We start from the raw sequence: 104,640 nt of genomic DNA, 5'->3' as shown, positions 1-104,640 counted from the left end.
TACCAGCTCGAAGCCAGGGTGGACGAGCAGAACGCGGTCCCCGAGCAGAACGAGGCCAACAACGGCCACACCGCGCCATCACCCCTGGTCGTCGCCGACGCGCCAGGCCCGGACCTGCAGATCCTCGGCCTGACCGCCACGCCGCCGAACCCCGCCGCCGGCACCCGCGTCACCTTCACGGTGGCCGTCAGGAACCGCGGCACCACCACGACCGGCGCCACCACGGTCACCCGGGTCGCGATCGGCGGCACCACGCTCGACACCCCGACCTCGCCCATCGCCGCGGGCGCGACGGAGAACGTGGCCGTGAGCGGCGGCTGGACCGCCACGAGCGGTGGCGCCACCGCCGTCGCCACCGCGGACGCGACCGGAGCCGTGGCCGAGACCGACGAGGGCAACAACACGTTCTCGCAGCCGATCACCGTCGGCCGCGGCGCCTCGCTGCCGTACGTCGAGTACGAGGCGGAAGCGGCCTCCTACCAGGGCACCCTGCTGCAGACGGACCCGCTGCGCACGTTCGGGCACACCAACTTCGCCACCGAGTCCTCCGGCCGCAAGTCGGTCCGGCTGAACTCGACCGGCCAGTACGTCGAGTTCACCTCCGTGAACCAGGCCAACTCGATCGTGGTGCGCAACTCCATCCCGGACGCACCGGGCGGCGGCGGCATCGAGGCCACGATCAGCCTGTACGCCGACGGCGCCTTCGTACGGAAACTCACCCTCTCCTCCAAGCACAGCTGGCTGTACGGCACCAGCGACGACCCGGAGGCGCTGACCAACACCCCGCAGGCCGACGCGCGCAGGCTGTTCGACGAGTCGCACGCGCTGCTGTCGCGCTCGTACCCGGCCGGCACCAAGTTCCGGCTGCAGCGCGACGCCGGCGACGACGCCGCGTTCTACATCATCGACCTGATCGACCTGGAGCAGGTCGCGCCCGCGGCGGGCAAGCCGGCCGAGTGCACGTCCATCACCGACTACGGCGCCGTCCCCGACGACGGCGTGGACGACACGAACGCGATCCAGCGGGCCGTCACCGACGACCAGAACGGCGTCATCGCCTGCGTGTGGATCCCGCCGGGGCAGTGGCGGCAGGAGAAGAAGATCCTCACCGACGACCCGCTGAACCGCGGCCAGTACAACCAGGTCGGCATCAGGGACGTGACGATCCGCGGCGCGGGCATGTGGCACTCGCAGTTCCACACCCTGACCGAGCCGCACCTGGCCACGGGCGGGATCAACCATCCGCACGAGGGCAACTTCGGCTTCGACATCGACGACAACGTGCAGATCTCCGACGTGGCCATCTTCGGCTCCGGCCGGATCCGCGGCGGCCCAGGCGGCGCCGAGGGCGGGGTCGGGCTGAACGGCCGCTTCGGCCGGAACACGAAGATCAGCAACGTCTGGATCGAGCACGCCAACGTAGGCGTCTGGGTCGGCCGCGACTACGACAACATCCCCGAACTGTGGGGGCCGGCCGACGGGCTGCAGTTCAGCGGCATGCGCATCCGCGACACCTACGCCGACGGCATCAACTTCAGCAACGGGACGCGGAACTCGCGCGTGTTCAACTCCAGCTTCCGCACCACCGGGGACGACTCGCTGGCCGTCTGGGCCAACCCGTTCGTCAAGGACCCGTCGGTGGACATCGCCCACGACAACACGTTCGTCAACAACACCATCCAGCTCCCGTGGCGGGCCAACGGCATCGCGATCTACGGCGGCTACGGCAACAAGATCGAGAACAATCTGGTGTACGACACCATGAACTACCCCGGCATCATGCTGGCCACCGACCACAACCCGCTGCCCTTCTCCGGTCAGACGCTGATCGCCGGCAACGCGTTGTACCGCTGCGGCGGCGTCTTCTGGGGCGAGGCGCAGAAGTTCGGCGCCATCACCTTGTTCGCCCAGAACCGCGACATCACCGGCGTGACCATCCGCGACACCGAGATATCCGACTCGACCTATGACGGCATCCAGTTCAAGGCGGGCGGCGGCAACATGCCCGGCGTCGCCATCGCGAACGTCCGCATCGACAAGTCCAACAACGGCGCGGGCATCCTGGCCCACGGCGGCGCCCGGGGCAGCGCGACCCTGAGCGGCGTCACCATCACGAACTCGGCGACCGGCGACATCGTCAGGGAACCGGGCACCGGCTTCGTGATCACGGGCGGATAGCGCACCCCAGGGCCGGGGCGGGCGGTCACCGCCCCGGCCAGTGCGGGTCGAACAGGTCGAACCTGTTCGGCAGGCCCAGCAGGTAGCGCGCGTCGTCGGTGTCGTGCAGCAGCCTGAACTCGCGCGGCACGTACAGGCTGAACAGCCGGGCCCGGGCTGCGGAGGAGCCGGAGGCGTCCAGAACGGCGTTGGCCGTCATGCGCCCGGCCTCGTTCGCGCCCTCCATCGTGGCCAGGTTGATGCTGTTGCGGACGTGGTCGGCGGCCAGGAAGAGGTTGGGGATGGCGGTGCTGGCGCCCGGCCGGTCCGCCCAGGAGGAGGGCGTGTTGATGAGCAGCGGCTCGTCGTTGGCCACCGCCGGCGTGGCCTCGCCGGTGATCGCCGGGTCGACGTACCAGAACCGTACGATCGAGTCGGGCAGCAGCGCCGCGCCGCCGGGCAGCGCCGAACGCACCTGGGCGAGCACCTCTTGGACGATCTGCGGCCGGGTGCACTGCTTGGCCGTCTTGCCGAACAGGATGCCCGGCGTGTTCCAGTCCGACAGGTCGAGCGACAGGCAGTCGGTGACGGTGCCGTCGCCGTAGCGCGCCGCGAAGTCCCCGGACCAGAACTGGGCCTGGCTGATCGAGGTGAGCGCCCACGGGGTGGCCGCGTAGATGAGGTGGCCGTTCGCGATCGGGCGGGGCTCCTTCAGGTAGATCATGACCCCGTTCATCCAGTCCCGTCTCCAGCCGGTCCAGCCGGGCCAGCGCGGGGTCGGCGGTCTTCATCGCGGGCGTCAGCAGCGGCCGCAGCCGCTCGCCCGTCGCCCGCCTGGCCGGCGCCGGAAGCCCGCGCGTGTCCCACGCCAACGGGCGGGCCTGTTACTACGCCTACTACGAGGACCCGCGCGCGGAGTGGCGCGACACCGCCGCGATGTGGCTGACCGGTCGCGAGCTGGGCAACGCCTTCCCCTGCGATGCGGGGCTGACGCTGGTCCTGCTGATGCCGCCGGCCGAGCACCCGTCGTACTTCCGCCGCTCGTCGGGCCCCGGCTGGGCGCTGGCCGGGGACGCAGGGCATTTCAAGGACCCGGTCACCGCGCAGGGCATCCGCGACGCCGTACGGTTCGGGCGGCTGCTCGGGGAGGCCGTCGCCGGCGTCCTGGACGAGCCCGCCGCGCTCGACCGGGCCACCCGAGCGTGGGAGCGCACCCGCGACGCGCCGTGCGTGCGCACCTACCACTGGACGAACTGCTCAGGCGCGGCGACGGCCTGGCCCACGTGCGGTTCGAGCTGCTCAGGGCGCTCACCGCGGACGAGGACGGCGTGCGCCGCGTCCTTGACACCTACTCCCGCCTGCGCGACCCGCGCGCGACCCTCGCTTTGCCCGTCCTGCTCGGTGCCACCGCCCGCGCGCTGCGGCACGGGGCCGGGCAGCGCGCGGCCATCGTGCGCGCGGCGGGGGAGGCCCTGGCCGAACTCGCCGGCCATCGACGCGAGGCCCGACGTCTCCTGTCGAAGCCATGACCGCCGGTCGCCTCGCGGGCGTCCGAGGTCACTTCGCGGGGCGGATGCGGATGACGGCGGTCTTGCCGACCGCGCCGAGCACCTCCAGGCGCATCTTGTTGATGACCGTCTTCATCCCGACGGAGCAGTCCAGGATCACGTAACCGGGCGCGCCTTGCGACGGTCCCGTGATGGAGGCGCTGCAGCCGGCGCCCTTGGAGAAATTCGAGCCGGTCAGCGGCGCGAACATCGTCACCGTGCGGGAGTTGACGCCGGTCACCTGGATCGGGCCGATGCCGTAGCGCACCGGCAGCGGGATCTGGGCCTTGCGTTTCACCCGGATCTCGCACCTGCCGTCCGCGCACGAACGTCGATTGCCGCCGTCGGCCGCATCGGGCAGCTTCGGGCGGGGCGACGGGCTCGCGGACGCGGTGGCGGATTCGGTGGCGGACGCGGTGGCGGACGCGGTGGTGGAGGGCGTGCTGGACGCGGCGGGTGAGGTGGCGGGTGCTGTGGCGGGGGAACCGCCGGAGGACGTGGGGGATGCGGTGGCGGGCGCACCGGACGCGGCGGCGTCGCCGGGTGCCGGCTCCTGCGCGGAGCACGACACGAGCGCGACGGCGGCAGCCGTACCGAGCAGAACGCGGGCCAGCGGGCGCGAGCAGTCCATACGGGCACTCAACCGCATCCGCACGGGGACCGGTCCGGATCGCGCGCCCCTTTCCTGGGCCGTCAGTCGCCCCCGCCGCCACCCCCGCCACCCCCGTCGCCGCCCCAGCCACCACCCCCGTCGCCGCTGTCACTGCTGTGACTGTGGTAGGAGCCGGGCATCCCTGATCCGTAGCGTGGAATGCCGGGGTTGCCGGAGCCTCTGCGCAGGGCCGGCGAGCCGCTGAGCAGCGACCACACCGACCGTACGATGATGAGCGCGATCGCGATCATGAATACGGCTGCCACGATGGTCGAGAACGTCACAAGACTTCACCCCCGTGAGTCTGGAAATCTCCCGTTCCGCCCACGGTAGACAGGGCGCCCGCGCCCCCGGGGCTTCTGAACCTTCTGCTCGCCGCCGGAAGCGGGTCTCTCAGCCCGGCCGGCCGGCGGGGCGGCAGGCGTCGAGGAGGAACACGCACTCCATCGCGACCTGCGCGGCGAGAGCGCCGGTCAGGCCCGCGTGGTCGTGCGGCGGGCTCACGGTGTTGACGTCGAAGGCGGCGAAGCCGAGCCCACGCAGCCCGCGCAGGATGCTCAGCCCCTCCCGCACCGTGATCCCGCCCCAGGAGGGGGTGACCACGCCGGGCGCCGCGGACGGGTCGAAGACGTCCATGTCCCAGCAGAGGTAGACGGGAGCGCCGGCGAACCGGGCCCCGGATCCGCTCGACCGGCGCGGGCACGCCCATGGCGGTGAACTCGTCCAGGGCGACGACCTCGTAGCCGAGGTCCCTGGCCACGCCCACGATCCCGGGGCTGCCCCGGTGCTCGGTGTCGCGCATGCCCACGTGCAGCGAGGCCGCCGGGTCGATCAGCCCCTCGGTCACGGCGTGCACGAACGTGTTGGCGTTGTTGTACTCGTGGGGGTAGACGCCGTCGTACGCGTCGGTGTGGGCGTCGAAGTGGAGCATCGCGAAGCCGTCCCGATGCCGTCCCGATGCCGTTTCAGCGCCCGGAGCTGGGGCAACGTGACCGCCCCGTCGCCGCCCAGGGTCAGCGGCACGGCGCCCGCCGCGAGGATCCGTGACACCCCGGCCTCGATGGCGGGAAAGCTCTGGCCGACGCCGCCCGGCCGGACGTCCACGTCGCCCGCGTCGATCACGCCGAGCTCGCGCGGCAGGTTCGTGCCTGCTCGCGGACAGGTCCTGACCGGCGGGAACCCCGAACAGCGTGCCCACCGGCGAGACCGGCATGGCCGCTGTACGCGTCATTCCCGCATATCAACGATCATTTGCCCGGTTTTCGAGGCGACCGCCACCGGTCCGGGATTGTGTCTCGACGCTCCAGGGGCGTCCACCTACAGTTCGGGCATGCGGGTGTGCGCGCACTGGCTCGGCGAGGGCTTGCGGTGCCGGATTCCGTTGCGGTGGATCAGACGCGGCGGGCTGGGGGCCGCGGATCACGCAGCCGCGGATCGCGGGGGCCGGCGATCACGACGCTCCGTTCGCCCGCGACGGCGAACGGGCCGGATCGCCGGACGCACCTGGCGGCTCTCAACGCGAGGAGTGTCCTGTCCTACGAGAACCGGTTCCCAGAGGGGCACGATCATGGAGACCCTTCCCCTGCTCAGCATGGGGTTCGACGGAGCTCGCTTGCAGGCCACGCGGCATGCCGTCTCCGGCCGGGCCCGGGGGCAGGGGCTGGCGGGCGAGCGGCTGGAGGACTTTCTCGCGGCGGTCAACGAGGGCGTGGTCAACGCCGTCCAGCACGGCGGCGGGCAGGGCAGGCTGCGCATGTGGCGGGTGGACGGCGCGCTGCTGTGCGAGGTCCGCGACACGGGGCCGGGCATCCCCGATCCCGTGCTCGACGCGGAGGGCCTGCCGCCGTGCGCGGCTCCCGGCGGCCGGGGGATCTGGCTGATGCGCCGTCTGAGCGACGAGGTGCGCTTCACCACCGGCCCCGGCGGGACGGTCGTCCGGCTGAGCATGCGGCTGCCGGCCGGCGCGGACATGACTGAAGCCGTGGGGCGGGTCACAGGGAGCTGATCGCGCGGTCCCCGGTGGTCGTGACGATGCTCCACGGTGAGCCGGCCAGCGGGAAACGGTGCGGGGCCGGCTGCGGGAGCAGGGAGCCGGCGGGCAGGCGGGCAGGCGGGGCGAGTCGGTCGCCACCACCCGGTCCTCGCCGTTCACCAGCGTGATCGTGGTCGGGCCGGCGGCCAGCACGCCGGGCGCGACGATGACGCCGGCCCCCGCGACCACGTCGTGCGCCCGGCTCAGGCAGGCGAAGATCTCGGGCCGGACCCCGGCCGGGTCGGCGCAGGCGAAGGAGCCGGAGGCGCGGTAGCAGGCCACGACGCTGTCGAGGACGCGATCCAGCGAGTCGAGGATGTCCGCGACGATCGTGCGAACCCGGCCGGGCCGGCCTACCTGCCGGCCGCCCGGCCGTACGACAAGGGCGGAGCTCCTTCGGGCGACGCCATCCCACAGGAGGTCCCCCGATGACGTTCAGCTACGTGATGCTCCCCGACTACCCGCTGCGCGAGTCGCCGGCCTCCATCCGCCTGGCCGACGAACTCGGCTTCCACGCCTGCTACGCCGCCGACGAGACCTGACACAAGGACCTGTGGCTGCTGTTCGCCGCCGCCGCGCAGCAGACGTCGCGCATCAGGTTCGGGCCCAGAGTCTCCTCGGTGGTGCTGCGCGAGCCGACGCTGATCGCCCAGGCGGCGGCCACGCTCGACGAGCTCGGCGACGGCCGCGCCGAGGTGGTGCTGTCCAGCGGCAACTTCGGGCTGCTCGCCCAGTACGGCATCGACTGGGCGGTCACCAAGCCGCTGTCGCGCGTCAAGGAGGCGGCCCACGTGGTCCGCACCCTGCTGGACGACGGCGCGATCACCTTCGACGGCGAGTTCTTCAGGTACAGCGGCCCGTTCACCTTCGCCCGCCCGGTCCAGGAACGCGTACCGGTCAAGCTCGGCGCGATGCGCGGGCCGCGTTCGTTCCGGGCGGCCGGCGAGCTCTCCGACGGCGTGCACCGCGCGCTCAGCTACACCCGCGAAGCCTACGACTACCTGGTCGAGAGCTTCCGGGCCGGCGCGGAGAAGGCGGGCAAGGACCCCTCGTCGATGGACATCGGCGCCTGGGTCGTCTTCGCCACCGGCCCCGACCCGGCCGTGGCCAAGGAGGTCGCCCGCGGCATGGTCGGCCTGTACGCCTCGTCCATGCCCGCCGAGCAGCTCGAACGCAACGGCGTCGGCCCGCGCGCGATGAAGCCATCGTGGACGCCCTCGGCGCCGGCGCCCTGGCCAGGGCGGTCGAGCTGACCACCCCCGAGCTGGGGGAGCGGCTGCCCGTCTCGGGCATGCCGGAGGAGTGCGTGGCCAAGATCAAGCGCGAGATCGAGCCGGCCGGCGTCAACGACATGATCCTCGCGGTCACGGACGCGACGCTGGTCAAGCAGTTCATGGGACGGGAGCTGCCCGAGGTGGCCGACGTGGACACCCAGCTCAGGCTGATCCACGACCGGATCATGCCCGCCTTCACCTGACCGGCGGCGAGCCCCCGCACCGGTGGTGGGGGGCGGGGGCTCGGTCGTCAGGAGCCGCAGTGCTCGAACGGGCTGGTGTAGGAGTCGCTTCCGATGGAGCCGCCCCACTTGACGCACGTCCCGGGCGCGGACCGCGTCACCGGCCCGGCGTAGTAGCCGAAGCTGCCCGAGTTCGTCGTCCTGCTGGAACCCTCCGGCTCCAGGAAGGCCGACATCGACGACGGCGTCCCGACGTTCGTCGTCTTCAGCGTGGTGACGCAGTTGTTGCCGTTGCCGGAGTTGTAGAGCAGGTACACCCGCCCGCCGGTGAGGGCGGCCGAGTCGATGGTCGCGTAGCCGCTGCCGCAGACCTCTTCCGGCGTGTACGGGTTGCCGCCGCAGGCGTTGGTGCTGGTCACGGCCTTCTTCTGGCCCAGGGACACGGTCACGCCCTCGACCGTGGGGCTGGTGTCGACGGCTCCGCCGGAGGTGCGCTGCTCGTAGTGCAGGTGGGGCGCGTTGGAGCCGCCCGTGGAGCCGACCGTGCCGATCTGGGTGCCCTGGCCGACGCTCATCGAGCCGCCGGCCGCCCGCACCATGGTGGCGAGGTGGGCGTACCGGGTCCTGGTGCCGTCACTGTGACGGACCTCGACCCACTTGCCGTAGCTCGTGCTGCCCGCGTCGTTGAAGTACGCGGTGCCCGCGGCGGTGGCGCGCACGGGCTCGCCGTTGATGGCGTCGCTCCCGTACGTCTGCCAGTCGATGGAGCCCTCAGGATTGTGCGGCGGGGTGTCGATCCAGTTGTTGGCGTAGAACGTCTTGCCGCAGTTGAACGGGCTCTTGTGCGAGGCCATCACCCGCACGGAGGCGGCGGAGGCGGCGGAGGCGGCGGATGACGAGGCGGCCGGGGCGGCGGAGGCGGCCTGCGGGGACAGCGCCGCCGCCAAGGCGATCGAGAGGGCGAGGATCGTGGGCTTCATGGCCGTCATTCGTGCCGGCCGTGCGGGCATAGGCATGCTCACCTCTGGAGGGGGGTGGAGGTCGGGCGCCCGGGCGGATGATCGTGAAGATATCTCCGAAACTTCTTTTCATCAATGCCTGTCGCTTGAAAGTTTCCGGCTCCTTGCCGGGTGGCAGTGAATCGTTCATCGGGAAGGCCGTTCCCCGGCGCGCCGGTGAGCGCCGCTCAGGCCGGGATGAAGCGGACGAAGGGGATGCGCCGCCCCACTTCGCGATAGTCGGCCTCGCCGCCGTCCACGGCGAATCCCATGATCCGGCAGAGCCGCAGGGCGGCGACCGGATGGCGGGGCGCGTACCGGGCCATGAGCTCCGCGCCCTCGTCGGCGGAGAGCGGCGCCGCGGTGGCCTTGAGCGTCCTGCCGCCCACCTGGAGGACGACCTCGGGGATGGTCATGACGTTGCGGTACCAGTCCGCCCGCTCTCCGAAGCCGGAGGCGGCGACGTAGCCGAGCTCGTCGTGCTGGACGACCTCGATGACGGCCCGGCGGGGCAGCCCCGAGACGCGGCCGGTGTGGGTGAGCAGCATGACGCGGCCGCCCAGCAGCCGCCCCAGGCCCAGGCGGTAGAGCAGGATGGGCAGGCGCCAGAGCCTGCGGCGCAGCCCGGTCGGCGGTGCGGGCCGGTTGACGATCTCCATGGTGGTCGGCCTTTCTCGTGAGGGGTGTCGCCGTGGGCGAGGGGTCTCAGGGGCCGTCGTCCCCCAGCAGGTCTTCGGCCGCGGACAGCGCCTGGTCCATGGGCAGGTCCGCGTCGACCATGTGGTGCAGCATCAGCCCGTCGATCGCGGCGACGATCAGGGTGGCGGCGCCCTCGCGCCGGGTGGCCGGCCAGCCGGGATGCAGCAGGCCGAGCCGCTCGGCCACCTGGGCGCGCACCCGGCGCAGCTCGTCGCGCAGCACCGCCCCGAGCGCGGGGTCGCGGGTGGCCCCCACGATCAGCTCCGCGGCCAGGCGGGTCGTCCGCTCGTCGCCGCTCGCGTGGGGCAGCGTGCCGCGCATCATGCGCAGCGCCGCCCGTTCGTCCGTGACGCCGAGCAGCTCGGTGAGCAGCGGGCCGATGACCAGGTCGGTGGCCCGGCGGAAGATCGCGGCGTGCAGCCCGGCCAGCCCGCCGAAGTGGTAGTGGATCAGGCCCGGGTTGGTGCCGGCCCGCTCGGCCACGGCGCGCGTGGTGACTCCCGGCCATCCTTCCTGACCCAGCAGCGCGACGCCGGTCTCCACCAGTTGCTCGCGACGGCGGTCGCCCCGCGACGAAGTTGGTCGATCGGCCAAGTTGGTCATACGACCAAGTTATCGCGGAGCGCCCTATCGCTCCAGCCCGAACGTCACGGCGATCCGCCGGACGAGGTCGTCCTCGGCGTCGCCGGCCGTGACCTCGATCCCGTGCAGTCCCAGGCGCCGGACCTGCCCGGCGAGCCGGTCGGTGAACAGCGCGTCGCGTTCGAGCACGTTCCGCAGCGCCCGCCGCGGATCGCCGGTCCTGGCCAGGAAGGCCCAGTCCGGTCCGCCGCGGCCGTCGAACACCGCCCGGCGGAAGGAAGGCGTCGGCAGCAGCCACACCGCCTGGTCCACGTCGGCGAGCAGCGGCCGGACCAGGTCCGGGAGCAGCCGGAACCCCTCAGCGAGCACCGGGCGATCGGCGGGCAGGACGAGCAGGTCCTCGACGATCAGCTCGAAGCCTTCGCCGCGATACCAGTGGAAGGTGTCCAGCATCTCGCGCGGGCTCCTGCTCACCCAGCGCTCGTCCATGTCCATGGCGGCGAACCGGCCCAGGTAGGGAGCCCGGTCCGCGGGCAGGCGGCGGGCATGATCGGGCATGACCGCGTCGGTGTCGTACAGACGCATGCCATGGCGGTCGGCGAGGCGACGGGCGACGGTGGACTTGCCGGCCCCGCTGCCGCCGCCGATCCAGTGGACGTGGCGCAGCCGTCGCCTCAGGCCATCAGCCGGTTCGTCGTACATGCTCAGAGCTGGTTCCTGATCGGCCCGGGAGTGTCCGGGAACGGCTGGGCGAGGTAGCCCGCCACCTCGGCCGGAGTGAGCAGCCGCGCCTCGCGCAGGATCTCCAGCGACTCCTGCCAGGATCGCCTGGCCTCGTCGTGCCGCCCGAGGTCGTAGAGCGTGTGGCCGAGCCACCAGCAGGACACCGCGGCGCCCATCAGGTGTCCGGCCGTGCGCTGGAGCTCGATCGCCTGCCGGTACCTCTCGACGGCGACGGACAGCATCCCGCAGGCCCGGTAGGCGTCGGCCAGGGAGTCGTTGGCGATGCCGAGGTCGCCGGTGTCGCCCGACTCCTCCGTGAGCGCCAGGGCGTGCCGCGCCTCGCTCACGGCTTCCTCATGTCTCCCCTGACGGTAGAAGACGTGCACCCGGTTGTTGCGCACGTAGGACTCGTGGGCCCTGCGCTTCGTCCGTTCGGTGATGGCGAGGGCCTCGTCCAGCGCGGCGTGCGCGCCGTCGTAGCGGCCCAGCAAGGTGTAGGTGACGCCGAGGTCGTTGAGGATCCCCGCCTTCTTGTCCGGCAGCCCCGCCCGGTCCCAGCAGGCCAGGCCCTCCTTGAGGTGGGTCGCGCCCGTCAGGAAGCGCCCGAGCTGCTGGTGGACGCCGCCGAGCCCCTGCAACAGGTATGCGCGGGCGGTCCAGTCCTGCTGTTTCCCGGCCAGTCGCAGCGCCTCCTCGGTCACCTCGATGAGCTCGGGGAACCAGCCCCGGCGCTCGAACAGCCACGTGATGGCGTTCGCCAGGCCCGCCGTCGAGGGGTCGGCGTCGCGCGCCGCCTGCCGGGCCGCCGCGAGGAGGTTGTCCCGCTCGCGCCGCACCCAGTCGTTGGCGTCCGCCAGGGAGGTGAGCTCTTGCCCTGGCCGCTCGGTGGGGAACAGGTCACCGGCCACGCCGTCACCGAAGAGGAGCCCGCACGCCCGCTGCGCCGTGGCCAGGTAGTGGTCCAGCACGCGCCCGGCCGCGCCGGCCCGGTCCTCGCCGGGGACCTTCTGCTCGCGGGCGTACAGCCGGACGAGGTCGTGGATGCGGTAACGGCCGGAGTCGGCGGGTTCGAGCAGGCGGGCGTCCGTCAGGTGCTCCAGTGCGGTCTCGGCGCGGTGCTCGGTCCAGTCCGTCAGCGCGGCGGTGGTGGCCAGGGTGTGCGTGGGCAGGTCCACCAGCCCCAGCAGGGCCAGCAGCCGCGCCGCGTCCTGCCTTCCCGGCTCCTCGCGCAGGTGCTCGTGGCTGACCGCGAGACTGGCGCGCACGGCCAGGTCGGCGTACTCCAGCAGGTCGAGCCGCCGGGTGGCGTCGGCCAGCCGGACCGCGAGATCGGCCGGCGACCAGTCGGGACGGGCCGCCAGGCGGGCTCCCATGATGCGCAGCGCGAGCGGGAAACCGCCGCAGAGCCGGGCGATCTCCAGCGCCGCCTCCGGCTCGCCCTCCACCCGGCCGGCTCCGGCGACCCGGGCGAGCAGCGCGACGGCTTCGGCGTCGTCGAGCCGGTCGAGCCGCAGGTGCCGGGCGTTGTCCAGGGTGGCCAGCGGATCGCGGCTGGTGACCAGGACCCGGCAGCCCGGCCCCGCGGGCAGCAGCGAGCGGACCTGGCGGGCGTCGCGGGCGTTGTCGAGGATCACCAGCAGGTGGCCCGCCGCGGTGAGCGAGCGGTAGCGGGCGGCGGCCTCCTCGGCGTCCACGGGGACGGCGGTGCCGTCCAGGCCCAAGGAGCGCAGCAGGTGGCGGAGGGCTTCGACGGGCGTCAAGGGGGTGAGCCCGGCGGTGGATCCGTGCAGGTCGACGTAGATGACGCCGTCGGTGAAACGTCCGGCGACGGAGTGGGCGACGTGGACGGCGAGCGCGGACTTGCCGATGCCACCCGGCCCGCTGATCACGCTGACCGCGGCCCCGCTCGCCGAGCCGGTCTCGGGGGCGCCGGTCAGGTCGGTTTTGAGTTGTTCGATCTCGGCCGTCCGCGCCGTGAACGCCTGGGTGTCGGCGGGCAGTTCGGCGGGGGTGGTGGGCCCCCCGGGCGCGTTCCGCCGTTCCGGTGGCAGGTCGAGCTCGGGATCCTTGACGAGTACGGCCTGCTGGAGCCGCCGAAGCTCCGCGCCGGGTTCGATGCCCAGCTCCTCGACCATGGTCCGGCGCAGGCGCTGGTAGACCTCAAGGGCCTCGGGCGCACGGCCGTCGCGGTACAGGGCGAGCATGAGCTGGGCGGCCGGTCGTTCCCGCAGCGGATGCGTGCTGACGTACGCGGCGAGCTCACCGGTCAGGGCGCGGTGGTCGCCGGCGGACAGACGCAGCTCGGCGTGGTCCTCCAGGACGGACAGCCGCTCCGCCTCCAGCCGGTCGGCCTCGATCCGCGCCCAGGTCGCGTCCACCTCGCCCAGCGCCGGGCCCCGCCACAGCCCGAGCGCCCCGCGGAACAGCCCGTCCGCGCTCGCGAAGGAGCCCTCGGCGCAGGCCGCCCTGGCCCGCCCGGCCAGGCCGGTGAAGGCGTGCGCGTCCACGTGTTCCGGTTCGAGCGCGAGCCGGTAGCCGCCGAGCACGGTCTCGATGAGCTCAGCGCCGCCGTGGGCGGCGAACGCCTCGCGGAGCTTCGAGATCACGATCTGCACCTGCTTGCCCGCGGTCGCTGCCGAGCTGCTCTCCCACACGTCGGACAGCAGCCGCTCGGCCGGCACGGACTGCCCCGCGGCCAGCGCGAGCCGGGCCAGCACCCCCACCCGTCGCGCCCCGGCGATGTGCACCGGTTCGCCGTCCGCCTCGACCTCCCAAGGCCCGAGGCACCTGATCTCCAGTCTCAAGGGAGCGCTCCCGTCGTCAAGGAAGATCGCCAAGTCTAGCGATCCGCCCTCCGCCCGGTGCTCGGTCTCACGGATCCCCGGCGCGGCTCCGGTGCGAGCGGGCCGCCGTTCAGGAGAACGCGGCGGGGGGCTCGCACGACGGGACGCCGGCCGTCGGGGGCCGCGCGGCTCAGGCGGGCGACTCGGACGGATGGTCCGGGCGGGCGGCTCAGGCGGAGTCGCGGACGACGAGGACGGGGTCGAAGATCTTCGAGATGGCCGGCCGTCCCGGCTGCTCGATGTGGGCCAGCAACATCCGGGCCATCTCCCCGGCCATGTCCTCCACCGGATGGCGGACGGTGGTGAGCGGTGGCCGGCACGCGGTCGCCGCGCTGCTGTCGTCGAAGCCGACCACGGCGACGTCCTCCGGCACCCGCCGGCCGTGGTGGCGCAGCGCGACCAGCGCCCCCTGGGCCATCAGGTCGTTGGCCACGAACACGCCGTCGAGGCCGGGATGCTCCTCCAGCAGGCGCTCCATCGCCGCCTCGCCGCTGTGGTGGGTGAAGCCGCCCTCGGCGTGGGGCACGTAGGCGTGGCCGTGGGCGGCCATCGCGTCCAGGAAGCCGGTCAGCCGGGACTGCCCGGCCGGCACGTCGAGCGGGCCGGAGATCGTCGCGACGCGGTGGCGGCCACGCGAGACGAGGTGGTCGGCGGCGAGCTTGGCCCCGGCGCGATGGTCGACGTCGACGTAGCTGATCGGGATCGGCTCGGCCGGCCTGGCGAACAGCACGGCCGGCACCCGCGCCTCGACGAGCAGCCGGGGGAGCGGGTCGGCCGCGTGGGTGGAGACCAGCAGCGCCCCGTCGGCGTTGCCGTGGCGCAGATGGGTGAGGACCTGGGCGTGGATCTCGGCGCTCTCGGCGAACATCAGGATCGGATGGATGCCCCGGGGCCGCAGGAAGCCGACGATGCCGCCGACGACGCGGCCGAAGAACGGGTCGGCGAAGACCTGGCCGGGAAAGGGGGCGTCGGCGCCCTCGCCGCCCGCCCCCGAGACGACGAGCGCGATGGCGCCCGTGCGGCGGGTGACGAGGGAACGGGCGGCGTGGTTGGGCACGTAGCCGGTGGTGGCGATGGCCCGCCTGACGGTCTCCTGGATCGCCGGATCGACGTTGCGGATGCCGTTGATCACCCGGGAGACCGTGGACCGCGAGACTCCCGCCGCGCGGGCCACGTCTTCCAGAGTGATGGACGAGCCTGATGACGGCGAGGGATCTTGCCTCATCAGCCCTTTATAGCACAGCGCTCGGAGAGCGCTCTCCGACACCTCCTCTCATGGCCGGGGGAGCTGGAAGTCCTCGGTGAGCGCGGCGCCGCGATGCGGTTTGTACAGGTCGTAGCCGCGCGGGTTGCACTGGAGGCCGCCGTTGATGCAGTGGGTCACCAGCGCGTCGAGGATCGCCGGATCGTCCCAGGCGTTGAAGAAGTCGTAGTGCCAGGTGTAGCCGCGCCCGCTGGACAGGCGGGCCTGGGACAGGTCGCCGTCCGCCGGGAAGGCGATCTTGAACTCCAGCATCGGCACCGCCACCGGATGCCCGGCCGGGCAGTAGCCGCCGACCGGGTAGGCCATGTGGCTCTTGTGGTCGGCGCTGTCCAGGTTGACCCCGTCCCAGCAGCTCGGCGCCTGGTAGCGGACGTTGACCTGGGTGCCGGGCGCGCAGGAGCGGGGGATGTCCCAGCTGCGCGACAGGTCGCCGCACTCGAAGCCCTCCACGGCGCCGGGCGCGTCGCGGAACTCCTCCAGGCTCGCGTACGGGCTGCCGACGACGAAGCGCAGACCCTGCGGGAACGGCTGCACCCGCCAGTACTCCAGGATGCCCGACTTGTAGTAGATGACCTGGTCGCCGGTCGGCTGGATCAGCTGGTCGCCCTTGTAGAAGCTGGGGAACCAGTACGCCGACCGGTCGTGCGGGTTGGTGCACGAGGTGCCGCCGCCGAGCAGCGACGCGGCCGTGCTGCCCGCGTGGGTCGTCCGGTTGCCGACGAACGTGTGCATGTGCGAGGCGCCGGGCAGGCCGGGGTAGACGATGGGGTCGTCGGGCCGGTTCGCCGTCCACGAGCAGTTGGCCTGGAACTCGTGGTGGGTGACCTCGTCGGTGTAGGTCGGGCTGGGCCTCGGCGTGGTGGGCGAGCCGCCGCTGCCGTAGACCTGCATCTCCCAGAGGGAGTAGCCGTAGCCGGTGGCTCGGGCGGTGCCGTAGAGGCGGATGTGGCGGCCGGTGGCGGTGAGGTCGATGGTCTGGGTGCCGCCGGTGCCGTTGGTGGTGGTGTGGGCGTCGGTCCAGGTGTCGCCGTCGTTCGAGGTCTGGATCCTGAACGCGGTGGCGTACGCGCTCTCCCAGGTCAGCACCACGCGGCTGATGGTGGCGGGCCCGCCGAGATCGACCCGCAGCCACTGCGGATCGGCGGCGGTGCTCGACCAGCGCGTGGTGGTGTTGCCGTCGAAGGCGGCGCCGGCGCTGTAACCCGTGCCCTCGACGGAGGAGGCGGTCGCCGGCCGCCCCTGCGAGAGCAGGCCGTCGGCGGCGACGGCGGGCGCCATCGTGGTCAGGCCGGCCGCGACCAGCGCGATGGCCGCGGCGAGTGCGACGCACATCGCTCTCAGGGGAAGCTTGGCGGGGCTGCGGGAAGGGGGCATGGTCTCTCCTCCAACGGGTCGGAACGACACACGTAGGAGAGCGCTCTCCAAAAGAGTGACCGCTGCGGTGACCGGTTGTCAAGCGGGGGAGGAACGACAAGCGCCGCGACCTGCCGCGTTTCCAGTGGATGAGCAGGGCGTTTCGTCCCGGTGAAGAAATGGGTCTTGACTCGGCGGCCGGGCGGGAGGACTCTCCGTTACGGAGAGCGCTCTCCCACCTGAGCCGTGCCCGCGGCCCGGCACCCCCCGTCGGTAGGAGAGGTCGTGCATCCAACTCTAAGTCCGGGCCCGCGCCGGTTGACGGCGGTCGCCGTCGCGCTGGCGGGCCTGATCGTGTCCCTGCTGGGCTTCCCCGTTCCCGCGGCGGCCGACAGCCTGCTGTCCCAGGGCCGTCCGGCGACCGCCTCCTCGGAGGAGGGGGCCGCCTACAGCGCGGCGGCCGCCTTCGACGGGGACCTGACCGGTACCCGGTGGTCCAGCTCGTTCAGCGATCCGCAGTGGCTGCGGGTCGATCTCGGCACCTCCGCGAGCATCAGCCGCGTCGTCCTCACCTGGGAAGCCGCGTACGCCACCGCGTTCAGGATCCAGACCTCGAACGACGGCGACACCTGGACCGACGCCCACACCACCACCAACGGCACCGGCGGCACCCAGACCATCGACCTCACCGCCACCGGCCGCCACATCCGCCTCTACGGCACCGCCCGAGCCACCGGCTACGGCTACTCCCTCTGGGAGATGCGGGTCTACGGCAGCACGGGAACGGACCCGGGCCCGGATCCGGGCACGTGGAGTGAGGTGTGGCGGGACGACTTCACCGGCCCGGCGGGCGGCTCGCCGTCGGCCGCGAACTGGATCCCGCGCACCGGCACCTCCTACCCCGGCGGCCCGGCCAACTGGGGCACCGGCGAGGTCGAGACCATGACCGACTCGACGGCCAACGTGCACCTCGGCGACGGCCGGCTGACCATCAAGGCGATCAGGGACGGCGCGGGCCGCTGGACCTCCGGCCGGATCGAGACCCGGCGGGCCGACTTCGAGCCGCGGCCGGGCGAGCTGCTGAGGTTCAGCGCCATGATCAAACAGCCGGACGTCGCGAACGGGCTCGGCTACTGGCCCGGTTTCCGTGCCACCGGCGCCGCCTTCCGCGGCGATCACACGAACTGGCCGGGCATCGGCGAGACCGACATCATGACCGCGGTCAACGGCCGCGACCAGCTCGCCAACACCCTGCACTGCGGCACCGCCCCGGAGGGGGTGTGCAACGAGTACAACGGCCGCACCAGCGGCTTCGCGAGCTGCGCGGGCTGCCGGACCGGCTACCACGAGTACACGCAGATCATCGACAGGACGAAGACCGACGAGGAGATCCGCTTCCACCTCGACGGCCGGCAGACCTGGGTCGTACGCGAGAGCCAGGTCGGCGTGGCCGCCTGGAAGGCCGCCGTGCACCACGGCTTCTACCTCCGCCTCGACCTGGCCATCGGCGGCTCGCTGCCGGACGCCCTGGCCGGCCTCACCACGCCCACCGCCGCCACCACCTCCGGCGGCGAGCTCAGTGTGGACTGGATCGCGGTCTCCCGGCAGGCCGGCTCCGTCCCCGCCGAACTGACCGACCCGCCCGTCCCCGCCGGGCCGAGCGTCGTGCGGGTGACCGGCTCCCAGGGTGACTGGCGGCTGACCGTGAACGGCTCGCCGTACCTGATCAAGGGGGTGACCTACGGCCCGCCGCAGGCCGCCGCCGACGGCTACATGCGCGACCTGAAGGCCATGGGGGTCAACACGATCCGCACCTGGGGCGTCGACGACGCGCACACCCCGGCGCTGCTGGACACCGCGGCCCGGCACGGCATCAAGGTCATCGTCGGGCACTGGCTGAACCAGGGCGCCGACTACGTCAACGACACCGCGTACAAGACGAGCGTGAAGAACGAGATCGTGGCCCGCGTGAACGCGCTGAAGAACCGCCAGGGCGTGCTGATGTGGGACGTCGGCAACGAGGTGATCCTCACCATGCAGGACCACGGCCTGCCCGCCGACGTGGTCGAGCAGCGGCGGGCCGCGTACGCGAGGTTCGTGAACGAGGTGGCAGAGGCGATCCACGCCGCCGACCCCAACCACCCGGTCACCTCGACCGACGCCTACACCCACGCCTGGACCTACTACAAGGCACACGCCCCGGCGCTCGACCTGCTGGCGGTCAACTCCTACGGCGCCATCGGCACCGTCAGGCAGGACTGGATCGCCGGCGGGCACACCCGGCCGTACATCGTCACCGAGGCCGGACCTGACGGCGAGTGGGAGGTCCCGAACGACGTCAACGGCGTCCCCGACGAGCCGGGCGATCTGGAGAAACGGGACATGTACCTGGCGAGCTGGAACGCCGTCACCGGCCACGCCGGCGTCGCGCTCGGCGCCACCGAGTTCCACTACGGCCTGGAGAACGACTTCGGCGGCGTCTGGCTCAACACCACCACCGGCGGCTGGCGCCGTCACGGCTACCACGCGCTCAAGCGCGCCTACACCGGCCAGGCCACCGGCAACACCCCGCCCGCGATCACCTCGATGACGGTCGGCTCGCAGACCGCCGTGCAGGCGGGCAAGGAGTTCACCGTCGAGGTCGCCGCGTCCGACCCGGACGGCGACCTGATCCGCTACAACGTCATGGTCGGCGACAAGCACATCACCGGCAACCGCGGCCTGACCCAGGCGCGCTTCACCGAGACAGGCCCCGGTCGGTTCGCGGTGACGGCGCCGGAGCGGATGGGCGTGTGGAAGGTGTACGTCTACGCCTACGACGGCCACGGCAACGCCGGCATCGAGCAGCGCTCGTTCCGCGTGGTGCCGCCGGTCGTCGCGGGCACCGACCTGGCCAGGGGCAGGCCGACCACCGCCTCGACCTATCAGGCGAACGGCGACGGCGGCCCGTTCACCCCCGACCGGGCCACCGACGGCAGCTTCACCACCCGCTGGGCCAGCGAGTGGGCCGATCCGCAGTGGATCCAGGTCGACCTGGGGCGGGCGGCCGCGATCAGGCACGTCCAGCTCGGCTGGGAGGACGCCTACGGCGCGGCGTACGAGGTGCGGACGTCGGCCGACGGGGCCGGCTGGACGACCGTGCACAGCACGGCGAGCGGGGACGGCGGGTTCGACGAGATCGCGCTGAACGCCTCCGCCCGCTACGTCCGGCTGAACCTCACCCGGCGCGGCACCGCGTACGGCTACTCGCTGTGGCACTTCGGCGTCTACGGCTGACACGCCCGGTGCGGTGTCCCGGACGCAGCCCGGGACGCCGCACCGGCACGTTCATCCGGCGGCCGCGATCGGTGGCGCGCCGCTGCCCTCCAGCCGGGTGGTGATCGCGATCCGGTTGTGCGTGTTGATCACCGTCGCGGCCCAGATCAGCGCCGCCAGCTGGGTCTCGTCGAAGAGGCCGGCCGCCTCGGCGTACACCGCGTTCGGCACCTGACCGGCGAAGACCAGCGTGATCGCCTCCGTCAGCGACAACGCGGCCCGCTCCCTGGGACTGAGCACCTTGCTGTTGCGCCAGGCCCGCACGTCGCTGATGCGCTGCTCACTCTGACCCATCGCCCGCGCGTCCCGCAGATGCCGGGCCAGCGAGAGGGAGCAACCGTTGATCTGCGACGCGCGGATCCTGACGAGCTGCAGCAACTCCGGCTCGATGCCGGCGGCCCGCGCCGCGGCCATGGCGGCCTCGTGCAGGGCGCTCATCGCACTGGAGACGTCCGGGGTCACGTCCTTGATCGCGATCCGGGTGACAGTGGCATCAGACGTGGCGGCATCGGACAGGGAGGCATCAGACATGGCGGGGCTCTCTTCTCGCTCGTTGAAAGGCGCCTGCGTTACGGCTGGGGATACGCGGCGCCCACCTCCGAGGTTCGATCGCCGAGGGCCGCCGGAGCTCACGGGAGCGGCTGGGGGTGCACCGTCCAGCTGCGCCGGGCGTTGAGCGTGGCGGGCTCGAATCCGGCCAGCCGCTTGTAGCGCAGGGCGATCTCCTCGCGCTCGGCCAGCGGCAGCACATCCTCCACGTCGGTGAAGCCGCCGGGGGCGCGTTCGTGGGCCAGCCGCAGGATGACCTCGGGCCCGTCCTGGCGGTTGGCCAGCACGACGCCGCCGGTGACCGGCCGCCGCTGCTCCTCGTAGAACTCCAGGCCCAGGCCGTGGGCCAGCGCGTACGCCAGGACGCGGGCGTCGATGACGGCCTGGGTGCCGCCGTTGGAGCCGGTCGGGTCCATCGGGTGCGCCGCGTCGCCCATCAGCGTCACCCGCTCCGCCGACCAGCGGGGTAACGGGTCATGGTCGACGAGCGGGTACTGGAACACCTGCTCCCCGCCCTCGATGAGCGCGTGGATGTCCAGCTCGTCGCAGTGCCGGCCGCGCACGTGGGGCAGGACGTGCTCCACCGCGACGGGCCGGTTCCAGTCGCCCGTGGGCACGCCCTCGACGCGCGCCCGGTGCTGGATGGCCCGGTTGATCAGCCGGGCGCACGCCTCGCCGGGCGGCGAGGACGGGGTAGATGACCAGCTTCTGCGTGCTGTCGCCGATCATCAGCATGGAGCCGCCGGTCAGGAACGGCTTGGCGTACGTGGTGCCGCGCCACAGCACGTCGCCGCCCGGCAGCGGCTCGCCATCGGCGGGGAACAGGGCCCGCCTGACGCTGGAACGGATGCCGTCGGCGCCGACGAGCAGGTCGGCCTCGTGGCCGGGGCCGGTGACGGGGGAGCCGAGGACGACCGACTCAGGCCCCAGGCGCTCGCGTACGGCCTCCAGCAGCATCAGCTGCAGCCGGCCGCGGTGGATCGAGTATTGAGGCCACCGGTAGCCCGCGTGCAGCCCGCGCGGCTCGGACCAGATCCGATGCCCGCGATGGGTGAGGAACGTCGGGTCGGCGGTCGCCACGCCGATCGCGGCCAGGCGCTCGCCCAGGCCGAGCTCGATGAGCTCGCGCACGGCGTGGGGGAGCTGGTTGATGCCGACCCCGAGCGGGTGCAGCTCCGCCACCGCCTCGCGCACGGTCACGTCCGTGATGCCGGCCGCGTGCAGGATCAGGGCCGCCGTCAGCCCGGCGATGCCGGCTCCTGTGATGATCACGCGCGGGGGTCGCGTCGTCATGGGAGTCCTCCGGTGGCGCTCCCCTGCTCCGGGTCGTCGCACTCGGCGGTTCGCGGATCATCCGCCATATTCACATGGTCGTCTCTTCCGCCCGGTGTTTCTACGAGGCGGAGAGCCGGTCCCAGATGCGCCCGGTGTCCCAGGCGTACTCCCAGGCCTGGATGTCGGGCGGCTGGACGCCGAGGCCGGTCAGGATGGCGCAGACCTGCTCGCGGTGGTGGTTGGCGTGGTTGACGGCCTGGGCCAGGAAGATGCCGGTGCGGGTCTCGCGGGTGCCCTCGTCGATGACGAGGACGGCCTCGACGTCGATCGGCCGGGCCAGCACCTCTTCCCACAGCCGCGCGGCCTCCGACGCCCGTTTCAGCAGCTCGTCCAGGCCGGCCTCGGTCTCGTCGTCCACCCAGGAGATCTCGGTCCCGGCCAGGCGCCGCACGTAGCTCCCGTCGCACTCGACGATGTGCTGCAGGGTCGAGCGGATGCCGCCGAACGTGCCGACCCCGCGCACCTCCTGCTGCTCCGCCGAGAGCCGCTGATCCCGGCAGAACTCGATGAGCCGTCCGGTGGCCCAGGTGTTGTGGCGGATCGTGTCGAGCAGGATCGCGTTCATGGGTTCCCCTTCCGCAGCGTCCGATCTTGATGCTGTGCGGACCACCCGTGCGGGCGCAACGTATTTAACGCCCGGGGGGCGGCCTCCGACCCGATGGCCCTCCCAGTACGCCGACGTGAGGGGGAGCGATGGCCAAGCGTGACAGGAAGACGAGCCCGACCAGGAAGCCACCCAGCCGGAGCGGCAAGAAGTCGGAGCTCCCGCCGTCAGGACCGGGATCCGACGTCTCCTCAGGGCCCGGATCCGGCGTCGGGGTGATGCCGCCGCCCCCGATCCGCGTGTCACGGCCGAGAGCGGCCAGACCGGCGAACCTGAGCGAGAAGCAGCACACCGCCGACTTCACGCTGACGAAGCGCGAGGCGCTGGAGAAGAAGGCCGAGGCGGAGCGGGTCAAGGCCGCGCAGAAGGAGGCGGCCGCCGAGGTCTCACGCAAGCGCACCCTGATCGAGACGCTTCCGTTCCGGGAAGAACTCGTCAACGCGCCCAAGCGGAACAGAACACTGTCCGTGACCGAGCACAAGGACCTGCCTCGCGGCACGGTCGTGAAGCTGTACCCGGTGCCCCGCACCGAGGACGACCTGCTCAAGACGATCGGGTTCAGCTCGCTGCAGCGCACCCCCTCGCCCTACGGCAACCGCATGGGCGACCATCTCACCTTCTGGCAGGGCGAGCTCGACAACCTGCGCTTCCGCCTGTACGACAAGACGATCGACGAGGCCGCGGAACAGCTCCTGGAGATGCAGCAGGAGGCCCAGGAGTGGATGTCGGCCCCGGACTCCTTCGGCATGACCCAGTTCGACCGGCTCCCCGACGCCGACAGCCGCGTCAAACCCCTGGAGAACTACGCCTACCACGTGGCCGAGCTCTGCGACGTCGCCATGGACGACGGGAGCACCGACAAGGAGGCCAAGGACGCCTTCTCCGGCGCGGTCGGCCAGTTCCTGGCCTACCAGAACTTCCTGCCGTACACCACGGTGCGCGCCGCCACCGAGCGCGGCTCGACGGGCTCGGGCGAGGGCGCGTCCCGCAAGGTCCTGATCGCCTTCGAGAAGGAGGGCATAGCCGCCGCGGAAGAGCGCAGAAGGCTCCTGGCCGAGCAGGCGGATTCGGACGAGAGCCGCGACGACACCGAGGAGGACGAGCCGAGAGAGGCTCTCGACGAGGACGATCCGATGCGTCAGCCGCTCGACGACGCGCTGTGGAACGGGTTCGCGTTCGACGCCGCCATCCGCGAGTCCGACATCTGGTACGTCCTCGACCCGAGCATCGTCGAGTCCATCAGCGGCAGCCACCAGCAGCTGAAGGACATCGCCGACGGCCTGAGGAACCTGACGCGCGACCTGAAGAAGGTGGACACGGAGGCGATCGCCACCCTCCGCGACCAGGCCGAGAGCGTCATGAAGCAGCCGGGAGCCGTCAGGGACGTCCACCTGGCCGCCGGACGGATCAAGGACGCCGCCGACCGCCTGCTCGGCCTCTGGGGCACGGGGGAGGACAAGCCCCCCACCCGCAGGCAGGTCCGCGAGCAGCTCGGCAAGATCGACGAGGCGGTCCTGCTCGCCGCCGGTGCCGTCGCCGTGTACCAGAGCACCGCCGATCAGGCTCTGGAGCGCTGCGCCGACGTGCTGGGCAGCAAGCTGCACCAGCATCAGGAGACGATGGTCGCCTACACCAGGGCCGTGGTGGCCTCCGACTTCCTGACCATCGCCGACCCTGCGACCAACGAGGCCAACGCCGCCGACGCCGCCCACGCCGCCACCCGGCGGCTGGAGCAGGCCCTGCGTACGCTGCGACCCGCCCTGTTCGCGAAGGGCGACCCGGCACGGCTCACCGAGGTGCTGGACGCGGTCGCGGCCCGGCACCGGGAGCAGGAACCGATCGTGGTCCCGCCGCCCAACGACTGGGCCGCCCACGCCGCCCGTACGGAGCTCACCGTCGAGTTCAAGCCGCTGGCCAAGCCGAAGGTGAAGACCGACGGCCGGCCGGCCACCCCGGCGGGCATCGCGGGGATGGGCTCCCACACGACCGCGTGGGCGATCGAGAAGCAGCATCCCGACGCCGTGATGATGAAGGCGAAGAACGAGAAGGCGTGTGTCACGGCGCTGGGCGCCGCGGTCCGCAGTGACCTCAGCTCCACGGTCATGCAGCTGGACGCCCTGCTGCCCTACGACCAGCTGGAGGCCGGCCAGATCGGCAACATCCTGGCCGCCGCGTACGAGGTGCTCACCGCCGGGAACGGCGAGCAGGCGACCACGGCCTACCTCACCTTCCGCAACGCCCTGCCGTACGCGACCGTCGACGCCGGCGACCGTACGTTCCACGGGGAGGACGAGAACGGCAAGGAGGGCGACACCTTCGACACCGGATCGCTGCGGCACGCGATCACCCTCAAGAGCGGCGAGCTGGCCAACCCGAAGCACTACGGCGCGGAGACGAAGCTGGCGGTGGCCATCGAGGACCTGAAGGCGGCGCTCGCCGAGAAACCGCCGACCGGATGGGCGTCGAACCCCGCCCTGGCCGCCGCCGCGCGCGCCTCGATCAACCGGCTCACGATCACGCAGACCAAACTGCGCACCCCCGCGGCGACCCCGGTCGACGCGGAGGAGATCATGACCGTGCGCAGGGCGGAGCACAAGAAGGTCTGGAACGAGGTGCAGAGGTTCCGCAAGACCCTCTCCCTCCCGTCCTGATCTCCGGCGAAGTACGCTGTTGCCGGTTTCGTCCCACGCGGAACCGCTCCAGCGTCTCCGGGGAGGTCCGGCTTCGATGACCACGACGTTCGGTGTGATCGGCAGCGGGCGGCGAACCCGGTTCTTCCTGCGGCTGGCGAAGGCGATGCCGGACCGGCTGCGGGTCGCCGGCGTCGTCACCCGCAGCACCGACCGGGGCGCCGCGATCACCGCGGAGTGGGGCGTGCCGGCCTTCGGCTCGATCGACGAGCTGCTCGGCCACGAGCGGCCCGGCTACCTCGCCGCCGCGGTGACCTGGGACGCGATGCCGGGCGCCGGGTTCGAGGTGGCCGCGCGCCGGCTGGCCCTGCTCGCCGAGACGCCGCCCGCGCCCGACCTGGCCGGGCTGCGCTCGCTCTGGGCCGACGTCGGCGGCTCCGGGCTGGTGCAGGTGGCCGAGCAGTACCTGCTGATGCCCGGGCACGCGGCCCGGCTGGGGATCGTGCGCGACGGCGTGATCGGCGAGCCGACCTCGGTCCACGTCTCCTCGACGCACCTCTACCACGCGGTGTCGATGATCCGCGGCCTGCTCGGCGTCGCGGTCGAGCCCGCCGAGGTCCGCGCGGGCGCCTTCGAGGCGCCGCTCGCCGACCCGCTCGGCCCCGGCGGCTGGCGCGGCGGCGCCACGCCCCGCCCGGCGACCACCACCATCGCCACGATCGGCTTCGGCGGCCGGATGGGCCTGTACGACTTCACCGACAACCAGTGGTGGAACCCGCTGCTGTCGCGGCGCATCGTCGTGCGCGGCTCGACCGGCGAACTGGCCGACGACCGGGTGATCCGGCTGGCCGACCCGCTCACGCCGGTGGAGTCACGGCTGCTGCGCCGCGACACCGGCGTGGACCTCGACCTGGAGGCGCGCGACCTGCGGCACATCAGCTTCGACGGGCGGGTGGTCTATCGCAACCCGTTCGCCGGTGCGGGCCTGTCGGACGACGACATCGCGGTCGCGGACCTGCTCGAACGCACGGGCGCCTGGGCGCGGCAGGAGGGGCCGGCGCCGTACCCGCTGGCCGAGGCCTGCCAGGACCACCTCATCGGGCTCGCCATCGGGGAGTCGGCCAAGAGCGGCGGCCCGGTCACCACGGGCACGGAGCCCTGGGCGAGCTGACGCCCCCGCCGGCCGGCCCAGGGAGAAGGAAGTGATCGCGTGTCCGAACCCCGTACCACCCCCGCCTGGCGCTACGCCATCGGGATGCTGGGCACCTCCATCCCGATCAACCTGATCAAGGGATCGATGATCCTTTACTACGTCGACATCCTCGGGCTCGACGTGCGCGCCTACGGCGTGGTCATGGTGATCTACGCGGTCATCGACGCGGTCGACAACCCCCTGCTCGGCCACCTGTCCGACCGCACCCGCAGCCGCTTCGGCCGGCGCCGCCCGTGGTTGCTCGTCGGCGCGCCGATGCTGGTGGCCTGCATGATCGCGTTCTTCTCCGCGCCGTCCTCGCTGCGGGGCATGGGGCTCGTGCTGTGGTTCGCGGTGTTCGCGATCCTGTGCGAGGCTTTCGACTCGATGATCAACGCCAACTACGGCGCGCTGCTGCCCGAGCTCTACCCGCGCGAGCGCGACCGCGCGGTCGCCAACGGCCTGCGCCAGGGCTTCCAGCTGGTGGCGCTCGTGCTGTCGCTGGCGGTCACCCCGCTGCTCACGACGAGCGTGTTCGGCACCGAGGAGTCCACCGAGGGCTTCCGCACCACGGCGATCATCTACGGCGCGGTCGCGCTCGTCGTGATCGCGTTCATGGCGCTCAGCGCGCGCGAGCGGCCCCGCTACTCCACGCGCGAGCGGCCGCGGCTGCTGCCGAGCCTGTGGTCGATCGTGCGCAACCCGATGTTCTGGTCGGTCGGGCTCATCGGCGCCTGCTACGGCATCGCCATGGCGCTGGTGCTGTCGGGCATCCAGCTGTACGTCCGCTACTCGCTCGGGCTCCCGGTCGTGAACGCCCTCTATCTCCAGGGCATCGTCATCCTGGTCACCGCGGGCGGCCTCATCCTGTGGACCCGCCTGGTGGCCCGCCGTGGCGCGCTGTGGGCCTGGCGGATCGCCTTCGCGGTCCTCGCGGCCGGCTTCGCCGCCCTGTTCTTCGCCACCGGCCTGGTCACCGCGATCGCCGCGGGGGTGCTCGTCGGCGCAGGCTGGTCGGGCATGCTGGCGACGAACGACCTGATCGTGGCCCGGGTCCTGGACGCGGACGCGGCCCGCAACGGGGAGCACCGCGAAGGGCTCTTCCTGTCGGCGTTCGGCTTCTTCGGGCGGCTCAACGGGATCGTGACCGGGCTCGCGCTCACCTCGCTGGGCGTGTTCCTCGGCTACAACTCGGGCGACGATCCCGGCGCCGATCCCGGGCTCGCGTTCCGGGTGTACCTGTGCGTGTATCCGCTCGTGCTGACGACGATCGGCGCGGTCGCGGCGCGGCTGGTCTCGGTCCCGATCGAGACACCGCCCGAGGCGACCGACCCGGTCCCGCCGCCGGGACCGGGTCCTGAGGACGACTCGGGCGCTGCGGACGACCCGGGCCCCGCGAACGGCCCGGTTACGAGCTCGGTGGAGGAATCCGTGGACGGACCGGCCGTGGAGCGTCCCCGATGAGCCGCCGCGTCGTGATCACCGCCGACGACCTCGGCCGCGAGCAGGGGACGACCGAGGTCATCGCCGCGCTGCTGGCCGAGGGACACGTCTCCGCGACGACGCTCATCTGCGTCTCACCGGTCGCGGAGGCGGCCGCGAAGCAGGTCAGGGAGCTCGGCGTGCTGCCCAGGCTGCACGTGACGCTCACCAGCGAGCGTGGCGTCCCGCGCTGGCAGCCGCTGGCCGGCCCGGCCAGCCTCGCCGATGGGGACGGAACGCTCAGCGCCGACCCCATGGTCCTCGGCGCCCGCCGCGAGGCTCGCGACGTCATCGGGGAGGCGCAGGCGCAGCTGCGCTGGATGCGCGAGCGCGACCTCGCGCCCGTGGCGGCCGACTCCCACGCCGGCACCCTCTACGGCCTGCACGGCAGGTCGTGGCTGGCCGAGACGCTCGACTGGTGCGCGGCCCACGGCCTGGCCTTCCGGCTGCCCCGCGACCCGGAGCCGTACTTCGGCGGGCCGCTCCCGCCGCCGCTCGCGGCGGCCCACCGGCGCGCCGTGGCCCACGCCGACGCGCTGGGCGTGGCCATCCCCCAGACGATCGCCACCAACCGCCGCACGGCCGCCGAACTGGGCACGTACGAGACACTCAGGGACGACTACCTGCGCCGGCTCGCGGCCCTGCCCGAGGGCACCAGCGAGCTGTTCCTGCACCCGTCCCGCGAGGACGCGGTCGAGGGGACGGACGGCGTCGTACGCTCATGGGAGGCGCGGCTGCTGCGTGATCCGGTGTGGCACGCCGCCATCGAGAGCGAGGGCGTCGAGGTGGTCGAGGGCTGGTGGGACTGACGGTCCGCGCCCGGCCGGGCAGGCGGCTGCTCGCCCGGGTCTGGCTCCGGCTCGGCGCACGGGTGCGGTGGCGGCTGCTCTACCTGTCCCAGGCCACGTTCATGGTCGGGGTGACGGGCGTCGTACGCGACCGCGACGGCAACGTCCTGCTGCTGCGCCACCGCTTCTGGAACGAGCGGCGGCCCTGGGGGCTGCCGACGGGCGGGGCGAAGCGCGGGGAGACGTTCGAGCAGACGGTCGCCCGCGAGGTGCGCGAGGAGACCGGGCTTGAGGTGACCGTGGGCGAGCTTTTGCAGCTCAGGAGCGGGTTCCAGCTGCGGGTGGACGTGGCGTACGAGGCCCGCTACGCCGGCGGCGGGACCCTGCGGCTCAATCCGACGGAGATCCTGGAGGCCCGCTGGTGCGCCCCCGGCGACCTGCCCGAGGGGCTGCTGGAGTCGCACCGCCTCCTCATCGAGGCGTCAGGTGGGCGGCGCGGCCGTGGTGGAGAAGGCGGGGTCGAGGTGCGCGGTGTCGTTGAAGCGGCGCAGGATCCACCGGGCCTCGGTCAGCACCAGATGTGACACCGAGCCGTTGTCCGCGCCCAGGAACGCGAACGGCCGCGACCCCGTGGCCGCCGCCAGCGCCTCGGCGATCACGCCACCGTGGGTGACGACCACGATCCGCTGGTCGGGGTGGGCGGCGGCGAGCCTGCCGAGCGCCACGCGCACGCGATCGGAGAAGTCCGCGGCGGGCTCGGCGCCCGGGATCACGTCCCAGCGCTCCTCGGCCGCCATGCGTTCCGCGATCGGATGCCCCTCCGCGACCATGCGCCGGAACAGGCCGCCCTCCCACTCGCCGAGGTACACCTCGCGCAGTTCGGGCTCCACCACCGGTGTCAGGCCGAGCCGGGCGGCCAGCGGCGCGGCCGTCTGGGACGTGCGCCGCAGTGAGCTCACGTAGATCGCGTCGACGCGTTCGGCGGCCAGCCGCTCGGCCACCCGCCGCGCGTGATCGTGACCCTCGGGCGCGAGCTCCGGGTCGTCCTGGCCGTCCACCAGGGCGAACGGCCGGCCGGGGCGGGCGGGCTCGGACTCGCCGTGCCGGACGAGGAGGACCTCGGTCGCTCCTGGCGGGGTGAGGAACCGGCCCTGCCGGTATTCGACCGGCTTCGTGCTCTCAGCTGTCACAGTCACCGGACGATACTCGATCACCACTCGGTCACCCCCGTGGCGGATCAAGGCCGGGCCCGGGGGCGAGCCAGGCCAGTGCCGCCGTGACCAGGGCCTCCGTGCCCATGCGCAGCGTCGGCGAGAGCACCGGCGCGAAGGCGGGGGAGTGGTTGCCCGGCACGTCCTCGGCCAGCCGGTCCTCCCGCACCGCCCGCTCGTACGTCTCCGGGTCGGCGCAGCCCAGCCCCCAGAAGACCGACGGCGCCCCGGCCTCGGCGCCGAAGACACCGAAGTCCTCGCTGCCCATCAGCGGCGCCAGATCCGTCACCCGCTCCGCCCCGAACCGGGCGCTGAACGCCTCCCGGACGACCGCGGTGGCGCCGGGGTCGTTCACCGTCAGCGGGAAGGAGTTCAGCGTGCGCAGCTCGGGCGGTCGGGGCGCGCCCGACGCCGCGGCCTCGGCGCGCACCACCCGCTCGACCCCGTCCAGCAGCCGGCGCCGTACCTCGGGCGAGAACGAGCGGAGGTTGACGGTGATGCTCGCCTCGTCGGCGATGACGTTCTCCTTGTGACCCGCGTGGATCTGGGCCACGGTCAGCACGGCCCGGTCGAACGGCGACACCTCGCGCGAGACGACCGTCTGCAGCCGCATGACGGTGGCCGCGGCCAGCACCACCGGGTCCACGGTGTGCTCGGGCTGCGAGCCGTGCCCGCCCCGGCCGTACAGGCGGATCTCCAGGCTGTCGGCGGCGGCCATGACCTCGCCAGGGCTGACCAGCACCGTGCCCGCAGGCCGCGGGAAGACGTGCTGGCCGAGCACGACGTCGGGGCGGCCGACCAGGTCGAGCAGCCCGTCGTCCACCATCGCCCGCGCCCCGCCCGCCACCTCCTCCGCCGGCTGGAACACCGCCACCAGCGTGCCCCGCCAGCGCTCCCTCCCGGCGGCCAGCGCGGCGGCCGCGCCGGCCAGGCACGTCACGTGCATGTCGTGGCCGCAGGCGTGCATCAGCGGCACCCGCCGGCCCTCGGCGTCCTGGGTGGTCGCGGTGCTCGCGTACGGCAGGCCGGTCGCCTCGGCCACCGGCAGCCCGTCCATGTCGGCGCGCAGCACCACCGCAGGCCCGTCGCCGTTGCGCAGCACGCCCACGACACCCGTGCCCCCGACCCCGGTGCGCACCTCGAACCCGGCCGCGCGCAGCCGCTCGGCGGCGACGCCCGCCGTGCGCTCCTCCTGGAAGGACAGCTCGGGGTGGCGGTGCAGGTCACGGTAGAGGGCCGTGAGCTCGTCGCACGTGGCGTCGTCGAGCCCGGCCAGGACGGCGTCGGTGGCAGCGGTCATGCGAGTGCCCGTTCCAGTCGGTGATCTCTCCGGCGAGTGTACGCCGGGCGCTTCCGACCTGTTCGGAGGCACCTGCCTGCTCTCCTCGCTCGCTCGCCTGACGCTTGAGCTCGTCGCCGCTCTTAGTACGAGCATTCTTGAAACATCCGTCTTCGCCGGGAAAGTCTGTCTACGGTCGGCTGTTCGGGGCTATCGTCGCCTCTGGTTCTCCGTGAGAAAGGCGCTTCCGTGACGCAGCTTGTCGTCGAAGGCCATGGCGTGTCCGTGACCCTCGATCCCGGACGTGCGTACCGGCTGGGTCGTGACCCGAGGTCGGACGTCGTCATCAGCGACGAGCGGGTCTCGCGGACGCATGCCGAGCTGCGGTTCGAGGGCGGCCAGTGGATCCTGGAGGACGTGGGCAGCCGCGGCGGCACGTACCTGGGCGGCCGGCGGGTGCAGCGGGTCGCCGTCGGCCCTGGCAGCAGGATCGACCTCGGCCACCCGACGGACGGCGGCGCCATCACCTTCCGCACCCCCACCCTGCCCCCACCGCAGGCGACCCCGTGGCGACCGGGCGCCTGGACCCCGCCTCCGCCCGGACCCGCTGCCGTCCCTCCGCCTTCGCCCGCACCCGGGCCTGTTCCCCCGCCCCGGCCCGCACCTCCGGCGCCCGCCTGGCAGCCCGCGCAGCCGGGAGGTGCCATGCCCTCGCCCACGCCCACGCTCCGGCTGACAGCACCCACCTCGGGGCCTGGGCAGCCGGGTGGTGCCGGGCCGACGCCCACGCTCCGCCTCCCCCGTACCGGGCAGTGGCGGGAGCCGGCCACGGTCAGGGACCTCGGCGGGGCGCAGATCGTACGCATCGGCCGGGCGCCCGAGAACGACATCGTCGTCACCGACCTGAGGGTGTCGCGGCGGCACGCCGAGCTGCGCATCGACGCCGGCGGCCACGAGATCGTCGACGTGGGCAGCAGGATGGGCACCTACGTCAACGGACAGCGCGTGCAGCGCGCCCGCGTCACGCCCGACGACCTCATCGGCATCGGCCCCTCGTCGTTCCAGCTCGTGGGCGACACGCTCATGGAGTACGCCGACACGGGCGAGGTCTGCCTCCAGGCCCACGACCTCACCGTCACCGTGGGGGACGGCAAGGTGCTCCTCGACCACGTGTCGTTCCCGGTGGGCGAGAAGTGCCTGCTGGCCGTGGTCGGGCCCAGCGGCTCGGGCAAGTCCACCCTGCTGCGCGCCCTCACCGGCCTGCGCCCCGCCGACCAGGGCGTCGTCACGTACGACGGGCGCGACCTCTACCGCGACTACGCCGAGCTGCGCTCCCGCATCGGCCTCGTGCCGCAGGACGACATCCTGCACCAGCAGCTCACCGTCCGCCGCGCCCTCATCTACGCCGCCGAGCTGCGCTTCCCCGACGACACCCGGCAGCACGAGCGCAAGGCCCGCGTCGACGAGGTGCTGCAGCAGCTCGGGCTGGCCAACCGCAAGGACAACCGCATCTCGTCGCTCTCCGGCGGCCAGCGCAAGCGCGTCAGCGTCGCGCTCGAACTGCTGACCAAGCCGTCGCTGCTCTTCCTCGACGAGCCGACCTCCGGCCTGGACCCGGGCCTGGACAAATCGGTCATGCAGATGCTGCGCGGCCTGGCCGACGAGGGCCGTACCGTCGCCGTCGTCACCCACAGCGTCGCCAACCTGGACATCTGCGACCGGCTCCTCGTGATGGCGCCGGGCGGCAAGATCGCCTACTTCGGCCCGCCGGAGGAGGCGCTGCCGTTCCTCGGCTTCACCGACTGGGCGGATGTGTTCATCGCCTTCGACGACCCCTCCAGGGACTGGGCCGGCGAGTTCGCGCGATCCGAGCCGTACCAGAAGTACATCGCGGCCGACCTGATCCAGCCCGTCGCGACGCGCCACCCCGTCCAGCGGGAGCTGCCGCCGAAGCAGCAGAGCTGGCCGGAGCAGCTCAGCACGCTGGTGCGCCGCTACTGCCGCGGCATCGTGGCCGACCGGCTCTTCCTCGGCATCACCATCGCGCTGCCCATCGTGATGGGCCTGATGGCCCGCGTCGTCCCGACCGGCAACCTGATGGGCCCGCCGAACAGCAACGGCAACTCGGCGAACCTGCTGCTGATCCTGTGCATCGGCGGCTGCCTGACCGGCTCGGCGAACGCCGTACGGGAACTGGTCAAAGAACGCGCCATCTACCAGCGAGAACGGGCGGTCGGGCTGTCCCGCTCGGCCTATCTGTGCTCCAAACTGCTCGTCCTCGGCGTGATCACCGTGGCGCAGGGCGTGGTGCTGACGTACGTGGCGATGCTGAACGTCAAGACGTACGACACGGGCGTGTTCACGGCGCCGATGATCGAACTCTCGCTCGCCGTCGCACTGCTGTCGTTCACCGCGATGACCGTGGGCCTGCTCATCTCCGCGCTGGCCAAGACCAGCGAGACCACGATGCCGCTGCTCGTCCTCGTCACCCTGGTCCAGCTCGTCTTCTGCGGGGCGCTGGTGCACCTGGACGACAAGCCGGTGATGGAGCAGCTCTCGTGGCTCGTTCCGGCCCGCTGGGCCCTGGCCGCGCTGGCGGCCACGCTCGACGTGGGCCAGCTCATCCCGCACATCCAGGACCCGCCGGACCCCTTGTGGAGCCAGGACCTCGGCACGTGGCTCCTGGACATGAGCGTCCTGGCGCTCCTCGCCGTCGTCTGCGCCTTCCTGGTGGCCCGCATGCTGCGCCGCCACGAGCCGGCGGTGATGCGCGGCAGGTGAGACCGTGGCCCTGGTTACGGCGAGTGGGGTGCGACCGCGCACAGGTAGGCCGACTGTTCCAGTAACTCCGGCGTCACCTTGACGCCGGTCAGGTATTCGGCCATCGCGAAGTACGACTCGCTGCTGTGCGCGATGTCGAAACCGACCCGCCGCGCGATCTCGTCGAATTCCTCGGCTGATCGGATGACGGTGTCGATGTCAGGAGAGCTCGACTCCAAGGCCAGGCGCTCCTCGCCGTCCTCCACACAGAGGAAGTCCTCCATTCCGTTGACATTGAGGAAATGGGAGACCAGCCGGGTGCCCGCCGACAGCCGCTCGGCGAGGTCCGGCTGCACGCCCATGAACCCGTTGGGCTCGACGATGAGCGCCCAGCCGTCGACGGCGACGACCCCGAAGAAATGGCCGTACCCGGATTCGCGTCTCCCGAGGTCGGAGAACGCCATCCTGATCAGCTCCTTGAATCCCGTCGGCGGGAAATCTCCGGCTTGGGCCCCGGTCCGGGTGATGACCTGCTCCGGTGTCAGGCCGTGCACGAGGGTGAAACAGTACGCCTCGCGCAGATCGGTGTAGGCGTCGCAGGCGAACCGGCCGTAGGTGAACCAGGCGTAGTCGGCGGGAGTCGCGATCATGCCGACATGTTGCCAGCCGGGAGCGACAGAAACGGCCACGTGGCGTGCCGGTACGGGGAGAGCGGTGGGATGCTCTGCCCCGCGCCGGCACGCACAGCGACGTGTCCTAGCGTGGTGCGGGTTCGGGGGCGAGGGGCGGGCCGTCGGGGAGGCCGTCGGGGGCGCGCCAGGTGGACAGGAAGCCCTCGGCCACGGCGCACGAGCCCGCGAACGGCCCGTCGGGATGCTCGAGCGCCGTGCCGGTGAGCTCGGCGACCCGCTGCTCCACCAGGGTCCGGGCGGTGGCGGCGTCGGTGACCTGGCGGTTGCGCTCGGAGATGTAGCCGATCGTGGCGCCGGCCCCGCAGACGAAGTCCGCCAGCGTCAGCACGCCGCGCTCGCGCAGCGCGCGCAGGCCGGCGTCGGTGTAGGGGACGTTCGCCGCAGGGGCGACGACGCGGGCGCGGACCTTGGCGGCTCGACTGGCACTCAGGGTGCCGGTGCGCGCGCCGGGCACGAGCACGTCCGCCGCCACCTCGTACAGCGACTCGGCCGGATGCACGGGCAGCCCGAGCCGTTCCACGCAGGCGTCGCCGTGCTCGGCACGCAGCTCTTCCAGGGCGGTGACGTCCAGCCCCGCCTGGTCGGCCAGCCACCCACGCAGCGTCGACAGCGCCACGATCCGCGCGCCCCGCCGCGCGGCCTCCCGTACGACGGCGCCGCCCACCTTGCCGAACCCTTCGACCGCGAGCGTCCGCCCGTCCAGGCCGCCGAGCGCCGTCTCCGCCGCCACGACCACCCCCAGCCCGGTCACCATCGTGTCCACCAGCTCGCCACCGACCTCCTGGTGCATCACCGCGTCGGTACGGTAGCCGGGCAGCGGTGCGAAGTCCTGCGTACGCGTGCCCAGGTCGGAGGCCGTGAGGAACTCCTCCTTCTCGACCAGCGGAGTGATCTCCCGGCAGTAGCGGGCCACCGTGACCTCCCGGTCCGCGGCCTCGGCCCGCAGCACCGCCTTGGCGCCGCCGATCCGCTCACCGAGCACGGCCAGCTTGTACGTCATCGCCCGCGCCAGCAGCCCCGCCTCGCCGGGGGTCACGTCCGGGGCCAGCCGCGTCCCGCCCGCGCTGGTCGGGCAGTCCAGGTCGAAGGCGATGTACCCGTCCACCGAGGCGAGCTCCACGATCCTCATGCGCGCTCCTCACGTCATGCGATACGTCATTCGATCGGCGCCGCCGGGAAGATGACGACACCTGCCGACCAATCTCGACGCCAACCCGCGCTCTGTCCATGGCAGCCCAGGGAAAATCGCCTGCCCCCGGCGGCCAGGAGGCTACTGCGTCACCTCCTTCAGCAGGTCGCGCAGCCGTTCGACCAGCTCGGGATCGCCGTCGAAGGTCAGCGCCGAGCCGTCCGCCCGCCGCCACAACCACAGCAGCACGTCCTGGGGCGCACCCGAGATCGACGCCTCCCCGGGCGCATCGTCCCTGGTGACCTCGACGCCCGAGGCGGCCAGGCGGACCAGCAGGCGATCCGCTCCCGCCGTGATCGACACCGCGCGCCCGTCCGCGCCGGACAGGGCCTGCCCGAAGTCCTCCGGCCACTGGAGGGAGGCGAAGGCGAGGAAGGTCACGAGGATCTCGTCGATGCCGTCCACCGCCAGGTCGGCCGGGATCGGCACGATGGACTCACCGGCCGCCAGCTCGGCGTCCACCCGGTGCACCACCGTCTCCAGCGCCATTCTGCGCGCCCAGAACCCGACGGTCTGGTCGGGGTCGTACCACGTCAGCGCCTGCTCCTCCGGCTTGCGGGAGGTGAGCTCGCCGCGCAGCCCGGCCATGGCGCGATCAAGGTACGCCGCGGGGCCGTCCGGGTCCGGCTCGGGCGGCCAGGGCCTCGGCCAGGCGCCGCGGCACATCGTCTCGACCTTGTGCAGGAACGTGTCGCCGACGTGCTTGAGCAGGTCGGCGGTGGTCCACCCTGGGCAGTGGGGCACCGGGGCGGCGAGGTCACGGATGGCGGTCTCGCGCATCCGCGCGTAGTCCAGTTCGATCAGGTGTACGTATCGGCGCTGATCCATCCGCCAAGTCAAACACGGGCGCGGCACCGCTGTCGGCTGCTCTGGCGTACCGATCGTCAAGAGGCCGCGGCGCCCGGCGACCGTCCGTACGACGACGGCCGTCACCGCCATGACGTGGCGGTGACGGCCGGTCGGAAGAGCATCAGGTCAGTGGGCGGGCCAGGCGGGGCCATCGCCCTCGCCGGTGTCGGGCGCCCGGGCCGGGAGGAGCAGGGCGGCGACGACCACGGCCACGGACAGGGCCGCGCCGATGATGAACGCCAGCCGCATCCCGCCCAGATCGGCGAGCCCCTCGCTGACCCCGGCCGCGGACAGGGCCTCGGCCCTGGCGCTCATCACGGTGATCACGAGCGCGGTGCCGAAGGCCGCGGCCACCTGCTGCAGCGTGCTCAGGATGGAGCTGCCGTGGGAGTAGAGCCGCGGCGGGACCGCGCCGAGCCCGAGGGTGAAGACGGGAGTGAAGGTCGCGGCCAGGCTCACCATGAGCAGCGCGTGCAGGCCGAGGATCTGCCAGAACGGCATCGTCATCGAGACCTGGGTGAACCCGGTGAGCGCGAGCGTGATCCCGATCGCGCCGGGCACCACCAGCACCCGGCCGCCGAACCGGTCGAACAGGCGGCCGACGGTCGGGCCGAGCAGCCCCATCGCCAGGCCGCCCGGCATCACCAGGAGCCCGGTCTCCAAGGCGGTGAGCCCGCGCAGGCTCTGCAGGTAGAGCGGCAGCAGGATCATCGAGCCGAGCATCGCCATGAACGCCACCGACATGAGGATCAGCGCGACGGTGTAGGTGCGCTGGCGCAGGGTGCGCAGGTCGAGCAGCGGCACGCCGTGCTTCTGCAACCACAGCTGGCGCAGCACGAAGCCGAGGATGGTGACCAGCCCGGCCACCACGATCGCGGCGGCCACGCGGGCGTCGCCGCCCTCGAACCGGCTGAGCCCGTAGACCAGGCCGCCGAAACCGGCCGCGGCGGTCACCACGCTGAACCAGTCGATGCTGCCGCGCTCGGTCTCGCCGACATTCTGCAGCCGCTTCAGGCCGCCCCACGCGATCAGGGCGGCGATGGGCAGCACCACGGCGAACAGCAGGCGCCAGGACCCGAACTGCAGGATCACGCCGGAGACCGTCGGGCCCATCGCGGGCGCGACCGACATGGCCAGGGTGACGTTGCCCATGACCTTGCCGCGGTCCTCCTCGGGCACCACCCGCATCAGGGTGGTCATCAGCAGCGGCATCATCACGGCCGTCCCGGACGCCTGGACGATGCGGGCGACCAGCAGCACGGCGAACGACGGCGCCGCCATCGCCAGCGCGGTGCCGAGCAGGAACAGCCCCATCGCGGTGGCGTAGGCGGCCCGGGTGGACACACGCTGGAGGAACCACCCGGTGATCGGGATGACCGCGGCCATGGTCAGCATGAAGGCGGTCGAAAGCCACTGCGCGGTCTGCTCGGTGATGTGCAACGCCGCCATCAACCCCGGAATGGCGTTGATCATGATCGTCTCGTTGAGGATGACCACGAACGTGGCCAGCACCAGCAGCCGGATCACGGGCGGCGTGCGGCCGGACCCGGCGGCTGCGGGCTTGGCGGGTGAGTCGAGCTCGGAGATGGTCACGGAACCTCGTTCGGGGTCGTCGGGGGAGAACCGGTCGTCGCCGGGGATCCGGGCTTCGGTTTCACAGGATGTGGTCGTCATGTACAGACTGACCGGTGCCACCGACAAAACTCATCGGCCGCGCCCAACGATGCGCCATGAAGTGGGATATGTCACCCGAATTATCGCCGCTACTCGCAGTTCAGGGGCTGCGATTCCCCTCGTGCGAAGGCCCCGCCGTGCCGGACGGGTGGTGCGGACGCCGGCCGGTGCCCATCGCGTCGCGCGGAACCGGCGCCGCACCCCGGCCCCTCGGGTCAGAGGCCGGCCGACTTCACCAGCCGGCAGCTGTCGACGAGCTCGCCCACCGCCAGGGACGTGACGGAGCAGAGGGCGGGCCGCTTGAGTGAGCGCGCGTCGACCGGAGCCGCGGACAGGAGCAGGCCGGCGAGAGCGCCGGCGGCGATTACTGTGAGTATCTTCATGGCAACAGTATGCAGCCGCCCGTGAGAGTCTCGCTCCCCTCAGGTGAGGGCGGCGAGTGCGGCGTCGAGGTCGTCGTAGAGGGGCAGGACCTTGGCCAGGCCGGTGATCCACATGATTTTGGCGCTGCGGTAGTCGACGCCGATGAGGGCGAACTTCCCGCCGGCGGCCTGGCTGGCCTGCCACTGGTGGATGATCAGGCCGAGGGCGCGGCTGTCCATGAAGGTGGCGCCGGCGAGGTCGAGGATGATGGAGGTGCCGGCCTGGGCGAGGTGGTCGGCGAACTGCTGGCGGGTGGTGGCGTCCAGCACTCCGTCCACGGTGATCACGACGATGTCGCCGGCCGTGGACGACGTCAGGCGCACGGACGCGGGGGCGGGGGTCTCGCCGGCGGGCATCATCACCCTGCCATCGTATAGATGCCACCGCAGGCCGGGCCCGTCAGCGCGGGCCTGGTCGCGTCGTGGGCGCTGAAACCCGAGCTCACGGCCCGCTACCGGTGCTGAGCGCGCGGGACCTCCACGCCGGCCGCGCGCAGGTGCGCCTCGATCAGGGCGTTCAGCCGGGCGAGAGCCGGCTCGTGGTCCTCGCCGTGGTGGTCGATCAGCCCGTACCTGGCGTCCGCGTCGGGCCGCCGCCGCAGCTCGGCCGGCATCTCCAGCCGTTCGAGGTCGGCCAGCAGCCGGCCGGCCACCGCGGCCGCCAGCTCCTCGATCCGCGGGTCGCCGGGATCCCAGGACCGCGCGTCCCAGCCCTGCTTGGTCAGCTCCACGAACTCGGGATCGTCGAGCCACCCTTCGAGCCGGGACAGGAAGCCGTCGAAGATCTCCGGGATCAGCGCCCGGGTCAGCACCATGGCCTCGCGCTGCGTGTCCACGTAGTCGGCGCCGAAGCCGAGGCCGGTCAAGCGGTCGAGGAGCGCGCAGGCCCGGTCGGGCAGCAGGGCCCGGTCGCCCTGGTCGAGCCGGCGCAGCGTGTCGCGGCGCGCGATCAGGTCCTCGATCCGTTCGGTGAGCTGCCGGTCCACGTCGTCCAGGGCGGCGCTGAACCGTACGGGATCGGCGTCGAGCAGGTCGCCGACCTCGGCCAGCGGCACCCCGGCCCCGGCCAGGGTGCGGGCCTGCACCAGCCGGAGCAGGTCGACCGACCGGTAGCGCCGGTAGCCGGAGCCGTCACGTTCGGGCTCGGCGACCAGGCCGAGCCGGTGATAGTGCCGCACCGTCTTGATCGTGACGCCGGCGAACGCGGCCGCCTGGCCGATGGTGAGCCCGCCGGCCATCAGCGGGCCGTCGGGTACGGGTAGCGGGTGATCACAGGGTCGAGGATAGCCCGCGAACGTCCCGGTCCATCACGTCGCCGCCGAAGGGCCGGCTCGCGCGGCGGTTGACCTTGACCTTAGGTCAGGCCCCACGCTGATCGCAGCGCAGCCTTCACGGCGCCGGGGCGCCACCGCCCTGCCCGCCTGCGCAGGACACCACTTCCACCAGCCAAGGATCGAACATGAACGAGTCCCTCCGTACCGTCGAGAACCCCGCCACCGCCCCCGACCGCCCGGAGCTGCGGGAGGCGATCGAGTCGTTCGTCGAGTACGGCTTCGCCGGCGTGCAGCTGCGCGTGCACGACGAACGCGGCCACTGGACCGGCAGCGCCGGGGTGAGCGAGCTGGGCGGGAGCGCCGCGCCGCCGATCGACGGTCACTTCAGGATCGGCAGCGTCACCAAGACCTTCACCGCGGCCCTGATGCTGCTGCTCGTGGCCGAGGAGCGGATCGGGCTGGACACCCCGGTGGCCGGCCACCTGCCCGAGTTCGGGCTGGACCCGCGGATCACGGTGCGGATGCTGCTCCAGCACACCAGCGGCCTGTTCAGCTTCACCGGCGAGATCTACCCGGACGGGAGAGCCGTGGCCGGCGGCGTTCCCGGCGTGGGCAAGGAGTGGGTGGACAACCGGGACAGGACCTACCGGCCGGAAGAGCTGGTGCGGATGGCGCTGTCCCAGCCGGCCAGGTTCGAGCCGGGAACGGACTGGAGCTACTCCAACACCAACTACGTGCTGGCCAGGCTCTTGATCGAGCAGGTCACCGGCCGCCCCTACCCGGAGGAGATGCGGCGGCGCGTCCTTTCCCCGCTCGGGCTGACCGGCACCGTGGTGCCCGAGGCCGCGCCGGACCTCCCCGAGCCGCACGCGCACGGCTACTACCCGTACGAGGACGGCGACCGCTGGCAGGTGGCCGACACCACCCGCTTCAACCCCTCGTGGATTTCCGCCGCCGGCGACATGATCTCGACCACCCAGGACCTGCACACGTTCATCTCGGCCCTGATGGGCGGCCGGCTCCTGCCGGCGCCGCTGCTTGCCGAGATGTGCGCGCCGGACCCCGTCATGGGCTACGGCCTCGGGGTGTTCGTGGAACGGACGGACGGCGGCGGCACGATCGTCCAGCACAACGGCGGCTTCTGGGGCTGGGCGACGCTGATGTACGCCACACCCGACGGCGGCAGGACCATGACCGGCTCGCTGACCTTCGGGGACTCCAAGGTGGACTGGGTCGCCATGGCCGAGGCGATGGAGAACGTCAAGCGGCGGCTCGTCACGGCGGTCTTCGACGCACCGGCGGCCTGAGCACGGCGCCGGGTCATCGCCCGCGTGCCCGCTCGCCGTCCGGGTGGGCGAGGAGGGCGGAGGCGAGCATCGAGGCGAGCCACTCCTCGTACTCGGCCTCGCTCCAGCCGCACACCTCGGTCAGCTTCTCGAAGTTCTCCGTCGCGGTGAGCACGTAGATCTGCTCGGCCGCCCTGGCGGGGGAGAGGCCGGGGCGCAGGGCTCCGAGCTCGTGGAGGTGGGCGGCGGGTCCGTGGCTGCCCGTCAGCCGCTCGCGTTCGATGCCGTCCACAACGTCCCGCAGTCCGTGGTCGGCAGGGGACGCGGCCGCGGCGTCGCGCAGGACACGGTGCACGGACGTGATGCGCCGCAGGATCCCGGTGGCCATGGCGGCGTAGAGGGCCAGCTTGCGTACGGGGTCCGGCTCGTCGATGATCGCCCGCACCTCGGGACGGTCGCTCTGCGGCACGGGCCGGGCGTCCCCGGCGAGCGTGACGTCGTAGACGAGCTTGGCCAGGGCGGGTTTGCCGCCCGCGACCGGCTCAGGACGGCTACCCGCTCACCACCCGGCACTGACCGGACGGGCGGGCCGGGCGGGTCACTGACCGGGCGGGCGGGCCGGGCCGGTCACTGGCACTGGCCCGTGAGCCACGTGCGGAGCTGGGCCGGGTAGTCGGTGGCGATCCGCTTGGCGCCGCTCTTGAGCGCCTGGTCCCAGGCGCTCTCGTTCAGCCGCCACGGCGGCGGCGGCTCCTCCCACTTGGTGACGTCGGGCCAGACGGGGCCGCCGCTCAGCACCTGGGCCAGGCCCGCGGCGGTCACCCGCTTCTTCAGCTCGGCGGAGACGCCGCTGTCGTGCGAGTACAGGATGATCTCCTGCGAACGGTGACTCTCCTTGACGGGGTCGAGGATCTCCGCCCAGGCCCGCGCCTTGATCGCGGCGTCCGTGTGGAACAGCGACTGCCGGCCCTCCGGCTTGACCTCCACCATCCCGATCATGCCCGCCGACTTCATCGCGGCCAGCCACTGGCGGAACGTGTGCACCCTTTCACCCTTGAACGGGCCGCGCGTGATGGTGCGCCCGTCCAGCTTCGTGGCGCCGCTGGCCCACCAGATCTCGGTGATGTTCTTCTTCGTGCCGGTCAGCCCCCAGGTGGACGTGTTGTGCCACATGACGGCCTTGGTGCCGTCCTTGGTGAGCTGCAGGTCGGCCTCGACGCCTGCCGCGCCCCACGCCTCGTGCTGGCGGATGGCCGCCGGGTTGTTGGGCTGGCGGATCTGGTCCCGTTCCCACGCGTCGGCGCCGGTGGGGTAGCCGCCGTGCCCGAAGATCTGCGGGCACGCGGGCAGCGCGGCCGACGGGGAGGTGAGTAACGACGCCAGCAGGAACGCGGCGAGGGGGACTGCCACAACATGCACCTTTCGATCTTGAAGTCGGTGCACCACACTGTCCCACAGCCACGCTCGCGCCGAGCACACGGTGACGGTCGCGGTCTCGGCCGCCCGTGACTACGACCGCAGCCGCCCGGAGCCGGCTTCGAGGTCGCGTACGGCCGCGGCGGCCTCCGTCACGTCGGCGTGGATGTTGAGGGCGTCCCACACGCCGGTGAGCTGCAGGATCCGCGCGGGAAGATCCTGGACGGCGGCCAGGTGCAGCGTGCCGCCCTCCCTGCGGATGTCGGCGTGCACCAGCAGCAGCACCTGCAGTCCCATGCTGTCCATGAAGGTCAGCTCGGCCAGATCGAGGATCAGCGGACGGCCGCGCCGTCGCTCCCGGCTGATGAAGGATTCGAGCTGGCCGACGTTGGTGGCGTCGAGCTCGCCCGACACGACGATCAGCGCGCCTGCGGCCAGCGAGCGGCAGCGTACACCGAAGGGAGACATGGAGGTCTCGTCGCGGGCGTTCAGCGGATGGACGAGTGCGCGAGAGTGATGAACACGAGCGATCTCCACGGTAGGCCGGCCTCACGGTGACGGCGCCGTCGCCGTCACCGCTGACGCTACGGCCGAAGCGGGTCGCGGGAAAGGGCTTTGGGCATAGGATCTTCAGCCGGTCCGGCCGTCTATCCGCCTTTAGCCATAAAGGCCACCATTTCCGGTGGCTCGGTCGACCAGCGGTGCATTCCTCCGTGCTTTTCCGACCCTGACCAGGGACGGATGCGGCACTCGTCACGCGGTAACGGGTTCGGGGTCGATCGATCAAAGTTTCTTGATTGTTCCCGCCGGGGTGGCGCGCGGCGTGATATCGAATGCGGGCTTACTTTCAATCTTGCTCTCTGTAAGGGCGCGATCGAAAGGAATTATCATGCTTCGTCGTACTGTGTCAGGCGTCTTCGCCCTGACGGTCGCCGGTCTCATCGCGGCAGCGGTTTCGCCCGCGCACGCCGAGCAGAGTGGCGCGCACGCGCGCCCGGCGTCGTTCTATGACAGCGCCGCCGCCATCGTCAACGCCGACGGCACCCTGAACAGGGGCACCAACGTCGTCAGGTCGTGGCTGGCGGACACCGGCAGGTACTGCGTCCAACTCGCCCACCCGGTGTCGGCGCCTGACGCGCTCATCCAGCTCACGCCCCGTGACCCGCGGCGGCTGCCGCACATCGCGTACCGCAACCCGTCCGCGACCTGCGACCACGAGAACACCATCACGGTCAACGTGTACGACACCAACACGGGCCGCCTGGCCGACGGCGGATTCGACCTGCTGGCGATCTGAGCGGTGACCCGGACGTCCGGAGGTCCGATCACCCCTGGCCTCCGGACGGGCCACCCGCGACCTGGGCCACCCGCGACCTGGGCCACCCGCGACCTGGGCCACCTGCGACCTGGGCCACCTGCGACCTGAGCCACCTGCTACCTGAGCCATCCGTGACCTGAGCCATCCGTGACCTGGGCCGCCCGTGATCTGGGCCACCCGTGATCTGGGCCGGTGGAAACCGCGGCCCGGGTCCTACTTGCCCTGAGGAGCGCCCGCGCCGGCGGGGTCGCGCAGGAGCCCTTCGACTCCGTGCAGGAAGGTCTCGCCGATCAGGTCCGGGTCGAACAGGCAGCCGGCCGCCATGGCGCCGTCGCGCAGCATGACGAAATGCCGCCCGGCGCGCTCGGGCCGCGTGTGGCCGGCCCGCTCCAGCAGCCCGGTGACGGTTTCGAGGAACCACTGACGGTGCGCGAGCACCGCCTGGTGGGCGGGGTGCGTGGGATCGGGGTATTCGGCCGCGGCGTTGAGGAAGGCGCAGCCGCGGAACCCGGGTGACCCGATGTCGCCGGCGATGGACCGGCTGATGGCCAGGAGGCTCTCACGGGCGGGTCGCCCGTCGGCCTGAGCCTTGTTCACCTGGTCGCGGGCGGCCTGGTCGATGCCGTCGAGGTAGGACAGGACGAGCTCTTCCTTGCCGGGAAAATGCCGGTAGAGGGTCGCCCTGGTCACTTGCGCTTCCGTGACGATCCGGTCGATGCCCACCGAGTGGATGCCCTCGGTGTAGAAAATCCTGGTCGCCGTCGCGAGCAGCCGTGACCGCGCTTCGGAGGTCCGGCTCAGCGGTTCACTTCTCCCCATGCGGCCACTATAGCAGATAGAACGTTCGGTCTCCATCGCTGCCGTCGGACCCTACCGAGATGGCCCGCGCACGGAATGCCGCCTGCTCGCCACCCACCCGCCCACCAGTCCGATGGCCGGCGCCGGCGGCCACCCCCGCGACCAGACGAGGTTTCTCCTTGGGCGCTTCGGGCGGTGCCGGTGCCGGGGGAATTTCCGGCGTGGCCTGATACGCCGACTCCATGATTTCGTTGAACCGGCGCATCTTCCGATTTTTCGCGGCGCGGAGACGATGGATCCTGGCCTCGGCCCAGAATCTCCGTCCGGGAGTGGTGGTGAACAACTCCGCGGTGGCCAGTGAACGCGACACTCGATCCGGCATGTCGCCGACCTGGTAGCGCATCTCCCAATAGGAGACGATGAGGTTGAGATAGAGGTGCTGGCGCAGCTCGTCCGGCGAACGGTGACGATCCGGCGACCCCCAGCAGTCGAGGTAGACGGGATCCCGCATCGCCATTTCCATCAGCTGCACGTGGTGACCGCGAGCGGATTCCTTACGGGTGGCACGCGTCTCCTTCCCCTGGAGGACGAGTGAGCTGACGACCCCGATCAGCGCGAATCCCGACACAATTGCCGATGCCGCCCCATCCCATCACACGGCGAGCCGGTGATTTCATGAGGCGATTCCGGTTGACCCCTCGGTGCGGTTCGTTCTGGCTTTCACGGATCCGGTCCTGTGTTTTTCCAGACCCATCGGGAGGCTGATTCCCGCCATGAACGTCAGGCCGGGGCGGACCGGGAGAACTCGTCCACTCGCGTGCGCGGCCACCAGGGCGTGCACGATTTCCTTACCTGTTCACTGAACGTCGACACGAGACGACGGGAGACAATGGTGTCATCAAGTGAATCGTCATGGTCTCGCAGCGATAGATGCACTGAAGATTCGACATGTGTCGAGGTTGCGCTGCATCGAGGACGCGTGCGGATACGTGGGAGTCTCATGCCCGGCCTTGTGCTGAGCTTCTCGCCGCACACCTGGGCGGAGTTCATCGGCAGGATCAAGCGACATGAGCTAGACCTGGCGTCCGCCTGAAGGTAGATCGGCAGGGCGTCCAACCCGAGGCGGGACGCCCTGCCGCCTGTTGGCCCCTGCGGCCGGCCGAGGGGGATATCCAGTTGCCGGGCCGGTGGAAGATCTCGGAGAATCCCCTGTCGTGCGCACGGTGCGTACGCGAGAGGGGACAGGTGGCGATGCGGGCAGCGGAGCTCGAACGGGCGATGATCGCGGCCAGGTCCACCGCATCGTCACTCGGCTTGGCGGCGGACGACGCGATCGTCCTGAACGACTCCAACAAGGTCACCCTGCGCCTGCTGCCCTGTGACGTCCTGGCCAGGGTGGCGCCCGGGCCGGACGATCAGATGGCCCGGTTCGAGATCGAGGTCGCGCGACGGCTCGCCGCGTCCGGGAGCCCCGTGGCCGCGCTGGCGCCGCGGGTCGAGCCGCGCGCCTACGAGCGCGACGGCTTCGTGATCACGCTGTGGACCTACTACGAGCCCCTGGGGTCAGGAGACGTCTCACCGGCCGACGTCGCCGCCGCGCTCGGGCGGCTGCACGCCGGCATGCGTGCGACGGAGATCCCCGCGCAGCACTTCACCGATCGGGCCGAGCAGGCCCGGCGCCTCGTGGCGGACCGCGACCGCTCGCCGGCGCTCGCCGACGACGACCGCGAACTCCTCGCCGGCACGTTGCGCGACCTGAGGCGGTCGATCACCGAGCGCGGCGCCCCCGAGCAGTTCCTGCACGGCGAGCCGCACCCCGGCAACGTGCTCAGCACGAAGGACGGGCTGCTGTTCATCGACTTCGAGACGTGCTGCCGCGGGCCGGTGGAGTTCGACCTCGCCCATCAGCCCGAGGAGATCGCCGAGCACTATCCGGACGTCGATCACGAGCTGCTGCGCCAGTGCCGGATCCTCGTCCTGGCGATGATCACGGCGTGGCGCTGGGACCGCGACGACCAGCTTCCTGACGGGCGGCGGCTGGGCGAGGAGTGGATCGCGCAGCTGCGGGCGGCGCTCGATCACACCGGTCCTGCCGCCGGCTGATCCCGGGCCTTCGAGGCCGTACGCCGTGAGAGGACGGAGCTGTTCAGGCGGCGGGGCGGTGTACGTCAGTCACCGGGGCGATGGACGATCGCCTTCCTCGACCGTCCGGGATGGACCACGACCAGGTGCCGCTCGGTGGGCAGGATGGTGGGGGAGTCGTCGCCGGCCCGCGCGTAGACCCGCACCCGGTAACGCCCCGGCCCCTCGATCGCCAGGTTCGGGAGGGGCCGCGCGGCTCCGTCCATGCCGCCCGGCTGCGCGGAGGGTACGACCAGGCGGCCGCTGCGGCTGGTGACCCCCACTTCGGCCACCTCCGTCCACCCCTTGAGCCGCAGCGGCGGGGCATGCAGGAACGCCTTGACGGTCACGCAGACGTTCCCCTGCCGGATCGTGCCGACGCTCACCCCGGAGCCCTCGACGGTGAGCAGCCCGTGGGTCGGTCCGGATCCGGTGTACGGATCCTCGCCGTCGCCGATGCGATAGCCGTCGCTCTCGGACGTGAGAACGGCGGCCGTTCCCTGCCTGCGGGCCCGCGTCCTGGGCCAGGGGTCACGGCAGGTGGCGTTGCTCGCGGCGAGGTACTCGGCCTCCGCCTTCATCTCCTGCTCGCCGGAAAGCTCATGGCCCCCGATGACGCCGGGGCACAGGAAGACGAGCGCGCTCTCCAGCCCGCGCAGGTTGATCGCCCGGTCCTCGCCGCGCAGCCAGTCGTCGATGAGCCGCCAGCGCGGCAGGGCGCACAGTCTCCTGCCGTGCGCGAGCAGTTCCGCGTCGGACCTGGCGGCGGGGAACATGGGGCCGCTCGCTTTCGGCCGGCTCAGTCGTCGTGGGCGATGAGCATGAGCTGCCGCCACAACAGCACCACGAACACCGCGGACCCGGCGAAGGCGAACCAGAACGGCGCCGCGACCCCGAAAGCGGTGGCCAGGGTGCCGCCGATCAGCGAGCCGACCACCAGACCGGCGAAGACGCAGACCGTGTTGACGCTGCCCACCCGTCCCTGCAGTTCATGGGGGACCGCACGCTGGCGGACGGTGACCGAGGTCGTGCCCCAGATGAACGCGTGCGCGCCGAAGACCAGGAAGATGCCCCCGGCCACCCACGGCGAATGCGTCAGGGCCAGTCCGAGGTGGGTGAGCGTCTCGATGACGAGTCCGATCCGCATGAGCGCGCCGAGGCTCACCTTGCGGGTGATGAACCCGTACAGACCGGTGCCGATCAGCCCGCCGATCCCGCCGAGGGTGGTCATCAGGCCGAAACCCACGGCGCCGAGGCCGAGCTGCTCCTGGGTGTAGAGGACGAGCACCGACCAGGCCGCGCCGAACGTGAAGTTGAAGATCAGGATGGTGAGCGCCAGCGTGCGGATCGCCGCGTGCCGGATCGTCCACCTGAACCCGGCGATCAGCTCCCGTACGGCGTTGGGCGCCTGCTCGTCCGCCGGCCGAGTTCGCGGCGGCAGGGTGATCCGCGAGACCAGGACGATCCCCGCCACCACGAGCAGCAGCTGTCCGGCGAACGGCCAGATCACGCCCACCCCGAACAGCGCCGCGCCGATCGGCGGACCGGCCAGCTGGTTGAGCGTGATGAACCCGGTGCCCAGGCGGGCGTTGGCGATGACGAGATCGTCTCTCTTGACCAGTGTGGGCGTCAGCGTGGCCGTCGTGTTGTCGGCGAACACCTCGGCGATGGACCGCAGCGTCAGCGCCACCAGCGCCGTCACCACCGTCACGATGCCGGTCACCATGAGGACGACGAGGGCCGCCAGCACCAGGGCCCGTGCGGCGTTCGCGACGAGCACGATCCTGCGCCGGTCGTACCGGTCGGACAGGACGCCCGCGTACAGGCCGAACAGCAGCGGCGGCCCCCAGCTCACCAGCGCCGACATCGAGATCAGCAGCGGGTCGCGCGTCAGCGACGCGATCAGCAGCGGCCCGGCCGCGGCCGCGGCCCCGTCACCGAGATTCGTCAGCCAGCTCGACGCCAGCAACCATCGGAATCCCGTCCCCAATCGAGCCGGCAGGACTCGTTCCACCACTGAGGTCACGAGCGCAGGACTCTACGTTTCGCGACCTATCGGGGGCAACGCGTTTTTCGCCCTGGTGTGGGGAGCAGGGCCGGCGAGCCACCGATCGAACCGGGCGCGGGTGCGTTCCAGCATGTCGATCTGGTGTCGGCGCTAGATCGTGCGGCCGGTGAGGGCTGCGATGGGGGAGACGAAAAATCTGTGTTCGCCGTGATAGACATTCGCATGCTCGGGTGCTAATGTTTCTGACATCGCAAGGAACGGATCCACCGGGCAGCGGAAGTACCGGCAACACGACGAACTGCCCGGACCGAGGATGAAGTCAGTTGGGTCAGGCAGAAGGTCGGACGTGAAGGGCCAGCGCGGTTGGTAAGGGCCCAGATCGTGGACGCGCTGCCGTTGTTGTAAGTGGACGTCACGTCCAGAGGAATAGGGAAGGGAGTGTTGAACGCCATCGAAGGATCGCCCGTCGCCGGCTGACGTTCGCCGCTCGGGTACCGCAGTTCCACAGGATTGGAAGGTGGTCTACGGTCACGCATCCGCGATCCCCGCATCGCCGCCGAACAGGGCGGCGGATGCGGATGACAACAAGCCGGCCCCAGGCCGGTAGATGGTGTTGAACCTCTTCGGGGCCCCGGCGCACATGGCGCCGGGGCCCCCTGTCGGCGTGAAGAAAGGTATCTATGGGTCAAGGGCACACACCCGGCGCCATGCAGGCTTCGCCGACCGGCGCCGACGATGACGGTCACAGCGGTGCGCCCAGCGCCGAAGACCGGTTCGACGATGACGACTATCCCGCTTACAGCATGGGCGCGGCGGCGGAGATGCTCGGCGTCACCCCGACGTTCCTGCGGGCCCTGGGCGCCGCCAGACTGATCGAGCCGAGACGCTCAAGCGGCGGCCACCGCCGCTACTCCCGCTACCAGCTGCGCCTGGCGTCCCGGGCCAGGGAACTCGTCGACCAGGGCACTCCCGTCGAGGCCGCCTGCCGGATCATCATCCTGGAAGACCAGCTCGCCGAAGCACTGCGCATCAACGCCGCGTACGAACGCGAGCGCGCGACCGGCGACTGACCCACGACCTCCCCGCGCGGCGGCTCCGCCGCTGCGCTGCGTCGCGGGCGTCGTGAAGCGGCTCCTGGCATGTCGGCGTGCTATCAACCGGGCCGGTTCGTGCCGAGTCCAGGAGCGGGCGGCGCCGTTTCTGGCGCTCGACGGGGTCGCGTGGCCTTCCGGGCGCGCGGCCGCCGGGCACCTCGAGGAGGCACAGGGGCGGGAACGGGGCGGTGCGGTGCGGTGGCCTGCCTAGACTCGGGGCGGGAGGTCATGGGTGGAAGCGAGCGGGGCGCCGGGGGAGGCCGACTGGCGGGCACATCGCTCCGCCGTCTTCGGGGCGGCGTACCGGATCCTGGGCAGCGTCGCCGAGGCCGAGGACGTGACGCAGGAGGTCTGGCTGCGCGCCGCCGGCGCCGATCTGTCCGGGGTGCGTGATCTGCGGGCCTGGCTGGTGACCGTGGCGGCCCGGACGGCGTACGACGTGCTGCGTTCGGCGCGCGTCCGGCGCGAGGCATATGTCGGCCCCTGGCTGCCCGAACCGCTGCTGACCGGCCCCGACGTCGCCACCCGGGTGCTCATGGACGAGTCCGTGAGCACCGCGATGCTGATCGTCATGGAGACCCTCGCCCCGGGTGAACGCGTCGCGCTGGTGCTGCACGACGTCTTCGGCTTCCCGTTCGACCGGATCGCCGAGGTGCTCGGCTGCACGCCCGCCGCGGGACGCAAGCTCGCCTCCCGCGCGAGAGCCCGGGTCGCGACGGTTCGGGAGCGGCCTCAGGCGTCGAGGGCCGAGACCGAACGTGTGCTCAGGGCGTTCAGAGCGGCCGCCGACGCGGGCGACCTGGCCGGGCTGGTCAGCCTGCTGCACCCCGAGGCCGTCTACGTCGCCGACGGCGGAGGCCGGGCCACCGCCGCGCGCAGGCCGATCCAGGGTGCTGAGCGGATCGCACGCCTGGCGGTCGGGCAGGCCGAGCTGAGGCGGCCCGGCTCGTACCGGATCATCGAGGTGAACGGACAGCCGGCCCTGGCGACGTACGACGGCGACCGGCTCGTCTGGCTCGACACGGTGGAGATCGCCGGCGGGCGGATCACGACCTTCAGAAGACTGGTCAATCCCGACAAGCTCGCTCTCCTCGGTCACATCTGAGGACGCTGTCTCGTCTCCCTGCCGACCCGCACCCCGACCTCCGGGGGGCGTCGTAGAGAGGACGAGACAGTGGCACATGTAGTGATCATCGGTGGCGGCTTCGCGGGCGTGTGGAGCGCGGCGGGAGCGGCGCTGGCCCGCGGGGACGCTGATCTGCGCATCACGCTCATCGCGCCGAACGACCACCTGGTGCTGCGGCCCAGGCTGTACGAGCCGGATCCGGATTCGGCCAAGGTCGAGCTCCGCCGGATCCTCGGCCCGATCGGCGTCGAGCATGTGCGCGCCTCGGTACGCACGATCGACACCGGCCGCCGCGTGGTCGTGGCGGATGGCAGGGAGCTCGGCTACGACCGCCTGGTGCTGGCGGCGGGCAGCGAGCTGGTCCGGCCCGAGGGGCTGCCCGGCGCCGAACGGCTCTTCGACATCGACACCCTGGAAGGCGCCCGGCGGCTCGAACGTCGTCTGCGCGGCAGCGACGGCTACTCCGCCGTGGTCGTCGGCGCCGGGTTCGTCGGGCTGGAGGCCGCCACCGCACTGGCCGCCCGTGGCCGGGTGCTGCTCGTGGACCGGTCCGACGTGGTCGGACACGAGCTCGGCCCCGGCCCGCGCGCGGAGATCGAGGCCGCGCTGGACGAACTGGGCATCGAACGCCGGCTCGGCAGCACGGTGACGGAGGTCGGCGACGGGTACGCCGTGCTGTCCGGCGGCGCCAAGGTGGCGGCGGACGTGGTGGTCTGGGCCGGGGGCCTCAGGGCCGGTGGGCTCACCCGGCAGATCTCGGACGACCTCGACCATCTCGGCCGGGTGCCGGTGGACCGGTGGCTGCGGGCCCTTCCCGAGGTGTTCGCCGCCGGGGACGTGGCCGCGGCGGCGTACGACGCCGAGCACCCGGTCATGCAGGCCTGCCAGCACGCCACTCCGCTCGGCAAGGTCGCCGGCTACAACGCGGCGGCCGACCTGCTCGGCGTGCCGCCCCGCGAGTTCACCCCCGGCCCGTACGTCACCTGCCTGGACCTGGGCGGCGCCGGCGCGATCTTCACACGGGGCTGGAACCGCAGGGTGATGGCCTCGGGAGCCGAAGGGACGGCCGTCAAGAAGCTGATCAACCAGGCCATCCACCCGCCGGTGGACGACGCGGAGAAGATCCTGGCCGCCGCGGACGCCGTCTACCTCGACCTGCCCTTCTTCCCCCGTGACAATGACGAGGTCCAAGGAGAGGACGAGGCCGTCACCGCCGCCTGATCGCGCACGCCACCCGGCAGCCTCGGGCCCGGCGTCGCGCGGCCGGCGCCGGGTCAGCGGGCGGCGGTGGTGCGGGACAGGAAGTCGCGGATCAGGCCGGCCACCTCGTCACCCGCGCTCTCCAGCAGGAAGTGCCCGCCGTCCAGCAGATGGATCTCCGCGTTCGGGACATCCTGGGCGAACGCCCGAGCCCCGTCGGGCCCGAAGATCTCATCGCCCTTGCCCCACACGGCGAGCAGCGGCGGCTGGTTCGCCCGCAGGTAGGCGTGCAGCTCCTTGTACAGCGGCGGGTTGGTCGCGTAGTCGCGGAACAGGGCGAGCTGGATCGCGTCGTTGCCGGGACGGGACACCAGCGCGTGATCGTGGTGCCAGGTGTCGGGACTGACCAGGCTCTCGTCCGGGACGCCGGTGACGTACTGCCAGCGGATGGCCTCCAGGCTCAGCGCGGTGCGGATCGCGCGCTCGGTCTCGGGCGTCTGCTCCCGGTGGTAGTCCCACACGCTCTGCCAGAACTCCGGGACGAAGCCGGCGGCGTACCCGTTGCCGTTCTGCGTGATGATCGCCGTGACGGCCTCCGGGTCGTCCAGGGCCAGCCGCCAGCCGATCGGGGCGCCGTAGTCCTGGACGTACATGGCGTAGCGCCGCACGCCAAGCTGGTCGAGCAGGCCGGCGGTGAGGCCGGTGAGGGCGTCGAAGGTGTAGTCGAACTCGTCCGCCGGCGGGGCGTCCGACAGCCCGAACCCGAGGTGGTCGGGAGCGATCACGTGATAGCGGTCGGCGAGCGCGGGAATCAGGTGGCGGAACATGAACGAGCTGGTCGGGTAGCCGTGCAGGAGCACGATGACCGGCGCGTCCGCGGGGCCGGCCTCCCGGTAGAACAGCCGCCGGCCCTCGACGGTGGCGTAGCGATGGTGAACGGCAGTCATGTCTAACTCCTCTAAGTCGTTTTGATGGTTAGACTCAAGCACGGCCTGGTGTAACCTGTCAAGGAGACTTTGGAGGTTAGGTTCGCCATGGTGATCGATACCGACGAGAAGCTGCTCCTCGACCTGCTGAACACCACGCCCGTGCACGAAGGACGGCCGTGCGACCTGCTGGCCGGCCCCGCCGACGGGCTGCGCTGGCTCTCCGCGCACGGTCAGCCGGCCTCGGAGGAGGAGTGGCGCGCCGCGCTCGACGCCCGCGCGGCACTCCAGGACGTCGTACGCGGCGACGCGCCCCCCGCCGCGCTCGCCCGCTTCGTGGAGGGCGTGTCGTGCCTGGCCTCGCTCGGCGGCGAGGGGATCGAGTGGACCCCCCGGCTGCCCGATGGGCGCGTCGCGGCGGCGCGCGCCGTGCTGACGTGGGACGCGCTGCGCGTGTCCGGCCCAGGGCGGTTGCGCGCGTGCGCCAACGACGAGTGCCGGCTCTTCCTGATCGATCACAGCAGGCCGAACACCGCCCGCTGGTGCTCGATGGCCGGCTGCGGCAACCGCATGAAGGCCAGACGCCACTACCAGCGCACCCGGCAGGGCAAGACGGACGGTTAGCGGTCGCCGAAACCGGTCGAGGACGGTCAAGGGACCCTTGGTGGCGGCCCGAAACCCGTCGAAGACGGTCGGCGGCCGGAGCCGGCTCGGTGGCGGTTCACAGCACCTTGAGCAGGCGCCCGGCCAGCTCCGCCGACGAAGCGGGGTTCTGCCCGGTGAACAGGTTGCCGTCGGTCACCGTGTACGGCCGCCACATCTCGCCCTTGCTGAACTCCACGCCGAGAGCGATCAACTCGTCCTCCAGCAGCCAGCGCGCCATCGGCGCCAGCCCGACTGCGTTCTCCTCCTCGTTGGTGAACGCGGTCACCCGCCGGCCCGCGAACGGCGACCGGCCGTGGATCCGGGTGGCCAGCATCGCCGCCGGGGCATGGCAGACGATGGCCAGCGGCTTGCCGGAGGCCAGCGCCGCCGTCAGCAGCCGGCCGGCGTCCGCGTCCTGCCACAGGTCCTCCATGGGGCCGTGGCCGCCGGGAAGGTAGACGGCGTCGTAGGCGTCCAGGCGGGCGTCCGGCAGCATGATCGGCCGCCGCAGCGCCTCCGCCGACCGGATCGTCTCCTCCAGGCCGAGCGCCGTCTCCGCGCCTCCGGCCAGGTCGGGCCGCAGGCTCATCATGTCCACGTACGGCACCACCCCGCCGGGAGTGGCGACCGTGATCTCGTGCCCGGCCTCGGTGAACGCACGATACGGGGCCACGAACTCCTCGGCCCAGTACCCCGTCGCGTGCCTGGTGCCGTCCTTGAGCGTCCAGTACGCCGTACCGGTCATCACGAACAGGAGCTTCGCCATGGGAATTCCCCCTCAGATCCGCGCTGATGGCAGGTCAGTCGAAGACGACGACCACGCGGCCGATCACGTGGCCCCGGCCCAGTTCGTCCAGCTTGTCGTTGATGTCGCTGAGGCTGATCGGGGTGACCGTGTGCTTGACCCGCCCCTGGCCGGCGTAGGCGAGCACCTCGGTGAGGTCGTTGTGGTTGCCCCAGAAGGATCCGGAGAACGTCCGCTCGCCCGACACGAACGGGAACACCGGGAACTCGGCGCTGTCACCCATCAGGCCCACCGACACGAGCGTGCCCTCGGCCGCCAGGAGCGCGGCGTTGAGCTCCAGTGACTGCGAGGCGCCCGAGCAGTCGAGCGCGGCGTCGATCTCGCCGCGGCCGGTCAGCTCGGCGAGCTCGGCCCGTACCTGGTCGGGCGTCTTGCCGCGGGTGTTGATCGCGTGGTCGGCGCCGTTCTCCCTGGCCAGCGCGAGCTTGGCGTCGTCGCGGGCGAAGGCCACCACGGTGGCTCCGCCGCCGAGCAGGCGCGCGTACTGCACGCCGTACGCGCCGAGCCCGCCGATCCCGCTGACGGCCACCGTGCGTCCGGGAGTCAGCCGGCCGGCGGCGCGCAGCCGCTTCATCCCCCGGTACGGGGTCAGCCCGGCGTCCACCAGCGGCGCGAGGTATTCAGGCTCCATCCCCGCGTCCGGGTCGATCCGGATGAGATGACGGCTGGGCACGTTGACGTACTCGGCGAAGCCTCCCGGCGGGCCGAAGCCGATCCAGCCGCCGCTGCCGGTGCACAACTGCTCGTTGCCCTCGCGGCACTGCCGGCAGGTGCCGTCGCCCCAGGCGGGATAGACGACCACCAGGTCCCCGACCGCCAGGCCCGCCGAGGCGGGAACGTCGGCGCCGAGCCGCTCGACCTGGCCCGCCACCTCGTGGCCGGGAATGTAGGGGAACGTAAGGTCGATCGGGAAATATCCATCGATGAGTTGGTAATCGCTGCGGCACATCCCCGTCGCCCTGACCTTGACGAGGACCTCCTCGGGGCCGGGTTCGGGAATCGGTACCTCGTCGATCTGCAACGGCTGTTTGAGGCCGTGCATCCGGGCCGCGTACATGCTCATGATGCCCTCCAGATCAGGTACGGATCACTGCGGCGGCGAAATTCGTCGCACATTTCTCAAATTAGCGACAGACGCCACAAATCAGACAAAATTCCATGTAAATCTCGGTCTCCGGAAAATGTGGGCCGCCGGCGAGCGCGGCCGGTCGCCGGAGGGAGGAACGTCGCCCCGTCGTGATCTGCGACCAGCATGATCATCGCCTGCGAAAACGTGATCTTATGCATCGTCGCCGGCGGCGTCGTCCCGGCGACCGGAACGCGGGCGCTGGCCGCCCCCAAGGACCCGCTCGCCGCCCTGCGCGCCCAGCTCGCACCCGGCAAAGGGGTGACGCTCAAGCAGCGGACCGTCGGCAAGTCCGTCTCCACCCTGGCCCGTTCGGGGCGGGCGCAGTTCGACCGGCGGGGCATCGCCGCCTCCGTACCTCACGGCCAAGCTGAACGTGCGCGGCGACAGCGGCGAACAGGGCGACGACGAGCAGGAGGACGACGGCCGGGCCGCCGCCCTGGCCAAGCCGGAGCGCATCCTCCGCATCGGCCGCACCTCCTACATCAAGGGCGGCCCCCTCGGCGCGGCCCTGCCCGACGGCGAGACCTGGTTCAGGCAGTCGCCGGGCTGATCGTGCGGCACGACCGCGATGTTCGGCGACTTCGTCAACGCCGCCGAGCCGAGCACCCTGAAGGCCCTGCTGCCCCGCTCCGCCCCCAAGCGCTGACGTCCCTCCGCCTGGACGGTGGACACCCGGAGGGGCCCCGTCCAGGCTCGTTTTCCTCAGCGGCAGTTGCCCCAGCTGTTACGGGCGCCCTCGGCCAGCGGGCCGCCGTGGCCGCCGCTGCTGACGGCGCCGTAGGAGCGCACGCACTGCCCGGCGGTGTGCTGCTTGGCCGCGGCGTAGTGGCGCAGCCGGCCGTCGTCCTCGACGACGTGTCAGCCGAGGACATCCCGGGGGTGGATGTCGCGGGCCGGGGCCGTTCCGGCGCTCCGGCCGCGTTCGCAAACCCTGGGGCCTACTCCGCCGAAACGGCTCAAACATCTTCTTGACGGGGAACGGCGGCTAGTGCCAGGTCTACCTTCAGGTCTCGCCCGCGCGCCCGTGTGCGCGGGCCGGGCCGGGACTTGGATGGTCGGCATGACCATTGAAGGTTCGATTCCCGGCCGTTGGGTCGAAGGCGCCGGCGCGGTGCTGGGGCCCCTGCTGCTCATCGCGGCGGTCCTCACCAGGATCGGCGCGGACGACTTCTTTCCCGGCCAGCTCGCCGCCTACGCCGCCGATCCGGGACGGATGGCCGTGTCGTACGGGCTGTTCGCGGCCGGCGTGGTGCTGCTCTGGCCGGCCGTCACGGCGCTGGCCCGGATCGTCGCCGTGACGCATCCCGGCTCGGCCCGGTGGGGCGCCACGCTGGTCGTGCTCGGGCTGTTCGGGCGGGTCTTCCACGCCGGGGTGAGCCACCTGGCGTTCCAGCTGGTGGACGAGCTCGGACTGGCGGCGGCGCAGCGGGCCGTCGCGGACACCTACGCAGCCTTCCACGTCTTCAAGGGGGCTGGCGTCTGCATCATGGCCGGCTGGATCGTGCTCCCCGCCGGCGCCTTCCGCGCGAGGGCGTTCGGCGCCGGGCCGCTCGGCGTGGCCAGGTGCGTGGCGCTCGCACTGGGGTCCGTGCTGCCGCTGGGCGTGCTCAAGGGCAGCAGCGACCCGGTCTCGCTGCTCGCCCTGGCAGGGCTCGCCGCCGCCCTGGTGCCGCTCGGCGTCGGGCTGCTGCGGAACGGCCCGGCTCCCCGCTGGTGGGCCGTCGCCCTCGTCGCCGCGCTGGTGCCGGGCGCGTACGTCGTCGGCCTGGTCGGCTGACCGCAGGACGCCGGCCACGGCGCGCACCAGCGTCTCGTCGGAGGCGGGCCTGCGGGTGGCGATGGTCGGACGGTCGGTCCGCCGATCGGCCGGAGGGCGGCGGACGTGCGGGTGCCGGTGGTTGGATGGTCGGCACGTTGATCGACGGGAAGGCGGCGGACATGCGGGTGGCGATGGCGAGCGTCGCGGCGCGGGCCGGGCGCGTCAACGAGGACTTCACCGGCGCGGTCCCGGCCGGGGCGGTGCTGGTCGACGGCGCCGGCATCCCCGGCGCCGAAGCGCTCTGCCATCATGGCGTCGCCTGGTACGCCTCCCGCCTGGGCGCCGCCCTCCTCGCCCTGCTCGCCTCGGGACGCGCCCGCGGCCTGCGCGAGCTGCTCGCCGAGGCCATCGAGCGGGTGACGGACGCCCACCGCGGCTCCTGCGCCGTCGCCGACCCCATCGGCCCGTCGGCGACCGTCGCCATGCTGCGCCTTTCCGGCGGCGTCCTCGAACACCTCGTGCTCGGCGACGCCTTCCTCGTGCTCGACCGGCCGGACGGTGCGCCGATCGTCGTCACCGACCCGCGCGAGGTGGTCATCAGCAGCGCGTACGTGCCCGCCCTGGAGGCGGCGGGCCAGGGCACCGAGGCATACCAGCGGATCCTGAACGACCTGCGCGCCCACAGGAACGCACCGGGCGGTTTCTGGCTGGCCAAGGACGACCCGCGGGCGGCCCGCGAGGCCGTCACGGGAAGTCGCCCGATCGCGGAGCTGTCCGGCGCCGTCCTGCTCAGCAACGGAGCCGCCCGCCTCGCGGACGAGTTCAAGACCGGCTGGCCCGAGGTCCTGGCCGTCCTGGCTTCGGACGGGCCCGCCGAGATCATCCGCCGCGTACGGCAGGCGGAGGCCCGCCACGCGGTGCGGCCGGACGACGCGACGATCATCCACTGCACCGGCCTCGGCGAGGCTTGAACATCGCCGGCGCAGGGCCGCGACGGGCTCAGCCGAGGTCGGCGACCAGGGACGGGGCGAGCGCGGCGGCGGCCTCCGCCACGCTGTCGTAGATGTCCAGGGTGTCCCAGACCCCGGTGATCTGAAGGAGCCGCGCCGGCAGATCCCGTACGGAGACCAGCCGCAGGCTGCCCGCCCCCGCCAGGACGTCGGCCCGCACCCGCAGCAGCACGTGCAGTCCGCTGCTGTCCATGAACGTGAGCCCCTGCAGATCCAGGATCAGCGGCCGGCCGGGCCGCCACGCGCCGGCGATGGCGGACTCCAGGCGCCCGGCGTTGGTGGCGTCGAGTTCACCCGCCACGGTGACGAGCACCCCGCCGGGGGAGAGGCGGCAGTTCACACTGAGCGCGGTGTGCGGGGCCGCCGCCGTCAGCATGTCGGCGAGTGCGCGAGATTGACGGGCATGGGCGGTCCCCGGGGGAGTAGGTCGGCCTGGCGTGGACGGCTTTTCACCGTCCCTCCCGAGGCTACGCCCGAACTCCGTTACAGGAAAGAGGATTCGTCAATTTTCGGCGAGGTGATCCCCGGATGCGGCGACGCTCCGGTGAAGCGCGGCTCAGAGGTGCATCTCGCCACCGTCCACGACCAGGTCGGCGCCCAGGAAGAAGCTGCCCTGGTCGGAGGCGAGGAACGCCACCGCGTTGGCGACCTCGTCCGGCTGCCCGATCCGGCCGAGCGGGACGGCCTCGATGAACCGCGCCTTGGCGCCGGCCGCGTCCTCCGTCCCTTCGGCCACCCCGTCGAGCCCGGGGGTGTCGATGGTGCCGGGGGAGATCGCGTTGACCCGGATGCCGCGGCCCTTGAGCTCGTTGGCCCAGGTCCTGGCGAAGGAGCGGATCGCCGCCTTGGAGGCCGCGTACGCGCCGAACGCCGCGACGCCGTCGCCGGCCCGTACCGAGGAGTTGAGTATCACCGACGCGCCGTCGTTGAGCAGCGGCAGCGCCTTCTGCACCGTGAACAGCGTGCCGCGGACGTTGACGGCGAAGATCCGGTCGAAGTGCTCCTCGGTGGTCTGTTCCAGCGTCGCGAACGAGGCGGCGGCGGCGTTGGCGAACAGCACGTCCAGCCCCCGGCCCCGATCCCTGACCGCGGCGTAGAGGCGGTCCAGGTCGGCCGGCTCCGCGATGTCGCCGGGCACGGCCGTCACCGCCGCCGGGCCCATGCTCGCCACCACCGCGTCGAGGACGGTCTTCCTGCGCCCGGTGATGAACACGTGCGCGCCCTCGGCCACCAGCCGCCGCGTCGTGGCCAGGCCGATGCCCGTTCCGCCGCCGGTGATGACGGCCGTCTTGTTCTCCAGCGTTCCCATGGCTCTCACCTCGTCAGATTTATGCACCGATCGGTACGGAAAGCGACGATAGCACTTCTGCACCGCCCGGTACAAAAGCGGTAGACTTACCCCCATGCAGACCCAGGGGAAGGCGCCGATCGGCCGACCGCGTGGCTTCGACCCGGACGAGGCGCTCGACCGGGCCATGCGCGTCTTCTGGGAGCAGGGCTACGAAGGCGCCAGCCTCACCGACCTGACCAGGGCCATGGGCATCAGCCGCACCAGCATGTACGCCGCCTTCGGCAGCAAGGAGGAACTGTTCCGCCTGGCCCTGCGGCGCTACAACGACGGCCCCGCCGCCTACGTCGTCCGGGCCCTGGAGGAGCCGGCCGCACGCCAGGTCGCCACCGCCTTTCTCGGCGGCGCCGTCGAGGTCACCACCCGCCCCGACTGCCCGGCCGGCTGCTTCGGCGTGCAGGGTTCGCTGGCGGCGGGCGCGTCCGGCCGCGGCGCCCGCGACACGCTTGCGGCGTGGCGCGACAACGGCGTCACGCTGCTCAAGGAGCGGTTCCAGCAAGCCGTGGACGAGGGCGACCTGCCCGCCGGATCCGATCCCGGGTTGCTCGCCCGCTACCTCATGACCGTGGCCAACGGCATCGCCGTCCAGGCCGCCGGCGGCGTCGCCCGCGACGACCTCCAACTGGTGGCCGACCTGGCCCTGCGCCAGTGGCCGCCCGACTGAGGGTGCCGTCCTCTGTGTGGAACGTTCCATTTCGCGCTGTTTTGACACCTGCTATGGGTAACCGCTATCTATTGGCCAACCGTTAGGGGGTGTCATGCAGGACGCGGTGCTGGCGATGCTCGCCAAGGAGCCGTCGCACGGCTACCAGCTGCACGCGCGGCTGCGGCGCAGCCTCGGCCCGCTGGGCGAGTCGATGAACCGGGGGCAGATCTACGTCACGCTGGCCCGGCTGGAGCGAGCGGGCCTGGTGACCTCCGAGCGCGAGGACGGCCTGCCCGAGCGGCCCGAGCGCAAGGTCCACGCGCTGACGCCGGCCGGGCAGCAGCGGGTGGCCGACTGGCTGGCCGAGGTGGGCTGGCCGAAACCCGACCTGGCGGAGTTCCATCTCAAGCTCGCCGCCGCCGCGGCGGCCCGGCTCGCCGACCCGGTGGAGCTGGTGGCGGCCCAGCGCCGCGAACTGCTGCGCCGCCTGCGCGAGGCCCAGCAGGCGGCGCTGGCAGAAGCGGCGTACTCAGGGCCGGCGCGAACAGAGCCTGGGGGGATGGCGGGGCCGGGCGCGGGCCTGCTGCTGGAAGGGGTCATGCTCCGGCTGCGGGCCGACCTGCGCTGGCTGGACGCCTGCGAACGAGCCTGGTCCAGGGCCGATGACGAAGCCGAGGACGGATGAACGGGCCGAATGCCGCCGCGATCGTGACCCGCGGCCTGGTGAAACTGCACGGCCAGGGCAAGAGCGGGGTCCGCGCCGTGGACGAGATCGACCTGGAGGTGCCCCAGGGGCAGACGCTGGCGATCATGGGCCCCAGTGGCTGCGGCAAGTCCACGCTGCTGCACCTGCTGGGCGGCCTGGAGCGGCCGTCCGGCGGAGAGGTGTGGCTGGCCGGGCAGCGCGTCGACACGCTGAGCGAGCGAGCCCTGGCCCGCCTGCGCCGCCGTTCGGTGGGATTCGTCTTCCAGGCCTTCCACCTGATGGAGGAGCTGACCGTCGGCGACAACGTCGAGCTGCCCGCGCTGCTGTCCGGCCGCTCACGCCGCCAGGCCAGGCGGCGGGCCGGCCGGCTGCTGGAACAGGTCGGGCTCGCCGCGCGCGCCCGGCACCTGCCCGCCCAGCTGTCGGGCGGGCAGCGCCAGCGGGTCGCCGTGGCCCGCGCCCTGGTCAACGACCCCCTGGTCGTCCTGGCCGACGAGCCCACCGGCAACCTCGACACCGCGGCCACCCACGACGTGCTGCGCATCTTCGGGGAGCTGCGTTCCGCCGGGCAGACGTTCGTGATCGTCACCCACGACGAGCGGGTGGCGGCCACGGCGGACCGGCTGATCTCGATGCGGGACGGCATGTTCGTCGACGACCTGCGGATGGCCGCCGCTCGCCCGCGCGGGCTCGGCGGGCTGATCGGGCTGGGGGACTGAACGCCATGGGCTCCCTCGTGCTCGTCCCGCGCCTGGTGCTGGCCGACGTGCGCCGGCACCGGCTCCAGGCGGCGATGCTGCTGCTCGCGGTGACCGTGGCCACCGCCACGATGGCCCTGGGCCTGTCACTGAACGGCGTGAGCGACGCGCTGTACGAGCAGACCCGCGCGGCCACCGCGGGACCGGACGTGGTGGTGCTCTCCGGCCAGTCCGGGCGCGCCGTGACCTCGGCCCTGTCCTCGCTGGCGCGGGCCCCGGAGGTCACCGCCCACCACGGCCCCTACCGCATCGTCTACGCCGACCTCGCCGTCCGCGGCCGGATCTCCAACGTGGTGGTGCACGGCTTCGCGGAGCGGCCGGGCGCGGTCAACCGCCCGCTGACGACCTCGGGCCACTGGGTACGCCCCGGCGGCACCGTACTCGAACGCGGCTTCGCCACCGCGCTCGGCGTGGGCGTCGGCGACCGCGTCACCATCGCCGGCCGGTCGTACCCCGTCGTCGGGATCGCCGTCACCGCGGCCACCTCCGTCTACCCGGGGGCGGCCCAGATCGGCCCCGGCGGCGCGGGCAGCGACTACAGCGGCCTGGCCTGGATGACCACATCGGACGCCAAGAAACTCGCGGCCTCCCATGACCTGCCGGTGACCCTCGCCCTCGACCTCGCGCTGCGCGACCCCGCCCACGCCGAGATCTTCCGCGAGGCCCACCGCGACGCCGGTCTGCGGCTGGCCTTCCGCTCCTGGCAGTTCACAGCCAAGCAGGACCTGACCCTGCTCAGGAGCAGCCAGCCGATCCTGGTCGTCGGAAGCTGGCTGATCGGCTTCCTGGCGATCACGGGGGTGGCGGCGCTGGCCGCCGGGCGTGCCGCCGTGCAGACCCGCAGAGCCGGGCTGCTCAAGGCCGTCGGTGCCGGCCCCGGCCTGATCGCCACCGTGCTGCTCACCGAATACCTGGCGCTGGCGCTGGCCGGCGACGCGCTGGGGCTGCTGATCGCCCGGCTGAGCGTGCCCGCCATCGCCAGCCCCACCGACAGCCGGATCGGCGACGCGGCCGGCCACGGCCGTACCGCCGAAGTCGCCGCGACCCTGCTCGCCGTGGCGGTGGCGGTGCTGTCCACGTTGCGTCCGACCTTGCGGGCCATGCGCACGGCGACCGTCACGGCGCTGACCGCCACCGCCCGCCCGCCCCGCCACCGTCCCCGGCTCACCGCGCTGTCCGCGCTGCTGCCGACGCCGCTCCTGCTCGGGCTGCGGCTGACCGCCCGCCGGCCGGGCCGCGCCGTGCTGCAGGCGTGCTCCACCGCCGTCACGATGATCGCGATCGTGGCCCTGCTGACCCTGTACGCCCAGACGGAGCGGGGTTACGGCCTGGGCGGCTCCTCCGTCCTGCCCAACCTGCGCGGCGAGCACGACCGCCGGCTGATGCTCGCCGTCGCCGCCCTGCTCATCACGCTCGCCGTGGTGAACACCATCACGTTCACCTGGACCACGGCCATGGAGGCCGAGGCGAACATGGCCGTCGCGCGCACGCTCGGCGCCACCCCCGGCCAGATCTCCGCGGGGCTGTCGGCCGCCCAGCTCCTGCCCACCCTGCCCGGTGTCGTCGTCGGCGTCCCTCTGGGCCGCGGCCTGCTCTCGCTCTTCGCCGCCAGGAACGCGGTGGAGGCGCCCTCGTCCTGGCTGCTCGTGGGCGTGCTCGCGATCATCCTGGCGACGGCCGCGCTCACCGCCCTGCCCGCCCGCCTGGCGGCCCGCCGCCCCGTGGCGCGGGCGCTCAGCGCGGGAACCGGCTGATCACCCGATTCCCGATCACCGGGGGATGAACCGGGAATCGCTGGGTATGCAGCACAACATTCCGGTGAGGAGAACGCGTACCGATCGACGATGATCCGTGCCCTCACCCCCGCTCGGCGCCGGTGACCGACTACGACTGCATCTGACGTTACTGGGCCTGATGGGACGGAGCCTGATATGACGACGACCAAGCCCGGCGGCCGGCCGCCGTCGCCCTCGTCCGGCTGACGCGGTGCCCGGCGATGGACCTGTCGGACCGGGAACGCCGGATCCTGGGCGAGATCGAACAGGAACTCCGCCGCGGGGACCGCGCCTTCGTCCGCCGCGTCGAGTCGCTCAACGCCGCCTGCCGCAGGGCGGGGGCGCAGCGCTACGCCGCCCACACCACCTGGCGGGAGCTCTGGTGCGTGCTGCTGGTGGCCCTCGGCCTGGCCGCGCTCGCGGTCCTGCTGGTCCTGTCCGCCGGCGGCGTCCGCGCTCCCGCGCCGCCGTCCGTGCCCGCGCCGAGCCACGCCCGGGCGCCGGTGCCCGCGCTCAGGCCCGTCTTCCGCACCCGCTCGGGCCCCGCCTGGACCACGAGCGGCGCCGGGCGGAGACCGGCGCATGCCGCGATCCTTACCGAATGCGGAGCTTTCGCCGAGGGCGGGCAGAGGTTGCTCCGGGAAGCCTCGGGTAGGCGGGCGGACCGCGGCTTGCCGGACGAGCGCGAAGGAGCGCATGGACATGACCTTCAACCCGTTGCGGGAGCGTGGCATCCCGCTGGACAAGCAACTGCGCAACTGGCGTGAGCTGAACGTCGTCCCGATCGATCCCGACCACGCCGATCCGTACACCAGGTGCCGGATCATCACGATGAACGGGATCGAGGTGGAGGCGATCATGTTCAGCCACCACCTGGCCCGCCACTGCCCGGACCCGGAGATCAAGCAGCAACTGGCCCGGGTGCGTTACATCGAGGCGCAGCAGCAGAAGGTGGTCAACTGGCTGCTGCCAGGAGTGTCCTCGGTGCTGGAGACCACGATCGCCTACGAGCAGGTGGCGGTCGACCTGACCGCGTGGGTGGCGCGGATGGAGCCGGACTCCTATCTCAAGCAGGCCTACCAGTTCGGTGTGCTGGAGGACTTCGACCACCTCTACCGCTACGCCAACCTGTACGAGATGATCGAGCACCGCAAGGCGGAGAAGATCGTCGACGGGGTGACCGAGGTGATGCCGGGCCGGCCGACGTACCTGCATCATCGCGACCCCGTCGACAACGTGCGCGAGCCCTACGACCGCTCCAGCGCGGCGCCGATCTCCAAACTGCACGCTTTGACGATCATGTCGGCCGAGCAGCAGACGATGAACTTCTACATGAACGTCGGCCCGACCGCCATGGAGCCGATCGCCCGGCAGCTCTACCAGGAGATCGGGATGATCGAGGAGGAGCACGTCACCCACTACGAGTCGCTGGTCGACCCGGGCGAGAGCTGGTGGGAGATGCTGCTCAACCACGAGTACAACGAGTGCTACCTGTACCACTCGTTCATGGAGACCGAGTCGGATCCGAAGGTGAAGGCGATCTGGGAGCTGCACCTGAACATGGAGCTGGAACACCTGCGCCTGGCCGCCGAACTGTTCAAGCGGCTCGACGGCCGTGACCCTGAGCAGGTGTGCGCGCCCGAGCTGCCGGCGCCGGTGACGTTCGAGCCGAACAAGGCCTACCTGCGTGAGCTGCTGGCCACCCAGATCGACCTCACCACGCTGGGCACCGGGTACGTGCAGGAGGCCCACGAACGCTTCGAGAAGATGCAGGAAGCCCTCATGGGCGGAGAAGCTGCTCCCTCGGAGCGGGTCATCGACGACAACCGGGCCGTCTCCGGCCACGAGTACCGGCTGCAGACCGAGGGCGAGCACCCGGTCCACAGCCTGGCCGCCAACCGCTGACCCACCCGGCCCCGACCCGCCTCCCCGCCGGGGAGACGGCCGTCCCGGTGATCATCGAACTCACAGCACGTACGGGAAACGCCGGTTCGCGGATCGGACAAGGGGGGTTGTCCGATCCGCGAGGCCGTCCCGCGGAAGGCCACGCATGAGCACACCGCCGAAATTCATCAGCGGGCCGAGCAGGTATCTTGACGACCGCCTGGGGGTGGCCGGGTTCTTCAAGCGCAACCTGCGCAAGATCTTCCCGGACCACTGGACGTTCCTGCTGGGCGAGATCGCGCTCTACTCGTTCATCATCCTGCTGCTGACCGGGACGTTCCTCACCTTCTGGTTCGAGCCCGGCATGGGGCACGTGGTCTACGACGGCTCGTACGCGCCGCTCCAGGGCGTGGAGATGTCCGACGCGTACGCCTCGGCGCTGCGGATCAGCTTCGACGTGCGCGGCGGCCTGCTGATCCGGCAGATCCACCACTGGGCCGCGCTGCTGTTCACCGCCGGCCTGGTCGTGCACATGCTGCGGATCTTCTTCACCGGCGCCTACCGCAAGCCGCGCGAGATCAACTGGCTGATCGGCATCGCGTTGTTCGCGCTGTCGCTGTTCGAGGGGCTCACCGGCTACTCGCTGCCCGACGACCTGCTGTCGGGAGCGGGCCTGCGCATCACCCAGGGCGTGCTGCTGTCGATCCCGCTGATCGGCACGTACCTGTCGTTCTTCCTCTTCGGCGGCGAGTATCCCGGCGAGGACGTCATCCCGCGCTTCTTCGCGCTGCACATCCTGCTGATCCCGGGGATCCTGCTGGCGCTGATCACCGCTCACCTCGTGCTGATGTGGGTGCAGAAGCACACGCAGATGCCGGGCAAGGGGCGCACGGAGAAGAACGTGGTGGGCGCCCCGCTGCTGCCGGCGTTCATGGCCAAGTCGGGGGCGTACCTGCTGTTCACGACCGCCGTCACGGCCGGGCTCGCGACCTTCACCCAGATCAACCCGATCTGGCTGTTCGGCCCCTACACGCCGGCCGACATCTCGGCCGGCTCCCAGCCTGACTGGTACATGGGCTTCCTGGAAGGCTCGTTGCGGCTCATGCCGTCCTGGGAGATCAACCTCTTCGGCACCGCCCACGCCGGCACGGTGCCGCTGAGCGTGCTCATCCCGGCACTGCTGCCGCTGGGGCTGATCATCACCGGGCTGGTGCTCTTCCCGTTCCTGGAACAGTGGGTCACCGGCGACCGGCGCGAGCACCACATCGTCGACCGGCCGCGCAACAACCCGCACCGCACCGCGATCGGCGTCACCGCCATCACCTTCTACGGCCTGCTCTGGCTGATGGGCGCCAACGACGTGATCGCGTCCAACTTCCACATCAGTCTCAACTGGACGACGTACATCGGGCGGGTGCTGATCTTCGTCGGCCCGGCCCTCGCCTACCTGATCACCTACCGGATGTGCCTGGGCCTGCAGCGTTCCGACGCCGCCACGATCGGCCACGGCGTCGAGTCGGGCGTCATCAAGCGCCTGCCGCACGGCGAGTTCGTCGAGATCCACGCGACGCCCGCGGAGGACATCGAGGCCCTGATGGAGGGCAAGAAGCCGGTCTCGATGCTCCCCGGCAGCACCGAGGACGGCGCCGGCGTGCTGCCGGAGGCCGCCAGGGGCCCGCTCGGCCGGCTCCGGCTCAAGATGAGCCGCGCCTACGGCGGCGAGAAGATCCCGCTGGACGGGCAGCACGACGGCGAGCACGCCAGGTCCGGCCCGCCCGCCAAGACGTCACACGACTGACACCGGCGCCGCGCCATCACGCCGGGCAGGGAGGATAAAGCGGCCTGGTGCCGGTGGAATGAGCCGAGGCGTCGGTGAAGCGGCAGCCGTAGGCGGGGTCGGCCAGCGTGGCCGGGTTGGTCACGCCGTCGCCCGCGGGCCGCAGACCGGTGCGCTGCCAGCGGACGAGATCGTCCCAGGCCGCGCCGGCCTCGGCGGGGCTGAACTCGCAGTGCCCCGCCGCGCGGATCGCCCGTTGCACCAGCAGCCGGGACCGGCCGTGCGCGGCCACGTCGGCCCGGTAGTACCGCTCCATCGAGAACGGCACGAAGTTGTCGCCCAGACCGTGCAGCGACAGCACGGGCACGTCGATCCGGCCCGAGACGGAGGGCACCGCGGTCAGCCGCCGCGTGTGCCGCGCCGCCGGGTCCGCCGGATCCACCCGCTGGACGGTCGCGTTGACGTCCACGGGCGTGGCGGGCCGGTAGACGGTGCCGCGGTTGGTCGCCACCCTGCCCGGCTCCTCCGCCAGCGGTCCGCCCCCGTCGGGCCCGGCCAGCCCGAACAGGAAGTCCTGCCAGTACGCGAACGCCGCCGCGGCCCCGGGACGCTCCCCGCCGCCCAGCTCGACCACGATCGAGCGGAACTGCCTGCCGGGCTCACCGGCCGGATCGGCCCCTCCGGTGAGCCCCAGCCGCTCCTTGATCCGGGGCACGACCGAGGTCGCGTAGTCGTCCGGGATCGGATGGGCGGGCACGTCGGCCAGGTCCTGCGCGACGAGGTGGAAGTCGAGGAAGAAGTCGAACAGCTCGTGGTCGCCGAGCACCCCGCACATGGGCAGCGCGGCGGCGTACCGGCCGGGGTACTCCTCGATGGAGCGGGCGGTGACGTGCCCGCCCATGGACACGCCCATGATGTACGTCCGGCGCGGCCGGCCCACCGTCCGCGCGAAGCGCTCGGTGAGCGCACGGGTGCTGAGCACGCCCGCGCGCACGTCGTAGCCGTTGGCGTAGTAGGAGGAGGCGGCCCAGGCGTAACCCTGGTCGAGCAGCCGCTGCCGCAGCCCGTACGCCGGCTCGTCCACGGTGAGCACCCGCGTGTCGCCGCGGTAGCCGTGCGCCCACATCACCAGGTCGCCGTTCCAGCGCGGCGGCACCTCGGCGGTGAAGGCGGCGTGCTCGTGCACACCCTGGTGCACCCGGCTGCGCCGGCCGTGCACGAGGGCCGGGGCCAGCGGCGGGTTGTCGATGGTGTACCCCGGTAAGGGCCGGTCGCCGGGGGTGGCCGACGCGGCCGGCGGGGGCAGGAACACGCACATCGCGGCGGCCAGTACGACCGCGAGGGGGGAACGCATCGTCCGTCACCCTTCTGCTCGCCAGGGGGCCGCTACACGGCAGGCTCCGGTGCCCGTTCGTCGCGCCGCCGCCGGATCCGCTTCAACCTGCGCTGCACCCGCCACGCCGCCCACATCACCCGTTTGACGGCACGCCGTTTCGTCCTCAGGTCCGCCGGAGAGTGCTGCAGAACCTTGATCGCCAGGTTGAGGTCTGTGAGGGCCCGCTGGACCTCTAGATCGTCTGCCACCACCTCACGTTACGCCGCTCCCGTGGACACGTCACCGCCGATGTCCGGCCCCGGCCGCTCCCGGCCGCCCGGGGGAGGGCCGGGGTCGCGCCGGTCGGCCAGGTCCCTGACGTCGCCGGTGCCGCTGGTGGCCGCCAGCGCGGTGGCGAACAGGATGAGCTGGCTGAGCACCTTGAGGAAGAGCAGCATCGCCGCCGCTCCGGCGACGACCTGGTAGGCCGGGTTGGAGGCGGTGATGTTGAGCAGGGCCTGGCCGACGGTCTTGAGGATCTCCAGGCCGATCGTGATGACGAGCGCCGGCCCGATCACCCGGCGCAGCGGCAGGTGCAGTCGCGGGGCCGCGGTCAGCAGCGCCATGGCCAGCAGCATGTTGACGCCGACGCCGAGCACGAACCCCGCCACCGACAGCACCCCGCGGGCGGGCGTGGCCTCCACGCCGACGGTGTTGACGGCGAGCCAGGTCAGCACCCATTCCGCGGCGAAGGCGATGGTGAGCGACAGGGACAGCAGCACCCCGAGCCCCGCCACCACGCCCAGGTCGATGACCTGGCGCAGGAGGAACCTGCCCGGGTACTCCTCCAGCCGCCAGATGGCCCTGGTCGCCGAGCGCAGCGTGTCCATCCAGAACAGCCCCGTCAGCGGCAGCACCACGCAGGCCACCAGCCCGGCCGTCCCGCCGGCGTCGCGCAGCGCCTGCACGTCGAGGCGCGGGAAGGTGTCGCTCAGGTAGCGCTGCACCTGGGCCAGCGCCGGGGGATAGTCCAGGAAGTGGCTGAGGATGGCGAAGCCCAGCAGCGCCAGGGCGAACGTGGCGAAGAAGGAGTAATAGGTGAGGGCGGCCGACAGCCGTCCGGCGTCGGTCCTGTCGTAGCGGATCACCGCCCGCACCGTGTGGTCCAGCCAGCCGTGCCGGCTCCTCGCTCGTCTCCAGCCCGCCGCCATCCGGCCGGCACAGCGCCGGGCGGCGTTCATGGCCGGCGCCGGTACGCCGGCGGGACGAGGGCGTGGCCGCCCGCCGTGGTCGTGTCAGCGAAAATGGCTCACCGCGCCGGTCGTGAGAAAGCTGGTCGGGGGAGTGCATATTACCCCTCAGCCGTCGCTTTCACCGCCATAACCGCGCTGTGGCAGCGCTGTGGCAGAAGGGGCTGCCGGGGGTATAAGGGCGGCAGGCGCGGATAGGTAAGCACACACGGCGCGTTCACCGAGGCCCATCGATGGTCGTGACGGGCATAGGTCAGCATGTCTATACAAAGAGATGACATTGAGGTACAACCAGGGCTAGCTCGTTGGTCTTGGAGGTGTCCTGTGAGACGTACCCCGATCGTGCTGGCCCTGCTGGGCGCGCTGGCCGTGACCGGCTGCTCATCCTCGGGAGGTCAGAGCGGGCAGAGCGCCCCTCCCGCGACCTCCGCCGCCGCCCCCGCCGCGGGAGGCGGCGGCGACTTCGCCGTCATCACCCACGGAGCCCCCGGCGACTCCTTCTGGGACGTGGTCAAGAACGGCGCGGAGGCGGCCGGCAAACAGTACGGCGTGACCGTGACCTACCAGGGCGACGGCGACCCGGCCAAGCAGTCCCAGCTCATCGACCAGGCCGTCTCCGAGAAGGTGGACGGCATCGTGGTCTCCCTGGCCAACCCCGACGCGCTGAAGGAGGCCATCGGAAAGGCCGTCGCCGCCAAGATCCCGGTCGTCACCATCAACTCGGGCGCCGACTCCTCCAAGGCGCTGGGCGCGATCACCCATGTCGGCCAGTCGGAGGACGTGGCCGGGCGCGGCGCCGGCGAGCAGCTCAAGACGGCCGGCGTCACCAAACTGCTGTGCGTCATCCACGAGGCCGGCAACGTCGGGCTCGACCAGCGGTGCAAGGGCGCCGAGGAGACCCTGGGCGGCACGGTCGAGCGGCTGCAGGTGGACGTGAGCAACCTGGCCGACGTCACCTCGAAGGTCACCGCCAAACTCCAGTCCGACCAGGCGGTCAACGGCGTGCTGGCGCTCAACCCGGCCGTCGCGGTGGCCGCCAGGGACGCGATCAAGGACGCCGGCTCGCAGGCGAAGCTGGCCACGTTCGACCTGTCGGCCGACGTGGTCACCGCGATCAACGACGGGGAGATCCTCTTCGCCGTGGACCAGCAGCAGTACCTCCAGGGCTATCTGCCGATCACCTTCCTCAACCTCTACAAGGCCAACCTCAACACCGTCGGCGGCGGCCTGCCCGTCAACACCGGGCCCGGCTTCGTCACCAAGGACAACGCCGCGCAGGTGGCCAAGCTGGCCGAGGCGGGCACACGATGACGATGACGGCGGATGAGCGGGTCGCCGACGTCGGGATGGCCCGGCGCCTGCTCATCAGGCCGGAGCTCGGCGCGGTCGTCGGGCTCGTGGTGGTGTTCGTCTTCTTCGCCGCGCAGTCGCCGGTCTTCCGCTCGCCGGCCGGCATCGCCAACTGGCTCGATCCGGCCGCCACGCTCGGCATCATGGCGGTCGCGGTGGCGCTGCTGATGATCGGCGGCGAGTTCGACCTGTCGGCGGGCGTGCTCACCGGGACCAGCGGGCTGATCCTGGTGACGCTGGCCACCCGGTTCGGGTTCAACGTCTGGCCGGCCATGCTCGTCGGGCTCGTGGTCGCACTGGCCGTCGGGCTCGCCAACGGGCTGATCGTGACCAGGACGCGGCTGCCCAGCTTCATCGTGACGCTGGGCACGTTCCTCATGCTGCAGGGCGTCAATCTCGGCGTCACCAAGGCCATCACCGGGACCGTGCAGGTCAGCGGGCTGCGCCGGGCCGAGGGGTTCGAGGGCGCGAGCGCCGTGCTGGCCGGAACGATCGAGATCGGCGGTACCTCGTTCCGGATCGCGATCCTGTGGTGGATCCTGGTCACGGCCGTGGCCACGTGGGTGCTCATGCGGTCGCGGGCGGGCAACTGGATCTTCGCGGTGGGCGGCAACGAGCAGGCCGCGCGGGCGGTGGGCGTGCCCGCGGCCCGTACGAAGATCGCCCTGTTCATGACCACGGCGTTCGCCGCCTGGCTGGTCGGCTCGATCCTGGCGCTGCGGTACACGTCCGTGCAGGCCAACATCGGCATCGGGCAGGAGTTCATCTACATCATCGCCGCCGTGATCGGCGGCTGCCTGCTCACCGGCGGGTACGGCTCCGCCATCGGGGCCGCCATCGGCGCGGTCATCTTCGGCATGGCCGACAAGGGCATCGTCTTCCTGGGCTGGGACGCCGACTGGTTCAAGTTCTTCCTCGGCGCGATGCTGCTGCTGGCGACGCTGGCCAACCGCCTGGTCAGGCGGTACGCCGAGGAGGTGAAGCATTGATCCTGGAGACCAGGGGCATCGGCAAGACGTTCGGCTCGGTGCTGGCGCTACGGGACGTGTCGATGAGCGTCGCGGCCGGGCAGGTCACCTGCGTGCTCGGCGACAACGGCGCGGGCAAGTCCACGCTCATCAAGATCCTGTCGGGGGTGCACCAGCACGACGCCGGCAGCTACCTGGTGGACGGGCGGGAGGTGCGCCTGTCGAGCCCCCGGGACGCGCTCGACCGCGGCATCGCCACCGTCTACCAGGACCTGGCGATGATCCCGCTCATGTCCGTCTGGCGTAACTTCTTCCTCGGCTCCGAGCCGCGCAAGGGCCTGGCCTTCGACGTGGCCAGGGCCAGGCGGGTGGCCAGGGAGGAGCTGCGCGCCATGGGTATCGACATCCGCGACGTGGACCAGCCGGTCGGCACGCTGTCGGGCGGCGAGCGCCAGTCGGTGGCCATCGCCAGGGCCGTGCACTTCGGCGCCCGCGTCCTCATCCTCGACGAGCCCACGTCGGCGCTCGGCGTCAAACAGGCGGGCGTGGTCCTGCGCTACATCGCCCGCGCCCGCGACCGGGGGCTCGGCGTGGTCTTCATCACCCACAACCCCCACCACGCCTACCCGGTGGGTGACCGGTTCCTGCTGCTCAACCGGGGCACGAGCGTGGGCGAGTACGCCAAGGCCGACATCACCACGCAGGAGCTGACCGCGCTCATGGCGGGCGGGGCGGAGCTGGAGGAACTGGCCCACGAGCTCGAACACGAGTGAAATTGGCCGACATTTGATGTGTTCGGGCGATCCTCTGGACGACCGCCAAGGCAGGAACACCTCAGGCAGGTGTGCGCCGAGTCGATCGGGGGATCGCCATGACCACCGTGGCCGGGCGGGCGGCGAGACGGCTCGCCCCCCTGGGACCGTTATTACCTCGCGCCCAGCACCGGCCCGGGGCGGACCCGGGCCGGTCGGGGCGGCCTCGCGGGACCTTTGCGGGCCTTGGTGGGCCTTGGTGGGGCCTGACCGCCGTGCGGGGACGGGCGGCCGCGCGGGCGAGCAGGGCGGGCCGCACAGGGCGGGAGGCCGGGCCGGGCGCTCCGCACAGGTGCGCCGCCGCGGGCCCGCCGTAGGGTGCGGCCCAGATTCCGCCCCCCTCCGAGGAGCAGCCATGACCGCCATCGACTCCGGCACGATGCCCATCGGCCAGGCGTTCGACCGCATGCCGTTCACCCGCCGGCACGTGCTCATCGCGCTCGCGCTGTTCATCGCGTTCGTCATCGAGTCGTGGGAGCAGCTCGCCCTCGTCTACGTCTCCGGCGACCTCGGCGCCGAGCTGGGCATCGACGAGGCGGGCGTCGGCGTGGTGCTGTCGGCGGTCGCGTTCGGCATGATCCCGGGCGTGCTGGTGTGGGGGCCGGTGGCCGACCGGCTCGGGCGCAGGCCCACGGCGTTCTGGTCGCTGCTGGCGTACGGGATCGTCGCGCTGGCCTCCGCGTTCGCACCGAACGCGGCGGTGCTGGTGGGGCTGCGGGTGGCTTCGGGGCTGGCGCTGGCCGGCGTCTACACGATCACTTTCCCCTTCTTCCTCGAACTGCTGCCGACCCGGCACCGGGGGCGGGCCGCCGTCTACCTGTCGATCGGCTGGCCGATCGGCATGCTGGCCGCGATCGGGGCCTCGGTGACGCTGGGCGACCTGGGCTGGCACGTGGTGGTGGTCGCCAGCGCGGCGGCGGGGCTGTGGGCGTTCGCGATCAGGGCGTGGGTGCCGGAGTCGCCGTACTGGCTGGCCGAGCAGGGGCGGCAGGAGGAGGCGCGAGCCGTGCTGCGCACGCTGGGCAGCCCGGACGCCGAGGCCACGTTCACGGTCGCGCGCGGTCGCGCGGGCCGGCCGCTGGACCTGTTCAAGGGCGGGCTGGCCCGGATCACCGTCGTCATGCTGGCGCTGAACTTCGTCTTCAACTGGGGCTACTGGGGCCTGCAGACGTGGCTGCCGACGCTGCTGCAGGAGAAGGGGCTGACGCTGTCGGCCTCGCTCGGCTTCGCCGCGCTGAGCGCGCTGATGATGATCCCCGGATACGTCAGCGCCTCCCTCCTGACCGGCCGGTTCGGCCGCAAGAAGGTCTTCGTCGTGTACGTGGTCGCGGCGGCGCTGGGCGGGCTCTGGTTCGCCACCGCCGAGTCCATGACGGGGCTGTACCTGGGCAACTTCGTCCTGTCGTTCTTCAGCCTGGGCGCGTGGGGCGTCTGGAACACCTGGAACGGCGAGTTCTACCCCACCGCGCTGCGCGGCACCGGCTACTCGTGGGCCACGGCCGCGCAGCTCGTGGCCACCACAGTCGCGCCTTCGGCGGTGGGCGCGCTGCTCGCGAACGCGACGGGCTTCACCGCTACCATGCTGATCATCAACGCGTTCATGGTCGTCACGGCGCTGCTGGCGGTGCCGCTGCCGGAGACGGAAGGGCGCGAGCTGGAGTGATCCTCGGCGTCGCCCTCGGGGAGTCGCCGCCGCCGATGGTGGCGGTCAGTGACGGCACGCCCTTCTGGCCGGTGCCCCGCGGCCAGGCCCGTACGGCCGAACGGGCCTTCGTCGCGGTGGACCTGACCGAGGCGCCCCTGGCGGCGGTCGCGGCCGTCCGGGTCGGCGGGCCGTGCCCCGAGGCGCTGCGCCCGGCCACCGGCTCAGGGGCCGCGATCATCGTGCGCGGCGGCCACAGCGTGACGGGCCGGCCGCTGGCGCCGCTGGACACCGAGGCGGTGCGCGGGTTCGCGGGCACGTGCGGGCTGATGGACTTCGCGGTGACGGCGACGGGGTCGCCGATGCTGACCGATCACGAGCTCGCGGTGGCGGCGATCATCGCGGCCGAGGTGCCGGGAGCGCGGATCACGTTGTCCTACGAGTTCGGCCATCCGGGGCTGCGCGAGCGGGAGGCGGAGGCGATCCGCAACGCGGCGCTCGGGCCGGCGGCGGGGCAAATCGCCGATGAGGTGGCCGGGGAGCTGCCCGGGGTGCCGGCGTACTTCGCCAGGTCGGACAGCGGGGTGGTGTCGGCGCACTACTTCCGGCGCTATCCGCTGGCCTGCGACCTGGGCGCGACGGCGAGCCTGGCCCGCGGCCGCACGGCATTTGAACAGTCGCGCTCAGGGGGCGAGGAGGCGCCGGACGGGGTGGTGGTCGCGTACGGTGCGGCGCTCGGGCGGCCGCGGGCCTACGTCGAGCGGATCGTGCAGGCACGTGGCCGGGCCGAGCTGGACCGGGCGCTCCAGGACGCCAGGGACGAGGCCCTGACCCGGGCGGTCAGCGCCGGGGCGGAGCCGGGCGCGGCGACGATCACGGAGACCACGGTGAACCCGCTGTCGTACCTGCCGGACGGGCTCTACCGGGTGCGCGTGACGGCGGACGGCCGGCCATGGGCCGGCTGATCGACCCCGGCGGGCTCGACCGGCTCTCGGCGGGGTCGCGGGTGTTCGCCACGGGGGCGGCGGAGTCGTCGTACAACCTGGCGCTCGACTGGGCCCGCTCGGTGCTCGGGCGGGGCGTCGAGCTGGTGCGGGCGGGCGAGCTCGCGCCGGTGACGCTCTGTGTGGCGGTCAGCCTGGTCGGTTCGACGACGGCGCTGGGCGAGCAGCTGCCCGCCGGCGACGAGCCCGAGCGGGCCGTGCGGGCCCTGGAGCGCCGGCTGGGCGAGCGGGCGGGGGCCGTCGTGGGGCTCAATCTGGCGGCGGAGAACGCCCTGCTCCCGCTCATCGCAGCCGCGGCGCTGGGGGTGCCGCTGGTGGACGGGGACGGCACCGGGCGGGTGTTCCCGCTGGTGGAGCAGACCACGTACACGCTGGGCGGGATCAGCCCGGCGCCGCTGGCATTGGCGGGCGGGTCGGGGGAGCTGGTGCTGCTGGAGACGGCGGCCGGCCGGGTGGAGGAGCTGCTGCGTCCCGTGGTGCTGTCGGTCGGCGGCTGGGCGGTGGCGGCGTGCTATCCGATGACGGCGGGCGACCTGGCGCGCGTGCTGGTGCCGGAGACGGTGAGCCTTCTCATGCGCGCCGGCGAGCCGGGCGTGCCCCGCTCGGCTGCGGCGCCGTACGGCGTGCGCACGCTGTGCCGGGCCCGGATCCTGAGCGTCGAGGGCAGCACCGGCCACGGCGCCGAGCTCGCGCTGCCGTCGTTGCCGTCCAGCATCGTGCTGCGCGAGTCGGAGGACCTGGAGCGGCTGGTACGGCTGGAAGCCCACAACGAGATCGTCCTGGCCCTGGCCGACGGGGCGGTGGTGGCGACGGTCCCGGACCAGATCTGCATGATCTCGACCGGCGACGGCATGGTCGTGGACGTGGACAAGGCCGAACCGGGCCTGGAGGTGGACATCATGGTGGTCAGCGCGGCCCCTGTATGGCACACGGAACGGGGCCTGGCCCTGGGCGGCCCCCGCGCCTTCGGACTCCCCCTGTGATGAGCGCGGCGCGGGCGTCCGGGTGGGAGGCGCCGGTCACGGTGGCCGAGCTGGTCGACGCGGGACCGCTGGCCGGCGCGCGCATGTACGGCGCGGGCGAGAACCCCGTGCGCGGCGTGCGGATCGTGGACGAGCTGGCGGTGTTCGCCACGGTCGCCCCGCACACGGCGGTGGTGCTGATCGGCACGGCGGCCCGCGGCGGCTGGGCGGTGGAGATGGCCATGCGCCGGGCCTGGGAGCAGGCGGCGGCGTGCGTGATCGCGCCGGCGTGCGGGCTGAGCGAGGGCTCGGGCGAGGTGCTGGCCGAGCGGCTCGGCGTGACGCTGATCTTCGTGGACGAGGACCCGCTGATCGTCGCCGTCCGGGTCGCCTCCGCCGCCTCCCGCCCCGACGCGGCCCGTACCCAGCTCGTCGCCCGCTGCGCCACCCGCCTGGCCGAGGCGGGCGCGTCGGCGCGGCGGGTCCTCGGAGTGCTGAACGCCGAACTGCCGGGCACGTCGGTGGCCTTCCTCGACCGCTACGGCCGGCCCCTGGCCGGCCGCCGCGACGCCGCCACCGGACGCTGGTCGGCCGGGGTGACGGTCCCCAGCCGGGAGGGCGGGATCCTGGGCACCCTGGTGGCCGGCGGCTCGTCGCGGTCGCCGGGCTGGCCGGCGGTCGTACGTACGGTATTGAGCCTGGCGGTGGCGCCGCTGACCGCCTGGGCGGCACAGGAGAGCCTGGCCGCCACCCGCGACTTCGCCCTCCAGACGGCCCTCGCCGAACGCCTGATCGCCGTCGGACCAGGCGAGCCCGGCGAGCCCGGCGAGCCCGCCGAGGCCGGCGGTGCCGGTGAGGCGGCCGGGGCCGGCGGGACTGATGAGGCGAGAGTGGCGGCGGCCGCGCTCGGCTGGCCGATCGGCGGCCCGATCACCGCCTACCAGCTCCGTCCGCTCACACCGGCGGCCGACGCGCCGCTGGTGCAGGTGCTCGTGGGGGCCGCGCTCGGTCAGGTGCCGGTGCTGGTCAGGGGTGAGGGCTGGGCGGGATGGTCCGCGGACGGCCCGGAGGAGCTGGCGGAACGTCTCCACCACTGCCTGCGTACGCTCCCATGGCCGTGCGCCGGCGGCGTCGGCGCGCAGGTCGAGGGCCTCCGAACCGTAGGGGAGTCGCTGCTGGGCGCGGAGGCGGCGGCGTACGTGGCAGGGGAGGGCACGGTGGTGCGGGCCGACCGGATGGGCCCGGCCGAACTGCTCGGCGCCCTGCCCACCGGCGTGCTGCGGGCGCCGGCCGCCGTCGTGCTGCGCCCGCTGCTGGAGATCGACAGGGACGGCACCCTGCTGGAGACCCTGGCCGCCGTCCTGGACGAGGGCGGCGCCCTGAAGGCGGCCGAGCGGCTGGGCGTGCACCGCAACACGATCACCACCCGCCTCGACCGCATCAGAGCCGCCGGCTTCGACCTCGACGACGCCGCCACCCGGCTGGCACTCCAGCTCGCCTGCCATGTGATGCTGACCTGATCATGGCATGCTCGTAGAGGCCACCCCCGGAAGAGGAGACACCCGGTGCCCGCTCCCCGTACGGACGCCAAACTGCTGGCGGTCAGCGACCTGCATGTCGCCTATCCCGAGAACAGAGCCATCGTCGAAGGGCTGAAACCCCTGGCCCCCGGCGACTGGCTGCTGGTGGCGGGCGACATCGGCGAGCGGCTGACCGACATCACGTGGACGCTGCGCCTGCTCGCCGAGCGGTTCGAACGCGTCGTGTGGGTGCCGGGCAACCACGAGCTGTGGGCCAGACCCGGCGAACCCGACGGGCTGCGCGGCGTGGCTCGTTACGAGCATCTGGTGGGCATCTGCCGCGAGCTGGGCGTCATCACCCCCGAGGACGACTATCCGCTGTGGGAGGGAGCGGGCGGTCCCGTGCGGATCGTGCCGCTCTTCCTCCTGTACGACTACACGTTCCTGCCGGAGGGCCACGACACCAAGGAGAGCGCGCTGGCCTACGCCCACAGCACCGGCGTGGTCTGCACCGACGAATACGTCCTGCACCCCGACCCGTACCCGACTCGCGACGCCTGGTGCCGCGCCCGCGTGGAGCTGACCGAGCGGAGGCTGGCCGACCTGGACGACGACGTGCCGCTGGTGTTCGTCAACCATTACCCCCTCGTCCGCGAGCCGACCGACGTCCTGCGCTACCCCGAGTTCGCGCAGTGGTGCGGCACCACGGCCACCAGAGACTGGCACCGCCGCTACCCGACCGCCGCCATGATCTACGGCCACCTGCACATCCCGCGGGTCACCTGGTACGACGGGGTCCGCTTCGAGGAGGTCTCGCTCGGCTACCCGCGCGAGTGGCAGCCGCGCCCCGGCGTCCGCCGGCTGCTGCGCGAGGTCCTGCCCGAGAGCTCTTGATCAAGAGGGGGTGAACACGGGCCCGCGCCGCAGCAGCGCCGCGCACCAGCGGAAGTGGCCGTCGTCGTCGCCCATGCCGAACAGGTCGTAGCTGATCAGGGCATATACGGCCTGGTAGACGGCAAGGGCCTGCCGAGAGTGGCCGAGCCGGTCGGTGAAGAGCCGGGTGAGCCGCGCGGTGTGCTCCTCGGCGTACGGGCCGTACATGTCCCAGATCGCCGCCGTGACCGCCGCCTCGAACGCCGGGTCGCCCGCGGTCGTACAGAAGCCGAAGTCGAGCACCGCGACCGGCCGGCCGGCGGCGTCGACGTGGATGTTGGGCGGGACGAGGTCGCCGTGGATCGCGGTGACCGGGCCGGTGGGCAGCGACCGCAGCGCGTTCAGCGTGCGCTCGACCCCGGCGCCGAAGTCCGGCACCCGCGCGGCGAGCGCCGCGCCGTTGCGGGCCACCGCCCTTGCGATCAGGGCCGCGAGCGCGTCCTGGAAGCGGTCGTGCCCCCGCCACAGCGGCCGGTCGTCGCCCTGAACGGTCAGCAGGCGCATCGCCTCGGTGCCCGGCACCGACGCGAGCCCGCGCAGCACGGTGAGCAGCGCGTCCGCGTGGTGTTCGGGCAGCTCGCGACCGAACTGCCCGTGGGGATGGGTGCCGCGCATCCGGACGCCGGGCAGCTCGCGCTCGTACGTCACCAGAACGCCCTCGTGCTCCAGCACCTCGAAGATCTCCGGGGTGGCGAACGGGAGCCGGTGCCGCGCGAGGTCCGCGTACACCTGGCGGGTGAGCTCGATCGGCGGCCGGCCGGTCCACACCTTGGCGACCCGGCCGTGGCCGAGCCGGTAGACGACGCCCTCGGCGCCGGCGCCGACCCGGAGCGCACCCGGGTGGCCCCGGGCCGCGAAGTGTTCGGGCCACGGATCATGGGCCGTTGTCGCCCGCCGTGAGATCTCCATCCGCGCATCCAACCAGCAGCGGGCCGGCACGACCAGGTATTTTCCCCCGCCGCCCGCTGGGGTGCCGGTCCGGCGATCGGCGACGGCTGGCCTGAGGGCGATGGCGATCGCATACGGCCTCCTTCTCGTGGCTTCTCGTGGCGCGGCAGGGCTGGATGCCCCCTCACCTGCACAGAACGCGCGGGGCCCGATCTGATTCAGGCCTTAAAGTAAGAGATGGCTAACCTAGCGTGTCCGTTCGATCACGTTGCGTATAGCGTGCGGGATGTCCACGCAGTCAGCGAAAGGAATCCCCCATGAAATCCCTGAGCCTGCTCCTCGCCCCGGTCCTCGCCGCCGCCGTCGTGGCGGCCCCGGCCGCGCCCGCCCAGGCGGCCGCCCCGGCCTGCCACGCGCATGTGTGCCTGTGGACAGGGGCCAACTACACGGGTGCCGTCTACACCTGGTGGGAGGCCAACGGGAACCGGTTCATCGGTGGCACGCACGCCGACAACGTCGGGTCGTTCGTGGCCACGAGCGGAGCCTGCTTCGTCGACACCGCCGACACCGAGTGGAACTGGCGGGCCAAACGACTGGCGTCGGCCGGCGACTACAGCTCCAACTATCGCGGCCGGTTCGGCGGCGTGATGGACCGCATCGCACCCGCCCGCTACTGCTGACCCACCAGCGGCCGGGCCTCCCTCACCCGGCCGCGCCCCCACCCCACCCCGGACACGCTCATCACCGGCGGCGCCACCCGTCACGCGCCCGGCACCGGCCGGGGCCTGGGTCAGCAGGTGGCCAGGGCGTGCCGCCACACCTCGTCGAGCGCCATCTGGATCGCGCCGGTGAGCACCGTGCCCTCGGCCAGCTCCGACAGCTCCACCCGCGGTGCCGTGAGCGTCAGCCCTTCGAGGTGCCGGACGATCGCCTCCAGCAGGACCGTGCCGGCCCGGGCGATGCCGCCGCCGATCACGATCGCGTGCGGCGACAGCACCAGGACGGCGGGCGCGACCGCCTCGGCGAAGACGGCGGCGACCTGATCGACGACCTCGGCGGCGAGCGCGTCACCCGAGGCGGCGGCCGTGAAGACGGCGGCCGCGTCCGTGAGGGCGGCCAGGCCGGACCCCGGCTGCGCGGCGGCGTGCCGGCGCGCCAGCCCCACGATCGCCTCAGCTCCGATCGCCCGCTCCAACGGCCCCCGCCCATCGCCGTCCCCGCCGGTAGCGGCACCGGCATCGGACCGGCCCTCTAGCAGACCATCGGAGCCGAACCGACCGACCGTCTCGGAATCGCGAGCCGAGCCGATCGAGTTCGCCGCGTCGGGCGGGCGGGGCGGATCGATTGAGCCGGGTGTCCCGGGTAGGCGGGGCGGGCCGAGTGTGCCGGGCAAAGCGCCGGAAGGGCGGATGAAGCCGATTTCGCCGGCCTGGCCCGCGCCTCGGTGCAGGCGGCCGTCGATGACGACGCCGGCCCCGAGGCGTTCGCCCCATTGCACCGCGAGCAGCGTGCCCGCGCCGGTGTGGCGGCGGGCGGCCGCCAGGGCGGCGAGGTCGGCGTCGTTCTCCACCGTGACCGCGCACCGGAACCGGTCCCGCAGGCGGCCGGCGAGGTCGATCTCCGACCAGCCCGGCACGCTAGGCGCGAACAGGACGCGCCCGGTGCCCGCCTCGACGATGCCCGGGGTGGCCGCGGTGACGGCCTTGACCTGGTCGGTGGTCAGACCGGCGATCGCCAGCGCCTCCTGCGCCGCCTCGTCCACCGCCTGGAGCAGGTGCCGGGCGTCGCCGTGCCCGACCGGCCTGCGGATCTCGGCGAGGCCCCCGGCGGCCAGGTCGGCGACGGCCGCGACCACGGTGTGGGGGCCGACGTCCAGGCCCAGGACGGGCGTCGCACGGCCGTTCAGCGTGAACCGGGTCGCCGGCCGCCCCACCGCGGCCGGCTGGGGTGCGTGCTGGCGTAACCAGCCGCCGGCCAGCAGGTCCTCCACGGCCTGGGCGACCGTGGGGCGGGTGAGCTCGGTCAGCCGGGCGAGTTCGGCCACCCGTACGGGCTCGGGCGCCTGCCTCCGGACCGCGTCGAGCACCGCCGCCCGGTTCATCCTCCGCAGCACCGGAGTCCCCGGCGGCCTCTCCTCCTGCATACGCATCCCTCGACCATCCGTTTCGGCACAGACCTTGACCTCGGGCGGACCGCAGCCGGAGTATATTTTCGCAGCGATCTTACGAAAAGTCCTTACATATTGGGCTTTTCCGTACCGGAGGTGGCCGTCATCATGCCCCACTCCCGCCCCCCACAGAGTCCCTCATTCCGCTTACGACCCCGTCTGGCGGCAGCACTCGCCGTTCTGCTGACGACGCTCGCCGCCCCGTTCGCCTTCCAACCGGCCGCCGTCGCCGGCACACCCGCGTCCTCCATCTCGCCTCCCACCTCGCCCCCAGCCTCCTCCGAACGCCCCGGCGGCTCAGAGGGCCCGGCGGCCCAGGCCCTCGAACGGCTCATCGGCGCCCCGCGCGCCGCCCAGGTCACCCTGCGCACGATCGACAAGGGCACGGGCAGGGACCGGTTCGAGGTGTACGCCGAGCGCGGCCGTCTCGTCGTCGCCGGCACCACCCCGGCCGTCCAGCTCACCGGCTTCGGCTACTACCTGCGCCACGTGGCCCACGCCGACATCGCGATCAACGGCTCCCAGACCGACCTGCCCCACCGCCTCCCGCTGCCCGGGTCCCGCCTGGCCAGGGACTCCTCGGTGGATCACCGCTTCGCGCTCAACGACACGAATCAGGGCTACGCGGGACCGTACCTGAGCTGGCAGGAGTGGCAGCGGCGGATCGACGTGCTCGCGCTGCACGGCATCAACGAGGTGCTCGTGTACGAGGGCCAGGAGGCGGTCTACCAGCGCACGTTCACCGAGTTCGGCTACACCGACGAGGAGATGCGGGCCTGGATCCCGCAGCCGGGCCACCAGGCCTGGTGGCTGCTGCAGAACATGTGCTGCACCGACGGCCCCGTCTCCCAGCACCTCATCGACCAGCGGATCGACCTCGGCCGCAAGATGGCCGACCGGCTGCGTTCGCTGGGCATGGTGCCCGTGCTGCCCGGCTACTTCGGCACGGTGCCGACCGACTTCAAGGCGCACAACCCGGCCGCCAACACCGTCCCGCAGGGCACCTGGAACAAGCTCGAACGCCCCCACTGGCTCGACCCGACCGACCCGATCTTCGAACGCGTCGCGGCCACGTTCTACCGGGTGCAGCGCGAGCTGTTCGGCGACAGCACCATGTACAAGATGGACCTGCTGCACGAGGGCGGCACGGCCGGCAAGGTCGACGTCGCGCGGGCCTCGCAGGCGGTGCAGCGCGCCCTGAACACCGCACACCCCGACGCCCTCTGGGCGATCCTGGGCTGGCAGAACAACCCGCTGCCCGCGACGCTCCAGGCCATCGACCGGGGCAAGATGTTCATCGTCGACGGCATCAGCGAGGAGTCCGGCATCACCGACCGCGACAAGGACTTCTTCGGCACCGGGTACGCGTTCGGCACCATCTGGAACTTCGGCGGGCACGTCAACCTCGGCGCCCGGCTCACGGTGTGGAACGAGAAGTTCCACGCCTGGCGGGAGAGGCAGGGCACGGCCATGAACGGCATCGCGCTGATGCCGGAGGCGATCGACAACAACCCGGCCGCGCTCGCGTTCTTCACCGACCTGCCGTGGCAGGACGGCCGGGCGGACATGGCGCGCTGGTTCGACGACTACGCCACCGCCCGGTACGGCCGCGACGACCCGCACGCCAAGGCGGCCTGGCGGATCCTGCTCGACACCGTCTACAGCTGGCCCGCCACCGCCGACACCCGCCACGTCACCGGCCTGTACGACGACCAGCCCGGCCTGGCGAACACCGGCTACCCCCTGCAGTACGACATCGCCGCCTTCGACCGGGCCCTCGACGAGCTGCTCCAGGTCGACCGGCGCCTGCGCGGCTCGGGCGCCTACCGCTACGACCTCGTGGACGTCGCCCGGCAGGTGCTGGCCAACCACAGCAGGCTGCGGCTGCCCGAGATCCGCGCCGCCTACCGGGCCAAAGATCTCGACCGTTTCGAACGCCTCACCGGCCAGTGGCTGGACGGCATGCGGCTGATGGACCGGCTCCTGGGCACAGACGAGAACTTCCTGCTCGGTACGTGGCAGCAGGAGGCCCGCCGCCAGGCCGCGACCCCGGCCGAGGCGGCGACCCTGGACTACAACCTCAAGTCGCTGGTGACGCTCTGGGCGGCCGGCTCCGATCTGCAGGATTACGCCCGCAGGGAGATGAACGGCCTGGTCGGGCAGTACTACGCGAAACGCTGGCAGCTCTTCTTCGACAGCCTGAAGGCGGCGCTGCGCTCGGAGGCGGAATACCCGGAGCCGATCGACTGGCGGGCCGTGGCCGAGGACTGGTCCAGAGCCGGCACCAGGCTCGCCGCCGAGCCGCGCGGCGACGCCTACGCCCTGGCGAGCGAGGTGGCCGCGATCCCCGAGGGCGCGGTGAGCGTCGCTGCCGACCGCAGAGGGGTCAAGGCGGGTGAGAGCGTGCGGGTGACGGCGGTGTTCGGCAACGCCGGCACGCTGCGGCCCACCGGGCGGGTCACGCTCGGGCTCGACGCTCCCCGGGGATACCGGGTGCGGGCCACCTCTCCGGTGCGGGCCGATCGCGTCGCTCCCGGCGGCACATTCACCGCGACCTGGACGGTCACCGTGCCCGCCGCCGAGACCGCGGGCACGACCCCGCGGCTGAACGTCACCGCCGAGTGGCGATCGGCCGCGAGCGACCGTCGATCCGACGCGGACGACCGTCAATCCGGCGGAGGCGAACAGCAAGCTGACGGAGGCGAACGGCGATCCGGCGAGAGCCGGCGGGACACGGCCTCGACCAGCCTGCTCATCGCCGGCACCGTACCCTCCTCATATCGGACGATGAGCAACACGCAGGCCGAGTTCGCCCCCACCACCGGCGACGCGGTGGCCATCGCGGCGGGCGGCGCGGACCTGTGGCGGGAGACCGACGAACTGGCCGCCGCCTACCGCCCGGACGTCCTGGCCGACGGGCAGCAGCTCCAGAGCACGGTGCTCGTCCAGGACGGCGCCGCCGAGTACACCCGCTCCGGGCTGGTGGTGAGCGACGACCTGGCCACCCCGGGAGCCACCGGGTACGCCAACATCGCCGTCACCCCAGGTCACGGCTGCCTGTTCAGCTGGGATTCCGACGGTGACGGGCGGCTCGACTCCAGCGCGGAGGCGGGCGGGTTCACGCCGCCCGTACGGGTGCGCATCGGCAGGTCGGGCGACCGGCTCACCGGCTCCTGCGGCACCGACGGCCAGAACTGGACGGTGGTCGGATCGGGCGTCGTCCCGGGTGCGGGGGTGGCCGCGCTCGACGCCGGGGTGTTCGTCAGCGCCGCCAACCGGCACACCGGCGGTCAGGCCATCGCGGTCCTGACCGAACCCGTCTCGGCTCCGTCCACTGCGCGGGACAGTTCCGCCGACACCCTGCGCAGCCCCCGCAAACCGACCACGGCACTGAGCTCGGAGCCGAACCGCGGCCCCGCTCACGCCAACGACGGCAACCGCGCCAACTCCCCGTACTTCGCTTCCCAGATGAACTGGGACACCACCTGGTGGCAGGTCGATCTTGGGGAGATCGACGACATTTCACGCATCAACGTACGCAACTACGTCAGCGGCGGACGTTTCTACGAGTACCGACTGGAGGGCAGCCTCGACGGCACCACCTGGTACACCCTCGGCGGCCGGCGGGGCCCCCGCGCCGCGACCGACGCCGGCGACACCATGATCACCGAGGCCAGGGCCCGGTACGTCCGGATCGTCGGCACCCACAACACCGCCAACCTCTCCTTCCACCTCACCGAAGTCAGCGTCTACGGCACCCCGGCTCCCTGACACACTCCCGTCGGGCCGGCGTCTCCTGCTCCGGGTCATCCGGGCGGGGGCGCCGGCCCCGGTCGCGTGATCGGCTCCGCTGATACGGGCGTGCGCGGGATCGGACCTTCTGGTACGCCGGTCGTGTGCAATGCCCCGCTGGTACGGCGTGCGTGTGATCGGGCCCACTGGTTCGCCGTGCGCGGGATCGGCTCTCACAGCACCTCGGCCATATGATCGTCCTTGGCGGTACTTTGTACCCGTGACCACCGAACCCTCCGAGGCGGCGTCCTCACCCACTCCCGGTGTGGGCGGCGTGGTCAGGCGGATCGCCTGGGGCGCTCTCACGCTCTTCCTCGCCGCGTTCGCCGTCTTCGAGAGCCAGAAGTACGGCCTGCCGACCACAGCCGCCGCGCTGCTGTTCTTCGCGTTCCCCGACCTGACCCGGCTCGCCGGCGTCCGCCCGCCGGGCGTGCTGCACCAGGCCGTGAACCGGGTGTGGATCCCGCTCGCGGTGCTGATCGCCTACAGCTTCGGCCCGATCGTGTGGCCACCCCTCTTCACGGCCGGCCTGGGCTGGCTCACCCGCATCTCCCTCGACCGCACCCTCGGCCGAGGCCCGGCGTCACCCGACCGCACGCTCGGCCGCGGACCCACCACCACCTGACCGCACGCTCGGCCGCGGACCGGCGTATCGTCACCTGACGGGCCCCTCCGGCGCGGGCCCACCGCCACCCGACCGCATGCCCGGCCGAGGGCCGGTCACATCACTGGACCGGGCCCGCCGGCGCGGGTCCACCGCCACCTGACCGCATGCTCGGATGCGGGCCCCGCCACCTGATCGCGCGCCTGGGTGCGGACCCTGGCACCTGACCGGGCGCCCGCGCCGCCCCTGATCATCGGGAGGGCGCCTCACCTCCCGCCGCCGCTTCGCGCGTCAAGCATCGCGCCCCGCACAGTCGCCCTGGCAATATCCGTTGGTGACGATCAGACGCGCACGGGCGGTCGTATAGGCGGAGGTCTGCGCACCGACGATCACGCCTTGGCAGCGCGGACAGGTGAGCGGTTGCTCGGCTTCCTCGGAAACCCTTCCCGCCGTCTCGGGTGAACGACCCACCACCGCCGGAGCCCTTCCCACGGTTTCGGGCGAACGGTCTCTCACTCCATCCGACTCCGCAGGGTTCATTCCTGCGGTCTCATACGGACGGCGGCTCGCCCCGTCCGGCTCACTCACCACCTCGGGCGGACGGCTTCCACCCCCGTCCGGTGCGGCCGCACGCGGCGGATCGGCACTGGCGGGGTCGGTCACGACATGGCTCACTGGGGACTCGGTCATACCCCTAACTGTCCCGGATGCCACCGACAATTCCTGCGACTTGCCCGCCCCTCGTAAACCGGCAGGTCACGGCAGCACTCAGGCGCTCTCCCCGACACTGCGCGCATGCCAATCCGCCAACGCCACCAAGAGACCGTCCGCCACACCGCCGAACATCGCCGCGAGCTCCTCCGCGTTGTCCACCACCACGACATGATCAAGCAGCTCCGCGCGCAGCTTGGCCGCCCTGGTGTCGCCTCCGCCGTCGGGGTCGAAGGCGGTGGCGGCCAGGAACAGACCGCCGACGCCCGCCGCGGTCGCGGTCTGCCGCGCCTGCGTGCCCAGGACCGCCGCCGGATCGGCCGGTACGGCGGGCAGAGCCGGCCGCCCGTCACGGAGCAACAGCGTGAGCGGCCGGACGGGCACCGACTCCGCCACCACGCCTTCGGGCACATGAACGCCACCGTCATCCCGGCGCGTCATCTCGGCCGGACGCCCCCACGGCAGACCTCGTTCAGCATCCTCACCGGCGCCGGCGCGCGTGAACAGAGCGCCGTCGGCGTCGACGACGAGGTCTCCAGGCTGCCATCGCTCGCCGTCGAGCGGCGCATGCGCATTCGTCATGGACGGCACGGTACGCCCTGGGTACGACAAATCAGGTGGTCCCGGCGGTCTCCGGCTGTTCGGTGTTCAGGGAGCCGATCAGGGCGTCGGCCTCGGGGTCGCGGACAGGGGCGGCGAGGCCGAGGAGGACGAACACCGCCAGCGAGGTCAGCACCGGCGCCGCCACCTCGACGGTCTGGCTCTGCCCCGGGAAGACGTACTTCACCAGGGCGAACACCACCAGCCCCGCCGCCCACGACCCGATCGCGGCCGCCGGGCCGCAGCGGCGGAACGCCGGCAGCATGCCGAGCAGCATCGGGATGGCGATCGGCCCGACCAGCGCGCCGAACCAGAGGATCAGCAGACCCAGCACGCCGCCGAAGCTGTCCGCGGTGAGCGCGATGCCCATCGACAGCGCGATGAACAGGAACGTCGACACGCGGCCGGCCAGCAGCTCGGACTGGGACGAGAGCCGGCTCGCCCGCTTCCACACCGACGGGATGATGTCCCTGATCACGACCGAGGAGATCGCGTTGGCGTCGGACGACGTCATCGCCATCGTGTGCGCGAACATTCCGGCGAGCACCAGGCCGATGAGCCCGCCCGGCAGCAGCTGCTGGGTCAGCAGCGCGTACGACTGGTCGGGCTCGGACAGGCCGGGCAGCAGGACCGGCGCCGCCCACATGGGGAAGAACAGCACGAGCGGCCAGAAGAGGTACAGCGCCGCGGAGAACAGCGCGGCGCGCCTGGCGGAAGCGCCGGTGGGCGCGGCGATGAAGCGCTGGGCCAGGTTCCAGGTCCCGCCGTTGTACGACAGCGTGTTGATCAGCAGGTAGACCAGGACGAAGCCCACGGTGTACTTGTCGTTGAACGGCTGGCCGTGCCCCTCGGGCAGCCGGTCCCACAGCGTCCAGATCGCCGACACCCCGCCGAGCTGGGCGAGCACCGCGACGAACATGGTGATCCCGGCGACGAGCTGGATGACGAACTGGCCGAGGTCGGTGAGCGCGTCGGCCCACAGCCCGCCGATCGTCGAGTAGATCAGCGTGACCCCGCCGGTGAGCAGGACGCCCCAGGCGATCGGCACGCCCGCGAACACCTGCAGCAGCAGCGCGGTCGCGGCCCACTTGGCGCCCACGTCGAAGACCTTGAGCGCGGTGCCGCTCCACGCCAGCACCTGCTGCGCCGGCACGTTGTAGCGGGTGGCCAGGTATTCCAGCGGCGAGATGATCCCGAGCCGCTGCCGCAGCCGGGGCCAGCGCGGCGCGAACAGGAACGATCCGACGACCATGGCGAACGTGATGCCGATCGCCCACCAGACGTACAGGGTGAAACCGGCGGTGTACGCGATGGCCGCGTACCCGACGAAGACCGCTGAGCTGTACCCCGACATGTGATGGGAGATGCCGGACAGCCACCAGGGCATTCTGCCGCCGGCGGTGAAGAAGTCCCGGGCGTCGCGGATGCGGGATTTCGCCCAGATGCCGATGGCGATCATCACGACGAAGTAGCCGCAGATCACTAGCCAGTCGAGAAAGCCCATGAGATCTCCCAGATCGGGGGTGGGGGAGCGGTACGGGAAGCGCGCAATGTCGGTAAGGGAGCGGTCCGAGATGTGCGGGCGCCGAGCGTTACGGGTGCGGATGGGGAAGCGGTGCGGTGGTGGATGGGGAGCGGTGCGGATGGGGAACGGTGCGATGGCGGATGGCGAGAGGGAAAGGGGCAGGTCAGGAGGTGTGGACGGGGACGCCGTTCACGAAGGTGCGCAGGACGGAGGACAGGTCGGGGGCGGTGACGATCAGGTCGGCGGGCGCGCCGGTCTCGACCCGGCCCCGGTCGAGGCCGAGCAGCCGGGACGGGTTCGCCGAGGCCAGGCGTACGGCGGTGGAGAGATCCAGCTCGGTTCGGGTGGCCGCCCAGGACAGGCACTCGAACAGTGAGCTGCCCGACCCGGCGAGCAGTTCGCCGCCGGGCAGCGTCACCCGGCCGTCGTCCCGCACGGTGACCCGCCCGCCGACCGGGGTCGTGTAGTCGCCGGGCGGGCGCCCGGCCATCGCGACGGAGTCACTGACCAGCAGCGAACGGCCGGCGCCCTTGGCGCGCAGCATCACAGTGAGGGTGTCGGCGGGCAGGTGGTGTCCGTCCGCGATGAACGTGGCGGCGAGCCGGTCCTCGGCCAGCTGCGCCCAGAGGTGGTTGGGATGCCTGCGGATCATGGTGTGGGCGCCATTGCCCAGGTGGGTGGAGAGGCGCGCGCCCGCCCGTACGGCCGCCTCGATGTCGGCGGGGGTGGCCGCGGTGTGCCCGATGGAGGCGATGACGCCCTGCCGGGCGAGGCCGGCGATGTACGCGGCGGCGCCGGGCCGTTCGGGGGCCAGCGTAACGATCCGCACCAGCCCGCCGGCCGCCTCCTGCCAGCGCCCGAACTCGGCCGGGTCGGGATCGCGCAGGTGCGCCGCTTCGTGCGCGCCGCGCGGGCCGTCCTCGGCCGCCAGGTACGGGCCTTCCACGTGCACGGCGGGGACGGCGTGCCGGACCAGCGGATCGGCCGCGCGGGCCGCCGCGATCACGCGCAGGTTGCGCACGATGGCGGCTTCGGGGGCGGTGATGATCGTGGGGCACAGGGTCGTGGTGCCGCGCCGCCACAGCTCGCGTACGAGGTCGGACACGTCGCCGGTGGACAGGTCGGGGGCGTTGAAGTCGAGCCCGCCGTACCCGTTGACCTGGAGGTCCACCAGACCGGGGAGGATGAGCGCATCGGGCGCGCCGCCGACGTCGGTGACGGCGGCGATCCGCGCCCCGTCCAGCTCGACCCGCACGGCCCGCCCGTCCGCAAGCCTGCCCGCCACCTGGGTGGAACGCCCGACGCTCATCCCGCCACCCCGAGCAGTCCCCTGGCCGCGGCCATGACCAGGCGGCCGGCCTCGGGCGTGAACGCGGCCCGCAGCCCGTAGGCCCGGTGGGCCTCCTCGATCTCGTACCCGCCGGCCGCGTAGTGCGGCTCCGGGTAGGGCAGGTAGCCGGGCACGCCGCCGGTGTACCCGGCGACCAGCAGCCCGGGGTCGCCGGCGGCGGCGCGCAGTTCCAGGGCGAACTCGACGAAGGGCTCGCCAGGCAGGAAGACCAGCGGCTCACCGGCCCACCGGTGCACCGCCACCTGGACCTCGACAGACGAGAGGCCCGGGTCGCGGAGCTGGGCGCGGGCCCAGCCGGCCCAGATCCCGCCGGGTTCGCCGGCCAGCGTACGCAGCTCGTCAGCGGCAAGGGGCTCACCGACGGGCAGAGTGACGGGGGCGGCGGCCACCGACACCGGGCCCGTGACCGCCCGCGTCCCGGCGTCGAGGACGGCCTGCCCGACCAGGGTCCCGTTCTCGCGCGCCGCCTCGAACGTACGCCCAGGCAGCGGCCCGGCGCCAGGCCGCAGGCTGTCGACCGCGGCGTGCCCGGTGTTGAGCTGACCGCAGCAACCCTGGAGGAACAGGGCCACGCCGCCGATCGCGGACTCGACGTGCCGCCGCGCGTACCCGGGCCAGTCCGCGGTGACGCTCAGGTTGTCGGGGCCGAGCGTCACCGGGTGGCAGGCGTGGGAGAACACCGTGGCGATGGGTTCGCCGTTCGCGCGCTCCAGCCGGACGACCGGGACCGCCGGGTCGGTGAGGGCCCCGCCACGCCGGTTGTGCGCGACGCCGTGCAGCGTGCCGTGGCCCCGGCGCAGCACCGCGGGCGTCAGCGCGTCGAGCGCCGCGGCCCCGGCGTCGGCCATCCGCACGCGGGCGTGCGCGACGTACGCGGGGTCGGCCACGCCGCCGATGCCGCCCCTGGTCACGGCGGGCCCGGCGTGCGTGTGCGTGACCGCCACGGCCACCGCTTCGGAGGGGATCCCGGTGCGCTCGTGCACCTCGGCGGCGACGCTCCGCACGGTGGCGGGGTCGAGCGCGATGAGGTCGGCGCAGATCACGACGGACGTGGCGGCGCCGTCGGTGACCGCCACGGCGGCGGCCAGCAGCGGATCGTGCACGGTGGCGGACGGGGACAGCCGGGCGGCGTACCCGGCGAGCGAGCCGCCGACAGGCGGCGTGAGATCCGCGACCGCGGCCCCGGCCAGCAGCGTCACAGCCATCGCACCCGCCCCCTGAAGCGGTCCTGGAAGAGAGCGTTGCGCTCGTCGCCGCCCGGCGCGTTCCCGCTGCGCCAGATCTCGGGGACGACGCCGCGCCCGGCCAGTTCGGCGACGGCCGCCGCCATGAGCACGTTGAGCGCGTACGCGTTGGCGAATGTCGAGATCGCGCCCACCCGCTCCGGCACCCCTTCGATCTCCAGCACGGCGTCACCGACCGGCACCTTCGTGTCGATGTGCAGGTCCACCAGGTCGTGCAGATTACGCCCGGTCGGATGCCTGGCCGGATGATCGGGCGCGGTGCGGTCGGCGTGCTCCCTGGAGGAGACGCCGATGAGGGTGACGCCGCGTTCGCGGGCGGTCAGGGCCGCGTCGATGAGCGCGGCGTTGATGCCGTACGCGTTCACCAGGACCAGCAGGTCGCCAGCGCCGAGCCGGTTGTCCTCGATGACCACGCGGCCGTAGCCGGGGGTGCGTTCGATCGCCATCGAGCGCAGCGCGCCGCCGGACAGCAGCGTGCCCTCGTCGAGGATCGCGCTGACGTTCACCAGGCCGCCGGCGCGGAAGAACACCTCCTGCGCGGCCAGGTTCGAGTGCCCTCCGGGGCCGTAGACGTAGATCAGGCGCTCCCCGTCGCCGGCGCGCCGGGCGAGGTGGTCGGCGATGAGCGTCGCCGCCGCCGCGACGGCGCCGGCCTCCTCGGTCTCGATCCGGCCGATCAGGCGGGCGACCTGTTCGGCGTACGTCCGCATGAGCGGCACGTGCCGTCCGTTTTGCACCTGCAGGCTCCTCATGACCGATGAAAGCGATTGCAGGCATTCAAGACCAAGACCGGAGCCCGGTCAAGAGGCGGAACGCGGCCCCGTGGAGTCGCGCGCGACGAACACGCCGGGCAGGGCGACGTGCTCGGCCGGGCCGCCCGGCGTCTCGATCTGCCTGGTCAGGACCTGTACGGCGGTCGCCCCGAGATCGTCCATCGGCGCGGTCACCGTGGTCAGGCTCGGCGTCACGGTCCTGGCGAGCAGCACGTCGTCGCACCCGACCACGCTGCGCTCCCCGGGCACGGAGACGCCCCGGCCGGCCAGCTCGGCGAGCACCCCGCACGCGGTCAGGTCGTCGAAGGCGAAGGCGGCGGTGGCGCCGGTTTCGAGGAGTGCGGCGCCGGCCTGCCTGCCGCCCTTGAACGTCGCCCTGAACGGGCCCAGCTCGGTCAGCTCCACCCCGCGCCCCCGCGCCCACCTGCGGATCGCCTGCGAGCGCCGCCCCGCCGCCCACGACGCGCTCGGCCCCGCGAGCAGCGCGAACGAGCGGTGGCCGTGCTTGTGCAGATGCTCGCCCGCGTCGAACAGCGCGCTGGTGTTGTCGCAGATCACCGAGGACAGCTCGCGCAGCGGCCGGTTGAGCAGCACGCACGGCAGGCCCCGCGCGGCCTCGCGCAGCGCCGCCGACGACGCGCGCGGCGAGGCCACGATCACCCCGTCGACCCGGCTGCGCAGCTGGGCGACGTGACGCACCTCCGCCGCCGCGCTCTCCTCGGCGTCGATCAGCATGACCGAGCTGCCCATCCGCTCGGCGGTGCGCTGGATCGCGCGGACGAGCAGCGGGAAGAACGGGTTGGTGATGTCGGGCACGACCAGCCCGATCATCTCGGCCCGCCCGGTGACCAGGCCGCGCGCGGCGGAGCTCGGCTGGTAGCCCAGCTCGCGGGCGGCGGCCATGATCTGCTCCCTGACCGGGGCGCTGACCAGCTCGGGGCGGTTGAAGGCGCGCGAGACCGTGGCGGCGGAGACGCCGCACCGCTGGGCGATCGAGTAGATCGTCGGCTTGCTCACGGCACGCTCCTCGGGGGTGGGCTCGACCCGGCTTGACCGGAGTACTCTAGCGAAGCCAGAATCCATGCAATCGCTTTCATTATTCCGCAGTACGAGCAGGCCCGGCGGAGGCGGAAAGGAAGGTATGGATTCCGAGACAGGTTCGGAGACGGGTTCGGAGCAGCCGGAGCGGGTCGCCCGCGAGCAACTCGAAAACGTCATCCTCCCCTTCTGGCTCGAACGCGGCATCGACACCGAGCACGGCGGGTTCTACACGTGCTTCGACAACCGGGGCCGGCGCCGCCTGTCCACGGACAAGTTCACCTGGTCGCAGGGCCGGTTCGTGTGGCTGCTGGCCCGCGCCGCCCGGCTCGCCGGGCCCGGCCTGCTCACCGCCGACGCCGCCGCCCTCGCCCGGCACGCCGAACGCGGCGCGTCCTTCCTGCTCGATCACGCCGTCCGTCCCGACGGCAGTTGCGCGTACGTCCTGGACGAGCGGGGCGGGCCCGCGCCCGGCGAGGACGGGGCGCCACCGCCCGCGCGGCGCAGCGTCTACGCCGACGCCTTCGTCGCCATGGGGCTGTCCGAGCTCACCGTGCACACCGGCTCGCCCGAGCACCTGCCCGTGATCGACCGGATCGTGCGGCGGGTCGCGGACGACGTGGCCGCGGGCGACCCGCCGACGCCGCCGTACCCGCTGCCGCCGGGATGTTCGGGGTTCGGCGCGCGCATGATCGTGCTGAACGCCCGGCTCGACCAGGCCCGCGCGCACCTGGCCGTGCCCGGCGGGGAGTTCGGTCTGGGTGAGCTGCGGGCCGCGCGCCGGGCCATGCTCGCGCACCGGGAGGACGGCGGGCTGTTCACCGAGACGTTCGTGCCCGATCCCGGCTCGCGCGACACGCTCCTCGCCCGGCACCGCACCCCCGGCCACGCGCTGGAGGGGATCTGGATGGCGCTGGAGGCCGGCGACCTGCTCGGCGAGACCGATGATCACGCCGGCCTGCTCGCCTCCGTGTCCGCATTGTGCCGGTCCGGGTGGGACGACGAGCACGGCGGGCTGTTCCGCTACGTGGACGTCTCCGGCCGGCCTTATGGGGGTCCGTACGAGGACCTGGTCAGGCGGACCTGGTCCACCAAACTGTGGTGGGTCCACACCGAGGCCGCCTACGCCACCCGCCTGGCGGCCGAGCGCTACGGCGACCGGGAGGCGGCCGGCTGGTTCGAGCGCGTCTGGGACTACACGCTGCGCACCTTCCCCGGCGGGGCCGAGGGCGAGGAGTGGATCCAGATCAGGGACCGGACCGGTGCGCCGCTCGACGAGGTCGTCGCCCTGCCGGTCAAGGATCCGTACCACATCGCCAGAAACCTCATGCAGATCGTCGAGCTCCACGCATCGGGAGCACAGGGGGAGCAATCGTGACGGCCACCAATACCGGCCCCGTGATCGAACGGACCGCCGGCAACCTCGAAGCCCGGATCTACCGCGACCGGGCGGCGGCGGGCGCCGCTGCGGCGCGGGCCGCGGCCGAGGCCGTGCGCGCGGCCCTGGCCACGCGCGGCGAGGCCAGGGTCGTCTTCGCGGCCGCGCCCTCACAGCGCGAGACGCTGGTGGGCCTGCGCGCCGCCGGTGGGATCGACTGGTCCAGGGTCACCGTCTTCCACATGGACGAGTACATCGGCATGCCCGCCGACGCCCCCCAGCGCTTCGGCCGCTTCCTGCGCGAAGAGCTCTGGGACGCGGTACGCCCCGGCGCCGTCCACGTGATCGACCCCGGCGACGACCCGGAGGCCGAGAGCGCCCGCTACGCCGCACTGCTCGGCCAAGGCCCGATCGACCTGGTCTGCCTCGGCATCGGCGACAACGGCCACCTGGCCTTCAACGACCCTCCCGTGGCCGACTTCGCCGACCCCCTCGCCGTCAAGGTGGTCGAGCTCGACGACGCCTGCCGCCGGCAGCAGGTCGGCGACGGCTGCTTCGCGGAGCTCGCCGACGTGCCCGCGCGGGCGGTCACGCTGACCGTGCCCACCCTGATGGCCGGGCGCACGCTGGTCGCCACCGTGCCGGGCCGGAGCAAGCGGGCGGCGCTCGCCGCCGCGCTCGACGGGCCGATCTCCGAGAGCTGCCCCGCCTCCGTTCTGCGCACCCACCCGGCCTGTACGCTCTTCGCGGACGTGGAGGCCTACCAGTGAAGATCGCCGGGATTGTCGCCCGCCCGCCGGTTGACCGGTTCGCCGGCGTGGGGGCCGATCAGTGAGGCTCAGCCGCGCCACCCTGTCCAGGGTCGCGCCCGATGCGCGCCCGCTCGCCGAGCCGCGCGCCACCGGCGTCGTGCACCTCGGCATCGGCGCCTTCCACCGGGCCCACCAGGCCGTCTACACCGAGCTGGCCATGGCCGCGACCGGCGACGACCGGTGGGGCATCTGCGGGGCCGGCCAGCGCAGCAGCGCCGTGGCCGACCTGCTGCGCCCGCAGGACTGCCTGTACGGCGTGCGGGCCGGGGACGGCGTCCGCGTGATCGGGTCCGTGCGCGAGGTGCTGGTCCCGGGCGACGACCTCACCGCCCGCCTGGCCGCGCCGCAGACGGCGGTCGTCACGCTCACCATCACGGAGAAGGGCTACCGCAGCGTCTCGGGGCCGTCCACCGCGATCGGGCGGCTGGTGGCCGGGCTGCGCGCCCGGGCCGCCGCCGACGCCGGCCCGCTCACCGTCATCTCGTGCGACAACCTGCCCGGCAACGGCGCCACCCTCGCCGCCCTCGTCACCGAGCTGTGCGAGCCGCCGCTCTTGAAGTGGGTCGAGCAGAACGTCACCTTCCCGGCGAGCATGGTCGATCGGATCGTCCCCGCGACCACACCCGCCGACCTCGACGACATGGAGGCCAGGCTCGGCCTGCGCGACCTCGGCGCGGTGGTCACCGAGCCGTTCACGCAGTGGGTGATCGAGGACGACTTCGCCGGCGACCGGCCGGCCTGGGATCGGGCGGGCGCACTGCTGGTCGGGGACGTCCTGCCGTACGAGCGGATGAAGCTGCGCCTGCTCAACGGCAGCCACTCGGCCATCGCCTACCTGTCGGGCGCGGAGCACGTGTCCGAGGCGGTGGGCGACGCCGCGTTCGCCGGATACCTGCGCGGGCTCATGGACGAGGACCTCACGCCCACCCTGCACGGGCTCGGCACGTTCGACCTGGCCGGATACAAGCGGTCGCTGCTGGCCAGGTTCGCCAACCCCGGCCTGCGGCACCGCGTCGCGCAGATCGCGGCCGACGGCTCGCAGAAGCTGCCGCAACGCCTGCTCGACCCGGCCCGCGAGCGCCTGGCCGCCGGGCACGAGCCCCGCTGGATCGCGCTGGCGGTGGCGGGCTGGATGCGGTACGTCACGACGGCAAGCGAGCTGGACGACCCCCTGGCCGACCGGCTCACGGGCGACCCGGACGCCGGCGCCGAGGCGACCGTGGAGCGCCTGCTGGCGATCGAGGAGGTCTTCGGCGCCGACCTGAGGGAGGACCGGGTCTTCCGCGAGCTGGTCACCGACGGCCTGCGCCGGCTCACCGCCGACGGCCTCACTTCCATCCTCCGCACCTTCGACGCCTGGCGCGGCTGAAAACCAGTTGAGCCCTGCTCCGGCGTTCCCATAGGTTGCCTGCGGCCCACCACAGTGAAGACCGAAGGACATGACCGCGTGACCCCGCCTGCTCGCCGGACCTGACACGTTCTTCCGCTCTCTTCCAGCCGGCCCCTGCGGCCGGCTCCGCCGGGCTGCCCGCGTGCGCCCGGTCGTTCAGCGTCTGAGGCCGCGCGTAACCGGCCTCGTGTCAGGTCTTGAGAGATCATGTCTTCACAACCTCATATCGTGCTGCCCTGGGTCGTCCGCCGGACCAGGCTGCCGCTGCTGTCGACGCGCTGCGTCGCGTGCCTGTCGGAGTCGGCCACCACCGGTGAGGGCAGGTTCCGGGTCAACGCGCAGGGCAAGCTGCTGGACGTGTGGCTGCTGGTCCGCTGTGTGTCCTGCGACCGGACGAGCAAGCTCACCGTGCACGAACGCGTGCCGGTCAGGACGGTCGAACCGGCCCGGCTCGACCGCTACCACACCAACGATCCCGAGCTGGTGGCCGCCACGCTGCTCGATCCGGCGTTCGCCAGGCGCAACCGCTTCACCCTGGACTGGAGCGGGTCCTGGCGGCTGGACGCCCCGCCGCCACGGCTCGACGAGCCGTGGCCGGTGCGGGTGGAGGTCGTCTTCGAGGACCCGGTGCCGGTGCGCCCTGACCGGCTCATCGCGCGCGGCCTCGGCCTCAGCAGGAACGAGGTGCGACGCCGCATCAAGTGCGACAATCCGCTCCGCCGTACGGTGATCACCGGGTTCACCTTCACCCTGATGGCCGTGGACTGACCGGACAGGGGTGGCCCGGAACGCTCTCCGGGCCACCCCACCGGCCTCAGTCCGGGGCGGCGGTGATCGGGCGGTGGGCGAGCGGGCTGGAGAAGATCATCGTGCTCGACGGCTTGCCGTAGACGGCGAGCCGGTCGATCAGCCGCTCGAACGCCGCCATCGACGGCACCGCGATCTTCAGGATGCTGCACACGTCGCCGGTCACCCGGTGGATCTCCCTGACCTCCGGCCAGGTCGCCACCTCGGGATCACGCAGCACGCAGGTCGGCCCGTAACAGGTGAGCTGCACGAATGCGGACACCGTCCAGCCGGCCCGCCCCGGGTCCACCGTGGCGTGGTAGCCGGTGATCACCCCCGCCTCCTCCAGCCGCCGGACCCGCTCGGCCACGGCGGGCGGCGACAGGTGCACCCGGCGCGACAACTCGTTGAACGACAGCCGCGCGTTCTCCTGCAGTTCGCGCAGCAGCTCCCAGTCCATGGCGTCCACCAGCGGCTCCTTTCGTTCGGAAACAGCATGCCCGAGATGGATGACGAACGTGAACCGATCAGTGGCGAAGCCCGTTCGGACGGCATTCCTCACGGCACCAGCGCCGCACCATCATGAGGTGCCGACACACGCCGGCATGATGAAGGGAGCGCGGCGCGATGAAGACGACAGGACGGGTACGCCCTGTCTCAGCGGCCGAGCGGGCCGAGCGGGCCCGCGCGAGCGGCGGGCTGCCGACCCTCGAGTTCGAGCGGGAGATCCCCTACGACGCCTACGTCCGCACCGACGTCCTGCACGACCTGCAACGGCCGCTGACCGACGCCCCGGGCGAGATGTCGTTCCTGGTCATCACCCAGGTGATGGAGCTGTACTTCCACCTCGTCGCCCACGAGCTGCTCGCCGCGAGGGAGTCGCTGCGGGCCGATCGGGTACGGGACGCGGTCGCGGCGCTGCGCCGCACCGGCCTGCACCTGGAGGCGATGAACGCCGGCTGGCTCGGCCTGCGCTGGATGACGCCCGCCGACTTCAACAGCTTCCGCGACCGGCTCGGGGAGGCGTCGGGGCTGCAGTCGGGCATGTACCGGCTGGTGGAGTTCCGGCTGGGGCTGAAGAGCGAGGCGCTGCTGCGGCCGTTCAAGGGCGGGGCCAGGGAGGAGGAGTTGCGGCGCGCGTACGAGGAGCCGAGCGTCTGGGACGCCGCCACCGCGCTGCTCGCCCGGCACGGCCACGACCTGCCGGAGTCCGTGCTCGGCCGGGACTTCGGGGCGGAGTACGAGCCGCACGAGGCGGTCGAGCGGGCCTGGGTGCGCGTCTACCGGGACGACGCGGCGGGGCACGCACCAGGCGGCACGACAGGGGATGGGCCGCGGGCGCTCGGGGACGCGCTGGCCGAGGTGTCCGAGCGGTTCGGGGACTGGCGCTACCAGCACGTCGCGGCCGTGCGCCGGTCGATGGGCGCCAAGCCGGGCAGCGGCGGCTCCAACGGGCTGGCCTGGCTCGAACGCAGCATGGCCCGGGTGGTCTTCCCCGAGCTCTGGTCCGCCCGTACGCACCTGTGAGATGCCCGTATCCGCAGGTGAGGGGTGCGACCAGAGCCCGGGGAGCGCCGGCCCGCGCACGCGCGAGCCGGCGGGCCTGACCGGTCAGCAGGTTCGGCAGGTTTCAGGCAGGTTCAGGCAGGTGCGGCGGGCTCAGCAGGTGAGGTTGCCGCCGGGGGAGACCCCGAGGAGCTGCGTGAAGCGCTGGTAGGAGTTGACCCTGCTCTGCACCTGGCCCGGGTTGCCGCCGTTGCACTCGATGCTGCCGTTGATGCTGCGGATGGTCTCGCCGAAGCCGCGGCCGTTGACCATCGCGTTGTGGGCCGTCATGGTGCCGGGGCCGTTCTGCGTCATCCAGTACCACAGGGCCGTCTTCCAGGCCACGGCCGCGTCCTGCTGCACCAGCCAGGGGTTGGTCAGCAGCGGCAGGCCGAGCGCGTCGCCGGCCGCCTTGTAGTTGAAGTTCCAGCTCAGCTGGATGGGGCCGCGGCCGTAGTAGGCGGCCTGCCCGGCCGGGCACCCGTACGACTGGTTCGGATCGCAGTAGTGCGGGTAGTTCGCGGTGTTCTGCTCGACGATGTGCACCAGCCCGCCGGTCTCGTGGCCGACGTTGGCCAGGAACGCGGCCGCCTCCTGCTTCTTGACGGTGTCACTGCCCGTCTTGGCGAAGGCGGGGAAGGCGCTCATGGCCGTGACCAGGCCGCTGTAGGTGTAGAAGGAGTTGCGGCCGGGGAACATCTGGTCGAACTGGGCCTGGCTGACCACGAACCCCGACGGGTCGGGCGGGTTGGGCGGGTCCGTGGGGCCGCCGGAGCAGGTGTAGGGGTCCCAGTACCAGTGGCTGATCACCGGGTCGTAGCCGGGGTTCTCGTGGACGGCGATGTAGTGGTTGCCGTCGGTGTAGCGGACGATGCTGCCGACGGCGTAGAACTGCCCGGCCACCCAGTTCGGGTAGGAGCAGGCCGTCCCGCCGCCACCGCCTCCTGAGCAGGAGCCCTGGTCGGCCCAGACGTCGGCGCCGCCCGGGGTCTCGTTCTGGGTCCACCACTTGGCGGACCAGTTGTGCCCGTTGTGCGACACGACCGCGCCGCCGGTGTAGACCGCCGACGCGCTCCACGCCGTCGCGCAGGCGGCGGCGTTGGCCGCGGACGGCAGCAGCACCGCGAGCACCCCCCAGACCAGAGATAAGACGGCCGGCAGGATCAGGATCCTTCGCACGTGCGCCACTCCTCGAATCTCATAGGAAAGTTTCCTAAGGATTAACGATAGAGCTGCCACCGCGCAAGGCCCAAAGTCAGACTCGCCCCGCCGATCGTGCGCTCGCCCGGCTCAGGACGAAGGACCAGCAGAGCCGCGACCCGGCCACCACGGTGCCGGCGGCCGCGGCGGTCATCAGCCAGATCATGAACGCCGGGTAGAGGTAGACCACCTGGATCCACATGATGTCGGCGCCGCGGGCCAGCACGCGGAAGACCGGCGCGGCCGACAGGCACAGCGCGAGCGGCGCCAGCCAGACCACCAGCCGCGCCCGCCGCCATCCCGTACGTCGTCGTGCCCAGCGCCGGGAGCGGGCCGCGCCGCACACCGCCAGGCCGGCGGTCACCAGGGTCAGCAGCAGGAATGCCAGGTCGACGGGCAGGTACGGCGGCGAGGACGGCACCTGCGGAGTGTCTCCCTCGATCAGGGCGACCAGGCCGTCCATCAGGGCGTGGGCGTCGGCGTGGGCCATGCCGGTGTTCGCCATGACGGCGACGCCGTACCCGGATCCGGGCATGAGCAGCTGGTCGGCGGTGGAGGTGAACAGGTCGCCGCCGTGGCGCACGGTGGGGGCGCCGTGCGGGGTCCGGCCGAGGAACCAGCCGAGGGCGTACTTCTCGTTCGCCCGGGAGGGGGTGCGCAGTTCCTTCACGCTCGCGGGGGTCAGGAGGCCGCCGTTCTGCGCGATCAGCCACCGGGCCATGTCGCCGGCGGTGCTGACGACACCCCCGGAGCCGTTCCCGAACCCGGTCGGCTCGGGCAGGGCGACGGCCCGGCCGAGGACGACCAGATGGCCGCGCGCACTGGCGGGCAGGTCGCGTTCGCGATCGAGCGTGGTGCTGGAGGTCATGCCGAGCGGGGTGAAGACGTGGGCGCGCAGGTAGGACGCGAACGGCTCGCCGCTCACCACCTCGACCAGGCGGGCGGCTACCTGGTAGTTGGTGTTGTGATAGCTGAAGACGGCGCCCGGCGCCGCGGCCGGCTTCGCCGTCCGCAGCCGTGCCACGGAGCCCTCCAGCGTCTCCGGCTGGGGCAGGCTCTTCTCGCGGAACGTGGTGTCGGCCATGCCGGAGGTCTGGTCGAGCAGCTGCCGTACGGTGATCGCGGCCGCACGGGGATCGGCCATGGTGAACTCCGGCAGGTAGCCGCGCACCGGCCGGTCGAGCTCGACCCGGCCCTGCTCGACCAGTTGCATCACGGCCAGCGAGGTGAAGGACTTGCTGACGGAGGCGACGGCCATGGGCGTGCCCGCCGTCACCGGCTCGCCGGTGGAGGTGCGGCCGTACCCGGCGGCGTGGACGACCTCCGTCCCCTTGACGATCGCGACCGCCGCGCCAGGCAGCCCGGTCGCCTCCCGGTAGCGCTCGACGAACGCGTCCACGGACGCCGGCGACGGCGAGGAGGGGCTCAGGGCAAGGGTGATCGCGGTGAGCACGTTGATGAGCATCCGACGAAGCTAGCCACGCCCCGGGGCCGTCACCATTGCGGTCCGCCTCCGTCTTCCCCTGCGGAAACCCGCCATCTACGTACGGGCACCGGGCCCTGGTGCCGTCCCGGCGGACCGGTGGATCTGAGGACCAAAGGCACTTACGCGCGGGACCTTGTCCCCGGGCGCCGCCCGCCCGTGCCGGGCGAGGCTGAAGGCAGAGGCCGGAGAGCAGTGTCCGAGAGCAGTGCCCGAGAACAGTGTCCGAGAGCAGTGCCCGAGAACAGTGGAGGTGCGCGATGACCCGACCCATCGTCGTAGGAGTGGACGGATCGCTGCCGTCGGCCGCAGCGGTGGAATGGGCGGCGGCCGAGGCCGGCCGCAGAGGTCTGGGCCTGCGCCTGGTGCACGTGTACGAGGAACGCCCCTACGACGGCTACGACGCCGACGACCCCTCGGGCCCGCTGGCCATCGCCGCCGACCGGGCCCGCGGGACGGCCCCCGGCGTCGAGGTGGCCACCCGGGCGCTTCCCGGCAACGTGCGCGACGTCCTGATCGGCGAGTCCGTCACCGCCGACACCGTGGTCCTGGGCAGCAGGGGGCTCGGCGGCTTCACCGGCATGGTGATCGGCTCGGTCAGCACGGCCGTCGCGGGTCACGCCTCCGGCCCGGTCGTGGTCGTCCACGGCCGGCCCGCGCAGTCGTACGGCCGCGTGGTCATCGGCTACGACCGGTCACCGTACTCCGAGGCGGCCATGGAGTACGCCGTCGAGCAGGCGCGCGTCCGGGGCGTTCCGCTGCACGCCGTCCACGCCTGGCAGACGCCGGTCTTCGCCCCGCAGGCGGCCGCGTACAACACCCTGCTCGTGGACGTCTACCAGGAGGAGTCCGCGGCGGTGGCCGAGAGCGTGGCGCGGTGGCGGGAGAAGAACCCCGACGTCGAGATCGCCCACAAGACCGTCTCCGGGCACCCGGTGAGCGTCCTCGCGGCCGAAGGGGCCACCGCGGACCTGGTGGTGGTCGGCTCGCGCGGGCACAGCGGCCTGGTCTCGACGGTGCTCGGCTCCGTCAGCCACGGCGTGCTGCACCACGTGACCTGCCCGGTCGCCGTGGTACGTCCCCGCTAGGCATCCCGCCCTCCTCCCGTCCCCGGCGGGCAGGAGGGCGCTCGCCGTTTCGCGCGTCCTCGGAGACGCATGCCGGATTCACCGGTCATGCCGGAAACGCGGTCCAGAGGGCCTTCCGTGGGCAGGGGTTTTGCGCGTACAGGCGGAAAAGAACCCTTCGCCCCGAAGGCGAGCGGCCCTGGGCCCTGGACCAAGAGCGCCGGACGCGGTCGGATGGAGACGACGAGAGGGAGGACACCGTGATCATCGTGGGAGTGGACGGCTCGGCGCCGTCACGGGCGGCCGTGGAGTGGGCGGCGGACGACGCCGCCCGGATGGGCCTGCCCTTGCGGATCGTGCACGTGATGGACACCTCGTGGTACCTGGTCGGCCGGCGCCCCGACGCCGCCCTGCCCGACGCGCTGCTGACCACCAGCTCGGCCGCGGTGGGTTCGCCGGCGCGCTGCTGGGCTCGGTGAGCACGGACGTGGCCGGGCAGGCGCACTGCCCGGTCGTGGTCGTACGGGACGAACCCCGCCAGGAGCACGGCGAGATCGTGGCGGGGGTGGACGACTCGCCGGAGTGCGAGCCCGCCCTGGCCTACGCCTTCGAGCAGGCCCGGCTGCGCGGCGCGACGCTGCGGGTGGTGCACGCCTGGCAGTTGCCGTCGCTGGCCCTCGATCCCGAGGCCGTCTACGACATGGACGAGGTCCGTACGGCGCAGCACCAGGTCGTCCGCGACCGGCTCCAGTCGCTCACCCGCGACCATCCGCAGGTGAAGGTCGTCGAGGACGTGCGGTCCGCACATCCGGTCGACGCCCTGAACAGGGTGGCGGAACAGGCCGACCTGCTCGTCGTGGGCTCACGCGGGCACGGCGCGGTACGGTCGGCGCTGCTCGGCTCGGTCAGCCGCGGCGTCCTCCACCACGCGAGTTGCCCCGTGGCCGTGGTCCGCGCCTGACCACGCGGCCGCGTCTGACTCCGTACTGGCGCCCCGTACCGGCGGCTCGTCCCGGGGCCCGGATCAGGGGCGCAGGACGAGGCGGATCGGGGCGCCTTCCTTCCTGGCCAGCCGGTCGAGGGCGGCCGGCGCCTCCGCCAGCGGCAGCACGTCGCTGATCGAGCCGGACAGATCGAGCCGCCCGCGCACGGCGAGCCTGACGAGCTGCTGCACGTGCTCGGGCGCGGAGCCGTAGCTGCCGCGCAGGGACTGGCCGAAGTACGCGAGCGCGACGTCGTTCGGCACCGCCACCGGCTCGTTGGCCAGCCCGGCCACGACCAGCAGCCCGCCTCTGCCGAGCAGCGGTATCGCCTGCTCGCGCACCGGGCCGGCGCCGGCGAAGTCGAAGGCGGCGTCCAGCCCGAGACCGCCGGTCAGATCGCCGACCGTGTCGCGCAGGACCGGGTCGGCCGGGTCGAGCGCCGCGTCGGCGCCGAGCCCGAG

At 72.2% G+C, this 104,640-nt stretch carries 98 protein-coding genes and 4 pseudogenes; 50 read left to right on the top strand and 52 right to left on the bottom strand.

Annotated elements, in window-relative coordinates:
* On the top strand, positions 1-2,178 hold a 2,178-nt coding region (locus ABFX54_RS20925; protein ID WP_346107166.1), incomplete at its 5' end, for a CARDB domain-containing protein.
* Between the two features lie 25 nt (positions 2,179-2,203).
* On the opposite strand, the gene ABFX54_RS20920 is transcribed toward ABFX54_RS20925, so the two are convergent.
* On the bottom strand, positions 2,204-2,893 hold the full coding sequence (locus ABFX54_RS20920; protein ID WP_346107164.1) for an FAD-dependent oxidoreductase: 690 nt from the start codon (positions 2,891-2,893) through the stop codon (positions 2,204-2,206).
* A 490-nt stretch (positions 2,894-3,383) separates the two neighbouring features.
* Between ABFX54_RS20920 and ABFX54_RS20915 the strand changes: the two genes are divergently transcribed.
* A complete protein-coding gene (locus ABFX54_RS20915; protein WP_346107162.1) occupies positions 3,384-3,686 on the top strand; it encodes a sortase family protein in 303 nt (100 codons plus the stop codon).
* Between the two features lie 28 nt (positions 3,687-3,714).
* On the opposite strand, the gene ABFX54_RS20910 is transcribed toward ABFX54_RS20915, so the two are convergent.
* The 5 genes and pseudogenes from ABFX54_RS20910 to ABFX54_RS56965 all read right to left on the bottom strand — a co-directional run.
* Positions 3,715-4,335: a hypothetical protein gene (locus ABFX54_RS20910; protein WP_346107160.1), complete on the bottom strand. Its 621-nt coding sequence runs from the start codon at positions 4,333-4,335 to the stop codon at positions 3,715-3,717.
* A gap of 62 nt (positions 4,336-4,397) precedes the next feature.
* Positions 4,398-4,640 (bottom strand): hypothetical protein, encoded by a 243-nt coding sequence (locus ABFX54_RS20905; protein WP_346107159.1) that lies wholly within the window; start codon positions 4,638-4,640, stop codon positions 4,398-4,400.
* A 109-nt stretch (positions 4,641-4,749) separates the two neighbouring features.
* Positions 4,750-5,004 (bottom strand): annotated as a pseudogene (locus tag ABFX54_RS20900) (arginase family protein); the annotation flags it as partial.
* A 28-nt stretch (positions 5,005-5,032) separates the two neighbouring features.
* Positions 5,033-5,341 (bottom strand): annotated as a pseudogene (locus tag ABFX54_RS56970) (arginase family protein); the annotation flags it as partial.
* Between the two features lie 32 nt (positions 5,342-5,373).
* Positions 5,374-5,496 (bottom strand): annotated as a pseudogene (locus ABFX54_RS56965) (agmatinase); the annotation flags it as partial.
* Between the two features lie 427 nt (positions 5,497-5,923).
* Here ABFX54_RS56965 and ABFX54_RS20895 point away from each other — a divergent pair.
* The 4 genes from ABFX54_RS20895 (at position 5,924) to ABFX54_RS20880 (ending at position 7,865) form a co-directional block, all read left to right on the top strand.
* Complete coding sequence (locus tag ABFX54_RS20895; RefSeq protein WP_346107158.1) at positions 5,924-6,361, top strand: ATP-binding protein; 438 nt, start codon at positions 5,924-5,926, stop codon at positions 6,359-6,361.
* Positions 6,362-6,419: 58 nt separating this feature from the next.
* Positions 6,420-6,662, top strand: a complete 243-nt coding sequence (locus ABFX54_RS20890; RefSeq protein ID WP_346107157.1) for a hypothetical protein — start codon at positions 6,420-6,422, stop codon at positions 6,660-6,662.
* Between the two features lie 277 nt (positions 6,663-6,939).
* Positions 6,940-7,641, top strand: coding sequence for an LLM class flavin-dependent oxidoreductase (locus ABFX54_RS20885; protein ID WP_346107176.1), 702 nt, complete (start codon positions 6,940-6,942; stop codon positions 7,639-7,641).
* The gene (locus ABFX54_RS20880) at positions 7,596-7,865 is read left to right on the top strand and encodes a hypothetical protein (protein WP_346107155.1); all 270 of its coding nucleotides are present in this window, start codon (positions 7,596-7,598) and stop codon (positions 7,863-7,865) included. Before ABFX54_RS20885 ends, ABFX54_RS20880 begins: the two co-directional genes overlap by 46 nt.
* 47 nt (positions 7,866-7,912) lie before the next feature.
* Here the strand turns inward: ABFX54_RS20880 and ABFX54_RS20875 are convergent, their stop codons facing one another.
* From ABFX54_RS20875 to ABFX54_RS20845, 7 genes are all read right to left on the bottom strand, one after another.
* On the bottom strand, positions 7,913-8,824 hold the full coding sequence (locus tag ABFX54_RS20875; protein ID WP_346107153.1) for a M23 family metallopeptidase: 912 nt from the start codon (positions 8,822-8,824) through the stop codon (positions 7,913-7,915).
* Positions 8,825-9,030: 206 nt separating this feature from the next.
* Positions 9,031-9,501 (bottom strand): nitroreductase family deazaflavin-dependent oxidoreductase, encoded by a 471-nt coding sequence (locus tag ABFX54_RS20870; protein WP_346107151.1) that lies wholly within the window; start codon positions 9,499-9,501, stop codon positions 9,031-9,033.
* A gap of 46 nt (positions 9,502-9,547) precedes the next feature.
* Positions 9,548-10,144: a TetR/AcrR family transcriptional regulator gene (locus tag ABFX54_RS20865; protein ID WP_346107149.1), complete on the bottom strand. Its 597-nt coding sequence runs from the start codon at positions 10,142-10,144 to the stop codon at positions 9,548-9,550.
* A 24-nt stretch (positions 10,145-10,168) separates the two neighbouring features.
* Positions 10,169-10,825, bottom strand: a complete 657-nt coding sequence (locus tag ABFX54_RS20860; RefSeq protein ID WP_346107147.1) for a shikimate kinase — start codon at positions 10,823-10,825, stop codon at positions 10,169-10,171.
* 2 nt (positions 10,826-10,827) lie between these two features.
* Positions 10,828-13,650 (bottom strand): AfsR/SARP family transcriptional regulator, encoded by a 2,823-nt coding sequence (locus tag ABFX54_RS20855; RefSeq protein ID WP_346107145.1) that lies wholly within the window; start codon positions 13,648-13,650, stop codon positions 10,828-10,830.
* Positions 13,651-13,858: 208 nt separating this feature from the next.
* Positions 13,859-14,914: a LacI family DNA-binding transcriptional regulator gene (locus ABFX54_RS20850; RefSeq protein ID WP_346107144.1), complete on the bottom strand. Its 1,056-nt coding sequence runs from the start codon at positions 14,912-14,914 to the stop codon at positions 13,859-13,861.
* Positions 14,915-14,962: 48 nt separating this feature from the next.
* Positions 14,963-16,327 carry a DUF1996 domain-containing protein gene (locus tag ABFX54_RS20845; protein ID WP_346107142.1) on the bottom strand — a complete coding sequence of 455 codons (1,365 nt, stop codon included), beginning with the start codon at positions 16,325-16,327 and terminating at the stop codon, positions 14,963-14,965.
* Positions 16,328-16,591: 264 nt separating this feature from the next.
* On the opposite strand from ABFX54_RS20845, the gene ABFX54_RS20840 reads away from it, so the two are divergent.
* Entirely contained in the window at positions 16,592-19,582 is a 2,991-nt protein-coding gene (locus tag ABFX54_RS20840) for a discoidin domain-containing protein (protein ID WP_346107140.1), read from the top strand.
* A gap of 51 nt (positions 19,583-19,633) precedes the next feature.
* Here the strand turns inward: ABFX54_RS20840 and ABFX54_RS20835 are convergent, their stop codons facing one another.
* From ABFX54_RS20835 to ABFX54_RS20820, 4 genes are all read right to left on the bottom strand, one after another.
* Positions 19,634-20,152, bottom strand: coding sequence for a carboxymuconolactone decarboxylase family protein (locus ABFX54_RS20835; RefSeq protein WP_346107138.1), 519 nt, complete (start codon positions 20,150-20,152; stop codon positions 19,634-19,636).
* A gap of 98 nt (positions 20,153-20,250) precedes the next feature.
* Entirely contained in the window at positions 20,251-20,733 is a 483-nt protein-coding gene (locus ABFX54_RS20830; protein WP_346107136.1) for an FAD-dependent monooxygenase, read from the bottom strand.
* Positions 20,645-21,463, bottom strand: a complete 819-nt coding sequence (locus ABFX54_RS20825; RefSeq protein ID WP_346107134.1) for a Rossmann-fold NAD(P)-binding domain-containing protein — start codon at positions 21,461-21,463, stop codon at positions 20,645-20,647. Before ABFX54_RS20825 ends, ABFX54_RS20830 begins: the two co-directional genes overlap by 89 nt.
* A 100-nt stretch (positions 21,464-21,563) precedes the next feature.
* Positions 21,564-22,070, bottom strand: coding sequence for a DinB family protein (locus ABFX54_RS20820; RefSeq protein ID WP_346107133.1), 507 nt, complete (start codon positions 22,068-22,070; stop codon positions 21,564-21,566).
* 128 nt (positions 22,071-22,198) lie between these two features.
* Here ABFX54_RS20820 and ABFX54_RS20815 point away from each other — a divergent pair, with 128 nt between their 5' ends.
* The 5 genes from ABFX54_RS20815 to ABFX54_RS20795 all read left to right on the top strand — a co-directional run bounded on the left by ABFX54_RS20815 (position 22,199) and on the right by ABFX54_RS20795 (position 28,785).
* Positions 22,199-24,760, top strand: a complete 2,562-nt coding sequence (locus tag ABFX54_RS20815) for a hypothetical protein (RefSeq protein ID WP_346107131.1) — start codon at positions 22,199-22,201, stop codon at positions 24,758-24,760.
* A gap of 76 nt (positions 24,761-24,836) precedes the next feature.
* Complete coding sequence (locus ABFX54_RS20810) at positions 24,837-25,910, top strand: Gfo/Idh/MocA family oxidoreductase (protein WP_346107129.1); 1,074 nt, start codon at positions 24,837-24,839, stop codon at positions 25,908-25,910.
* A gap of 39 nt (positions 25,911-25,949) precedes the next feature.
* Positions 25,950-27,395 (top strand): MFS transporter, encoded by a 1,446-nt coding sequence (locus tag ABFX54_RS20805; protein ID WP_346107128.1) that lies wholly within the window; start codon positions 25,950-25,952, stop codon positions 27,393-27,395.
* Positions 27,392-28,222: a carbohydrate deacetylase gene (locus ABFX54_RS20800; protein ID WP_346107126.1), complete on the top strand. Its 831-nt coding sequence runs from the start codon at positions 27,392-27,394 to the stop codon at positions 28,220-28,222. Before ABFX54_RS20805 ends, ABFX54_RS20800 begins: the two co-directional genes overlap by 4 nt.
* Entirely contained in the window at positions 28,213-28,785 is a 573-nt protein-coding gene (locus ABFX54_RS20795) for an NUDIX domain-containing protein (protein WP_346107124.1), read from the top strand. Before ABFX54_RS20800 ends, ABFX54_RS20795 begins: the two co-directional genes overlap by 10 nt.
* Here ABFX54_RS20795 and ABFX54_RS20790 read toward each other — a convergent pair.
* Entirely contained in the window at positions 28,684-29,397 is a 714-nt protein-coding gene (locus ABFX54_RS20790) for a histidine phosphatase family protein (protein WP_346107122.1), read from the bottom strand. The two genes, ABFX54_RS20795 and ABFX54_RS20790, sit on opposite strands and share 102 nt — an antisense overlap.
* 25 nt (positions 29,398-29,422) lie before the next feature.
* The gene (locus ABFX54_RS20785) at positions 29,423-30,712 is read right to left on the bottom strand and encodes an amidohydrolase (RefSeq protein WP_346107120.1); all 1,290 of its coding nucleotides are present in this window, start codon (positions 30,710-30,712) and stop codon (positions 29,423-29,425) included.
* Positions 30,713-30,940: 228 nt separating this feature from the next.
* Here ABFX54_RS20785 and ABFX54_RS20780 point away from each other — a divergent pair, with 228 nt between their 5' ends.
* Entirely contained in the window at positions 30,941-33,472 is a 2,532-nt protein-coding gene (locus ABFX54_RS20780) for an FHA domain-containing protein (RefSeq protein ID WP_346107118.1), read from the top strand.
* 14 nt (positions 33,473-33,486) lie between these two features.
* Here ABFX54_RS20780 and ABFX54_RS20775 read toward each other — a convergent pair whose 3' ends face one another.
* The 7 genes from ABFX54_RS20775 to ABFX54_RS20745 form a co-directional block, all read right to left on the bottom strand.
* Positions 33,487-34,101 carry a DUF6461 domain-containing protein gene (locus tag ABFX54_RS20775; protein WP_346107117.1) on the bottom strand — a complete coding sequence of 205 codons (615 nt, stop codon included), beginning with the start codon at positions 34,099-34,101 and terminating at the stop codon, positions 33,487-33,489.
* Between the two features lie 106 nt (positions 34,102-34,207).
* Entirely contained in the window at positions 34,208-35,272 is a 1,065-nt protein-coding gene (locus ABFX54_RS20770) for a Glu/Leu/Phe/Val dehydrogenase dimerization domain-containing protein (RefSeq protein ID WP_346107115.1), read from the bottom strand.
* Between the two features lie 141 nt (positions 35,273-35,413).
* Positions 35,414-36,160, bottom strand: a complete 747-nt coding sequence (locus ABFX54_RS20765; protein ID WP_346107114.1) for a maleylpyruvate isomerase family mycothiol-dependent enzyme — start codon at positions 36,158-36,160, stop codon at positions 35,414-35,416.
* A 147-nt stretch (positions 36,161-36,307) separates the two neighbouring features.
* Positions 36,308-37,774, bottom strand: coding sequence for an MDR family MFS transporter (locus tag ABFX54_RS20760; RefSeq protein ID WP_346107112.1), 1,467 nt, complete (start codon positions 37,772-37,774; stop codon positions 36,308-36,310).
* 296 nt (positions 37,775-38,070) lie between these two features.
* Positions 38,071-38,238: a hypothetical protein gene (locus ABFX54_RS20755; protein WP_346107110.1), complete on the bottom strand. Its 168-nt coding sequence runs from the start codon at positions 38,236-38,238 to the stop codon at positions 38,071-38,073.
* Positions 38,239-38,277: 39 nt separating this feature from the next.
* Positions 38,278-38,637, bottom strand: a complete 360-nt coding sequence (locus ABFX54_RS20750) for an STAS domain-containing protein (RefSeq protein ID WP_346107174.1) — start codon at positions 38,635-38,637, stop codon at positions 38,278-38,280.
* Between the two features lie 92 nt (positions 38,638-38,729).
* Complete coding sequence (locus ABFX54_RS20745) at positions 38,730-39,515, bottom strand: MerR family transcriptional regulator (RefSeq protein ID WP_346107108.1); 786 nt, start codon at positions 39,513-39,515, stop codon at positions 38,730-38,732.
* 221 nt (positions 39,516-39,736) lie between these two features.
* Between ABFX54_RS20745 and ABFX54_RS20740 the strand changes: the two genes are divergently transcribed.
* Positions 39,737-40,858 (top strand): serine hydrolase domain-containing protein, encoded by a 1,122-nt coding sequence (locus ABFX54_RS20740; RefSeq protein ID WP_346107106.1) that lies wholly within the window; start codon positions 39,737-39,739, stop codon positions 40,856-40,858.
* Positions 40,859-40,871: 13 nt separating this feature from the next.
* Here ABFX54_RS20740 and ABFX54_RS20735 read toward each other — a convergent pair whose 3' ends face one another.
* From ABFX54_RS20735 to ABFX54_RS20725, 3 genes are all read right to left on the bottom strand, one after another.
* Positions 40,872-41,306 (bottom strand): hypothetical protein, encoded by a 435-nt coding sequence (locus ABFX54_RS20735; RefSeq protein ID WP_346107104.1) that lies wholly within the window; start codon positions 41,304-41,306, stop codon positions 40,872-40,874.
* 158 nt (positions 41,307-41,464) lie between these two features.
* Positions 41,465-42,247 carry a glycerophosphodiester phosphodiesterase gene (locus ABFX54_RS20730; RefSeq protein WP_346107102.1) on the bottom strand — a complete coding sequence of 261 codons (783 nt, stop codon included), beginning with the start codon at positions 42,245-42,247 and terminating at the stop codon, positions 41,465-41,467.
* 99 nt (positions 42,248-42,346) lie between these two features.
* On the bottom strand, positions 42,347-42,721 hold the full coding sequence (locus ABFX54_RS20725) for an STAS domain-containing protein (protein ID WP_346107100.1): 375 nt from the start codon (positions 42,719-42,721) through the stop codon (positions 42,347-42,349).
* Between the two features lie 421 nt (positions 42,722-43,142).
* Between ABFX54_RS20725 and ABFX54_RS20720 the strand changes: the two genes are divergently transcribed.
* Positions 43,143-43,550, top strand: a complete 408-nt coding sequence (locus ABFX54_RS20720; protein ID WP_346107098.1) for a hypothetical protein — start codon at positions 43,143-43,145, stop codon at positions 43,548-43,550.
* Between the two features lie 234 nt (positions 43,551-43,784).
* On the opposite strand, the gene ABFX54_RS20715 is transcribed toward ABFX54_RS20720, so the two are convergent.
* Both ABFX54_RS20715 and ABFX54_RS20710 read right to left on the bottom strand, forming a co-directional pair.
* On the bottom strand, positions 43,785-44,390 hold the full coding sequence (locus tag ABFX54_RS20715) for a TetR/AcrR family transcriptional regulator (RefSeq protein WP_346107096.1): 606 nt from the start codon (positions 44,388-44,390) through the stop codon (positions 43,785-43,787).
* Between the two features lie 7 nt (positions 44,391-44,397).
* Positions 44,398-45,003 (bottom strand): annotated as a pseudogene (locus ABFX54_RS20710) (DUF6082 family protein); the annotation flags it as partial.
* A 255-nt stretch (positions 45,004-45,258) separates the two neighbouring features.
* Here ABFX54_RS20710 and ABFX54_RS20705 point away from each other — a divergent pair.
* Positions 45,259-45,462 (top strand): DUF397 domain-containing protein, encoded by a 204-nt coding sequence (locus tag ABFX54_RS20705; RefSeq protein WP_346107172.1) that lies wholly within the window; start codon positions 45,259-45,261, stop codon positions 45,460-45,462.
* A gap of 158 nt (positions 45,463-45,620) precedes the next feature.
* Entirely contained in the window at positions 45,621-46,472 is an 852-nt protein-coding gene (locus ABFX54_RS20700) for a phosphotransferase enzyme family protein (protein ID WP_346107094.1), read from the top strand.
* A gap of 65 nt (positions 46,473-46,537) precedes the next feature.
* Here ABFX54_RS20700 and ABFX54_RS20695 read toward each other — a convergent pair whose 3' ends face one another.
* The gene (locus ABFX54_RS20695) at positions 46,538-47,266 is read right to left on the bottom strand and encodes a hypothetical protein (protein ID WP_346107092.1); all 729 of its coding nucleotides are present in this window, start codon (positions 47,264-47,266) and stop codon (positions 46,538-46,540) included.
* Positions 47,267-47,289: 23 nt separating this feature from the next.
* Positions 47,290-48,459 carry an MFS transporter gene (locus ABFX54_RS20690; protein ID WP_346107090.1) on the bottom strand — a complete coding sequence of 390 codons (1,170 nt, stop codon included), beginning with the start codon at positions 48,457-48,459 and terminating at the stop codon, positions 47,290-47,292.
* Positions 48,460-49,205: 746 nt separating this feature from the next.
* On the opposite strand from ABFX54_RS20690, the gene ABFX54_RS20685 reads away from it, so the two are divergent.
* From ABFX54_RS20685 to ABFX54_RS20675, 3 genes are all read left to right on the top strand, one after another.
* Positions 49,206-49,568 (top strand): helix-turn-helix domain-containing protein, encoded by a 363-nt coding sequence (locus ABFX54_RS20685; RefSeq protein WP_428834542.1) that lies wholly within the window; start codon positions 49,206-49,208, stop codon positions 49,566-49,568.
* Positions 49,569-49,824: 256 nt separating this feature from the next.
* Positions 49,825-50,697, top strand: coding sequence for an RNA polymerase sigma factor SigJ (gene sigJ / locus ABFX54_RS20680; protein WP_346107088.1), 873 nt, complete (start codon positions 49,825-49,827; stop codon positions 50,695-50,697).
* A gap of 69 nt (positions 50,698-50,766) precedes the next feature.
* A complete protein-coding gene (locus ABFX54_RS20675) occupies positions 50,767-51,939 on the top strand; it encodes an NAD(P)/FAD-dependent oxidoreductase (RefSeq protein WP_346107087.1) in 1,173 nt (390 codons plus the stop codon).
* Positions 51,940-51,992: 53 nt separating this feature from the next.
* On the opposite strand, the gene ABFX54_RS20670 is transcribed toward ABFX54_RS20675, so the two are convergent.
* Positions 51,993-52,865 (bottom strand): alpha/beta fold hydrolase, encoded by an 873-nt coding sequence (locus ABFX54_RS20670; protein ID WP_346107085.1) that lies wholly within the window; start codon positions 52,863-52,865, stop codon positions 51,993-51,995.
* A gap of 87 nt (positions 52,866-52,952) precedes the next feature.
* Between ABFX54_RS20670 and ABFX54_RS20665 the strand changes: the two genes are divergently transcribed.
* On the top strand, positions 52,953-53,468 hold the full coding sequence (locus ABFX54_RS20665; protein WP_346107083.1) for a CGNR zinc finger domain-containing protein: 516 nt from the start codon (positions 52,953-52,955) through the stop codon (positions 53,466-53,468).
* Positions 53,469-53,565: 97 nt separating this feature from the next.
* Here ABFX54_RS20665 and ABFX54_RS20660 read toward each other — a convergent pair whose 3' ends face one another.
* Both ABFX54_RS20660 and ABFX54_RS20655 read right to left on the bottom strand, forming a co-directional pair.
* Positions 53,566-54,255, bottom strand: coding sequence for a type 1 glutamine amidotransferase domain-containing protein (locus tag ABFX54_RS20660; protein ID WP_346107081.1), 690 nt, complete (start codon positions 54,253-54,255; stop codon positions 53,566-53,568).
* A gap of 34 nt (positions 54,256-54,289) precedes the next feature.
* Positions 54,290-55,357, bottom strand: coding sequence for an NAD(P)-dependent alcohol dehydrogenase (locus ABFX54_RS20655; RefSeq protein ID WP_346107080.1), 1,068 nt, complete (start codon positions 55,355-55,357; stop codon positions 54,290-54,292).
* A 439-nt stretch (positions 55,358-55,796) separates the two neighbouring features.
* On the opposite strand from ABFX54_RS20655, the gene ABFX54_RS20650 reads away from it, so the two are divergent.
* From ABFX54_RS20650 to ABFX54_RS20640, 3 genes are all read left to right on the top strand, one after another.
* Positions 55,797-55,973 carry a hypothetical protein gene (locus ABFX54_RS20650; protein ID WP_346107078.1) on the top strand — a complete coding sequence of 59 codons (177 nt, stop codon included), beginning with the start codon at positions 55,797-55,799 and terminating at the stop codon, positions 55,971-55,973.
* Positions 55,974-56,483: 510 nt separating this feature from the next.
* Positions 56,484-57,200: a hypothetical protein gene (locus ABFX54_RS20645; protein ID WP_346107076.1), complete on the top strand. Its 717-nt coding sequence runs from the start codon at positions 56,484-56,486 to the stop codon at positions 57,198-57,200.
* Between the two features lie 125 nt (positions 57,201-57,325).
* Positions 57,326-58,153, top strand: coding sequence for a protein phosphatase 2C domain-containing protein (locus ABFX54_RS20640; protein ID WP_346107074.1), 828 nt, complete (start codon positions 57,326-57,328; stop codon positions 58,151-58,153).
* A 28-nt stretch (positions 58,154-58,181) separates the two neighbouring features.
* Here ABFX54_RS20640 and ABFX54_RS20635 read toward each other — a convergent pair whose 3' ends face one another.
* Both ABFX54_RS20635 and ABFX54_RS20630 read right to left on the bottom strand, forming a co-directional pair.
* Positions 58,182-58,568 carry an STAS domain-containing protein gene (locus tag ABFX54_RS20635; RefSeq protein WP_346107073.1) on the bottom strand — a complete coding sequence of 129 codons (387 nt, stop codon included), beginning with the start codon at positions 58,566-58,568 and terminating at the stop codon, positions 58,182-58,184.
* Between the two features lie 180 nt (positions 58,569-58,748).
* Positions 58,749-59,501, bottom strand: a complete 753-nt coding sequence (locus ABFX54_RS20630; protein ID WP_346107071.1) for an SDR family oxidoreductase — start codon at positions 59,499-59,501, stop codon at positions 58,749-58,751.
* A 94-nt stretch (positions 59,502-59,595) separates the two neighbouring features.
* On the opposite strand from ABFX54_RS20630, the gene ABFX54_RS20625 reads away from it, so the two are divergent.
* The 7 genes from ABFX54_RS20625 (at position 59,596) to qcrB (ending at position 67,107) form a co-directional block, all read left to right on the top strand.
* Complete coding sequence (locus ABFX54_RS20625; protein WP_346107069.1) at positions 59,596-60,204, top strand: TetR/AcrR family transcriptional regulator; 609 nt, start codon at positions 59,596-59,598, stop codon at positions 60,202-60,204.
* A gap of 94 nt (positions 60,205-60,298) precedes the next feature.
* Positions 60,299-60,871: a PadR family transcriptional regulator gene (locus ABFX54_RS20620; RefSeq protein WP_346107067.1), complete on the top strand. Its 573-nt coding sequence runs from the start codon at positions 60,299-60,301 to the stop codon at positions 60,869-60,871.
* Entirely contained in the window at positions 60,868-61,611 is a 744-nt protein-coding gene (locus ABFX54_RS20615) for an ABC transporter ATP-binding protein (RefSeq protein WP_346107066.1), read from the top strand. Before ABFX54_RS20620 ends, ABFX54_RS20615 begins: the two co-directional genes overlap by 4 nt.
* Before the next feature lie 5 nt (positions 61,612-61,616).
* Positions 61,617-63,404, top strand: a complete 1,788-nt coding sequence (locus ABFX54_RS20610; RefSeq protein ID WP_346107064.1) for an FtsX-like permease family protein — start codon at positions 61,617-61,619, stop codon at positions 63,402-63,404.
* Between the two features lie 242 nt (positions 63,405-63,646).
* The gene (locus ABFX54_RS20605; RefSeq protein WP_346107062.1) at positions 63,647-64,192 is read left to right on the top strand and encodes a DUF3040 domain-containing protein; all 546 of its coding nucleotides are present in this window, start codon (positions 63,647-63,649) and stop codon (positions 64,190-64,192) included.
* Positions 64,128-65,330 carry a ferritin-like domain-containing protein gene (locus ABFX54_RS20600; protein ID WP_346107060.1) on the top strand — a complete coding sequence of 401 codons (1,203 nt, stop codon included), beginning with the start codon at positions 64,128-64,130 and terminating at the stop codon, positions 65,328-65,330. The genes ABFX54_RS20605 and ABFX54_RS20600 overlap by 65 nt, the downstream gene beginning before the upstream one ends.
* Positions 65,331-65,475: 145 nt before the next feature.
* Positions 65,476-67,107: a cytochrome bc1 complex cytochrome b subunit gene (gene qcrB / locus ABFX54_RS20595; protein ID WP_346107059.1), complete on the top strand. Its 1,632-nt coding sequence runs from the start codon at positions 65,476-65,478 to the stop codon at positions 67,105-67,107.
* Positions 67,108-67,123: 16 nt separating this feature from the next.
* Here the strand turns inward: qcrB and ABFX54_RS20590 are convergent, their stop codons facing one another.
* A complete protein-coding gene (locus tag ABFX54_RS20590; protein ID WP_346107057.1) occupies positions 67,124-68,440 on the bottom strand; it encodes a hypothetical protein in 1,317 nt (438 codons plus the stop codon).
* Between the two features lie 239 nt (positions 68,441-68,679).
* Entirely contained in the window at positions 68,680-69,642 is a 963-nt protein-coding gene (locus ABFX54_RS20585) for a YihY/virulence factor BrkB family protein (RefSeq protein WP_346107055.1), read from the bottom strand.
* A 333-nt stretch (positions 69,643-69,975) separates the two neighbouring features.
* Between ABFX54_RS20585 and ABFX54_RS20580 the strand changes: the two genes are divergently transcribed.
* From ABFX54_RS20580 to ABFX54_RS20545, 8 genes are all read left to right on the top strand, one after another.
* A complete protein-coding gene (locus ABFX54_RS20580; RefSeq protein WP_346107053.1) occupies positions 69,976-70,962 on the top strand; it encodes a sugar ABC transporter substrate-binding protein in 987 nt (328 codons plus the stop codon).
* Positions 70,963-70,964: 2 nt separating this feature from the next.
* Positions 70,965-71,990 (top strand): ABC transporter permease, encoded by a 1,026-nt coding sequence (locus ABFX54_RS20575; protein WP_428834541.1) that lies wholly within the window; start codon positions 70,965-70,967, stop codon positions 71,988-71,990.
* On the top strand, positions 71,987-72,742 hold the full coding sequence (locus ABFX54_RS20570; protein WP_346107050.1) for an ATP-binding cassette domain-containing protein: 756 nt from the start codon (positions 71,987-71,989) through the stop codon (positions 72,740-72,742). The genes ABFX54_RS20575 and ABFX54_RS20570 overlap by 4 nt, the downstream gene beginning before the upstream one ends.
* 394 nt (positions 72,743-73,136) lie before the next feature.
* Complete coding sequence (locus ABFX54_RS20565; protein ID WP_346107048.1) at positions 73,137-74,444, top strand: MFS transporter; 1,308 nt, start codon at positions 73,137-73,139, stop codon at positions 74,442-74,444.
* Positions 74,441-75,388: a hypothetical protein gene (locus tag ABFX54_RS20560; protein ID WP_346107046.1), complete on the top strand. Its 948-nt coding sequence runs from the start codon at positions 74,441-74,443 to the stop codon at positions 75,386-75,388. The genes ABFX54_RS20565 and ABFX54_RS20560 overlap by 4 nt, the downstream gene beginning before the upstream one ends.
* The gene (locus ABFX54_RS20555) at positions 75,376-76,410 is read left to right on the top strand and encodes a DUF917 domain-containing protein (RefSeq protein WP_346107044.1); all 1,035 of its coding nucleotides are present in this window, start codon (positions 75,376-75,378) and stop codon (positions 76,408-76,410) included. The genes ABFX54_RS20560 and ABFX54_RS20555 overlap by 13 nt, the downstream gene beginning before the upstream one ends.
* Positions 76,410-77,909, top strand: coding sequence for a PucR family transcriptional regulator (locus ABFX54_RS20550; protein WP_346107042.1), 1,500 nt, complete (start codon positions 76,410-76,412; stop codon positions 77,907-77,909). The genes ABFX54_RS20555 and ABFX54_RS20550 overlap by 1 nt, the downstream gene beginning before the upstream one ends.
* A gap of 45 nt (positions 77,910-77,954) precedes the next feature.
* Entirely contained in the window at positions 77,955-78,803 is an 849-nt protein-coding gene (locus ABFX54_RS20545) for a metallophosphoesterase family protein (RefSeq protein WP_346107041.1), read from the top strand.
* On the opposite strand, the gene ABFX54_RS20540 is transcribed toward ABFX54_RS20545, so the two are convergent.
* Positions 78,804-79,751, bottom strand: a complete 948-nt coding sequence (locus ABFX54_RS20540; protein ID WP_346107040.1) for a phosphotransferase family protein — start codon at positions 79,749-79,751, stop codon at positions 78,804-78,806.
* Between the two features lie 296 nt (positions 79,752-80,047).
* On the opposite strand from ABFX54_RS20540, the gene ABFX54_RS20535 reads away from it, so the two are divergent.
* A complete protein-coding gene (locus ABFX54_RS20535) occupies positions 80,048-80,410 on the top strand; it encodes a peptidase inhibitor family I36 protein (RefSeq protein WP_346107038.1) in 363 nt (120 codons plus the stop codon).
* 110 nt (positions 80,411-80,520) lie between these two features.
* Here the strand turns inward: ABFX54_RS20535 and ABFX54_RS20530 are convergent, their stop codons facing one another.
* Entirely contained in the window at positions 80,521-81,879 is a 1,359-nt protein-coding gene (locus tag ABFX54_RS20530) for an ROK family transcriptional regulator (RefSeq protein ID WP_346107037.1), read from the bottom strand.
* Positions 81,880-82,005: 126 nt separating this feature from the next.
* On the opposite strand from ABFX54_RS20530, the gene ABFX54_RS20525 reads away from it, so the two are divergent.
* The gene (locus ABFX54_RS20525; protein ID WP_346107035.1) at positions 82,006-85,668 is read left to right on the top strand and encodes an alpha-N-acetylglucosaminidase TIM-barrel domain-containing protein; all 3,663 of its coding nucleotides are present in this window, start codon (positions 82,006-82,008) and stop codon (positions 85,666-85,668) included.
* Between the two features lie 241 nt (positions 85,669-85,909).
* Positions 85,910-86,314 carry a hypothetical protein gene (locus ABFX54_RS20520; protein WP_346107033.1) on the top strand — a complete coding sequence of 135 codons (405 nt, stop codon included), beginning with the start codon at positions 85,910-85,912 and terminating at the stop codon, positions 86,312-86,314.
* Positions 86,315-87,061: 747 nt separating this feature from the next.
* Here the strand turns inward: ABFX54_RS20520 and ABFX54_RS20515 are convergent.
* The 6 genes from ABFX54_RS20515 to ABFX54_RS20490 all read right to left on the bottom strand — a co-directional run bounded on the left by ABFX54_RS20515 (position 87,062) and on the right by ABFX54_RS20490 (position 93,514).
* Positions 87,062-87,586, bottom strand: a complete 525-nt coding sequence (locus ABFX54_RS20515) for a hypothetical protein (protein WP_346107031.1) — start codon at positions 87,584-87,586, stop codon at positions 87,062-87,064.
* A 31-nt stretch (positions 87,587-87,617) separates the two neighbouring features.
* The gene (locus ABFX54_RS20510) at positions 87,618-89,108 is read right to left on the bottom strand and encodes a sodium:solute symporter family protein (RefSeq protein ID WP_346107029.1); all 1,491 of its coding nucleotides are present in this window, start codon (positions 89,106-89,108) and stop codon (positions 87,618-87,620) included.
* 184 nt (positions 89,109-89,292) lie between these two features.
* Positions 89,293-90,438, bottom strand: coding sequence for an N-acetylglucosamine-6-phosphate deacetylase (locus ABFX54_RS20505; RefSeq protein ID WP_346107028.1), 1,146 nt, complete (start codon positions 90,436-90,438; stop codon positions 89,293-89,295).
* On the bottom strand, positions 90,435-91,685 hold the full coding sequence (locus ABFX54_RS20500; protein WP_346107026.1) for a neutral/alkaline non-lysosomal ceramidase N-terminal domain-containing protein: 1,251 nt from the start codon (positions 91,683-91,685) through the stop codon (positions 90,435-90,437). Before ABFX54_RS20500 ends, ABFX54_RS20505 begins: the two co-directional genes overlap by 4 nt.
* Positions 91,676-92,461 (bottom strand): sugar isomerase domain-containing protein, encoded by a 786-nt coding sequence (locus ABFX54_RS20495; protein ID WP_346107024.1) that lies wholly within the window; start codon positions 92,459-92,461, stop codon positions 91,676-91,678. Before ABFX54_RS20495 ends, ABFX54_RS20500 begins: the two co-directional genes overlap by 10 nt.
* A gap of 63 nt (positions 92,462-92,524) precedes the next feature.
* A complete protein-coding gene (locus ABFX54_RS20490; protein ID WP_346107022.1) occupies positions 92,525-93,514 on the bottom strand; it encodes a LacI family DNA-binding transcriptional regulator in 990 nt (329 codons plus the stop codon).
* Positions 93,515-93,638: 124 nt separating this feature from the next.
* Between ABFX54_RS20490 and ABFX54_RS20485 the strand changes: the two genes are divergently transcribed.
* From ABFX54_RS20485 to ABFX54_RS20470, 4 genes are all read left to right on the top strand, one after another.
* Positions 93,639-94,913, top strand: a complete 1,275-nt coding sequence (locus ABFX54_RS20485; protein WP_346107020.1) for an AGE family epimerase/isomerase — start codon at positions 93,639-93,641, stop codon at positions 94,911-94,913.
* Positions 94,910-95,683, top strand: coding sequence for a glucosamine-6-phosphate deaminase (locus tag ABFX54_RS20480; protein WP_346107019.1), 774 nt, complete (start codon positions 94,910-94,912; stop codon positions 95,681-95,683). The genes ABFX54_RS20485 and ABFX54_RS20480 overlap by 4 nt, the downstream gene beginning before the upstream one ends.
* 61 nt (positions 95,684-95,744) lie before the next feature.
* A complete protein-coding gene (locus ABFX54_RS20475; protein WP_346107017.1) occupies positions 95,745-97,094 on the top strand; it encodes a mannitol dehydrogenase family protein in 1,350 nt (449 codons plus the stop codon).
* A 249-nt stretch (positions 97,095-97,343) separates the two neighbouring features.
* The gene (locus ABFX54_RS20470) at positions 97,344-97,883 is read left to right on the top strand and encodes a DUF1062 domain-containing protein (protein ID WP_346107015.1); all 540 of its coding nucleotides are present in this window, start codon (positions 97,344-97,346) and stop codon (positions 97,881-97,883) included.
* A gap of 46 nt (positions 97,884-97,929) precedes the next feature.
* On the opposite strand, the gene ABFX54_RS20465 is transcribed toward ABFX54_RS20470, so the two are convergent.
* Positions 97,930-98,361, bottom strand: coding sequence for an Lrp/AsnC family transcriptional regulator (locus ABFX54_RS20465; protein WP_346107169.1), 432 nt, complete (start codon positions 98,359-98,361; stop codon positions 97,930-97,932).
* Positions 98,362-98,528: 167 nt separating this feature from the next.
* Between ABFX54_RS20465 and ABFX54_RS20460 the strand changes: the two genes are divergently transcribed.
* Positions 98,529-99,428 (top strand): tryptophan 2,3-dioxygenase, encoded by a 900-nt coding sequence (locus tag ABFX54_RS20460; RefSeq protein ID WP_346107013.1) that lies wholly within the window; start codon positions 98,529-98,531, stop codon positions 99,426-99,428.
* A gap of 132 nt (positions 99,429-99,560) precedes the next feature.
* On the opposite strand, the gene ABFX54_RS20455 is transcribed toward ABFX54_RS20460, so the two are convergent.
* Entirely contained in the window at positions 99,561-100,625 is a 1,065-nt protein-coding gene (locus ABFX54_RS20455; RefSeq protein ID WP_428834540.1) for a glycoside hydrolase family 19 protein, read from the bottom strand.
* 76 nt (positions 100,626-100,701) lie between these two features.
* Complete coding sequence (locus ABFX54_RS20450) at positions 100,702-102,111, bottom strand: serine hydrolase domain-containing protein (RefSeq protein ID WP_346107011.1); 1,410 nt, start codon at positions 102,109-102,111, stop codon at positions 100,702-100,704.
* Between the two features lie 278 nt (positions 102,112-102,389).
* Here ABFX54_RS20450 and ABFX54_RS20445 point away from each other — a divergent pair, with 278 nt between their 5' ends.
* The 3 genes from ABFX54_RS20445 to ABFX54_RS20435 all read left to right on the top strand — a co-directional run bounded on the left by ABFX54_RS20445 (position 102,390) and on the right by ABFX54_RS20435 (position 104,157).
* Complete coding sequence (locus ABFX54_RS20445) at positions 102,390-103,217, top strand: universal stress protein (RefSeq protein WP_346107009.1); 828 nt, start codon at positions 102,390-102,392, stop codon at positions 103,215-103,217.
* Between the two features lie 239 nt (positions 103,218-103,456).
* Positions 103,457-103,675, top strand: a complete 219-nt coding sequence (locus tag ABFX54_RS20440; protein WP_346107008.1) for a universal stress protein — start codon at positions 103,457-103,459, stop codon at positions 103,673-103,675.
* A complete protein-coding gene (locus ABFX54_RS20435; RefSeq protein ID WP_346107006.1) occupies positions 103,672-104,157 on the top strand; it encodes a universal stress protein in 486 nt (161 codons plus the stop codon). Before ABFX54_RS20440 ends, ABFX54_RS20435 begins: the two co-directional genes overlap by 4 nt.
* 63 nt (positions 104,158-104,220) lie before the next feature.
* Here ABFX54_RS20435 and ABFX54_RS20430 read toward each other — a convergent pair.
* The coding region (locus ABFX54_RS20430) for a zinc-binding dehydrogenase (protein WP_346107004.1) at positions 104,221-104,640 on the bottom strand (420 nt) is incomplete at its 5' end.

Origin of the sequence: Nonomuraea maheshkhaliensis (genome assembly GCF_039529435.1) — a bacterium.
In the GTDB taxonomy this organism is placed as follows: Bacteria; Actinomycetota; Actinomycetes; order Streptosporangiales; family Streptosporangiaceae; genus Nonomuraea; species Nonomuraea maheshkhaliensis.
The sequence above is the reverse complement of the archived record's forward strand: the minus strand, read 5'-3'. Positions and strand labels throughout refer to the sequence as shown.

Bases quoted from the DNA above. Each gene is read 5' to 3' on its own strand.
- ABFX54_RS20875 (WP_346107153.1), bottom strand. From the start codon at position 8,824: ATGAAGCCCACGATCCTCGCCCTCTCGATCGCCTTGGCGGCGGCGCTG.
- ABFX54_RS20755 (WP_346107110.1), bottom strand. From the start codon at position 38,238: ATGAAGATACTCACAGTAATCGCCGCCGGCGCTCTCGCCGGCCTGCTC.
- ABFX54_RS20745 (WP_346107108.1), bottom strand. From the start codon at position 39,515: ATGGCCGGCGGGCTCACCATCGGCCAGGCGGCCGCGTTCGCCGGCGTC.
- ABFX54_RS20635 (WP_346107073.1), bottom strand. From the start codon at position 58,568: ATGCTGACGGCGGCGGCCCCGCACACCGCGCTCAGTGTGAACTGCCGC.
- ABFX54_RS20505 (WP_346107028.1), bottom strand. From the start codon at position 90,438: ATGAGCGTCGGGCGTTCCACCCAGGTGGCGGGCAGGCTTGCGGACGGG.
- ABFX54_RS20825 (WP_346107134.1), bottom strand. From the start codon at position 21,463: ATGACGACGCGACCCCCGCGCGTGATCATCACAGGAGCCGGCATCGCC.
- ABFX54_RS20860 (WP_346107147.1), bottom strand. From the start codon at position 10,825: ATGTACGACGAACCGGCTGATGGCCTGAGGCGACGGCTGCGCCACGTC.
- ABFX54_RS20565 (WP_346107048.1), top strand. From the start codon at position 73,137: ATGACCGCCATCGACTCCGGCACGATGCCCATCGGCCAGGCGTTCGAC.
- qcrB (WP_346107059.1), top strand. From the start codon at position 65,476: ATGAGCACACCGCCGAAATTCATCAGCGGGCCGAGCAGGTATCTTGAC.
- ABFX54_RS20590 (WP_346107057.1), bottom strand. From the start codon at position 68,440: ATGCGTTCCCCCCTCGCGGTCGTACTGGCCGCCGCGATGTGCGTGTTC.
- ABFX54_RS20740 (WP_346107106.1), top strand. From the start codon at position 39,737: ATGAACGAGTCCCTCCGTACCGTCGAGAACCCCGCCACCGCCCCCGAC.
- ABFX54_RS20695 (WP_346107092.1), bottom strand. From the start codon at position 47,266: ATGTTCCCCGCCGCCAGGTCCGACGCGGAACTGCTCGCGCACGGCAGG.
- ABFX54_RS20685 (WP_428834542.1), top strand. From the start codon at position 49,206: ATGCAGGCTTCGCCGACCGGCGCCGACGATGACGGTCACAGCGGTGCG.
- ABFX54_RS20630 (WP_346107071.1), bottom strand. From the start codon at position 59,501: ATGGGAACGCTGGAGAACAAGACGGCCGTCATCACCGGCGGCGGAACG.
- ABFX54_RS20820 (WP_346107133.1), bottom strand. From the start codon at position 22,070: ATGAACGCGATCCTGCTCGACACGATCCGCCACAACACCTGGGCCACC.
- ABFX54_RS20870 (WP_346107151.1), bottom strand. From the start codon at position 9,501: ATGGAGATCGTCAACCGGCCCGCACCGCCGACCGGGCTGCGCCGCAGG.
- ABFX54_RS20715 (WP_346107096.1), bottom strand. From the start codon at position 44,390: ATGGGGAGAAGTGAACCGCTGAGCCGGACCTCCGAAGCGCGGTCACGG.
- ABFX54_RS20640 (WP_346107074.1), top strand. From the start codon at position 57,326: ATGGTCGGCACGTTGATCGACGGGAAGGCGGCGGACATGCGGGTGGCG.
- ABFX54_RS20655 (WP_346107080.1), bottom strand. From the start codon at position 55,357: ATGAGCATGTACGCGGCCCGGATGCACGGCCTCAAACAGCCGTTGCAG.
- ABFX54_RS20705 (WP_346107172.1), top strand. From the start codon at position 45,259: ATGGTGTCATCAAGTGAATCGTCATGGTCTCGCAGCGATAGATGCACT.
- ABFX54_RS20450 (WP_346107011.1), bottom strand. From the start codon at position 102,111: ATGCTCATCAACGTGCTCACCGCGATCACCCTTGCCCTGAGCCCCTCC.
- ABFX54_RS20800 (WP_346107126.1), top strand. From the start codon at position 27,392: ATGAGCCGCCGCGTCGTGATCACCGCCGACGACCTCGGCCGCGAGCAG.
- ABFX54_RS20865 (WP_346107149.1), bottom strand. From the start codon at position 10,144: ATGACCAACTTGGCCGATCGACCAACTTCGTCGCGGGGCGACCGCCGT.
- ABFX54_RS20815 (WP_346107131.1), top strand. From the start codon at position 22,199: ATGGCCAAGCGTGACAGGAAGACGAGCCCGACCAGGAAGCCACCCAGC.
- ABFX54_RS20845 (WP_346107142.1), bottom strand. From the start codon at position 16,327: ATGCCCCCTTCCCGCAGCCCCGCCAAGCTTCCCCTGAGAGCGATGTGC.
- ABFX54_RS20445 (WP_346107009.1), top strand. From the start codon at position 102,390: ATGACCCGACCCATCGTCGTAGGAGTGGACGGATCGCTGCCGTCGGCC.
- ABFX54_RS20535 (WP_346107038.1), top strand. From the start codon at position 80,048: ATGAAATCCCTGAGCCTGCTCCTCGCCCCGGTCCTCGCCGCCGCCGTC.
- ABFX54_RS20600 (WP_346107060.1), top strand. From the start codon at position 64,128: ATGACCTTCAACCCGTTGCGGGAGCGTGGCATCCCGCTGGACAAGCAA.
- ABFX54_RS20720 (WP_346107098.1), top strand. From the start codon at position 43,143: ATGCTTCGTCGTACTGTGTCAGGCGTCTTCGCCCTGACGGTCGCCGGT.
- ABFX54_RS20575 (WP_428834541.1), top strand. From the start codon at position 70,965: ATGACGGCGGATGAGCGGGTCGCCGACGTCGGGATGGCCCGGCGCCTG.
- ABFX54_RS20615 (WP_346107066.1), top strand. From the start codon at position 60,868: ATGAACGGGCCGAATGCCGCCGCGATCGTGACCCGCGGCCTGGTGAAA.
- ABFX54_RS20810 (WP_346107129.1), top strand. From the start codon at position 24,837: ATGACCACGACGTTCGGTGTGATCGGCAGCGGGCGGCGAACCCGGTTC.
- ABFX54_RS20585 (WP_346107055.1), bottom strand. From the start codon at position 69,642: ATGAACGCCGCCCGGCGCTGTGCCGGCCGGATGGCGGCGGGCTGGAGA.
- ABFX54_RS20515 (WP_346107031.1), bottom strand. From the start codon at position 87,586: ATGACGAATGCGCATGCGCCGCTCGACGGCGAGCGATGGCAGCCTGGA.
- ABFX54_RS20525 (WP_346107035.1), top strand. From the start codon at position 82,006: ATGCCCCACTCCCGCCCCCCACAGAGTCCCTCATTCCGCTTACGACCC.
- ABFX54_RS20785 (WP_346107120.1), bottom strand. From the start codon at position 30,712: ATGACCGCTGCCACCGACGCCGTCCTGGCCGGGCTCGACGACGCCACG.
- ABFX54_RS20465 (WP_346107169.1), bottom strand. From the start codon at position 98,361: ATGGACTGGGAGCTGCTGCGCGAACTGCAGGAGAACGCGCGGCTGTCG.
- ABFX54_RS20645 (WP_346107076.1), top strand. From the start codon at position 56,484: ATGACCATTGAAGGTTCGATTCCCGGCCGTTGGGTCGAAGGCGCCGGC.
- ABFX54_RS20555 (WP_346107044.1), top strand. From the start codon at position 75,376: ATGGGCCGGCTGATCGACCCCGGCGGGCTCGACCGGCTCTCGGCGGGG.
- ABFX54_RS20920 (WP_346107164.1), bottom strand. From the start codon at position 2,893: ATGAACGGGGTCATGATCTACCTGAAGGAGCCCCGCCCGATCGCGAAC.
- ABFX54_RS20540 (WP_346107040.1), bottom strand. From the start codon at position 79,751: ATGGAGATCTCACGGCGGGCGACAACGGCCCATGATCCGTGGCCCGAA.
- ABFX54_RS20665 (WP_346107083.1), top strand. From the start codon at position 52,953: ATGGTGATCGATACCGACGAGAAGCTGCTCCTCGACCTGCTGAACACC.
- ABFX54_RS20910 (WP_346107160.1), bottom strand. From the start codon at position 4,335: ATGGACTGCTCGCGCCCGCTGGCCCGCGTTCTGCTCGGTACGGCTGCC.
- ABFX54_RS20725 (WP_346107100.1), bottom strand. From the start codon at position 42,721: ATGTCTCCCTTCGGTGTACGCTGCCGCTCGCTGGCCGCAGGCGCGCTG.
- ABFX54_RS20550 (WP_346107042.1), top strand. From the start codon at position 76,410: ATGAGCGCGGCGCGGGCGTCCGGGTGGGAGGCGCCGGTCACGGTGGCC.
- ABFX54_RS20620 (WP_346107067.1), top strand. From the start codon at position 60,299: ATGCAGGACGCGGTGCTGGCGATGCTCGCCAAGGAGCCGTCGCACGGC.
- ABFX54_RS20500 (WP_346107026.1), bottom strand. From the start codon at position 91,685: ATGGCTGTGACGCTGCTGGCCGGGGCCGCGGTCGCGGATCTCACGCCG.
- ABFX54_RS20605 (WP_346107062.1), top strand. From the start codon at position 63,647: ATGGACCTGTCGGACCGGGAACGCCGGATCCTGGGCGAGATCGAACAG.
- ABFX54_RS20895 (WP_346107158.1), top strand. From the start codon at position 5,924: ATGGAGACCCTTCCCCTGCTCAGCATGGGGTTCGACGGAGCTCGCTTG.
- ABFX54_RS20700 (WP_346107094.1), top strand. From the start codon at position 45,621: ATGCGGGCAGCGGAGCTCGAACGGGCGATGATCGCGGCCAGGTCCACC.
- ABFX54_RS20460 (WP_346107013.1), top strand. From the start codon at position 98,529: ATGAAGACGACAGGACGGGTACGCCCTGTCTCAGCGGCCGAGCGGGCC.
- ABFX54_RS20775 (WP_346107117.1), bottom strand. From the start codon at position 34,101: ATGATCGCGACTCCCGCCGACTACGCCTGGTTCACCTACGGCCGGTTC.
- ABFX54_RS20750 (WP_346107174.1), bottom strand. From the start codon at position 38,637: ATGATGCCCGCCGGCGAGACCCCCGCCCCCGCGTCCGTGCGCCTGACG.
- ABFX54_RS20660 (WP_346107081.1), bottom strand. From the start codon at position 54,255: ATGGCGAAGCTCCTGTTCGTGATGACCGGTACGGCGTACTGGACGCTC.
- ABFX54_RS20850 (WP_346107144.1), bottom strand. From the start codon at position 14,914: ATGAGGCAAGATCCCTCGCCGTCATCAGGCTCGTCCATCACTCTGGAA.
- ABFX54_RS20670 (WP_346107085.1), bottom strand. From the start codon at position 52,865: ATGACTGCCGTTCACCATCGCTACGCCACCGTCGAGGGCCGGCGGCTG.
- ABFX54_RS20835 (WP_346107138.1), bottom strand. From the start codon at position 20,152: ATGTCTGATGCCTCCCTGTCCGATGCCGCCACGTCTGATGCCACTGTC.
- ABFX54_RS20770 (WP_346107115.1), bottom strand. From the start codon at position 35,272: ATGAGGATCGTGGAGCTCGCCTCGGTGGACGGGTACATCGCCTTCGAC.
- ABFX54_RS20510 (WP_346107029.1), bottom strand. From the start codon at position 89,108: ATGGGCTTTCTCGACTGGCTAGTGATCTGCGGCTACTTCGTCGTGATG.
- ABFX54_RS20485 (WP_346107020.1), top strand. From the start codon at position 93,639: ATGGATTCCGAGACAGGTTCGGAGACGGGTTCGGAGCAGCCGGAGCGG.
- ABFX54_RS20625 (WP_346107069.1), top strand. From the start codon at position 59,596: ATGCAGACCCAGGGGAAGGCGCCGATCGGCCGACCGCGTGGCTTCGAC.
- ABFX54_RS20610 (WP_346107064.1), top strand. From the start codon at position 61,617: ATGGGCTCCCTCGTGCTCGTCCCGCGCCTGGTGCTGGCCGACGTGCGC.
- ABFX54_RS20530 (WP_346107037.1), bottom strand. From the start codon at position 81,879: ATGCGTATGCAGGAGGAGAGGCCGCCGGGGACTCCGGTGCTGCGGAGG.
- ABFX54_RS20765 (WP_346107114.1), bottom strand. From the start codon at position 36,160: ATGGATCAGCGCCGATACGTACACCTGATCGAACTGGACTACGCGCGG.